This window comes from Kitasatospora sp. NPDC094028, assembly GCF_049543595.1.
Classification (GTDB): Bacteria; Actinomycetota; Actinomycetes; order Streptomycetales; family Streptomycetaceae; genus Kitasatospora.
This window is the reverse complement of record NZ_JBMVFA010000012.1, coordinates 16747-126160: the sequence shown is the minus strand read 5'-3', so window position 1 is coordinate 126160 and position 109414 is coordinate 16747. Positions and strand designations below refer to the sequence as shown.

At 75.3% G+C, this 109414-nt stretch carries 110 protein-coding genes and 1 pseudogene (1 of these 111 cut by a window edge); 50 read left to right on the top strand and 61 right to left on the bottom strand.

The annotated features are described in order from the left end of the window. Positions 1–43: the 3' portion of a hypothetical protein gene (locus tag ACPC54_RS20155; protein ID WP_498966435.1), read on the top strand. Its footprint begins 281 nt before the window's first position; 43 of the gene's 324 nt are visible here — the last part of the coding sequence; its start codon lies off the left edge, out of view; its stop codon occupies positions 41–43. A 6-nt stretch (positions 44–49) separates the two neighbouring features. Here the strand turns inward: ACPC54_RS20155 and ACPC54_RS20150 are convergent, their stop codons facing one another. Beyond that, complete coding sequence (locus tag ACPC54_RS20150; protein ID WP_498966433.1) at positions 50–1951, bottom strand: APC family permease; 1902 nt, start codon at positions 1949–1951, stop codon at positions 50–52. A gap of 429 nt (positions 1952–2380) precedes the next feature. On the opposite strand from ACPC54_RS20150, the gene ACPC54_RS20145 reads away from it, so the two are divergent. Further along, entirely contained in the window at positions 2381–3919 is a 1539-nt protein-coding gene (locus tag ACPC54_RS20145; protein ID WP_498966557.1) for a N,N-dimethylformamidase beta subunit family domain-containing protein, read from the top strand. Between the two features lie 39 nt (positions 3920–3958). On the opposite strand, the gene ACPC54_RS20140 is transcribed toward ACPC54_RS20145, so the two are convergent. Further along, positions 3959–4828, bottom strand: a complete 870-nt coding sequence (locus ACPC54_RS20140; protein ID WP_498966432.1) for a hypothetical protein — start codon at positions 4826–4828, stop codon at positions 3959–3961. A gap of 250 nt (positions 4829–5078) precedes the next feature. On the opposite strand from ACPC54_RS20140, the gene ACPC54_RS20135 reads away from it, so the two are divergent. Together ACPC54_RS20135 and ACPC54_RS20130 are read left to right on the top strand one after the other, a co-directional pair. Further along, positions 5079–5822: a polyprenol monophosphomannose synthase gene (locus ACPC54_RS20135; protein ID WP_498966431.1), complete on the top strand. Its 744-nt coding sequence runs from the start codon at positions 5079–5081 to the stop codon at positions 5820–5822. A 100-nt stretch (positions 5823–5922) separates the two neighbouring features. After that, positions 5923–7200 carry an FUSC family protein gene (locus ACPC54_RS20130; protein ID WP_498966430.1) on the top strand — a complete coding sequence of 426 codons (1278 nt, stop codon included), beginning with the start codon at positions 5923–5925 and terminating at the stop codon, positions 7198–7200. Positions 7201–7215: 15 nt separating this feature from the next. Here the strand turns inward: ACPC54_RS20130 and ACPC54_RS20125 are convergent, their stop codons facing one another. The 9 genes from ACPC54_RS20125 to ACPC54_RS20085 all read right to left on the bottom strand — a co-directional run bounded on the left by ACPC54_RS20125 (position 7216) and on the right by ACPC54_RS20085 (position 17078). Continuing rightward, entirely contained in the window at positions 7216–7665 is a 450-nt protein-coding gene (locus ACPC54_RS20125; protein ID WP_498966428.1) for an SRPBCC family protein, read from the bottom strand. Between the two features lie 6 nt (positions 7666–7671). Further along, the gene (locus tag ACPC54_RS20120) at positions 7672–8145 is read right to left on the bottom strand and encodes a VOC family protein (protein ID WP_498966427.1); all 474 of its coding nucleotides are present in this window, start codon (positions 8143–8145) and stop codon (positions 7672–7674) included. Positions 8146–8245: 100 nt separating this feature from the next. Next, complete coding sequence (locus ACPC54_RS20115) at positions 8246–10222, bottom strand: phosphocholine-specific phospholipase C (RefSeq protein ID WP_498966425.1); 1977 nt, start codon at positions 10220–10222, stop codon at positions 8246–8248. Between the two features lie 14 nt (positions 10223–10236). Next, positions 10237–11670 carry an endonuclease/exonuclease/phosphatase family protein gene (locus ACPC54_RS20110; RefSeq protein WP_498966424.1) on the bottom strand — a complete coding sequence of 478 codons (1434 nt, stop codon included), beginning with the start codon at positions 11668–11670 and terminating at the stop codon, positions 10237–10239. Between the two features lie 317 nt (positions 11671–11987). Next, positions 11988–12254, bottom strand: a complete 267-nt coding sequence (locus ACPC54_RS20105) for a metal-sensitive transcriptional regulator (RefSeq protein ID WP_498966423.1) — start codon at positions 12252–12254, stop codon at positions 11988–11990. 118 nt (positions 12255–12372) lie between these two features. After that, positions 12373–12720, bottom strand: a complete 348-nt coding sequence (locus ACPC54_RS20100; protein ID WP_498966556.1) for a PRC-barrel domain-containing protein — start codon at positions 12718–12720, stop codon at positions 12373–12375. Between the two features lie 121 nt (positions 12721–12841). Further along, complete coding sequence (locus ACPC54_RS20095; protein ID WP_498966422.1) at positions 12842–13516, bottom strand: response regulator transcription factor; 675 nt, start codon at positions 13514–13516, stop codon at positions 12842–12844. Continuing rightward, positions 13513–14748: a sensor histidine kinase gene (locus ACPC54_RS20090; RefSeq protein ID WP_498966420.1), complete on the bottom strand. Its 1236-nt coding sequence runs from the start codon at positions 14746–14748 to the stop codon at positions 13513–13515. The genes ACPC54_RS20095 and ACPC54_RS20090 overlap by 4 nt, the downstream gene beginning before the upstream one ends. Positions 14749–14879: 131 nt before the next feature. Next, positions 14880–17078 (bottom strand): MMPL family transporter, encoded by a 2199-nt coding sequence (locus tag ACPC54_RS20085; protein WP_498966418.1) that lies wholly within the window; start codon positions 17076–17078, stop codon positions 14880–14882. A gap of 355 nt (positions 17079–17433) precedes the next feature. On the opposite strand from ACPC54_RS20085, the gene ACPC54_RS20080 reads away from it, so the two are divergent. Genes ACPC54_RS20080 through ACPC54_RS20070 form a run of 3 tightly spaced genes read left to right on the top strand, consistent with a single transcriptional unit; the run spans position 17434 to position 20682 of the window. Further along, positions 17434–18558, top strand: coding sequence for a DegT/DnrJ/EryC1/StrS family aminotransferase (locus ACPC54_RS20080; RefSeq protein ID WP_498966416.1), 1125 nt, complete (start codon positions 17434–17436; stop codon positions 18556–18558). Between the two features lie 56 nt (positions 18559–18614). Then, positions 18615–19565: an NAD-dependent epimerase/dehydratase family protein gene (locus ACPC54_RS20075; protein ID WP_498966414.1), complete on the top strand. Its 951-nt coding sequence runs from the start codon at positions 18615–18617 to the stop codon at positions 19563–19565. 13 nt (positions 19566–19578) lie between these two features. After that, positions 19579–20682, top strand: a complete 1104-nt coding sequence (locus ACPC54_RS20070) for a glycosyltransferase family protein (RefSeq protein WP_498966412.1) — start codon at positions 19579–19581, stop codon at positions 20680–20682. Positions 20683–20690: 8 nt separating this feature from the next. On the opposite strand, the gene ACPC54_RS20065 is transcribed toward ACPC54_RS20070, so the two are convergent. The 7 genes from ACPC54_RS20065 to ACPC54_RS20035 form a co-directional block, all read right to left on the bottom strand. After that, positions 20691–21296, bottom strand: coding sequence for a hypothetical protein (locus ACPC54_RS20065; protein ID WP_498966411.1), 606 nt, complete (start codon positions 21294–21296; stop codon positions 20691–20693). 107 nt (positions 21297–21403) lie between these two features. Continuing rightward, positions 21404–21733 carry a deoxyxylulose-5-phosphate synthase gene (locus ACPC54_RS20060; protein ID WP_498966409.1) on the bottom strand — a complete coding sequence of 110 codons (330 nt, stop codon included), beginning with the start codon at positions 21731–21733 and terminating at the stop codon, positions 21404–21406. 49 nt (positions 21734–21782) lie between these two features. After that, positions 21783–22520 (bottom strand): polysaccharide deacetylase family protein, encoded by a 738-nt coding sequence (locus tag ACPC54_RS20055; RefSeq protein ID WP_498966408.1) that lies wholly within the window; start codon positions 22518–22520, stop codon positions 21783–21785. 19 nt (positions 22521–22539) lie between these two features. Continuing rightward, entirely contained in the window at positions 22540–23400 is an 861-nt protein-coding gene (locus tag ACPC54_RS20050; RefSeq protein WP_498966407.1) for an SDR family NAD(P)-dependent oxidoreductase, read from the bottom strand. Positions 23401–23504: 104 nt separating this feature from the next. Continuing rightward, complete coding sequence (locus ACPC54_RS20045; protein WP_498966406.1) at positions 23505–24395, bottom strand: DMT family protein; 891 nt, start codon at positions 24393–24395, stop codon at positions 23505–23507. Between the two features lie 165 nt (positions 24396–24560). Further along, complete coding sequence (gene bla, locus ACPC54_RS20040; RefSeq protein ID WP_498966404.1) at positions 24561–25475, bottom strand: class A beta-lactamase; 915 nt, start codon at positions 25473–25475, stop codon at positions 24561–24563. 35 nt (positions 25476–25510) lie between these two features. Continuing rightward, positions 25511–26338, bottom strand: coding sequence for an SAM-dependent methyltransferase (locus ACPC54_RS20035; RefSeq protein ID WP_498966403.1), 828 nt, complete (start codon positions 26336–26338; stop codon positions 25511–25513). Between the two features lie 234 nt (positions 26339–26572). Between ACPC54_RS20035 and ACPC54_RS20030 the strand changes: the two genes are divergently transcribed. The 3 genes from ACPC54_RS20030 (at position 26573) to ACPC54_RS20020 (ending at position 29099) form a co-directional block, all read left to right on the top strand. Next, positions 26573–27205 carry an RNA polymerase sigma factor gene (locus tag ACPC54_RS20030; protein ID WP_498966401.1) on the top strand — a complete coding sequence of 211 codons (633 nt, stop codon included), beginning with the start codon at positions 26573–26575 and terminating at the stop codon, positions 27203–27205. Continuing rightward, the gene (locus ACPC54_RS20025) at positions 27202–27897 is read left to right on the top strand and encodes a hypothetical protein (protein WP_498966399.1); all 696 of its coding nucleotides are present in this window, start codon (positions 27202–27204) and stop codon (positions 27895–27897) included. The genes ACPC54_RS20030 and ACPC54_RS20025 overlap by 4 nt, the downstream gene beginning before the upstream one ends. Before the next feature lie 731 nt (positions 27898–28628). Beyond that, on the top strand, positions 28629–29099 hold the full coding sequence (locus ACPC54_RS20020) for an ABC transporter permease (RefSeq protein WP_498966398.1): 471 nt from the start codon (positions 28629–28631) through the stop codon (positions 29097–29099). Between the two features lie 101 nt (positions 29100–29200). On the opposite strand, the gene ACPC54_RS20015 is transcribed toward ACPC54_RS20020, so the two are convergent. The 5 genes from ACPC54_RS20015 to ACPC54_RS19995 all read right to left on the bottom strand — a co-directional run bounded on the left by ACPC54_RS20015 (position 29201) and on the right by ACPC54_RS19995 (position 33902). Next, positions 29201–30490, bottom strand: coding sequence for an aminotransferase-like domain-containing protein (locus tag ACPC54_RS20015; RefSeq protein ID WP_498966396.1), 1290 nt, complete (start codon positions 30488–30490; stop codon positions 29201–29203). Next, positions 30487–31425, bottom strand: a complete 939-nt coding sequence (lipP1, locus tag ACPC54_RS20010; protein ID WP_498966395.1) for a LipP1 family hormone-sensitive lipase — start codon at positions 31423–31425, stop codon at positions 30487–30489. Before lipP1 ends, ACPC54_RS20015 begins: the two co-directional genes overlap by 4 nt. 154 nt (positions 31426–31579) lie before the next feature. Next, on the bottom strand, positions 31580–31951 hold the full coding sequence (locus tag ACPC54_RS20005; protein WP_498966393.1) for a hypothetical protein: 372 nt from the start codon (positions 31949–31951) through the stop codon (positions 31580–31582). A 144-nt stretch (positions 31952–32095) separates the two neighbouring features. Beyond that, positions 32096–33190, bottom strand: coding sequence for an alpha-hydroxy acid oxidase (locus ACPC54_RS20000; RefSeq protein ID WP_498966391.1), 1095 nt, complete (start codon positions 33188–33190; stop codon positions 32096–32098). Positions 33191–33416: 226 nt separating this feature from the next. Beyond that, positions 33417–33902 carry a hypothetical protein gene (locus ACPC54_RS19995; protein ID WP_498966390.1) on the bottom strand — a complete coding sequence of 162 codons (486 nt, stop codon included), beginning with the start codon at positions 33900–33902 and terminating at the stop codon, positions 33417–33419. Positions 33903–34276: 374 nt separating this feature from the next. On the opposite strand from ACPC54_RS19995, the gene ACPC54_RS19990 reads away from it, so the two are divergent. The 6 genes from ACPC54_RS19990 to ACPC54_RS19965 all read left to right on the top strand — a co-directional run bounded on the left by ACPC54_RS19990 (position 34277) and on the right by ACPC54_RS19965 (position 38999). Then, entirely contained in the window at positions 34277–34495 is a 219-nt protein-coding gene (locus ACPC54_RS19990; RefSeq protein WP_498966388.1) for a hypothetical protein, read from the top strand. A gap of 246 nt (positions 34496–34741) precedes the next feature. Then, positions 34742–35482, top strand: coding sequence for an AMP-binding protein (locus ACPC54_RS19985; RefSeq protein ID WP_498966387.1), 741 nt, complete (start codon positions 34742–34744; stop codon positions 35480–35482). Beyond that, entirely contained in the window at positions 35479–36840 is a 1362-nt protein-coding gene (locus ACPC54_RS19980) for a beta-ketoacyl-[acyl-carrier-protein] synthase family protein (RefSeq protein WP_498966385.1), read from the top strand. The genes ACPC54_RS19985 and ACPC54_RS19980 overlap by 4 nt, the downstream gene beginning before the upstream one ends. A 55-nt stretch (positions 36841–36895) precedes the next feature. Continuing rightward, positions 36896–37870, top strand: a complete 975-nt coding sequence (hppD, locus tag ACPC54_RS19975; RefSeq protein WP_498966383.1) for a 4-hydroxyphenylpyruvate dioxygenase — start codon at positions 36896–36898, stop codon at positions 37868–37870. A gap of 50 nt (positions 37871–37920) precedes the next feature. Beyond that, positions 37921–38406: a phytanoyl-CoA dioxygenase family protein gene (locus ACPC54_RS19970; protein WP_498966382.1), complete on the top strand. Its 486-nt coding sequence runs from the start codon at positions 37921–37923 to the stop codon at positions 38404–38406. Beyond that, entirely contained in the window at positions 38403–38999 is a 597-nt protein-coding gene (locus ACPC54_RS19965) for a thiamine pyrophosphate-dependent dehydrogenase E1 component subunit alpha (protein WP_498966381.1), read from the top strand. Before ACPC54_RS19970 ends, ACPC54_RS19965 begins: the two co-directional genes overlap by 4 nt. Before the next feature lie 148 nt (positions 39000–39147). Here the strand turns inward: ACPC54_RS19965 and ACPC54_RS19960 are convergent, their stop codons facing one another. Continuing rightward, positions 39148–40221, bottom strand: a complete 1074-nt coding sequence (locus tag ACPC54_RS19960) for an acyltransferase (protein WP_498966380.1) — start codon at positions 40219–40221, stop codon at positions 39148–39150. A 323-nt stretch (positions 40222–40544) separates the two neighbouring features. Here ACPC54_RS19960 and ACPC54_RS19955 point away from each other — a divergent pair, with 323 nt between their 5' ends. The 4 genes from ACPC54_RS19955 (at position 40545) to ACPC54_RS19940 (ending at position 44921) form a co-directional block, all read left to right on the top strand. Continuing rightward, complete coding sequence (locus ACPC54_RS19955) at positions 40545–42923, top strand: ABC transporter ATP-binding protein/permease (protein ID WP_498966379.1); 2379 nt, start codon at positions 40545–40547, stop codon at positions 42921–42923. Between the two features lie 82 nt (positions 42924–43005). Further along, positions 43006–43590, top strand: a complete 585-nt coding sequence (locus ACPC54_RS19950) for a hypothetical protein (protein WP_498966377.1) — start codon at positions 43006–43008, stop codon at positions 43588–43590. Beyond that, positions 43587–44609, top strand: a complete 1023-nt coding sequence (locus tag ACPC54_RS19945; RefSeq protein WP_498966375.1) for a serine/threonine-protein kinase — start codon at positions 43587–43589, stop codon at positions 44607–44609. Before ACPC54_RS19950 ends, ACPC54_RS19945 begins: the two co-directional genes overlap by 4 nt. A gap of 144 nt (positions 44610–44753) precedes the next feature. Further along, positions 44754–44921, top strand: a complete 168-nt coding sequence (locus tag ACPC54_RS19940; protein ID WP_498966374.1) for a hypothetical protein — start codon at positions 44754–44756, stop codon at positions 44919–44921. On the opposite strand, the gene ACPC54_RS19935 is transcribed toward ACPC54_RS19940, so the two are convergent. Further along, positions 44870–45340 (bottom strand): hypothetical protein, encoded by a 471-nt coding sequence (locus ACPC54_RS19935; protein WP_498966373.1) that lies wholly within the window; start codon positions 45338–45340, stop codon positions 44870–44872. The genes ACPC54_RS19940 and ACPC54_RS19935 overlap by 52 nt on opposite strands. A gap of 12 nt (positions 45341–45352) precedes the next feature. Beyond that, a complete protein-coding gene (locus ACPC54_RS19930) occupies positions 45353–46696 on the bottom strand; it encodes a streptophobe family protein (protein ID WP_498966372.1) in 1344 nt (447 codons plus the stop codon). 252 nt (positions 46697–46948) lie between these two features. Here ACPC54_RS19930 and ACPC54_RS19925 point away from each other — a divergent pair, with 252 nt between their 5' ends. From ACPC54_RS19925 to ACPC54_RS19915, 3 genes are all read left to right on the top strand, one after another. Continuing rightward, positions 46949–48421: a DUF6777 domain-containing protein gene (locus tag ACPC54_RS19925; protein WP_498966371.1), complete on the top strand. Its 1473-nt coding sequence runs from the start codon at positions 46949–46951 to the stop codon at positions 48419–48421. A gap of 215 nt (positions 48422–48636) precedes the next feature. After that, the gene (locus tag ACPC54_RS19920; protein WP_498966370.1) at positions 48637–49443 is read left to right on the top strand and encodes a nucleotidyltransferase; all 807 of its coding nucleotides are present in this window, start codon (positions 48637–48639) and stop codon (positions 49441–49443) included. Next, on the top strand, positions 49440–49781 hold the full coding sequence (locus ACPC54_RS19915; RefSeq protein WP_498966368.1) for a hypothetical protein: 342 nt from the start codon (positions 49440–49442) through the stop codon (positions 49779–49781). The genes ACPC54_RS19920 and ACPC54_RS19915 overlap by 4 nt, the downstream gene beginning before the upstream one ends. A 31-nt stretch (positions 49782–49812) precedes the next feature. On the opposite strand, the gene ACPC54_RS19910 is transcribed toward ACPC54_RS19915, so the two are convergent. Next, positions 49813–51411 carry an LCP family protein gene (locus ACPC54_RS19910; protein WP_498966366.1) on the bottom strand — a complete coding sequence of 533 codons (1599 nt, stop codon included), beginning with the start codon at positions 51409–51411 and terminating at the stop codon, positions 49813–49815. After that, complete coding sequence (locus ACPC54_RS19905; RefSeq protein ID WP_498966365.1) at positions 51404–51997, bottom strand: DUF6542 domain-containing protein; 594 nt, start codon at positions 51995–51997, stop codon at positions 51404–51406. The genes ACPC54_RS19910 and ACPC54_RS19905 overlap by 8 nt, the downstream gene beginning before the upstream one ends. 260 nt (positions 51998–52257) lie before the next feature. On the opposite strand from ACPC54_RS19905, the gene ACPC54_RS19900 reads away from it, so the two are divergent. Next, positions 52258–52476 (top strand): antitoxin, encoded by a 219-nt coding sequence (locus ACPC54_RS19900; RefSeq protein WP_498966364.1) that lies wholly within the window; start codon positions 52258–52260, stop codon positions 52474–52476. 70 nt (positions 52477–52546) lie between these two features. Continuing rightward, positions 52547–53242, top strand: a complete 696-nt coding sequence (locus tag ACPC54_RS19895) for a lytic transglycosylase domain-containing protein (RefSeq protein ID WP_498966363.1) — start codon at positions 52547–52549, stop codon at positions 53240–53242. Between the two features lie 83 nt (positions 53243–53325). On the opposite strand, the gene ACPC54_RS19890 is transcribed toward ACPC54_RS19895, so the two are convergent. The 3 genes from ACPC54_RS19890 to ACPC54_RS19880 all read right to left on the bottom strand — a co-directional run bounded on the left by ACPC54_RS19890 (position 53326) and on the right by ACPC54_RS19880 (position 55706). Next, positions 53326–53937, bottom strand: coding sequence for a hypothetical protein (locus tag ACPC54_RS19890; RefSeq protein WP_498966362.1), 612 nt, complete (start codon positions 53935–53937; stop codon positions 53326–53328). A gap of 448 nt (positions 53938–54385) precedes the next feature. Continuing rightward, complete coding sequence (locus ACPC54_RS19885; RefSeq protein WP_498966361.1) at positions 54386–54820, bottom strand: hypothetical protein; 435 nt, start codon at positions 54818–54820, stop codon at positions 54386–54388. A gap of 76 nt (positions 54821–54896) precedes the next feature. After that, a complete protein-coding gene (locus ACPC54_RS19880) occupies positions 54897–55706 on the bottom strand; it encodes a sigma 54 modulation/S30EA ribosomal C-terminal domain-containing protein (RefSeq protein ID WP_498966360.1) in 810 nt (269 codons plus the stop codon). A 341-nt stretch (positions 55707–56047) separates the two neighbouring features. Here ACPC54_RS19880 and ACPC54_RS19875 point away from each other — a divergent pair, with 341 nt between their 5' ends. Further along, a complete protein-coding gene (locus tag ACPC54_RS19875; protein WP_498966359.1) occupies positions 56048–58534 on the top strand; it encodes a cytochrome P450 in 2487 nt (828 codons plus the stop codon). A 13-nt stretch (positions 58535–58547) separates the two neighbouring features. On the opposite strand, the gene ACPC54_RS19870 is transcribed toward ACPC54_RS19875, so the two are convergent. From ACPC54_RS19870 to ACPC54_RS19855, 4 genes are all read right to left on the bottom strand, one after another. Continuing rightward, positions 58548–58733 carry a DUF6126 family protein gene (locus ACPC54_RS19870; RefSeq protein ID WP_498966357.1) on the bottom strand — a complete coding sequence of 62 codons (186 nt, stop codon included), beginning with the start codon at positions 58731–58733 and terminating at the stop codon, positions 58548–58550. A 55-nt stretch (positions 58734–58788) separates the two neighbouring features. Continuing rightward, positions 58789–59133 carry a metalloregulator ArsR/SmtB family transcription factor gene (locus ACPC54_RS19865; RefSeq protein ID WP_196949117.1) on the bottom strand — a complete coding sequence of 115 codons (345 nt, stop codon included), beginning with the start codon at positions 59131–59133 and terminating at the stop codon, positions 58789–58791. A 245-nt stretch (positions 59134–59378) separates the two neighbouring features. Beyond that, positions 59379–59846, bottom strand: coding sequence for a hypothetical protein (locus ACPC54_RS19860; protein ID WP_498966356.1), 468 nt, complete (start codon positions 59844–59846; stop codon positions 59379–59381). A 235-nt stretch (positions 59847–60081) separates the two neighbouring features. Beyond that, positions 60082–61107 (bottom strand): glycoside hydrolase family 3 N-terminal domain-containing protein, encoded by a 1026-nt coding sequence (locus tag ACPC54_RS19855; RefSeq protein ID WP_498966355.1) that lies wholly within the window; start codon positions 61105–61107, stop codon positions 60082–60084. A gap of 317 nt (positions 61108–61424) precedes the next feature. Here ACPC54_RS19855 and ACPC54_RS19850 point away from each other — a divergent pair, with 317 nt between their 5' ends. Beyond that, on the top strand, positions 61425–61844 hold the full coding sequence (locus ACPC54_RS19850) for a hypothetical protein (protein ID WP_498966354.1): 420 nt from the start codon (positions 61425–61427) through the stop codon (positions 61842–61844). Positions 61845–61847: 3 nt separating this feature from the next. On the opposite strand, the gene pdxR (ACPC54_RS19845) is transcribed toward ACPC54_RS19850, so the two are convergent. After that, a complete protein-coding gene (gene pdxR / locus ACPC54_RS19845; RefSeq protein WP_498966353.1) occupies positions 61848–63371 on the bottom strand; it encodes a MocR-like pyridoxine biosynthesis transcription factor PdxR in 1524 nt (507 codons plus the stop codon). A gap of 28 nt (positions 63372–63399) precedes the next feature. Between pdxR (ACPC54_RS19845) and ACPC54_RS19840 the strand changes: the two genes are divergently transcribed. Next, positions 63400–64245 carry a methyltransferase domain-containing protein gene (locus tag ACPC54_RS19840; protein ID WP_498966351.1) on the top strand — a complete coding sequence of 282 codons (846 nt, stop codon included), beginning with the start codon at positions 63400–63402 and terminating at the stop codon, positions 64243–64245. 23 nt (positions 64246–64268) lie between these two features. Here ACPC54_RS19840 and ACPC54_RS19835 read toward each other — a convergent pair whose 3' ends face one another. Both ACPC54_RS19835 and ACPC54_RS19830 read right to left on the bottom strand, forming a co-directional pair. Then, a complete protein-coding gene (locus tag ACPC54_RS19835; RefSeq protein ID WP_498966350.1) occupies positions 64269–64460 on the bottom strand; it encodes a hypothetical protein in 192 nt (63 codons plus the stop codon). A 63-nt stretch (positions 64461–64523) separates the two neighbouring features. Further along, the gene (locus ACPC54_RS19830) at positions 64524–65033 is read right to left on the bottom strand and encodes a MarR family winged helix-turn-helix transcriptional regulator (RefSeq protein WP_498966348.1); all 510 of its coding nucleotides are present in this window, start codon (positions 65031–65033) and stop codon (positions 64524–64526) included. A 110-nt stretch (positions 65034–65143) separates the two neighbouring features. Between ACPC54_RS19830 and ACPC54_RS19825 the strand changes: the two genes are divergently transcribed. The 3 genes from ACPC54_RS19825 (at position 65144) to ACPC54_RS19815 (ending at position 68477) form a co-directional block, all read left to right on the top strand. After that, a complete protein-coding gene (locus ACPC54_RS19825) occupies positions 65144–66097 on the top strand; it encodes an EamA family transporter (RefSeq protein ID WP_498966347.1) in 954 nt (317 codons plus the stop codon). Positions 66098–66144: 47 nt separating this feature from the next. Next, positions 66145–66783: an NAD(P)-dependent oxidoreductase gene (locus ACPC54_RS19820; RefSeq protein WP_498966346.1), complete on the top strand. Its 639-nt coding sequence runs from the start codon at positions 66145–66147 to the stop codon at positions 66781–66783. A 143-nt stretch (positions 66784–66926) separates the two neighbouring features. Beyond that, positions 66927–68477 carry an alpha/beta hydrolase gene (locus ACPC54_RS19815; protein ID WP_498966345.1) on the top strand — a complete coding sequence of 517 codons (1551 nt, stop codon included), beginning with the start codon at positions 66927–66929 and terminating at the stop codon, positions 68475–68477. A gap of 12 nt (positions 68478–68489) precedes the next feature. Here the strand turns inward: ACPC54_RS19815 and ACPC54_RS19810 are convergent, their stop codons facing one another. Together ACPC54_RS19810 and ACPC54_RS19805 are read right to left on the bottom strand one after the other, a co-directional pair. Next, a complete protein-coding gene (locus ACPC54_RS19810) occupies positions 68490–68795 on the bottom strand; it encodes a hypothetical protein (RefSeq protein WP_498966344.1) in 306 nt (101 codons plus the stop codon). 56 nt (positions 68796–68851) lie between these two features. Beyond that, positions 68852–69235, bottom strand: a complete 384-nt coding sequence (locus tag ACPC54_RS19805; protein ID WP_498966343.1) for a hypothetical protein — start codon at positions 69233–69235, stop codon at positions 68852–68854. 503 nt (positions 69236–69738) lie between these two features. Between ACPC54_RS19805 and ACPC54_RS19800 the strand changes: the two genes are divergently transcribed. After that, positions 69739–71220, top strand: a complete 1482-nt coding sequence (locus ACPC54_RS19800; RefSeq protein WP_498966341.1) for a lytic transglycosylase domain-containing protein — start codon at positions 69739–69741, stop codon at positions 71218–71220. Positions 71221–71300: 80 nt separating this feature from the next. On the opposite strand, the gene ACPC54_RS19795 is transcribed toward ACPC54_RS19800, so the two are convergent. The 3 genes from ACPC54_RS19795 to ACPC54_RS19785 form a co-directional block, all read right to left on the bottom strand. Then, positions 71301–71888 (bottom strand): TerD family protein, encoded by a 588-nt coding sequence (locus ACPC54_RS19795; RefSeq protein ID WP_498966339.1) that lies wholly within the window; start codon positions 71886–71888, stop codon positions 71301–71303. A gap of 156 nt (positions 71889–72044) precedes the next feature. Continuing rightward, positions 72045–72788 carry a hypothetical protein gene (locus ACPC54_RS19790; RefSeq protein WP_498966337.1) on the bottom strand — a complete coding sequence of 248 codons (744 nt, stop codon included), beginning with the start codon at positions 72786–72788 and terminating at the stop codon, positions 72045–72047. Further along, positions 72785–73426 carry a methyltransferase domain-containing protein gene (locus ACPC54_RS19785; protein WP_498966336.1) on the bottom strand — a complete coding sequence of 214 codons (642 nt, stop codon included), beginning with the start codon at positions 73424–73426 and terminating at the stop codon, positions 72785–72787. Before ACPC54_RS19785 ends, ACPC54_RS19790 begins: the two co-directional genes overlap by 4 nt. A gap of 330 nt (positions 73427–73756) precedes the next feature. Here ACPC54_RS19785 and ACPC54_RS19780 point away from each other — a divergent pair, with 330 nt between their 5' ends. Next, complete coding sequence (locus ACPC54_RS19780; protein ID WP_498966335.1) at positions 73757–76120, top strand: glycosyl hydrolase family 18 protein; 2364 nt, start codon at positions 73757–73759, stop codon at positions 76118–76120. Positions 76121–76181: 61 nt separating this feature from the next. Here the strand turns inward: ACPC54_RS19780 and yidD are convergent, their stop codons facing one another. The 6 genes from yidD to ACPC54_RS19750 form a co-directional block, all read right to left on the bottom strand. Next, a complete protein-coding gene (yidD, locus tag ACPC54_RS19775) occupies positions 76182–76739 on the bottom strand; it encodes a membrane protein insertion efficiency factor YidD (protein ID WP_498966333.1) in 558 nt (185 codons plus the stop codon). 143 nt (positions 76740–76882) lie between these two features. After that, a complete protein-coding gene (locus tag ACPC54_RS19770) occupies positions 76883–77653 on the bottom strand; it encodes a bestrophin-like domain (RefSeq protein ID WP_498966331.1) in 771 nt (256 codons plus the stop codon). A gap of 91 nt (positions 77654–77744) precedes the next feature. Continuing rightward, a complete protein-coding gene (locus ACPC54_RS19765; protein ID WP_498966330.1) occupies positions 77745–78953 on the bottom strand; it encodes a hypothetical protein in 1209 nt (402 codons plus the stop codon). A 282-nt stretch (positions 78954–79235) separates the two neighbouring features. Beyond that, positions 79236–80642, bottom strand: coding sequence for a family 2B encapsulin nanocompartment shell protein (locus ACPC54_RS19760; protein WP_498966328.1), 1407 nt, complete (start codon positions 80640–80642; stop codon positions 79236–79238). An 863-nt stretch (positions 80643–81505) separates the two neighbouring features. Further along, a complete protein-coding gene (gene pdxR, locus ACPC54_RS19755; protein ID WP_498966326.1) occupies positions 81506–82963 on the bottom strand; it encodes a MocR-like pyridoxine biosynthesis transcription factor PdxR in 1458 nt (485 codons plus the stop codon). Between the two features lie 143 nt (positions 82964–83106). Continuing rightward, on the bottom strand, positions 83107–83670 hold the full coding sequence (locus ACPC54_RS19750; protein WP_498966324.1) for a universal stress protein: 564 nt from the start codon (positions 83668–83670) through the stop codon (positions 83107–83109). A 475-nt stretch (positions 83671–84145) separates the two neighbouring features. On the opposite strand from ACPC54_RS19750, the gene ACPC54_RS19745 reads away from it, so the two are divergent. Next, positions 84146–84541 (top strand): transglycosylase family protein, encoded by a 396-nt coding sequence (locus tag ACPC54_RS19745; RefSeq protein ID WP_498966323.1) that lies wholly within the window; start codon positions 84146–84148, stop codon positions 84539–84541. A gap of 105 nt (positions 84542–84646) precedes the next feature. Here the strand turns inward: ACPC54_RS19745 and ACPC54_RS19740 are convergent, their stop codons facing one another. Together ACPC54_RS19740 and ACPC54_RS19735 are read right to left on the bottom strand one after the other, a co-directional pair. Beyond that, the gene (locus tag ACPC54_RS19740) at positions 84647–86050 is read right to left on the bottom strand and encodes an MFS transporter (protein ID WP_498966321.1); all 1404 of its coding nucleotides are present in this window, start codon (positions 86048–86050) and stop codon (positions 84647–84649) included. Positions 86051–86143: 93 nt separating this feature from the next. After that, positions 86144–86728 (bottom strand): pyridoxamine 5'-phosphate oxidase family protein, encoded by a 585-nt coding sequence (locus ACPC54_RS19735; protein ID WP_498966320.1) that lies wholly within the window; start codon positions 86726–86728, stop codon positions 86144–86146. 101 nt (positions 86729–86829) lie between these two features. Between ACPC54_RS19735 and ACPC54_RS19730 the strand changes: the two genes are divergently transcribed. The 5 genes and pseudogenes from ACPC54_RS19730 to ACPC54_RS19710 all read left to right on the top strand — a co-directional run bounded on the left by ACPC54_RS19730 (position 86830) and on the right by ACPC54_RS19710 (position 90492). Further along, positions 86830–87732 (top strand): AraC family transcriptional regulator, encoded by a 903-nt coding sequence (locus tag ACPC54_RS19730; RefSeq protein ID WP_498966319.1) that lies wholly within the window; start codon positions 86830–86832, stop codon positions 87730–87732. Positions 87733–87758: 26 nt separating this feature from the next. Further along, a complete protein-coding gene (locus ACPC54_RS19725; RefSeq protein ID WP_498966555.1) occupies positions 87759–88226 on the top strand; it encodes a VOC family protein in 468 nt (155 codons plus the stop codon). Beyond that, the gene (locus ACPC54_RS19720) at positions 88226–88567 is read left to right on the top strand and encodes an MmcQ/YjbR family DNA-binding protein (protein WP_498966317.1); all 342 of its coding nucleotides are present in this window, start codon (positions 88226–88228) and stop codon (positions 88565–88567) included. Before ACPC54_RS19725 ends, ACPC54_RS19720 begins: the two co-directional genes overlap by 1 nt. An 86-nt stretch (positions 88568–88653) precedes the next feature. Beyond that, positions 88654–89532, top strand: a pseudogene (gene ligD / locus ACPC54_RS19715) (non-homologous end-joining DNA ligase); the annotation flags it as partial. 105 nt (positions 89533–89637) lie between these two features. Then, positions 89638–90492, top strand: coding sequence for an ATP-dependent DNA ligase (locus tag ACPC54_RS19710; RefSeq protein ID WP_498966554.1), 855 nt, complete (start codon positions 89638–89640; stop codon positions 90490–90492). A gap of 100 nt (positions 90493–90592) precedes the next feature. Here ACPC54_RS19710 and ACPC54_RS19705 read toward each other — a convergent pair whose 3' ends face one another. The 4 genes from ACPC54_RS19705 to ACPC54_RS19690 form a co-directional block, all read right to left on the bottom strand. Continuing rightward, positions 90593–91180, bottom strand: coding sequence for a type 1 glutamine amidotransferase domain-containing protein (locus ACPC54_RS19705; RefSeq protein WP_498966315.1), 588 nt, complete (start codon positions 91178–91180; stop codon positions 90593–90595). A 24-nt stretch (positions 91181–91204) separates the two neighbouring features. After that, complete coding sequence (locus ACPC54_RS19700) at positions 91205–91504, bottom strand: PRC-barrel domain containing protein (protein WP_498966314.1); 300 nt, start codon at positions 91502–91504, stop codon at positions 91205–91207. A 1-nt stretch (position 91505) separates the two neighbouring features. Continuing rightward, on the bottom strand, positions 91506–91952 hold the full coding sequence (locus tag ACPC54_RS19695; RefSeq protein ID WP_498966313.1) for a hypothetical protein: 447 nt from the start codon (positions 91950–91952) through the stop codon (positions 91506–91508). 66 nt (positions 91953–92018) lie between these two features. Then, a complete protein-coding gene (locus tag ACPC54_RS19690; RefSeq protein WP_498966312.1) occupies positions 92019–92474 on the bottom strand; it encodes an HAD family hydrolase in 456 nt (151 codons plus the stop codon). 355 nt (positions 92475–92829) lie between these two features. On the opposite strand from ACPC54_RS19690, the gene ACPC54_RS19685 reads away from it, so the two are divergent. Then, the gene (locus ACPC54_RS19685; RefSeq protein WP_498966310.1) at positions 92830–93426 is read left to right on the top strand and encodes a hypothetical protein; all 597 of its coding nucleotides are present in this window, start codon (positions 92830–92832) and stop codon (positions 93424–93426) included. A gap of 42 nt (positions 93427–93468) precedes the next feature. Continuing rightward, positions 93469–94125, top strand: a complete 657-nt coding sequence (locus tag ACPC54_RS19680) for a TMEM175 family protein (RefSeq protein WP_498966309.1) — start codon at positions 93469–93471, stop codon at positions 94123–94125. On the opposite strand, the gene ACPC54_RS19675 is transcribed toward ACPC54_RS19680, so the two are convergent. Both ACPC54_RS19675 and ACPC54_RS19670 read right to left on the bottom strand, forming a co-directional pair. Then, complete coding sequence (locus ACPC54_RS19675; protein WP_498966308.1) at positions 94122–94679, bottom strand: histidine phosphatase family protein; 558 nt, start codon at positions 94677–94679, stop codon at positions 94122–94124. The genes ACPC54_RS19680 and ACPC54_RS19675 overlap by 4 nt on opposite strands. A gap of 106 nt (positions 94680–94785) precedes the next feature. Continuing rightward, complete coding sequence (locus ACPC54_RS19670) at positions 94786–96105, bottom strand: geranylgeranyl reductase family protein (protein WP_498966306.1); 1320 nt, start codon at positions 96103–96105, stop codon at positions 94786–94788. Positions 96106–96534: 429 nt separating this feature from the next. Between ACPC54_RS19670 and ACPC54_RS19665 the strand changes: the two genes are divergently transcribed. Continuing rightward, complete coding sequence (locus ACPC54_RS19665) at positions 96535–97599, top strand: LPXTG cell wall anchor domain-containing protein (protein ID WP_498966304.1); 1065 nt, start codon at positions 96535–96537, stop codon at positions 97597–97599. Between the two features lie 155 nt (positions 97600–97754). On the opposite strand, the gene ACPC54_RS19660 is transcribed toward ACPC54_RS19665, so the two are convergent. After that, complete coding sequence (locus tag ACPC54_RS19660) at positions 97755–98855, bottom strand: calcium:cation antiporter (RefSeq protein ID WP_498966303.1); 1101 nt, start codon at positions 98853–98855, stop codon at positions 97755–97757. A 368-nt stretch (positions 98856–99223) separates the two neighbouring features. On the opposite strand from ACPC54_RS19660, the gene ACPC54_RS19655 reads away from it, so the two are divergent. Continuing rightward, the gene (locus ACPC54_RS19655) at positions 99224–99631 is read left to right on the top strand and encodes a hypothetical protein (RefSeq protein ID WP_498966302.1); all 408 of its coding nucleotides are present in this window, start codon (positions 99224–99226) and stop codon (positions 99629–99631) included. A gap of 279 nt (positions 99632–99910) precedes the next feature. Beyond that, on the top strand, positions 99911–100693 hold the full coding sequence (locus tag ACPC54_RS19650) for a glucosamine-6-phosphate deaminase (protein ID WP_498966300.1): 783 nt from the start codon (positions 99911–99913) through the stop codon (positions 100691–100693). A 124-nt stretch (positions 100694–100817) separates the two neighbouring features. Here ACPC54_RS19650 and ACPC54_RS19645 read toward each other — a convergent pair whose 3' ends face one another. Together ACPC54_RS19645 and ACPC54_RS19640 are read right to left on the bottom strand one after the other, a co-directional pair. After that, entirely contained in the window at positions 100818–101948 is a 1131-nt protein-coding gene (locus ACPC54_RS19645) for an aminotransferase class I/II-fold pyridoxal phosphate-dependent enzyme (RefSeq protein WP_498966299.1), read from the bottom strand. After that, the gene (locus tag ACPC54_RS19640; RefSeq protein WP_498966298.1) at positions 101945–102592 is read right to left on the bottom strand and encodes a helix-turn-helix transcriptional regulator; all 648 of its coding nucleotides are present in this window, start codon (positions 102590–102592) and stop codon (positions 101945–101947) included. Before ACPC54_RS19640 ends, ACPC54_RS19645 begins: the two co-directional genes overlap by 4 nt. Positions 102593–102739: 147 nt before the next feature. Here ACPC54_RS19640 and ACPC54_RS19635 point away from each other — a divergent pair, with 147 nt between their 5' ends. From ACPC54_RS19635 to ACPC54_RS19615, 5 genes are all read left to right on the top strand, one after another. Continuing rightward, a complete protein-coding gene (locus tag ACPC54_RS19635; RefSeq protein WP_498966296.1) occupies positions 102740–103183 on the top strand; it encodes an RrF2 family transcriptional regulator in 444 nt (147 codons plus the stop codon). Positions 103184–103259: 76 nt separating this feature from the next. Beyond that, on the top strand, positions 103260–104438 hold the full coding sequence (locus ACPC54_RS19630) for a globin domain-containing protein (RefSeq protein ID WP_498966295.1): 1179 nt from the start codon (positions 103260–103262) through the stop codon (positions 104436–104438). A 92-nt stretch (positions 104439–104530) separates the two neighbouring features. Beyond that, positions 104531–105292 carry a (Fe-S)-binding protein gene (locus tag ACPC54_RS19625; RefSeq protein WP_498966294.1) on the top strand — a complete coding sequence of 254 codons (762 nt, stop codon included), beginning with the start codon at positions 104531–104533 and terminating at the stop codon, positions 105290–105292. After that, positions 105289–106740, top strand: coding sequence for a lactate utilization protein B (locus tag ACPC54_RS19620; protein ID WP_498966293.1), 1452 nt, complete (start codon positions 105289–105291; stop codon positions 106738–106740). Before ACPC54_RS19625 ends, ACPC54_RS19620 begins: the two co-directional genes overlap by 4 nt. Then, positions 106737–107381: a LutC/YkgG family protein gene (locus ACPC54_RS19615; protein WP_498966292.1), complete on the top strand. Its 645-nt coding sequence runs from the start codon at positions 106737–106739 to the stop codon at positions 107379–107381. Before ACPC54_RS19620 ends, ACPC54_RS19615 begins: the two co-directional genes overlap by 4 nt. On the opposite strand, the gene ddaH is transcribed toward ACPC54_RS19615, so the two are convergent. Beyond that, positions 107382–108218, bottom strand: a complete 837-nt coding sequence (ddaH, locus tag ACPC54_RS19610) for a dimethylargininase (protein ID WP_498966290.1) — start codon at positions 108216–108218, stop codon at positions 107382–107384. Between the two features lie 258 nt (positions 108219–108476). Between ddaH and ACPC54_RS19605 the strand changes: the two genes are divergently transcribed. Beyond that, positions 108477–109259, top strand: a complete 783-nt coding sequence (locus ACPC54_RS19605; RefSeq protein WP_498966289.1) for an SGNH/GDSL hydrolase family protein — start codon at positions 108477–108479, stop codon at positions 109257–109259. Positions 109260–109414 lie beyond the last annotated feature (155 nt).

Sequence of the window (109414 nt, the reverse complement as noted above, 5' to 3'; positions counted from 1 at the left end):
GTTCCGCTGGTCGGACGAGCCCTTCGACAACGACGAGGGCTGACCCGGCTCAGCCGACGTGGACGGCCGGGCGGCGGCTGCGGTCGGGTTCGGCCTCGCGCAGGACCTCGCGGGTGACGGGGGCGATCTCGCCCTGGCCGAACAGGAAGAACCGCAGGAACTGGGCGAAGGGGTTGCCCTCGGTCCACTCGAAGTAGATGTGCGGCTGCTGCCCGGTCAGGTCGCGCACCTGGAGCAGCAGGGCGGCCAGCGCGTTGGGCACGCTGGAGCTCTGCAGTGCCAGCACCCGGTAGCGGTCGTGCAGCACCTCGCCGTGCACGGTCAGTTCGGCCTCGAAGTCGGACGGGTCGAGCACGGTGACCTCGACGAAGACCAGGTCGTCCTCGGCCGGGATGTCGTTGTCCTGGCGGATCTGACGGAGCTTGTCGCGGTACTCGGCGAGGTCCCGGCTGTTCGGCTCGTTGGCGATCAGGCGCAGCGGGCGGTGCGTGTAGTCCCGGACGAACCGTTCCGCGACCTCGTCCAGCTCGACGCTGGTGACGCGCAGTTCGAAGGACCGCTTGAGCCGGGACAGGAGGGAGACCAGCACGATGCCCGCGATGAAGCAGGCGCCGATCTTGACACCGTCGCTCCGCTCCACGATGTTGACGACCGTGGTGTAGAGGAAGACGGCGGCGATCACGGCGAAGATGATGGTCCAGCGCCGCTCCCTGGCCTTGCGCGCGGCGATGGTGACGGCGACCGCGGCGGAGCTGATCAGCACCAGCACACCGGTGGCGTACGCGCCGCCCTGCGCATCGACGTTGGCGTCGAAGATCCAGGTGACCAGGAAGGAGATCAGCGTCAGCACGACGACCATCGGCCGCACGGCCCGCGCCCAGTGCGGCGCCATGCCGTAGCGCGGAAGGTAGCGCGGCATGAGGTTGAGCAGACCCGCCATGGCGGAGGCGCCGGCGAACCAGAGGATGGCGATGGTCGACAGGTCGTAGATGCTGCCGAAGGTGCTGCCGAGATTCTCGTGGGCGAGGTAGGCGAGGGCTCGCCCGTTGGCCTGGCCGCCGTTCTCGAAGGCGGCCTTCGGGATGAGCAGGGTCGTGATGAGGCTGGTGGTGATCAGGAAGACGCTCATGATCACGGCGGCGGTGGTGAGCAGGTGCCGGGCGCCGCGGATGCGGCCGGTGGGCTTCTCCTCGGTGTCGTCCGGGTCTCCCTCGATGTGCGGCATCACGGCGACGCCGGTCTCGAAGCCGGACAGGCCCAGTGCGAGCTTCGGGAAGACGATCAACGCCACACCGATCATCGCGAAGGCGTTGCCGTGCTCGGCGGTGAGCCCGTCGGTCCAGTCGCCGAACACGTGCGGCGCCTTGACGACGTGCCAGAGGCCGTTGACCACCACGACGACGTTGAGCGAGAGGTAGACCACGACGAGGAAGACGGCCAGGCCGATCGCCTCGCTGAAGCCCTTGAGGAACACCCCGCCGAGCAGGGCCACCAGGATGAGGGTGAGCAGCACCTGCTTGCCGGACAGGGCGCTGTGCAGGTGCGGGTTCTCGATCAGGTGCGCGGTCGCGTCGGCGGCCGACAGGGTGATGGTGATCACGAAGTCCGTGGCGGCGAAGCCGAGCAGGGCCAGCACGAAGAGCTTGCCCTGCCAGAACGACAGCAGCCGTTCCAGCATGGCGATCGAGCCCTCGCCGTGCGGGCTCTCGACGGCCACCCGCCGGTAGACCGGCAGCGCGCCGAAGAGGGTGACGAGCACCAGGACGATGGTGGCGATCGGGGACAGCAGGCCGGCGGCGAGGGCCGCGATGCCGGGTTGGTAGCCGAGGGTGGAGAAGTAGTCGAGGCCGGTCAGGCACATGACGCGCCACCAGTGCGCGCCCTTCTCGCTCGGGGCCTCCGCGTGCGGTCCGGGGTGCTGTTTGGCCATGTCCGCCAGGCCTTCGAGCATCCACTCCCGGAACCTCGCGCCCCGTGTCGGAGGAGCCACTCCCCGTTCGGCCGAACCCGACGACGCCACGTACACCCCTGTCCACGATCTCGGCCGGCCGCATCGCGGCGCCGGGCCCCCTGGCCGCCGGACGGCGGGCCTGGTCAGGCTAGGTGACCCCGGTGGCGGAGCCGGGGAGTCGGCGCGCGGACACGCCAGGGCGCGCCCGGACGCCGCCCGGACGGCCTCCTCCGGTGGCGCGATCCGTTCGGCCGTGCCGATCATCCGGCGCGGCGGTCGGAATGGACCGCCCGAAAGGGGTAAGGATGTGCCAGCACGTTGACGTGCGGCGTTGACGCGCAGGGACGGAGTTGACGCGCAGGAACGGACGGAACGAGGGAGGCCGCGGTGGCGGAGCCGAGCCGGCGGGGGATTCTGGGCCTGGGCCTGATGGCGGCCGCCGTCACGTCCTGCGGCGCCCACCCGGCGGACCCGGCGCCCGCCCCGCACCCCACACCCGACGCTGCCGGCGCCGGTACCCCGGCCCCCGCCCGGCACGCCGGGGACACCGGCGCCCCCGGGAAGCCGGCCGAACGCGACCTGCCCGGCACGCCCGGCTGGGAGATCACCGACCCGGGCCCGGCCGACGCGATCGAGGGCTTCGCCGACCGGGTCAGCGTGCTGCCCGGCGAGACCTTCGGCCTGCACGTGTCCACCGGCGCCGCCGCGTTCACCGTCTCCGCCTACCGGATGGGCTGGTACGGCGGGGCCCGCGCCCGCCTGGTCTGGCGCCGCGAGCACGTCCCCGGTGCCCGGCAGGCCGCCGCGCACGTGGACGAGGCCACCCGCACCGTACTCACCGGCTGGCAGCGGACCCTGGATGTGGACACCGCCGGCTGGCCCGAGGGCGCCTACCTGCTGCGCCTGGACGCCGAGGACGGCTCCGGCCGCCGCTACGTCCCGCTCACCGTCCGCTCCGCCGTCACGACCGGCCGGACGGTCGTGATGAGCGCCCCGGCCACCTGGCAGGCCTACAACGAGTGGGGCGGTCACAGCCTCTACAACGGGCCGACCGGCACCCTGGCGACCCGTTCGCTGACGGTGGTCTTCGACCGGCCGTACGACTACGACCACGGCGCCGGGCTGTTCCTGGTGTACGAGGCACCGCTGATCGCGCTCGCCGAGAAGCTCGGGCTGGAGCTCGCCTACACCACCGGGATCGACGTGGCCCGCGAGCCCGGCCTGCTGCACGGGGCGAGCGCCGTCCTGTCCCTGGGCCACGACGAGTACTGGTCGCCCGAGCAGCGCGCCCACGTGGCCGCGGCCCGCGACGCCGGGACGAACCTCGCGGTGCTGGGCGCCAACTGCTGCTTCCGCCGGGTGCGTTTCGAGCCGACCGGGCTGGGCCCGGACCGCACGGTGGTCTGCTACAAGGACGCCTGGGCGCAGGACCCGGGTCACCGGGCCGGCGCGCCGGCCACCACCGACTTCCGGGCCGGCCCGGGCGCGGACCCGGAGAGCGCCGTGCTGGGCGTGATCTACGACGGCTACCCGGTGGACGCCCCGTACGTGGTCACCTCGCCGGAGCACTGGCTGTTCGAGGGCACCGGCGTGACGGCCGGGGCCTCGTTCCCGCACCTGGTCGGCGTCGAGTACGACCGGGTCGACACCGCCTTCCCGACCCCGCGCCCGATCGAGGTCGTCGCGCACTCCCCCGTGGTCTGCGAGGGCCGCCGCTCGCACTCCGACACCGCCTACTACACGGTGCCGAGCGGCGCCGGGGTGTTCGCCAGCGGGACGATGCGCTGGGTGGAGGCCCTGGACGCGAACGGCCCCGGCGGCGGGAAGGCCGACCACGGGATCGACGTGCACGCCGGGGACCTGGTGCGCAGGGTCACCGAGAACGTGCTGCGCGCCTTCGCCGCCGGGCCGGCCGGGCGCACCCGCCCGGCCCGGGACAACCTCGCGGCGGTCTACGGCGCGTCCTGACCCGGGGTCAGCCGGTCACCGGGCGACTCACCGGGCGACTCACTGGGCGATCTCGGCCGGGAGCGGGGCGGCGAAGGTCTCCGCCGGGCCGAAGTCCGAGTAGTGGTCCGTGGTCACGACCGTCTTGCCGTTGACCACCATCGACTGCGCGCCGCGCACGCCCCGGCCGAGCCGGTCGATCCACAGCTCGCAGTCGACCCCGTCCACGCCCTGGGCCGCCATCCGCGCGGCGTTCGACGGGTCCGCGAGGCGCACCTGGTCCATCGTCAGCCGGCCGGCGAGGTGGTACACCGGCAGGCCCGACTCGGTCTCCATGCCCTTGCGGGCGGCGGGGCCGCCCGCCAGCAGGGCCTTGGCGTAGGCGGCGACCTGCTCGCCGCTCGCGTCGGCGCCCTCCCCGGCCTGCGGGTCCTTCGTCCACGTGGTCTCGCCCTTGGCCTTGTCCCGGTGGTAGCCGACGCCGTCCACGGTCAGCGTCTCCAGCCAGTTCACCACCACCGATCCGCCCATGACGGTCTTGCCCTCGGTGCGGGCGCCGCGGGCCGGCGTGTAGTAGTTCATCCGGCCAGTGACGGTGATCCGCACCTTCTGGTCGCCGTCCCCCGTCTCGCTGACCAGGACGACGTTCGCGGCGTACGGCGCGCGGGAGCGGTGGGCTATCGCGACCTCCGGGTCGAACGAGCCGTCGGCACCGGCGGGCGCGCCGGTCGCCTCGGCGGTCGCGGTCGCGGTCGCCGCGGCCGTCGCCGTCCCGCTCGCGGCCGCCGTGGCGGTGCCGCTCGCCGTGGCGGCGCCGGTGGCGGGCCCGGAGCCGTTCCCGCCGCAGCCGGTGAGGGCGGTCAGCGCGAGGGCCGTGGCGGCGAGGACCGGCACGGCGGCGGGCAGGGCGGTGGTGCGGCGGATGGTCAAGGAAGCTCCCGGGGCATTGATCCGAACCGGGGAAGGTTGTCACACGCACGCATCGCCGTCGAAACCGGTGCCCGCGCCGCGGGCCCGGCGGGGGGCCGGGTGACACCCGTGGCGGGAGGGAGTGAACCGCGCGGATAGACTCTCACGGTCCATTGGAGAGCAGGTCGTCGCGGACCAGGGATTGTCGGACAAGCCCTGGCGTCCGGCCGGGCCGGGCAGCCGGCCGGAGAGGGCACGAGGGAAACAGAACATGGTCGAGGCCTCCCCCAAGGTCGTTGTCGTCGTCCCCACGTACAACGAACGGGAGAACCTTCCGGTCCTGGCGGGGCTCCTCGCGGACCTCCCGGTGCCCAACCTGCACCTGCTGGTGGTGGACGACAGCTCCCCGGACGGCACCGGCGAGGTCGCCGAGAAGCTGGCCGCGGACGCCGGCGGCACGATCGGCGTGCTGCACCGCACCGAGAAGGACGGCCTCGGCCGCGCCTACCTGGCCGGCATGGCCCGCGCGCTGGACGAGGGCGCCGACGTCGTCGTCCAGATGGACGCCGACCTCTCGCACCCGGCCTCGGCGATACCGGCGATGGTGGACGCCCTGCTGACCGGCGACACCGCCGTGGTGCTCGGCTCCCGCTACGTGCCCGGCGGCTCGACGGCCGCCGAGTGGCCGTGGCACCGCAAGGCTCTCTCCGCCTGGGCCAACTTCTACGTCAACGCGATCCTCGGGCTGGGCGTGCGGGACGCGACCGCCGGGTTCAAGGCCTGGCGGGCGGACACGCTGCGGGCCATCGACCTGCCGAGCGTGCGCAGCAACGGCTACTCGTTCCAGGTCGAGATGAACTACCGCGCCGTCCGGCGCGGCATGACGATCCGCGAGGTGCCGATCCGCTTCGAGGAGCGGATCGAGGGCGCCTCGAAGATGAGCCTCGCGGTGCAGATCGAGTCGGCGCTCGCGCCGTGGAAGCTGCGCTTCGACCGCGACGGCGGGCGCGGCTGACGACCCGAACGGCACGGCCGATCGGCCGGATACCACTCGTCCGGGTACCCGGCGGGCCGATCGGCGGTGTGAACGGCCGCCGCGGGGAAAGAAGGGCCTCATGGCCCTCGTCCCGGAGTCGATCGTCCCGGAGTCCGTCACAGCCCTGGTCCGCCGGGGCGCCCGTGAGCCGTTCGTGGTCCAGACCGTGCGGGCGACGGTGGCCGCCACCCTCGCCTACGCCGTCGCGACCCGGCTCAGCAGCGAGCCCGCCCCGCTCACGGCGCCGCTGACGGCGCTGCTGGTGGTCCAGGTCACCGTCTACTCGACGCTCAAGACCAGCATCCGCCGGGTCAACTCGGTGGTGGTCGGGGTGCTGATCGCGATCGGCTTCAGCGCCGTCGTCGGGCTGTCCTGGTGGAGCCTCGGGCTGATCATCCTGGCCTCGCTGGTGATCGGCCGGTTCGTCCGGGTGGAGGAGTTCGTCCAGGAGGTCGCGATCAGCGCGATGCTGGTCCTGGGCGTCACCAAGCTCGCCTCGCAGGCCTGGGACCGGGTGCTGGAGACGCTGATCGGCGCCGCGGTCGGGCTGGCGTTCAACCTGGTGTTCGCACCGCCGGTGTGGGTGGACACCGCCGGGGAGGCCGTCGAGGGCCTGGCCCGGCGGGGCCGGCAGCTGCTGCTGGACCTCGCCGAGGAGCTGGGCCGGCCCACCCCGGTGGCCCGGGCCGCCGAGCGGCTGCACGAGGCGCGCCGGCTGGACCAGGCGATCGCGGAGGTGGACGCGGCACTGCGCCAGGCCGAGGACAGCCTGCGGTTCAATCCGCGGATCAGCGAGGGGCTGCTGTCCCGGCTGGTGCTGCGCACCGGGCTGGACACGCTGGAGATCTGCGTGGTGGTGATCCGGGTGCTGGCCCGGTCGCTGACCGACCTGGCGAAGCGGCGCGGGCCGGGCGAGCGGCTGTTCCCGCCGGACGTCGCGGTCGGCCTGGAGGAGCTGTTCGCGCACGTGGGCGGGGCGATGGTGAGCTTCGCGGTGCTGGTCACCACCCAGGTCAGCCGGGACGCGGAGGAGGCGGAGCAGCGGCTGGCCGCCGAGCTGGCGGCGGCCTGGGCGAGCCGGGAGAACGTCGCCCAGGTGCTGCTGCGGAAGGTGCAAGAGCATCCGGAGGCCTGGCAGCTGCACGGCGCGATACTGGCCGAGGTGGACCGGATCCTGGACGAGCTGGACCTCGACCACCGCGGCCGGCGGCTGATGGAGGAGCTGGACCGGGCGGCGGTGGCGAGCCGGGAGCGGTTCTCCCGCTTCGACCGGCTGCGCGGACGGCTCCGGGGCGAAGGCGGCCGAAACGGCGGCGGCGGGAGCGGGGAGCGCCCGGCGGCGGGCGCCGGGCGCTGAATCCGTGCGGGATCCTCAGGGCATCAGCCAGGGCTGCTGCGGGAGCGGGTGGCCGGTCTCCAGGTAGGTCTTCAGGTTGGAGAGCACCGCCGACCAGCCCTGTTCGGAGTCGGCCCGCGCAGTCTCGTCGGGCAGGTTCTCGTGGGTGACGGTGAGCCGGGTGAGGTCCTGCCAGCTCTCCAGGTCGAAGGTGACCCGGGAGGGCCCGCCGGCACGCTGCTCCTGCGGCCCGGCCCAGCTGGTGACCAGGCGGACCGGCCGGTCCGCGACCTCGACGATGCCGATCACGTCGGCGATGCCGGAGTCGTCGGTGCGCTGGTGCTCCCAGGGCGTGCCGGGCAGCCAGGTGGAGACGTTGCGGTGGCCCCAGTACAGCCCGGACTCGTCGGCGTTGGTGAGGGCGTGCCAGACCCGCTCGGGGGTGGCCCGCAGGTAGACGATGCCGCGGTGGGTGAGGGTGGCCACGGCGGCTCAGCCCTGGGCCGCGTCGAGCAGCGGCTGGATCTCGATCTTCCGCATCTTCATCATCGCGGCCATCACCCGGGCGGCCTTGTCCCGGTCCTCGTCGCCGACCAGGTCGAGCAGGATCCGCGGGGTGATCTGCCAGGAGAGGCCGAAGCGGTCCTTGAGCCAGCCGCACTGGCTCTCCTCGCCGCCGTCCGCGGTGAGCTTGGCCCAGAGCTCGTCGACCTCCTGCTGGTCGTCGCACTCGACCATGAGCGAGACGGCCTCGGTGAAGGAGAACGCGGGGCCGCCGTTGAGGGCGACGTACGGGCGGCCGGCGAGCTCGAAGTCGACCGTCATGACCGCGCCGGGCTCGCCCGCGCCGGCGTCGGGGTAGCGGGCGACGCGGGTGATCCGGGAGTCGGGGAACAGCGAGGTGTAGAAGGTGGCGGCCTCTTCGGCCCGACCGTCGTACCAGAGGAAGGTGGCGATCTTCTGCATGGGCCGACGGTAGCGCCGGGGTCGGACAGTGCGGCCCAGCCACGGCCGGGGGTCACCGGATCGGCGCCCCCGGCCGGTTGACGACCGGTCGGCCGGTCCCTCAGTGGACCCAGCCCGCGTAGCGCTGGGCGAAGCGCAGGCCGGTGTGCGCGGTGACGGTGACGTCGTAGCGGCCCTGCCCGTCCAGCGGCCAGGACAGCTCGGTCTGCTTGCCGGGCTTGACCCAGACCGTGCGCGCGGTGCCCGCGAAGTCGTTGGGCGCGGCGGTGAAGGCGACGTCGGTGAGGCCGTCGTTGGCGACCTGGAGGGTGAGCCGCAGGTCGCCGCGCAGGTCGGCGGTGACGATCGGCACGCCGACGTCGTTCTGGCCGTCCTGCCCGTCGCGCACGACGGTGCCAGCGAAGCGGCGGACGAAGCCGTCCGGGCCGTGGACGCTGAAGTCGTAGCGGCCGTTGGTGGCGGCCGCGTCCCAGACGTACCGCGCGGTGGCGCCGGGGGCGACGGTGTACGGGGTGCCGGCGAAGGGCAGCGCGATGTTCGGGTAGACGGCGTACGGGAAGGCGACCGAACCGTCGTTGCTCATCGTGCAGGTGACCTTGCCGGTCCTGCGGTCCACCTCGACGTCGGCCCACGGCTGGTACGGCAGCGGGCGGTGCGGGCGCTCGCCGCGCTCCTGGACGGGCATCGACTGGGCGCCGGCCGCCGGCAGGGCGACGCCGGGCAGCTTGGCGCCCGCGTCGGCCCTGGCCATCAGGGCGTTGGTGTCGGGCAGGGGCGGGATCGAGTGGTCCGGGGCGGCGAAGTCGAAGCAGCTGGTGAGGTCGCCGCAGACCGCGCGGCGCCAGGCGGAGATGTTCGGCTCGGCGACCCCGGTGACCAGCTCCATGAAGCGCAGCACCGAAGTGTGGTCGAAGACCTGGGAGTTGACCCAGCCGCCGCGCGACCAGGGCGAGGCCACCCAGAGCGGGACGCGGTTGCCGAGGCCGATGGCGCGGCCGTGGGTGAACTCCTCGGGGGTGCCGGGCTCGGGGGTGGGCGGGACCATGTGGTCGAAGTAGCCGTCGTTCTCGTCGTACATGACCAGGAAGACGGTGTGCTGCCAGACGTCCGGGTTGGACATCAGCGACTGCAGCGCCTGGTTGACCCAGTGCGCGCCGTAGGCCGGGCCGGCCGCCGGGTGTTCGGAGAACAGGTAGGGCGCGACCAGCCAGGAGATCGTCGGCAGGGTGCCGTCCTTGCAGTGGCGGTCGAAGTCGGCGGGGTCGAACTTCGTCATCGCGTTGACGTAGCGCGGGTCGTCGTGCGGGAAGGCGTGGAACTGCTTGAAGTAGGAGAGCGCGTTGTCGTCGTAGTCGCCGGTGCGGTCGTCCTTGCTGGGGTTGTGGTAGACGCGCCACGAGACGCCGGCGGCCTGCAGGCGCTCGGCGTAGGTGGTCCAGTCGGCGACCGGGTTGTCGGTGACCGGGGTGTTGTCGATCCACGGGCCGGTGGTGCCGTCGCGGCCGGGGCCGGCGGTGCCGGTCCACAGGTAGAGGCGGTTGGGGTCGGTGGGGCCGGCGAGCGAGGTGAAGTACGCGTCGCAGAGGGTGAAGGCGTCGGCGAGGGCGTACTGGTAGGGGATGTCCTCGCGGGTGAAGTAGCCCATGGTGCGCTCGCCCTTGGCGGCGATCCACTTGTTCATCGCGCCGTCGTTGATGGCCTGGTGGCCGGTCGCCCAGTCGTGGGCGAGGCCGCCGGCGTTCTGCGCGTTGTACTTCGAGGTGTCCATCCGGTAGGGCAGCATCACGCCGCCGTCGCTGCGCCGGCTGTCGGGCTGGCGGAACACGTCGGTGCCGTCCGGGAATTGGAGGGCCTGCTTGTCACCGAAGCCGCGCACGCCGTTCAGCGTGCCGAAGTAGTGGTCGAAGGAGCGGTTCTCCTGCATCAGGACGACGACGTGCCTGACGTCCTTGATGGTGCCGGTGGGCTCGGCCTCGGGGCGGGCGGCCGCGGCGGGGGTGGCGGCGAGGCCGGTCAGGGCGGTGGCGCCGGCGGCCGCGGTGGCGCCGACGAAGGTGCGGCGGGAGAGCTCGGGCATCTCGGACCGGCCTTTCAGAGCTGGAAGGTGGCGACGGCGGCGGCGGTGTCGGAGGGCCACTGGTCGGCGGCCGTGTTCGGCTCGGGCTGCGGCCAGTCGGCGACGAGCGTGTGCGCCTCGACGAGCTTCAGCGGTCCGGCGTACTGGACGGCGTCGATGCGGTCCTGCGGCTCCGGCCGGTCGCCGCGCCGCTTGCGGGTCGGCGACCAGGTGTTCCCCGGCACCTTGGCCGGGTCGGGGTGCTCCTCGCGGAAGGCGTCGGTCAGCCCGGCGTCCTGGAGCGCCTTGGTGACCGGCCAGTTCAGCGGGCCGACGCCGTGGTGCGCGGCGGCGGTGGCGGCCGTCCAGTCCAGGTGGGAGGGCGAGGAGAGCGCGCCGGCCAGCACCACCGGCAGGTGCCGGGCGAGGTCCGCGCGGACGGCGGCGGCCAGGGCGGTGGCCTGCCGGAAGCGGAGCGAGGCCCGCTCGGCGGCCTCCACCTGGGCGGCGCCCTGCCCGTCCTGGACGGCGTACGGGCCGTAGCCGGCCTCGTCGAGGTGCGCGGCCCAGAACCGGACGGTGCGGCCGCCGGGCAGCTGCAGGGTGGCCGCGGCGGCGGGCAGGTCGGCGGTGACCGGGGTGACGTCGGCGAGCGGGTGGCGGCTGAGGATGCCGACGCTGCCGGGGCTCTGGTAGGCGTACCAGCCGAGCGCGTCGGCCAGGGTCTTCGCCCGCTCGCCGGCGGTCTCCTGGAGGGCGAGCACGTCCAGGCCCTGGGCGAGGACGACGCGCAGCTGCTTCTCCAGCGCGTCGGTGTACCCGGCGCCGGCCTCGTGCAGGTTCCAGCTCGCGGCCTTGAGGCGCGGCGGGGCGGCCGGGTCGGCGACCGGGACGAGGACGGTGACGGTGTCGGTGGCGCCCGCGCCGTCCTTGACGCCGACGACGACGAGCTCCGGGTTCGGGCCGGCGGCGGGGGCGGTGCCGGTGAGGGTGCCGTCCGGGCTGACGGCGGCCCAGGCCGCGCCGCCGAGCTTGCGGTAGGTCGCGGAGCCGGGCGGGTTGCCGGCCGGGCGGGACCACAGGCCGCCGAGCTTGACGGTCACTCGCGCGCCGGGGGCGACGGGGGCGGTGGTGAGGGCGTCCACGGCCGCGTGCGGGCGGACCACGGCGGGCTTGGGCCGGAAGGCGAACGGCGCGGTCTGCGCGAGGACGCCGTAGCCGTCCTTGGCCAGCAGGTAGGCGGTGTACGGGCCGCCGGTCAGCGCGGAGGTGTCGAGCTGGACGTCGCCGGAGGTGCCGGGGGTGTACTTCCACAGCAGTGAGGAGCCGGTGCCGGGTTGGCGGCTGCCGTCGTAGACGCCCACCCAGTTCTTGGCGTCGGGGGCGTCGGTGGTCCAGTGGAAGGTGAGCCGGTCGCCTTCGGCGGGATCGGCGGAGGTGGTGAGGGTCAGGGCGCTGCCTGCGGCCACGGTTGTCCTGTCCGCCGCCCGGGGCCCGGTCCGCCGGGGGACGGCGCCGGGGCCGCGCGCGGCTGGTCACGGAGGCTGGGAGGAGGGAGCACCGCAGTTGGCTGTACAACTGCGGGCGGGCCTCATTCATCCGAAAGCCAGCGACCGGGGCGTGAACGGCGCGTGACGGAGCGTCGGGCGGTTCGCGAACTCCATGGCGAGTGCCCCCGGTCCGGCCGGGCCGGGCCCTCGAAGGCGGCGCGCGGGGCAGGAAACGGGGCGGCGCGCGGCGAAGGGCCGCGACGGGAATCCTCCGTCGCGGCCCTTCGGGGCGTTCGTCAGGCCAGGGCCAGGAACAGCTTCTCCAGCTCGGCCTCGCTCATCGGCGGGGCGTCCTCGTCGGCGGCGGCCATGCACTGGCGCATCCCGCTGGCGACGATCTTGAATCCGGCCCGGTCCAGGGCCCGCGACACGGCGGCGAGCTGGGTGACCACGTCCTTGCAGTCACGACCCGCCTCGATCATCGCGATCACGCCGGCCAGCTGGCCCTGCGCGCGCCGAAGCCGGTTCAGGACCGCGCCGACCGATTCCTCGTCCACCTGCATCCCGGGCCGCCTTTCACCTCGACTATCCGGTGACAAGTGTACCCGGTGGGGTATCCATTCCCGTGCGGTCCGGAGCTGGGCCGGGCCGGAACCAATCCGGAACCGGTCCGGAGCCGCCTCAGCGGCGGGCCAGGCGGCGCTCGCCGCCGGCGCCGGTCTCGTACGGCAGCTCGTAGTGCGCGAACACGGCCGGCTCGTCCCCGGCGGGCAGGATGTCGTCGGTGCCGATCGCCGGGGCCTGCCGGACCAGGGCGCGCGGGTACGCCACCCGCAGGTAGCCGGGGCCCGCCACCGCGTCGAGCAGCGGGACGAAGGCCAGGCGGCGCCGGGTGAGCATGCCGACCGTCACGGTGGCGAAGAACGGCTCGTCGCTCGCCGTCTCCACGTAGACGGACTCCAGCGTGCCGATCCGACGGTCCTTCTCGTCGACCACCGGCTGGCCGCGCCACTCCCGGATGTCTGCCATCGCGATCGCCACGGGCCGGACCTCCTGCCTGCCGCCGGTCCACCACCGACCCTCCCATCCTGCGCCGCTCCGGGCGGAGCCGCGCGGCGGGGGCCGGGCGGGGGCCCGGGCCGGGGCTCCGCTACGCCGGGCGGCCGGGCGGGACGAGGCCGGACTGGTAGGCGATGGCGACCAGTTGGGCCCGGTCGCGGGCGTCGAGCTTGGCCATCGCCCGGTGCACGTGGGTGCGCACGGTGAACGGGCTGACGAACATCCGCTCCGCGATCTCCTCGTTGGTGAGCCCGGTGGCGGCCATCGCCATGACCTCGCGCTCGCGGGCGGTGAGGACGGCGAGCCGTTCGGCGGGCGCGGCGACGGCCGGGTCGGGCTGGGCGAGCAGCTGGTCGATGACCGCGCGGGTGGCGGCGGGCGAGAGCAGCTTGTCGCCGGCCGCCACGGTGCGGACGGCGGCGAGCAGCTCCTTCGGGTCGGCGCCCTTGCCGAGGAAGCCGCCGGCCCCCGCGCGCAGCGCCTGGGCCACGTACTCGTCGATCTCGAAGGTGGTGAGGATGAGCACCCGGGTGCCGGACAGCTCCGCGTCGCCGCAGATCGCGGCGGTGGCGCCGAGGCCGTCCGCGCCGGGCATCCGGATGTCCATCAGGACGACGTCGGGCCGGGTGGCGCGGGCGAGCTCGACCGCCTCGCGGCCGTCCGCGGCCTCGCCGACGACCTCCATGTCGTCCTCGGCGTCGATCAGCACCCGGAAGGCGCCGCGCAGCAGGGCCTGGTCGTCGGCGAGCAGTACGCGGATGGTCATGCGGCGTGGTCCTTGTCGTGCGGGGCGGTGGGGGCGTCGCGGCTGCCGGTGCGCAGCGGCAGTTCGGCGGTGACCAGGAAGCCGCCGTCCGGCCGGTGGTCGGCGCTGAGCCGGCCGCCGACCGCGCCGGCCCGTTCGCGCATGCCGATCAGGCCGAAGCCGCTCTCGCCCGGGGCCGGCGGGGGCAGCGGGACGGGCCGGCGGGCCGGGCCCGGACGGCCGTTGGCGACGCTGAGGGCGACCCGGCTGCCGCGGTAGGCGAGGGTGACCTCGGCGTCGGCGCCGCGGGCGTGCTTGGCGACGTTGGTCAGCGACTCCTGGACGATCCGGAAGGCGGTCAGGTCGACGCCCGGGGACAGCGGCCGGGCCTCCCCCTCGACGGTCAGCCGCACGGGCAGGCCGGCCCGCTCGAAGCTGTTGATCAGCTCGGGCAGCCGGTCGAGGCCGGGGGCGGGTTCGAGCGGGGCGCGCTCCTCGGCGCGGCGCAGCAGGCCGACGGTGGCGCGCAGTTCCTGGAGGGCGGAGCCGGTGGCGTCGGTGATGTGGCTGAGCACCTCGCGGGCCTGGGCGGGGTGGCTGTCCATGAGGTGGACGGCGATGCCGGCCTGGGCGTTGGCGAGGGCGATGTGGTGGGCGACGACGTCGTGCAGGTCGCGGGCGATCCGGATGCGTTCGTCGGCGACGCGCCGACGGGCCTCCTCCTCGCGGGTGCGCTCGGCGCGTTCGGCGCGTTCCTCGATGGCGGCGAGGTGGGCGCGGCGGTTGCGGATGTTGTCGCCGAGGGCGCCGGGCAGCAGGGCCCAGGCGAGGACGCCGATCCGTTCGCCGATCGGGCCGCCAGGGCCGAAGACCAGGGTCATGCCGGTGAGCAGGGCGGCCGTGGCGACGGAGGCGCGCAGGGCGGTGACGCGGTCGGTGCGGACGGCGAGGAAGTAGAGCGCGAGCAGCAGCGGGGTGGCCAGCATGGGGGTGAGCCGGGGGCTGGTCACGCTGAGCACCATGGTGCTCACCAGGGTGACGGCGACCACGGCGTACGGGTGGCGGCGGTGTGCGAAGACGGCGGCGGCGGAGACCAGGGCGAGGACGGCGGTGACCGGGTCCGGGGTGACGAAGCGGCCGTTGTACTGGTCGGCGGTGGCACCGAGGGCGGTGATCGCGACCAGCGCCACGCCGCCCACGGTGTCGAGCAGCCGGGGGTGGCCGCGGCGCAGGCGCTGCCAGGTGTCGCTCATGGTCGGGGTCTCCGGGTCGGGATGCCGGTCGGGGGCCGTCCGGTGGGACGGCCCCCTTCAGCAACGGTAACGGTCCGCGCTCGAATGTCTCTCCGAGCCGGCCGTGGCCGCACGGGTCGGATGGTGCCGGGTCAGACCGAGACGGGCTCCCGGGCCGGGGCCGGTTCGGAGGCCGCCGTGTGCAGCTTGCTGCCCTCGACGTCGACGTCCGGGAGCAGCCGGTCGAGCCAGCGGGGCAGCCACCAGGCGCGGCGGCCGAGCAGGGCGAGCACGGCCGGGACGATCGTCATCCGGACCACGAAGGCGTCGAAGGCGACGGCCGCGGCGAGGCCCAGGCCCATCATCTTGATCATCGGCTCGCTCATGCCGATGAAGCCCGCGAAGACGGCGATCATGATGAAGGCGGCGGCGGTGACCACCCGGGCGTTGTGCCGGAAGCCGGTGACGATCGCCTCGCCCGGGCTCTCGCCGTGCACGAAGCCCTCGCGGATCCGGGTGACCAGGAACACCTCGTAGTCCATGGCCAGGCCGAAGACCACTCCGATCATGAAGATCGGCATCATGCTCATCACCGGGCCGGTCTGCTGCACGCCGATCAGGTCGGCCAGCCAGCCCCACTGGAACACCGCGACGACGGCGCCGAGCGCGGCGGCCACCGAGAGCAGGAAGCCGAGCGCCGCCTTCAGCGGGACGAGGACGGAGCGGAACACCACGAGCAGCAGCAGGACGGCCAGGCCGACGACCACGGCGAGGTAGGGCAGCAGCGCGTCGCTGAGCTTCTGCGAGACGTCGATGTTCATCGCCGTCGTGCCGCTGACCAGGACGGTCGCGCCGGTGGCGGTCTTCAGGCCGGCCGCGTGGCCGCGGATGGCGTGCACCAGGTCCTTGGTCGCGGCGTCGCTCGGGCCGGTCGCCGGGATCGCGTTGACCAGGGCGGTGTCCCCCGCCTTGTTGAACATCGGCGGCGTCACCGTGACCACCCCGGGCAGGCCGGAGACGGTCTTGGCGACCTCGTTCGCGGCGCCCTTCGGGTCGGCCGTGCCCTTGGCGTCGACCAGGACGGTCAGCGGGCCGTTGAAGCCGGGGCCGAAGCCGTCCGACAGCAGGTCGTAGGCGCGGCGCTGGGTGGTGGAGGTCGGCTTGGACTCGTCGCCGGGCAGGCCGAGGTTCAGGTCCAGGGCGGGGGCGGCGAGCACGCCGAGCGCGATCACGCCGCCGAGCAGCACCGCGAGCGGGCGGCGCAGCACGAACCGGGCCCAGCGGGCGCCGCCGTTGTCCCCGGTCGGGCGCGCGGCGCCCTCGGGGGCCTTGCGGACCTTGCGGGGCAGCACCCGGCGGCCGATGAAGCCGAGCAGCGCGGGCACCAGGGTGAGCGCGACCAGGACGGCGATCACAACGGTGCCGGCGGCGGCCATGCCCATCTTGGCGAGCATCGGGATGCCGACCACGGAGAGCCCGGCGAGGGCGATCACCACGGTGAGGCCGGCGAACACCACCGCCGAGCCCGCGGTGCCGACCGCCCGGCCGGCCGCCTCGCTCGGCTGGCGGCCCTCGGCCAGTTCGGCACGGTAACGGGACACGATGAACACCGCGTAGTCGATGCCGACCGCGAGGCCGAGCATCATCGCGAGCGTGCCGGTCGTGCTGGACAGACCGAGGGTGCTGCCGAGCGCGGTGATCAGCGACATGCCGAGGCCGACGCCGACCACGGCGGTGAGCAGCGGCAGGCCGGCGGCGACCAGCGAGCCGAAGGTGATCACCAGGACGACGGCGGACAGCGCCATGCCGATCGCCTCGCTGCTGCCGCCCGCCTCGGGCTTGGCCATCAGCGCGGTGCCACCGACCTCGACCTTCAGCCCGGCGTCCCGGCCGTGCTGGGCGGCCTGCTCCAGGGCGGCGGTGGCGCCGTCGGACAGCTTGCCGGCCTTCACGGAGTAGCTGACCGTCGCGTACGCGGTGGTGCCGTCCTTGGAGACGGCGTGCGCCTGGAACGGGTCGACCGCGCCGGTGACCTGCTCGGCGTGCGCGAGCTCGGCGACGGTGCGCTGCACGGCCTGCTGGTTGGGCGCGGCGGTGATCTTCTGGCCGTCCGGCGCGACGAACACCAGGCGGGCCGAGGCGCCGTCCGCGTGGCCGCCCGGGAAGCGCTCGTTCATGAGGTCGAAGGCCTGCTGCGCCTCCGTGCCGGGCATCGCGAACCCGTCGTCGGGCGCAGCGGGCGCCTTGGCCGCGAGCACTCCGCCGACGGCCAGCACGGCGACCCACAGCAGGGTCACCAGCTTGCGCCGGGCGAAGGCCCATCGGCCCAGGCGGTACAGGAACGTGGCCACGGGGTGCGGCCTCCTTCGGGTTCGGTGCACGGTCGCGAGAAAACACGCCGCGAGCGGCCCAGGCGCCGGTCCCGGCGCGGTCCGCCCGCAGCATGTCCCATCCTTCGCCGCCGACCCCTTCTCCGTCGTCGTCCCTGCGCAGGCCGTTTGCCCACCGCCGCCGTACTGCGGACGCAGTACGCGAGCGGTACTCACGGAGGAGGGGAGGCCCGCGTCACCCGTGCGGGGGCGACGACGGGCCGCACCCGGGCGGGCGAAGTAGCGTGATGTGACCGTGGCCCGACCGTCCGACGGACGGTTCGGTACGACCTGACCCCGATCGGTGCTGACCCCAGCCCGCCGCCGGAGGTGCCCCATGGGCGTTCCAGCCGCCCGCATCGTGTTCGACGAGAACGACCGCGCGGCCGTCGCCGAGGCGGTGACGGAGATGCTCAGCACCGGCGCCCTCACCCTCGGCCCGTGGACCGAGCGGTTCGAGCAGGCCTTCGCCGCCGAGCACGGCGCCTCGCACGCCGTCGCGGTCAGCAGCGGTACGGCCGCGCTGGAGGTGATCCTGCGCACCGTCGACGTCCGCGGCCGCGACGTCGTCCTGCCCGCCGTCACCTTCTACGCGACCGCCGGCGCCGTCCTGCACGCCGGCGGGCGGCCGGTGTTCGCCGACGTCGACCCGGACACCCTGGCGCTCTCCCCCGGGACTCTGGAGGCGGCGCTCACCCCGGACACCGCCGCCGTCGTCCTCGTCCACATCGGCGGGCTGATCACCCCGCGGGTCGCGGAGCTGCGCGCGCTGTGCGACGGGCGCGGCATCCCGCTGGTCGAGGACGCCGCGCACGCCCACGGCAGCAGCCTCGGCGGGCGCTGCGCCGGGACCTTCGGCCTCGCCGGGGCGTTCTCGTTCTACCCGACCAAGGTCACCACCAGCGGCGAGGGCGGCATGATCCTCACCGAGTCGCCGGAGCTGCGCGACGAGGCCCGGATCTACCGCGACCAGGGCAAGGGCTCGTTCACCACCAACCACCACGTGCTGCTCGGCCACGCCTGGCGGATGAGCGAACTGCACGCGGCCACCGGCGCCGTGCACCTGCGCCGGCTCAAGGAGTTCATCGAGACCCGCCGGGCCGTCGCCCGCCGCTACGACACGGCGCTGGCCGGCCTCGACGGCCTGGAGCCGGTCCGCGAGCCGGCCGGCAGCCGCAGCAACTACTACAAGTACGTGGTGCTGCTGCCGCCCGGCACCGACCGGGCCGCGTTCAAGCGGGCCGTCGCCGAGGAGCACGGCGTACGGCTGTCCGGCGAGGTGTACGACCTGCCGCTGCACCTGCAGCCCGTCCTCGCGCCCTACCGGCGCGGGCCGCTGCCGGTGGCCGAGGACGTCTGCGCCCGGCAGGTCTGCCTGCCGGTGCACTCCGACATGACGGAGGACGAGACCGAGCAGGTGATCGAGGCCGTCTCGGCGGTGCACCGGCGGATGGCCGGCTAGCCGGCGCCCGGAGCAGTGCGGGAATCGAACCGGCGGGGAACGAAGGGAGCAGGACCGTGCGGATAGCCGTCACCGGGGGGTGCGGGTTCATCGGTTCACACGTCGTGGACCATCTGATCGCGGCCGGGCACGAGGTGCTGGCCGTGGACACCACCGACAAGTACCTCAACCCCGACGCCGAGCACGCGCGGATCGACGTGCTCGACCTGCCGGCGCTCACCGCCGCGCTGGCCGGCAGCGAGGTGGTCTACCACCTCGCCGCGATGGCCGACGTCGAACAGGTCACCGCCGACCCGGTGGGCGCCGTGCGCGCCAACATCGACGGCACCGAGGCCGTCCTGGAGGCCGCCCGGCGCAGCGGCCTCAGCCGGACCGTCCTCGCCAGCACCGTCTGGGTCTACGGCGCCGCCGTCACCGACACCCAACTCGACGGCGAAGAGCAGGAGTTGGACGAGCACGTGCCGATCGCGCTGGAGCACAGCGGCCACCTGTACGTGGCCACCAAGCTCGCCGCCGAGCTGCTCGTGCACAGCTACCGCGAGCTGTACGGCCAGCACTTCACCATCCTGCGCTTCGGCATCCCGTACGGGCCGCGGATGCGCGACGAGCTGGTCGTCGCCCGGTTCGTCCAGGCCGCGCTGGCCGGGCGGCCGATCACCATCGCCGGGGACGGCAGGCAGAGCCGCAACTTCGTCTACGTCGAGGACCTCGCCGACGCGCACGTGCGGGCCCTCTCCCCCGCCGCCGAGGACCAGACCTTCGCCCTGGAGGGCTCCACCGCCGTCTCGGTGCGCGGCATCGCCGACACCGTCGACGACCTGCTCGGGCCCGTCACCATCGAGCACATCCCCGGCCGCAAGGCCGACTACGCGAGCCGGCGGATCTCCTCCGCCCAGGCGAAGCGGCTGCTGGGCTGGTCGCCGCGGACCAACTTCGCTGAGGGCGTGCGGCGTTACGCCGACTGGTACCGGGCCGACCAGGCCGCCCGGGCCCTCGACGCCGACTGACCCGGGGGCCGCGGTGCCGCACGCCCTGCTGGTCTCCGGCTCGCTCGGCCAGGGCCACGACGTGATGGCACAGGGCTGCGCGGACACCCTGCGCGCACGCGGCTGGACCACCGACACCGTCGACGCCATGGCCCTGCTCGGGCAGCGCTCCGGCGCCGCCGGGGAGGCCGTCTTCCGGCGGCTGCTCGGCCTGCCCGGCGTGTACGACGCGTTCCACTTCTCGGCGCTGCGCCCCGGCGCCCGGATCGCGCTGCTCGCCGACGCCGCCGCCCGGGCCCGACTCGTGCCGGCGCTGCGGGAGTTGGTGGCGGCGCAGCGGCCGCGGCTGGTCGTGTCGGTGTTCGCCACCGCGACCTCGGCGGTCAACGCGCTGGCGGGGCGCGGTCCCGGACGCGGGCAGGGCCACGGCTTTCGGCACGTGGTGTTCTGCACGGACGTGACGCCGCACCGGCTGTGGGTGCAGGAGGGCACCGACCTGTTCCTGGTCACCTCCGAGGTCGCCGCCTGCGCCGTGCGCCGCTACCGGCCGGAGGCCGCCGTCGCCGTCCTGCCCGCGCCGCTGCGCGCGCCGTTCTACCACCCGCCCGAACGGGCTGCGGCCCGGGCCGAGTTCGGGGTGCCGGCAAACGCCCGGTGCGTGCTGCTGATGTCCGGCGCGTGGGGGCTCGGGCCGGTCGCCCGCACCGCCGCCGCGCTCGCGGCCGCCGGGCCGCACGTGCTGGCCGTCGCCGGGCGCAACCGGGAGCTCGAACGACGGCTGCGGGCCGCCGCCCGGCGCGAGCCACGGCTGCTGCCGTTCGGCTACACCGACCGGGTGCCCGCGCTGATGGCCGCCGCCGACCTGGTGGTCACCAGCTCCGGCGACACCTGCAGCGAGGCCCGCGCGCTCGGGCGGCGCCTGCTGCTCCTCGACATCGTCCAGGGGCACGGGCGGGACAACCTGCAGCACGAGCTGGAGCTCGGCCACGCGGACGTGGCCTCCGCCCGCCCGGCCGAGGTGGTCCGCAACGCGCTCGCCGCCCTCGACCGGCCCGGGCCCGCCCCCTCCCCCGGCGCCACCCCGGACGCCTGGCGGGCGGGATTCGGGGCGGCGCTGGGGCGGTTGGGGCTGGGGTAGCGGCCGGGTCAGTGCAGGCCGACGGTGTTGGAGCAGGTCAGGGTGCCGCTGACGGTGCCCGTCGCGCCCTTGTCGTCCGTGACCGGCAGGCCGGTGAGCTTGGCGCTGTCGCCGGTGCGGCTCGCGTGCTCGCCGACCGGCGCCTTGCCCTTCCAGGTGGAGATGCGGTTACCGTCCTTGGTGGTCAGCAGCAGCTGGGCCTCGCCGTCCTTGAACATCAGCGTGGTGACCACGACGTTGTCGCCCCTGGGGAACGGGCTGATCGTCAGCCAGCCGGTCGGCTTGGCCTCGCCGACACAGCTGACCATGCTGTACTCGTAGCTGCCACCGCCACCGGACGCGGTCAGGGTCAGCGAGCGGGTGTCGGCGGCCACCCCGGGGGTGTGCGCGGCACTGGGGGCGGCGGACGGCGTCGCCGGGGCCGTGGTCGCGTCGGTGCCGGTGGGCGCGGCGGCGGGCGAACCGGCGGCGGCCGAGGTCGGGGCAGCGGCGGAAGTCGGTTCGGCGGCCTTGGACTTGGAGTCCGAGCTGCCGCAGCCGGCCACGGCGAGGGCGGCGAGCCCGGCGGCCGCGACGGCCAGGAGTCGACGGCTGCTGCCGGCGGTGTGGTTCACGTAGGTTTCCCCCGATTCGTCCCCGGGCCCGGCCGGGCCCTCCGCGCGCACTGTACGCCCTGACGACGCGTCCGTTGCCCGCGGTGGTTCCCGAACGGCTCGACGGGTCAGGGAAGTTCGGGCCGGGTCAGCGCCCGGTGGGCGGGCTCGCCGGTGGCGCGGGCGTACGCCAGCCGCTCGCGGACCTCGCGCACCGTCCGGGGGCGCCAACCCGGGCCGCCGCAGCAGGTCTTGTGGAAGGCGATGCCCGCGTTCAGCAGGACGGACAGGGTCCGCCAGCCGGCGGTGTCGCGGCGCTTGGGCGCGGCGAAGGCCGAGCCCGCGTGGATCATCGGCCGCGCGCAGCGCGGGCAGAGCCGTTCGCGCCACGAGTCGTAGGGCTTCTTGTAGGAGGCCCGGCAGGGCAGGCAGACGTAGGAGGTCTTCGCGTGGGCCATGGCGGGGATCCTAGCCGGAGGCGGGGCCGGCTGTGCGGCCCTGGCTCGGTCAGCGCACGGTCGGCGGCGGGACGGCGTGGTCGCGCAGCGGGCCCAGGGTGAGACCGTGGGCGCGGCAGTGGGCGGCGATCGCCGGGAGGGCGGCCAGAGTGGCGCGCCAGGAGCCGGGGGCGGAGGTGCAGTCGGAGTCGTGCAGGAGCAGGGTGGCGCCGCCGGTGAGGCCGGGGCGGGCGGTCGCGTAGACGGTGGCGCCGGTGGCCTCGGCCGTCCAGTCGCGGCCCCAGGCCGTCCACAGCACGCTGCGCAGGCCGAGGCGCCGGGCGGCGAGCGCCGGGCCGGCCGTCAGCACGCCGTACGGCGGGCGGTACCAGAGCGGCCGGGCGCCGCAGAGCTCGGTGACGGCGTCCCGGGTGCGGCGCAGTTCGCGCAGGTCGCGGGTCGGCGCCGGGTACCACTGCTGCCGGTGGTGCCAGCCGTGGACGGCGACCTCGTGGCCGCGCCGGACGAGTTCGCGACCGAGCCCGGGGGCGCGTTCGAGCATCGCGCCGAGCAGGAAGAAGGTGGCACGGGCGTCGAGTTCGTCGAGCGCGTCGAGGATGTACGGGGTGCTGCGCGGGTCGGGGCCGTCGTCGAAGGTGAGCGCGAGGTGGCGCGGGTCGGTGCCGCAGCCGGCGGTGCGGCGGGCCAGCGTGCGGCGCAGCGGCGGCAGGCGGACGGCGGCCGGGGCGAGGTGCAGGAACTCGACGGCGGCCGCGCCGAGGGCGAGGGCCTTGACGGGTGCGTCCATGCGCGGGGCTCGGGGCGGCTCAGCCGAAGCGGGAGGCCATCCGGCGGAACACGCCGGGGGCGGCGCCGTGGATGCGGGCCGGGAAGCCGAGCCAGTGCGGCACGTAGAGGCGGTCGCGTTCGGTGGTGATGCCGGCGACGACGGCCTCCGCGACCCGGTCGGCGGGCACCGGGCGCGGGCGCTCGCGCTGGTAGGGGGTGCCGCGCCGGTCGAAGAAGGGGGTGTCGACGGCGCCGGGCAGCACGAGCCGCACGCCGACGCCGGTGCCGCGCAGCTCGTACCAGAGGCTCTCGGCGAACATCGCGAGGCCGCCCTTGGTCGCCGCGTAGCCGGACTCGTCGCGCACGCCGACCTGGCCGGCGATCGAACCGAGCAGCACGATCCGGCCGTGGCGGCGCTCCAGCATGCCGGGCAGCAGGAGGCGGACCAGACGCAGCGGGGCGCCGAAGTTGACCTCGATCAGCCGGTCCAGGGTGTCGGAGGGGGTCTGCGCGTAGGGGCCGCGCCAGCCGAGGCCGGCGCTGGCGACGAGGGCGTCGACCCGGCCGGCCTCGGCCAGGGCCGCTTCGGCCAGGCGGCGCGGGCCGTCCGGTTTGCCGAGGTCCTCCGGGAGGGCGCGGCCGCCGGTCTGGTCGGCGAGCTCGTCCAGGCGGGTGCGGTCGGTGCCGGAGAGGAGGGTGAGCCAGCCGGCGTCGGCCAGCCGGGTGGCCGTGGCGCGGCCGATGCCGGAGGAGGCGCCGGTGATCAGCGCGACGGGGCGGGCGGCCGGCGGGGTGGCCGGATCGGCGGCCGGCGGGGTGGCCGGGCCGGTGGTCGGTCGCGTGGGCGGGCGGTCGGCGCGGGCCGACCGGGGGGATCCGGGCTGGGCTTCCTCCGCCATCGCGCACCTGCCGCTCCGTGGACGTCCTCGCGTGGACGTCCTGCCGTCCGCTGCGCCGTCCGATTTGTCCGGCACGTCACCTTCGCACGGCGCGGCCGTCCGGGCTACCGGGGCGGGGCGGCCGGCTCGGCCGCCCCGGCACCCGGCCGGACGGCGGCGGGTTCGGCCGATTCGCCCTCCAGCTCGCCGAAGCGGGACAGCAGGAAGGTGCCGCCCACCGCCACCGCGAAGCCCAGCAGGGCGCACCAGGCGTAGCCGGGGCGCGCGGCGTCGCCGAGCGCCGTCACCCCGACCAGCGCCGGGCCGAAGGTCTCGGCGACCGTCCCGGCGGCGGTCGCCGCCGTCACCGTGCCGCGCTGCAGGGCCAGGGCGTAGGCGAGGTAGCCGCCGAGACCCCCGGCCACCAGGGCGTACGCGGCCGGGTCGGTCAGCACGGCGGCGAGGCTCGACGCGTCCAGCACCCGTACGGCCAGGCTGGTGACCCCGAAGCCCACACCCGCCATCAGGCCCAGCCCGGCCGCCGCCACCGTGCCCTCCCGGCGCACCAGCACCAGGGTGGCGAGCAGCATCACGGCGGTCGTGCCCAGCAGCGCCCAGTGGAACGCGGGCGGGGCGTACTCCCGGCCCTCCCGGCCGGAGCCGAGCGCGAGCAGGGTCAGGCCCAGCACGACCGCGAGGATGCCGGCCAGGTCACCGCGCCGCAGCCGGGCGCCGAGCATCCAGACGGCGGCGAGCGCGGTGACCGCCAGGCTGGCGTTGGTGACGGCCTGCACGAGGAACAGCGGCAGGGAACGCAGCGCGACGATGCTCAGCGCGAATCCGAGGATGTCGAGCAGGGTGCCGAGCACGAACTGCCAGGAGCGGACCAACGCGGCGAGCAGCCCCGCTCGCACCCGGTCCGCCCGGGGCGCGGAGCGGGCCCCGCGCGCCTGGAAGACCGCCCCGAAGCCGAAGCAGACGGTCGCGACCAGCGCGGTGGTGAGTCCCAGCAGCATGCCTCTCCCAGCCTCGCGGGGCAGCATCGGTCCACCACCAGTCTGGGCCCGGTGCGGCGGGGGCGCACGGGTGGGGCGGAAGGGGGTGGTCCGGGATGCCTGGCCGGGGCCGCCGCCGGGGGTCGAGCGGGTGCTCGGCCTCGGCGACGGCGGGGCCGGCCGGGGTCAGCCGAGGGCGGTGGCGAGCAGGGTGGCGGTGCGGGACAGGAGGGGCTCGTCCTTGGGGGCTGCCGGGTCGGGCTTGGTGGCGAGGACGGCGAGGACGATCGGGGTGCCGTCGGTGGTCCAGGTGATGCCGGCGTCGTTGGTGGTGCCGTGGCGGCCGGTGCCGGTCTTGTCGGCGAGGCGCCAGTCCGCGGGCAGGCCCTCGCGGAAGCGGTGGGTGCTGGTGGTGTTGGCGAGCAGCCAGGTGGTGAGGCGGCGGCGCTGGGCGGGCGGCAGGGCGTGGCCGAGGACGAGCCGGCGGTAGCCGCGGGCGATGGCGTGCGGGGTGGTGGTGTCGGTGACGCGGTCGGGCTCGGCGGAGTTGAGGTCGGGTTCCCAGCGGTCGAGCCGGGTGACGCGGTCGCCGATCGAGCGGCAGAACCGGGTGACGGCGGTGGGGCCGCCGAGCTGTCGCAGCAGCAGGTTGGCCGCGGCGTTGTCGCTCTGGTCGATGGCGGCCGCGCACAGCTCGCCGACGGTCATGCCGTTGGCGAGGTTCTGCGGGAGGCCGGTGACGGGGGCGCCGCCGGAGGCCGTCACGTCCTCCTGGGTGTAGCGGATGCGGCGGGCGAGGAAGTCGCCGTCGTGGTCGAGGTCGCGCAGGACGGCGGCGACGGCGAAGGTCTTGAACAGCGAGCACATCGGGAAGAGCTCGTCGGCGCGGTGGCGGACGGTGCGGCCGGTGCGCAGGTTGCGGGCGTAGACGCCGAGGCGGGCGCCGTGCTGCTGTTCGAGCTCGGCCAGGCCGCGGGCGACGTCGCCGGTGGCCGCCTGGGCCGGGGCTCCGCTGCCGAGGGCGAGGGCCGCGGCCGCCGTGGCGCCGATGGTCAGGGCGGCGCGGCGGGTGTGCGCGGTGCCGGAGGGGTTCTGATGCATGAACCAGGAGACGCCGGACGGGGCCGGACGGTTCGTCAGCGGAGCGGCTCGGCGGCGTTTCGGGCCGCGATCGCCACCCCCGCGTACTGGGCGGCGTCGGCGGCCGCGACCGGGGGGTCGGCCGGGGTGGGCCGCCACTCGGGGGTGGGGACGACGCCGGGGTCGAGCAGGGTCCAGCCGTCGAAGAAGCGGGTGACCTCGGCGCGGGTGCGCGCCTGGACGGCGGTGCCGGCGGCGGCGTAGACCCGGACCACCCGGTCGATGTCCTCGGGCGTGAACTCGGGGGTGACGTGGCTGATCACGAGCGCGCTGCCGGGGGCGAGGGCGGACTTGAAGTGCTCGACGATCCCATACGCGCCGCGGGCGTCGGGCACGAAGTGCAGCAGGGCGATCAGGGAGAGCGCGACGGGGCGGTCGAGGTCGATGGTCGCGCGCAGGCCGGGCGCGTCGAGCAGCCGCCCGGGGTCGGTGACGTCCGCTTCCACGTAGGCGGTGCGGCCCTCGCGGGTGCCGGTGAGCAGGGCCTGGGCGTGCGCGAGGACGATCGGGTCGTTGTCGGCGTAGACGACGCGGGCGCGCGGGTCGACGCCCTGGGCGATCTCGTGCAGGTTGGGCGGGGTCGGGATGCCGGTGCCGATGTCGAGGAACTGGTCGATCCCGGCCCGGGCGAGGGCGCGGGTGGCGCGGTGCATGAAGGAGCGGTTGGCGCGGGCGGCGGAGCGCGCCCAGGGGGCGACGGCGAGGGCGTGGCCGGCGGCTTCGCGGTCGGCCGCGAAGTTGGTGCAGCCGCCGAGGTAGTAGTCGTACATCCGGGCCGAGTGCGGCACGTTCAGCCGCAGGTCGACTCCGTCGTAGCGGTTCATTCCGGCCCCCTCGGCCTTCGGGCCGCACGGTTCGCGGGCCCGGACGCTCCCATGGCTGCCCACGGTACCGGTCCGGCACTCGGCCCGGAGGCGGAGGCAGATGAGTACGACGAGATGACAATCCGTCTTCCGTTCGCGGCCTGGAGTGACGGAGCCGCTGCCGTGAGGATGGGCCTCGACAGCCCGACCCCGGGCGGCCAGGCGTGCGGCCGACTGCCGCGGAAAGCAGGCGCGATGACGATCGACAGGGGTGCCGCCGAGCGCGGCCGCCACGGCGGGACGGCCCTGGACGGACCCGTCCGGGCGTGGCCGGAACGGACGGCCGGGCCGGACACCGTACTGCGGCCGGACCTCACCTACGCCGCGTTCTGCGAGACGCACGAACCGGCTTGGCACGCCCTGGCGTTGACCAGGACAGGAAATCGGACGGACGCGGCCCTGGTGGTCGGGGCGGTCAAGGGCGACCTGTCCCGGTGCTGGCCACAGGTGCTGCGCTTCGAGGAACCGGCCGCGTACGCCTGGCGGTTGGCGAACCGGCACATCGCCGACTGGGTGGCCGGCGAGGAACCGGTCGCGGTCGAGGCGGTCACCTTCGCAGCGGTGATCGGCGCGTTCAAGCAGGTGGCGAACGGGCTGCTGCACAGCGAGGCCGACGAGGTGCGACTGTACGCGGCGATCCTCGAACTGCCCGACCGGCAACGGGACGTGGTGATCCTGCGCTACCTGCTGGGGCTGCATGTCAAGGTCATCGGCGCCTACCTCGGCCGGCCGGTGGCCACCGTGCACTCCAACCTGCGGCACGCCAGGGAGCGGCTGGCCCGCCGCCTCGGCGTGCGGGAACTACCGGACCGGGAGGGTGAGTTGTGAACCGCGACGCGACGGATGCCGGGCCCGCGGAGGTCCGGGTGCCCCGGCCGGAGCGGCCGCACGCCGAGCGGATCGCCGCCCTGCGCCAGGCGCGGATCACCGCCGCCCCCGCGCACCTGCCGTCCGAGCACGAGCAGGCGGCGTTCGAACTCGGCCTGGTCGTCGCCCTGGTGCTCGGCGCGCCGGAGGCCTCGCACGGCCTCGACCTGCTGGTCAACGCCCGCCGGATCCAGCCGGAGGGGGCGGAGGTGTTCGGCGCGCTGCTCTACGCCACCGGACGGGCCGAGGGCGCCGAGTTCTGGTGGCGCTTCGCGGCCGGCTCCGGCAGCGGGACGGCCGCGTACTGCCTGCACCTGCACCACCTGACGCTGGGCGAGACGGACGACGCCGACTACTGGCGGGCCTGGTCGGACCAGCTTGCGGCCACCGAACGCCCGCCGGGGCCGGGGCCGTTGCGGATGAACCGACCGCTGCTGCCGGACCGTTCGCGGCGCGACATCCTCTCCCGGGTGCACCACTGGCTGGCGCCGCAGCTGCCGGCCGCCCTGGTCGCGGTGATCGACCGGCTGCCGGTGCAGGGCGGGGACGAGCAGGAGGTGCCGAGCCCGTGGGGGCTCACCTCCGGGGCGGCCTCGGCGGGTGCGGAGGGTCCGGCGCGGGGGCTCGCGGACGCCGAGGACTCGTCGGGGTGAGTGGCCCGCCGCCGCCCGCGGCCATCCGTTCAGGTGAGCGCGGCCACGCGGGCGACGATCCCCTCGTCCCGTCCGCTGCCGGCCCGGACCTGCTCGCCGTCCGCGGTCGCGCACCGGACGACATGGCGGTGCGGGACCATCGCGGTGTCGCTCGGCCAGGGCCAGCACCGCGAGCGGGCCGGACGCCGACCAGCTGACCCGCAGCCCGCCGCCCCCGGCCGGCTCCGGCTTGCCCTGCGGCCCGAGCCGCCAGACCACCTCGGCCGGGCGCACACCGAGCCGGGCGGCCACCAACTGCCGCACGGCGCCGCGCACCACGGTGAAGCGGGAGCTCAGCACGCCGTCCGCCCGGCCCGCCCGGGCCCGCTCCCCGGCGTCCAGCAGCTGCCACAACGCGCCCACGACGGGCGCGGGTTGGTCGGTGTCGATGAAGCAGATCGCGATGTCGGTCATGGCAACACCAGGGTACTGAGCACCCCGAGGCGGCGGTCGTACCCGGCCGCCAGGACGGGCCGCTGCCGCGGCAGCTGCTCGGCGAGGCGCGCCCACAGGCCGGTGAAGGGCTGGGCCGGCGGCCGCGCGCCGACCAGCCCGGCGTCGAGCCGACGCCTACCAGGTCTACGTGCCGGGCCTGTTGGCGGTGCTGTGCGTCTTCGGCGGGCTGTTCACCGGCTTCAGCCTGCTCGGCGAGCTGAAGGCCGGGATCATCGAGCGCTCCCGGGTCACCCCCGGTGAGCCGGCTGGCGCTGCTGCTCGGGCGGGCACTGCGGGAGACGGTGGCGCTGCTGGTGCAGGCCGTCCTGATCGCCCTGATCGCGCTGCCGTTCGGGCTGCGGGTCAGCCCGCTGAACCTGCTGCTCGCCTACCTGCTGCTGGGGCTGCTGGCGCTGATGACCTCGGCGATCTCGTTCGGCATCGCGCTGATGGTGCCGACCGACGCCGCGATGGCGCCGGTGGTGAACACCCTCGCGCAGCCGATCGCGCTGCTCTCCGGGGTGCTGCTGCCGCTCACCCTGGCGCCGGACTGGCTGCAGCGGGCCGCCCGGTGGAACCCCTTCTACTGGGCGGTGGAGGGCATGCGCGCGCTGTTCTCCGGGCACGCCGGGGACCCGGCGGTGTGGCAGGGGCTGCTGGTGGTCGTGCTGATGACCGTCCTGGCGGTGTACTGGTCGGCCCGGCTGTTCTCCATCCGGGTGCGCTGAGGCTCCCGGTCGGGACCTGCGCTCGTCACCCCGAGGGGCCCGGCCGCTGTGCGGCGGCCGGGCCCCCCGAACGCGTCCCCGCCCTGCGCGGCGCGCCCGCCTCAGGAGTTGATGAAAGCCGCCAACTTGGCGACACCGTCGACGATCTGAGTCTGCGTCAGCGCGCTGATCGAGAGCCGCAGCCGGCGCTCCCCGCCGCCGGTCGGGTAGAACGGCGCCATCGGCGTCCACAGCACCCCGTACTCGCGGGCGCAGCGCTCCATGGCGGCGTCGTCGGCGACGAAGGGGACGGTCATCACGGCGAAGAAGCCGCCCTCCGGCCGGTTCCAGGAGACGCCGAGGTTGCGCCGGGCGGAGGCGGGGAAGTGCCGTTCCAGCTCCCGCAGCAGGGTGTCCATGCCGGCCGCGTAGTGCGCGATGGCAGCGGCGTTGGCGTCCCGCAGCCGGCAGTCGTACGCCAGCAGCATGCCGCCGATCACCGCCTGGCTGAGCGCGGGCGTGTTGACCGTCGTCATGCTCTTCAGCTTGGCCAGTTCGTCGGCGAGCAGGCTGCCGCGCCCGCAGGGCGCCGTCACCTCCTGGTCGGCGACGACGTAGCCGAGGCGGGCGCCGGGGAAGCAGGTCTTGGCGAAGGAGCCGAGGTAGACCACCCGCCGGTCGCGGTCCAGCGCCTTGAGGGTGGGCCGCTCGCCCGGGGTGCGGGCGAAGAAGCCGTACGGGTTGTCCTCGATGATCAGCAGGCCCTCCTCGGCGGCGACCTCCAGCAGCCGAGTGCGGGCTTCGAGCGGCATGCTGGCGCCGGAGGGGTTCGCGAAGTCCGGGACGACGTAGAGGGCGCGCGGGCGGCGGCCCTCGGCGCGCACGGCCCGGGCGGCGGCGCGGACGGCCTCCGGGTCGGGGCCGCTGTCCGGGCTCTCGGGGACGGGCCGGGTGGTGAGATCCAGCAGCCGGGCGGCGCCGGTGATGCCGACGTAGCAGGGCGAGCTGACCAGCAGCACGTCGTCCGGCCCGGCGCAGAGCGCGCGCAGGACGAGCAGCATGCCCTCCTGGGCGCCGACGGTGATCACCAGGGACTCGGGGGCGACGTCCAGGCCCTCGTCGTTGGCCAGGGTGCGGGCGACCAGGTCGGCGACGATGCCCTTGGTGGGGCCGTACTGGAACAGCGCGGTGCGCACGGCGTCGCGGCTCAGGCCGCGCTCGGCCAGGTGGGCCAGGTAGGTGTCCAGGTGGCGGCCGACGTCCTCGGGTTCGAAGAATCCCTCGTAGGGGCGGCCCGGGGCGAAGGAGACGGCGTCGGGGTAGCGCGTGGTGACCTCGTTGAGGAAGGTCATCGCGTCCAGCAGCGGCTCGCTGAGCGAGGCGTGCAGGTCGTTCAGGTCGAGGTGGGTCATCTCAGTGCCTCCCGCAGGCGTCCGGCGGCGTAGGCCTGGGCGTCGGCGGCGGCGTCCAGGGTGTCGGTCATGGCGAAGAATCCGTGCGGCACGCCGTCGTAGCGGCGCAGGTCCACCGGGACCCCGGCGGCGCGCAGCGCCCGGGCGTACTGCTCGCCCTCGTCGCGCAGCGGGTCGTACTCGGCGGTGAGGACGGTGGCGGGCGGCAGGCCGGCCAGGGTGGCGGCGCGCAGCGGGGAGGCGTTCGGGCTGGCGCCGTCCGCCGGGTCGGCCAGGTAGTGGCCCCAGTACCAGGCGACCGAGCGGCGGTTGAACAGCACCGGGTCGTCGTGGTCGCGCAGCGAGGGGGTGTCGGCGGCGTGGTCGGTGTTGGGGTAGACCAGCAGCTGGTGGCGCAGCGCGGGGCCGCCCTCGGCGCGCAGCAGCAGGGTGAGGGCGGCGGTGAGGTTGCCGCCGGCGCTGTCGCCGCCGACCGCGAGGCGGTCCGGGTCGATGCCGAACTCCTCGGCGTGCTCGACGAGTCGGAGCAGGGCCGCGCGGCAGTCGTGCAGCGCGGCGGGGAACGGGTGCTCGGGAGCGAGGCGGTAACCGACCGAGGCGGTGACGCAGCCGGCGGCGTTGGCCAGGCTGCGGCAGATCGCGTCGCTGGTGTCGGGCGAGCCGAGCGTCCAGCCGCCGCCGAACAGGTAGAGCAGGGCGGGAAGTCGGCGGCCGGGCGGCTCGGGGCGGTAGAGCCGCAGGGCGAGTTCGCCGCCGCCGGGCCCGCGGAAGCGGTGCTCCTCCACCGCGGCGACCGGCTCGGGCGTGCCGGCGGCGGCACGGATCTCCGCGAGGTCGGCGGCGCGCGCCTCGGCCAGGGTGAGGGCGTAGAGCGGTGGTGCGCCGCTTCTCGCGCGCCGGGCGCGGAAGGCCTCGGCCTGGGGGTGCAGGGGCATGGGCAATCCCGTTCGGTGGGACGGTCTGGTCCGCGTTCGGCGGTTCGCGTTCGGCAGTGCGTGTGCGGCGGTGCATTTCCGGTGGTCCGCGTGGTCCGCGCGGACCACGTGGTCGGCGAGGCGGGCTCGATGGTCCTCGTTCAGCGGTTCGAGGTCAGCGGTCGGCCTCGACGTAGATCGTCTCATCCGTTCGGAACGCCGTGTCGAGATCTGCAACTTCCGGACACGCGCCCTGCCGGTCGCCGTCGACCCGGTAGAGGGTGCCGGGTTCGGTGGCGGCGTCGGGGCCGCGCAGGGTGGCGAGGTCGGTGCCGAGGCCGGCCGGGTGGGCGGTCCGGAATGCGGCGAACTCTATTCCGGTCACGCCGATTTCGGTGAATTCGGCGTGGGTGCGCGGAAGCGGCCCGGGATGTGCCGTCAGTTCCTTGCAGGTGGCCACGTCCGCGCTGAATTCGTCCAGCCGAACGGCCAGGTCGTCGGGGTGGTCCCAATCCCAGCCGGGGAAGCGGGCGTTCGGTTCGGACATCCGGGCCTCTTTTCAGGAGTGCGTGGCCGGACCGCGCTCCGGTTCGGCGGTTCGGAGGCGAATCGGTTTCGCGGGCGGTGCCGGTCGAAAGCCGTTCGCGGATCCGGAGCGCGGTCGGGCGGCCGCGGGTCGGGCGGCCGCGGGTCAGTCGGTCGGGCAGGGCCAGTCGGTGACGGCGGTGCGGTCCAGATCGGCGAGCCGGGGGCGGCCCAACAGGGCCATGGTGTGGTCCAGTTCGTCGCGCAGCAGGTCGAGGACCTGGTGCACGCCGTCCGCTCCCCCGGCGGCGAGGCCCCAGAACACCGGGCGGCCGACCAGGACGGCGCGGGCGCCGAGGGCGAGGGCGATGGCGGCCTCGGTGCCGGTGCGCACACCGCCGTCGAACAGCACCGGGAGTTCGGCCGGGACGGCCTCGGCCACCTCCGGGAGCGCGGCCAGCGCGGGTATGGCGCCGTCGAGTTGGCGGCCGCCGTGGTTGGAGACCACGACGGCGTCGACGCCGTGCTCGACGGCGAGCCGGGCGTCCTCGGCGGTGAGGATGCCCTTGAGGACGATCGGCAGCCGGGTGCGGGCCCGCAGCCAGCCGAGGTCCGCCCAGGTCAGGGTGGGGTCGAACTGTTGCCGGGCGTGCTCGGCGATGCTCGAACTGCCGCCCTCGGAACGGTGACTGGCGGCCATCAGGCCGGCGTCCAGGTTGACGGCGCGGACGTGCGGGGGGACGGCGAACCCGTTGCGCTGGTCGCGCAGCCGGCGGCCGATCCTGGGCGCGTCCACGGTCAGGACCAGCGCGCCGAAGCCGGCCGCCTCGGCGCGTTCGACCAGGGCGGCGAGGGCGGCGCGGTCGCGCAGCCAGTACAGGTGCAGCCAGAGCGGGCCGGTGGCGGCCTTGGCGATCTCCTCCAGGGTCCGGCTGGCGAACATTCCGGCGACGAAGAGGGCGCCGGCCCGTCCGGCGCCCTGGGCGGTGGCGGTCTCGCCCTCCTCGTCGACCAGCCGGTGGTAGGCCATCGGGGCGATCCCGATCGGCGTTTCGAGCCGGCTGCCGAGCAGTGTCAGCCCGAGTTCGCAGGTCGAGACGTCGACCATGGTGCGCGGCCGCAGGGCGTAGCGGTCGAAGATCTTCCGGTTGGCCGCGAGGGTGCGTTCCGCACCACTGCCGCCTTCGACGAAGTCCCAGATGTCCTGTGCGACGCGGGCGCGCGCCGCGCTCTCGATCCCGGCCAGGTCAAGTGTTCCCACGTGGATCCTCATTCTCCGGACGGCCGCATCCGGGCCGGTCCTGGTTCGGCAGCGTATGAGCAACGGTCACATTGGTATAGACCTTGATTTGACCAAACGTCTGTACCAATGTCTGGCAACGGAATTGACCGTTGTGATTCTGAGCGACGCTCATGTCAAATCCTCTCACTTGCGTGGAGCGGTGTTGACCCCCTTTTCCTCCCCCTCCCCTCCAGCATCTCCTTCCTCACCGCCGCACGCCGACGCCCCGGACGACTGGGTCGACGCCCTGCTGCTGGCGGGCCCCGGGGACGAGGAGTGCCTGAACCTCGGCGCGTCGCTCGACCGGGCGGCCCTGCGCGCGCTCGTCGACGAGCAGTGCGACCGCCTGACCGCCGCCGGCCTGCGCCCCGGCGGGACGGCCGCACTGCGCCTGCCGCCCTCGGTCGCGTTCGTCGCGGTCCTGCTGGCCTGCTGGCCCGCTGGCCTGCTGGCGACTGCGCGCCCAAGTCGCCCTGCTCGACCACCGGTTGACCGACCACGAGATCGACGCGGCGGTGACGCGGCTGGCCCCGCAGCTGCTGGTGGGCTCCGCCCACCGGCCGACCGCGGCGCTGCGCGGCTTCGCCGAGGCCGAACCGCGGGCCGTCGCACTGCCGGGCGGGCGGCCGGCCGCCACCGGGCACGCCCTGGTCCAGCTCAGCTCCGGCTCCACCGGGCCGGCCAAGGTCATCGCCCGCACCGCCGCCGACCTGGTCCGCGAACTCGACTGCTACCGCAGGCTGGTGGACTTCCCGGGCGGGGGCGCCCGTTCAGCGCCGGCCGCACCGGCACGCTGCTCGCCGACGCGGCCGGCCCGCACCGGGCCTGCCCGAGCAGCCGCCACCGCTGCCCGGGTTCGCCGCCTCCGGCTTCAACCCGGCCGTCGCCGACACCCCCGACCGCTGCCTGCGCGCCCACCACGGCGAGCCGCCCGCGCCGGGACGCACCGCCCTGCTGCTCGCCAGTGCGAGCGGCGACCGCGCCACCGCGCGGGCCATCGACCAGGCCGCCGGACCCGGGCGGCGCACCGCACCCCTGCTGTTCTTCCAGTCCAGCCCGAACGCCGTGCTCGGGCACCTCGCCGCCCGCTGGAGCCTCACCGGCCCCGTCGTGGCGATCCGCCCGGCCGAGGCCGTCCCCGGAGAGGTCCCGGCGGACGCGCTCGACGCCGCCGCGCTGCTCCTCGCGGACGGCGACGCCGACCACGTCCTGCTCATCGCCGCCGAGGCCACGGCGGACGGCCACCGGGCCGTCGCCGTCCTACTGGCGGAGCACCCGGGCTGACCCGCCGCAGGCCGGCGCACCGGCCGCTCCACCGCTCCCGCGCCTCCTCTCCCGCGCCTCCTCCGCCGAGCACGAAGCCCCACCCCGCCCCGCCCCGCCCCTGAGAGGGAACCGCCCCGTGACCATCCGCAGTCTCCGCACCCAGCTCGCGGACGACCCCGACGTCGGCGCCGGCAACGTCCTGGCCGCCCGGGACCTGAGAGCTCCGTCGCGCTCTGGTGGAACACCGGCGACTGCGCGCACGAGGTGCACATCCGCCGGCTGATCGCCACGGGCAGCCGGGAGACCGTCACCCGCGCCGGCCGCACCCGGGAGCCCGGTTCGCTGTTCGTCGACGGACTCGGCTCCACCGAGATGGGCCACTCGCACTTCTTCATCACCCACGGCCCGGGCACCGAGCGTTACGGGCGCTGCGTCGGCCGCCCGCACGCGTTCGTCGACTGCGCGGTGGTCGGCCCGGACGGCGAGCCGCTCGGCCCCGGCGAGGTCGGCGAGCTCGCCACCTCCTCCCCGACCCTGGCGCTCGGCTACTGGAACGACTCCGCCGCCACCTTCCGCACCCGCCTCCGTGGCAGCTTCCTGACCGGCGACTTGATGTTCCGGGACGAGGACGGCTACTACTACCACGTCGACCGGGCCGCCGACGCGGTGGACCTCGGCGGCGGCCGCAGGCTGTTCACCGCCATGTCGGAGGAGCGGGTGCTGGCCGCCTGCCCCGACGTGCTGGACTGCACGGTGGTCACGGTCCGCGACGGCGACCGGGTGGTCACCGACGTCCTGCTGATCCCCGCCGAGGGCGCCGACTCGGCCGCCGACCGGACGGCGGCGGTGCTCGCCGCCCTGGACGCGGCCGCCGCCGCGACCGTCCGGCGGGTGCTGGTGGTCTCGGGCGACGAGATCCCGCTCGGCCCGACCGGCAAGGTCCGCAAGGTCCTGCTCCGGCAGCGGCACCTGGAGTCCCTGCGCCGCGCGGCGGTGGGCGCGTGAGCATTTGGGAGAGGGCCGTCGTCACCGGCCTCGGCGTGCTCTCGCCGCTCGGCCGGGGAGCCGCCGAGGTGTTCGAGGCGCTGGTCGCGGGCCGCTCCGGCATCGGCGCCGTGCCCGCGGGCCACCCCGCGCACGGCTGGCTGCCCGCCGCCGGGATCGCGCCCGCCGTGGACGGTCGGGAGGTGCTGCCGCCCACCGAGACCCGCTGCGTGGACCGCTTCGTGCTGCTCGCCCTGGCCGCCGCCGACGACGCGCTCGCCGACGCCGGGCTGGTGGTGGGCCGGGACGCGGACCCGCACCGCACCGCCGTGGTGCTGGCCACCGGGGGCGGCGGGCTGGAGACCTTCGAGCAGCAGTCGCACCGCCGTCTGGAGCGCGGCCGCCCGGGCGTCAGCGCGTACCTGCTGCCGGGCATGCTCTCGAACATGGCCACCGCCCGGATCGCCATCAAGCACGGTATCCGGGGCTACAGTTCGGCCGTGGTGACGGCCTGCGCGGCCGGCGCCCAGGCGGTCGCCGAGGGACTGCGGCTGATCCGCGCAGGGGACGCCGACGTGGTGGTCTGCGGCGGGAGCGAGTCCTCGCTGCGCCCGACGATCGCCGCCGCCTTCACCAACGCCCGGGCCCTCGCCCAGGGCTGGGACGACCCCCGGCAGGCGAGCCGGCCGTTCGACGCGCGGCGCAACGGCTTCGTCCTGGGCGAGGGCAGCGCCGTCCTCGTCCTGGAGCGCGCCGGGCACGCCGACGCGCGCGGCGCCGCCGGCTACGCGAACGTGATCGGCTGGGGCGCCTCCACCGACGCCCACCACCCGACCATGCCCCGCCCGGACGGGACGGGCGCGGCCGACGCGATGCGCGCCGCGGTCGCCGACGCCGGCCTGCTGCCAGGCGACATCGGCTACCTGAACGCCCACGGCACCGGCACCCGGCTCGGTGACGCGGCCGAGGCCGCGGCGGTGAAGTCCGTGTTCGGCACGAACGGACCGGCCGTCAGCTCCACCAAGTCAGCAACCGGTCATCTGCTCGGCGCGGCGGGCTCTTTGGAGGCCGTCGTGACTACATTGGCCTTGTCGCGGGGGGCCCTCCCCCCGACGCTCAACCTCACCGACCCCGACCTGGCCTGCGACCTCGACCACGTCCGCGGCACCGCCCGGATCACCACGCCGCGTGCGGCCCTGACCAACGCGTTCGCCTTCGGCGGCCACAACCTGAGCCTGGTCCTCGGCCCGCCGTCCACCCGCACGACCCGCACCGCTCACCGACGGGACCGCCCGCCGGCGATGCCGCACGACCGCGGCGCGACCACCGCGCCTCCCGATCCACCGCACCACCCGGCAGCCCGGCCGGCCGACGACTGAGCGGCCCCCGGACCGCCGGTCATCCGACCTGTCGTTCTTCCGGGGGGAGATCCCGATGTCCATCCAGACCATCGCCCACGTCGAGTTCCACTGCGACGACGCCGACAAGACCGCGGCGAGCCTGACCGCGGACTACGGCTTCACCGCCGACGCACCGGTGAACACGCCGGACGGCGCCCGCACGATCGCGCTGCACCAGGGGTCGATCCGCCTGCACCTGAGCTCGGCGGTCTCCCCCGACCACCCGGTGGCCGCCTACGTCGCCCGGCACGGGGACGGCGTCGCCGCGCTCGCCCTCGGCTGCAGCGACCCGGAGGCCGCCCTGGCGCGCGCCGAGCGGCACGGCGCCCGCGTCCTGGACCGCGAGGGCGGGCTGATCGCCGGCTTCGGCGACACCGCCCTGCGCCTCGTCCCGCTGCGCGAGGACGCGCCCTCCGACCGGCCCCGGCTGCTGGACGAGCTCGACCACGTGGCGATCTGCGTCCCGGCGGGCCGGCTCGCCGACTCGGTGAAGTTCTGCGAGGCCGCGCTCGGCTTCGACATGATCTTCGGCGAGTACATCGAGGTCGGCTCGCAGGCCATGGACTCCATGGTCGTGCAGAGCCCGTCCGGCGGGGTCACCTTCACCATCATCGAGCCCGACGCCTCCCGCCGGCTCGGCCAGATCGACGAGTTCCTCGCCTCCCACGGCGGCGCGGGCGTGCAGCACCTGGCCTTCAGCACCTCCGACATCGACACCGCCGTGCGCACCGTCCGCTCCCGGGGCGTGGAGTTCCTGACCACCCCGGGCGCCTACTACGACCTGCTGACCGAGCGCCTCGGCGACACGGCCATCCCGGTGGAGACCCTGCGCGACCTGCACGTGCTCGTCGACCAGGACCACGGCGGCCAGCTGTTCCAGATCTTCGCCCGCTCCACCCACCCCCGGCGTACCTACTTCATGGAGCTGATCGAGCGCCAGGGCGCCACCACCTTCGGCAGCTCCAACATCAAGGCCCTGTACGAGGCCGTCGAGCGGACGACCTCGTGACCGGGTGGGTCACCCCGTGACCCGCACCTGAACGAGAAGGAAACCCCAGCGTGACCACCGTCGCCGAGTTCCGGCTCTCCGCGGCCGACCTCGCCCTGCTGCCCACCCCCGACGAGGTGGCGCACTACCGCGAGCACGGCTGGTACCTGTCCCGCAAGCTCTTCACCGACGAGGAGCTGGACGGTCTGCAGGCCGCGGCCGACCGGTACTACGAGGGCCGACGCGATCGCGAACTCCCGCTCCGGCCGCCCCGGTTGGCCTCCTGGGAGCCCGCGCACGGCCCCGTCCAGCGGCACAACGACTACGTCCACTACGAGAGTGACGCGATCGGCGCGATCCTGCGCAAGCCGCTGGTCGGCGCGGTGGCCGCGCTCCTGGCCGGCGCCGGGGAGATCAGGGTCGTCCAGTCCACCCTGATCCACAAGCCCCCGGCGCCGGAGGAGCCCACCAACCGGGTGCCCTGGCACTTCGACAAGCACTACTGGCAGACCTCCAGCTCGGAGGACTGCCCGACCCTCTGGCGAGGGGCGCTGTGACCGCGCCCGCCTCCCCCGTCGTGCCGCTGCCGCTGGGCGGGCCCGCCGAGCGCTACCGGGCACTGCGGCTGATCCGCGGCTTCGAGGAACTGGCCCTCGCCCTGGTGAAGTCCGGCGCCATCCCCGGCGGCATCCACCCGTACATCGGGCAGGAGGCCGTCGCGGTCGGCGTCTGCTCGGCGCTCGGCCCGGCCGACCGGCTGACCAGCACCCACCGCGGCCACGGCCACGTCCTCGCCCGGGGCGTCGACCCGGGCCGGCTGCTCGCCGAACTCGCGGGCCGCGTCGACGGGTTGAACCGGGGCCGGGGCGGCTCGATGCACGCCGCCGACCTCGCGCTCGGCATCCTCGGCGCCAACGGCATGGTCGGCGCCGGCGCCCCGATCGCGGTCGGCGCCGCCTGGGCGGCCAAGCAGGCCCGCAGCGCCTCGGTGGCCGTCGCCTTCTTCGGCGACGGCGCGCTCAACCAGGGCGTGCTGCTGGAATCGCTCAACCTCGCCGCGATGTGGCGCCTGCCGGTGGTGTTCGTCTGCGAGAACAACGGCTACGCCACCACCCTGCCCGCCGCCACCGGGCCGAGGAGCTGCGGCTGATCGCCCCGCCCCGGCGGATCACCCGCCCGGACGGCGCCGTCCTGCCCTTCGCCCCGGCCCTCGACCGCGCCCTGCAGCCCTCCCGGGAGCAGCTGCGCCACGCGCTGCGGGCGGTGGCCAGGGAGTCCTGAAGGCCCGTCCGGTCGCGTCAGATCACCCTGGGCACGGCGGCGGCCAGGGCGGGCAGTTCGTCGTCCGCCGCCCGGAAGCGGTGCAGTGCCGCCCGGCCGTCCGCCCCGCGCACCCGGGCGGCGAGCCGGGCGGGCAGCACCACGGTGCTCAGGAAGCCGTTGCCGCCGAACCCCTCGACCGCCCAACTCACCCAGGGCAGCGGATAGTTCGCCGCCGGACTGAAGAACACCGGCCGCTGGCCCTGGAAGCTCAGCCGGTAGACACCGAAGCGGTTCCAGTTGGAGAAGGTGAACCGGCGGGCCGCCGGGTCGAAGCCGAGCGGCACGCACGCGCCCAGCCGGGACCGGCCGAGCGCGGCCAGGAAGTCCAGGTTGGCACGCAGGTTGAGGTGGGCGGCCGGGAAGTCCTCGACCGCCGCCCGCAGCGCCCCGGCCAGCGCGGCCGGCCCGTCCTCGGGCTGGTGCGGCAGGTGCACCTCGCTCAGCAGGTTGCCCACCAGCGCGGGCGGCAGGCCCAGCCAGCGGCGGGCGTTGACCGGGACGGTGAGCATCCGCTCGGCCCGGTCGCCGTCCAACTCCCGCAGGGTGCTCAGCAGATGGGCGCAGAGCACGTCCCCGGCGGACAGCCGGCGCCCGGCCGCCGCGCTGAGCTCCTCGCGCATCCGGCGCACTTCGTCCTCGCCGAAGTGGACCTGCACCACCCGGTTGGCGCGCGGGGCGGCCGCCACCTCGCGGGCCAGCAGCTCCGCCTCCGCCGCAGTGGGGATCCGGAAGCCGGGCCGCCCGCAGTCCCGCTCCGGCACCACGCGGTCCAGCAACGCGTCCTGGTCGTCGACGAGTTCGCCCTCCTCCAGGGGCTCGCCCTCGACCGCCGCGGACCAGATCCGCAGCAGCAGGACGAAGCTGTGCAGGTCGCCGACCGCGTGGTGCCAGGAGCAGCCGAGCACCGTCCCGCCGTCCGCGGTGCGGGTGACCCGTACGGTGAGCAGCGGGGCGCCGCCGAGCCGGGCGGCCCGGGCGTCCACCGGGTCGACCAGTTCGGCGCCGGTCGCGGTCGCCCGGCCCATCGCCTCGGCGAGCGTGCCGTCCACGGTGCAGACGCCAGCGGTACGCCGGTGTCGTCACAGACCGCGCTCAGCACGTCCCCCTCGGTGCGCAGCCGGCCGGCGAAGACCGGCACCCGCTCCAGGGCGCGGGCCAGTCCGGCGGCGAGCCGGTCGTCGTCCAGCGGCCGCTCGAAGTAGAGGCCGACGGAGACGGCGAGGTCGGCGAGCATGGTGTCCATCAGCCCGCAGCGCAGCGGGCGGGCACGCCGAACGATAGTGCCGCGCCTCACCAGTGGTCCAGTCCAATCCCCGTCCGGCGCCGGGCGGCGGACGGGCCGGGAGCACGGAGCGCCGCTAGAATTCCGACCATGGGAGCGCGCCCCGGCGCACCCAGCGCGCCGCCCCTCGTCCTGCTCACCGACTCCGGGTCCCAGCTGATCGACCCCGGCCGGGCGTACCACGTCGGCCGCGACCCGACCAGCGAGATCGTGCTGGACGACCCCCGGGTCTCCTGGCACCACGCGGTGCTGCGCGCCGTCGACGACCACTGGCTGCTGGAGGACGTCGGCAGCACCAACGGCACCTTCGACGACGGCCACCGGGTGCGCAGCGAGGACGTCGGCCCGGGCACCCACCTGCGCTTCGGGGATCCGTCCAGCGGCCCCGCCGCCACGCTGGCCGCCCCGGCCCGGCCCGCCCCCGGCCCCGCCCTCGTCCCGGGGCTCGCCCCCGGCGACCGCACCGCCGTGCTCGCCCCGCAGGCCTCCGGCACCTTCCGCAGCCCCAGCGCCGTCCTCCCGCTGCCCGAGCGCAACCTGCGGATCGGCCGCTCGCACGACAACGACCTCGTCCTGGACGACCTGGTGGTCTCCCGCCACCACGCCGAACTGCGCGAACTGCCCGGCGGCGGCCACGAGATCGTCGACCTCGCCAGCCACAACGGCACCTACCTCAACGGCCGCCCGGTGCAGCGCGCCCCGGTCGGCCCGGCCGACCTGATCGGCATCGGCCACTCCGCGCTCTGCCTCGTCGACGGCCGGCTGGTCGAGTACACCGACACCGGCGAGATCTCCCTGGACGTGCAGCACCTGGTCGTCCGGGTCGGCCCCGACCACCGGGTGCTGCTGGACGACGTCGGCTTCCCGCTCGCCGAACGCTCCCTGCTGGCCGTCGCCGGCCCGAGCGGCGCGGGAAAGTCCACCCTGCTCAACGCGCTCACCGGCCTGCGCCCGGCCGACGAGGGCACCGTGCTGTACGACGGGCGCGACCTCTACCGCGACTACGCCGAACTGCGCCGCCGGATCGGCCTGGTGCCGCAGGACGACATCCTGCACACCCAGCTGACCGTGCGCCGCGCCCTCGCCTACGCCGCCGAACTGCGCTTCCCCGGCGACACCGCCCACCACGAACGGGAGGCCCGGGTCGCCGAGGTGATCCACGAACTCGGCCTCGACGGCCGGGCCGACCAGGTGATCGCCAGCCTCTCCGGCGGCCAGCGCAAGCGGGTCAGCGTCGCCCTGGAACTGCTCACCAAACCCTCGCTGCTCTTCCTGGACGAGCCGACCTCCGGCCTGGACCCGGGCATGGAGCGCTCGGTGATGCACATGCTGCGCGGCCTGGCCGACGACGGCCGCACGGTGGTCGTGGTCACCCACAGCGTGCTGAGCCTGGGCGTCTGCGACCGGCTGCTGGTGCTGGCCCCCGGCGGCCGCACCGCCTACTACGGCCCGCCCGGCGAGGCGCTGGCCTTCTTCGGCTTCGAGGAGTGGCCGGAGGCCTTCGAGGCCTTCGAGAGCGAGGACCACGCCGGCTGGCAGCAGCGCTTCCGCGCCTCCCCTCAGTACCGCCGGTACGTCACGGCCGAGGCGGTGCCCGCGCTGCCGGGCCGCCCGCCGGCCGAGCGGTCCGCCCCGGCGATCGGGCGGGAGAAGCCCCAGGGCTGGTTCGCCCAACTCGGCACCCTGGTGCGCCGGTACACCTCGGTGCTGGCCGCCGACCGGCTCTTCCTCACCATCATGGTGGTGCTGCCCTTCGTGATCGGCCTGATGTGCCGGGCGATGGCCGGCTCCCGGCTCTCCCCCGACAACGCCGTCAACTGCCTGCTCACGCTGTGCATCGGCGGCCTGCTCACGGGCTCCGCCAATTCGGTGCGCGAGCTGGTCAAGGAGCGGGCGATCTACCGCCGGGAGCGGGTGGTCGGCCTGTCCAGATCGGCCTACCTGGTGTCCAAGGTGGTGGTGCTGGGCACGGTCACGGTGCTGCAGGCCGCGGTGCTGACCGTGGTCGGGCTGGCCGGCGTCGACCTGTCCTTCGCGGTGCCGACCGGTGTGGTGATGCCACAGCTGCCCGAGCTGATCATCGCGGTCGCGCTGCTCGCCTTCTCCGCGATGATGCTCGGCTTGGTGGTCTCGGCACTGGTGGACAAGGAGGAGGCCACCATGCCGCTGCTGGTGCTGCTCTCCGTGGTGCAGATCGTGTTCAGCGGGCTGATGCTCAAACTGCACGGTGTGCCCGGCCTGGAGCAGCTGGCCTGGCTGATCCCGTCCCGCTGGGGCCTGTCGGCGATGGCCCGCACGGTGGAGCTGCACGCCATCTTCCCGACCGCGATCACCGCCGACCCGATGTTCCGGCACGAGCGGCCCGGCTGGCTGCTGAGCATGGCGGTGCTGCCGGGGCTGTCGGCGGCGTACGGGCTGGTGGTGCTGGGCCTGCTGCGGCGGCACGAGCCGGCGATCATGCGCCGGTAGCGGCCGGTGGCGGCCGGTAGGGGCTCGTGCGCGGCCGGGTGCGACCGTGGACCCGCCGGTAGAGTGAAGGAGCAGCGAGGAAGTGCAGCCAGCGATGGACCAGTTCGCGTTCCGCCCCAGCCATGTCGCCCCGCCGGGCGGGATGGCCAGCTGGGCGGCCCCCGACCCGGCCCGGCCGACCGCCCGGCTCGACCCGCTGCTGCCGGTGCGGCTGCTGGCCCGCCAGGGCGACTGGGCGCAGGTGCTCTGCTCCAACGGCTGGACGGCCTGGGTCGACGGCCGCCTGCTCCTCACCCTCCCGCAACCGCCGCCCGCCGCCGGCGCCCCGCCCGTCCGGACCCTCGACCCGCGCCCGGCGCTGGCCGAGGCGGAGACCGCGCTGGCCCGCTACCGGGCGCTGCTGGAGGACCTGGCGGCGGGCACCCTGGACCTGGCGACCTTCCGGGATCGGGCCCGCGGGCTGCGGCTCGGGCTGGTGCTGGACGGCGGCGAGCTGTGGGTGTACGACGCGACGCAGGACCGCTGGTGCTACGCGGACGGCCTGCGGCTCCAGCCGTACGCGGCCGCCGACCGGCCGGCACCCGCCCACGCGCCCGCCGCGGCGCCCACGCCGGCGCCCGCGCCCTCCGGCACCACGTACGCCCCCACCCGGGCCAGCGAGCCGTGACGGCCGCCGGGCTCCCCGAACCGCCCGAGCCGCCCGCGGGCGGCGGGGTGCTGCCGTCCGGCCTGGTCGGGCGGCGGGTGGCGGGCTACCGGCTGGAGGCGGAGATCGGGCGCGGCGGGATGGCCGTGGTCTACCGCGCCAAGGACCTGCGGCTCGGCCGGACGGTCGCGGTCAAGCTGCTGGCGCCCGAGCTGGCCCGCAACGAGGTGTTCCGGCAGCGGTTCACCCACGAGTCGGAGGCCGCCGCGGCGATCGACCACCCGCACATCATCCCGGTCTTCGAGGCCGGCGAGCAGGACGGCCTGCTGTACATCGCGATGCGCTACGTCGCGGGCGGCGACCTGCGCGCGCTGATCACCCGCAGCGGCCCGCTGCCGGTCGACCGGGCGGCCGGGCTCGCCCTGCAGATCGCCTCCGCGCTGGACGCGGCGCACGAGCACGGCCTGGTGCACCGGGACGTCAAGCCGGGCAACGTGCTGGTCGCCGCCGGGACGGACAGCGAGCACCCCGAGCACCTGTACCTGGCGGACTTCGGGCTCACCAAGAAGTCCCTCTCGCTCAGCGGGCTGACCAGCGTCGGCCAGATCGTCGGCACCCTCGACTACGCGGCGCCCGAGCAGATCTCCGGCCGGCCGCTGGACGGGCGCTGCGACCAGTACGGGCTCGGCTGCGTGGTCTTCGAACTGCTCGCCGGCGCCCCGCCGTTCCGCCGCGAGAGCGACGTCGCGCTGCTCTGGGCGCACCTCAACGACCCGCCGCCCGGGCTGCGCGAGCTGCGGCCCGACCTGCCGGCGGGCGTCGCGGACGCCGTCGCCCGGGCCCTGGCCAAGGCGCCCGAGCAGCGCCATCCGAGCTGCCTGCGATTCGTCGCGGAGCTGCGCGCGGCGGCCGCGCCGGTCCCCTGGCAGGCGGCCGGCCCGGCCACCCAGGTGGTGCCGGCGATCGCCGCGTCCGGCGCCGCCGTGCCCGACGTCCCCGCCTGGGCGGCCCCGGTCGTCCACCCGCCGCCCCGGCGCTGACCGGCGCGCGCCCCGGCCCGTGCCCTGCGGACCACGCCGGCGGAGTCGCTGGCGCTGAGCCACCATGCGGCGTTCTGGGCCCAGCAGGTCACCAAGGTCACCGGCGCGGACGTCGACGGCATCGACCTGGACGGCTTCGAGCCGGTGCGGGAGGCGCGGGGCCTGGCCGACACCTGGTGGCGCGGCACCGACTCCCTGGTGGCGGTCCACACCGGCGAGGCCGAGGCCTGCTCCTGGCCCGCCGGGCGCACCGCGTGGATCTACTCCGGCCTGGACGCGTGGGGCCTGCGGGGCGGGGTCGAGGACGACTGAGGAAGCCGGGCCGGTGCCCGTCCGGCGTCCCGGAGCCGTCCGGTCAGCCAGGGCGCGGTGAGCGCCACGAAGGCCGTGAAGGCGGCGATCCGCTGCAGGCCGGCCTGCTCGGCGAGCCCGAGGCCCTTGAGGCCGAAGCCCGCGTAGGCGTTGGCCGCCAGGTCGGTGGCCATGATCACGCCGGTCAGGACGGCGCCGGACGGGCGGGCGGCGAGCAGCAGCAGCGCCGCGAGCGCGTCCAGCACGGCGAGCGAGGACCAGTACAGGTTGAGCCAGGCGGGCGCCCACGGATAGGGGTGCAGCCCGGCCCGCAGCAGGTCGCCGACGTGCACCGTCACCCCCACCCCGGCCAGCACCAGGACGTACACCGCCGTCACCGCCACCACCGCGCGCGGTGCCCCGCGCCATCGTCCGATCACCCGGTGATGATCTCAGCCGCCCGAGCCGTCCTTCACCTCGCCCCGGTGACGGGTGCGGGTGGCGAGCAGGGCGCCGAGGGCTCCGCAGACCAGGCCCCATCCGGCGGCGAGCGGGACGCCCGGCCACAGGGCCGGGCGCAGGGTGAGGCTGCCGCCGCCGAAGGACGCCAGCGGGCTGCCGCCGCCGAGGACGGTGCCGAGCAGGTCGCCCAGGCCGCCCGGGCCGAGGCCGACACCGAGCACGGAGAGCCCGTAGTCCGCGTCGGCCCGGGTCCACAGACCCACCAGCAGCACGGCGACGGCGGTGGCGAGCCCGAACCGGACGGCGTGCTGCCAGAGGCGGACGGTGCGCGGCGAGCGGTGGGCGGCGAGGAACGCGGCGGCGAGCAGCAGGACGGCGGCCAGCGGCAGCAGCCACCAGGCCCGGGCGTCCTGGTCGGTGAGGGTGCCGAGTCCGACCGTGGCCTCCTGGCCGTCCGGGGCGCGCAGCGCGTCGGACAGCGGCTTCGGAACGGGCAGGCCGAGCCCGCCGACCAGCCGTCCGTGCCACTCGGCGCCGAGGCCGACGCCGAAGGCCAGCCAGACCAGGTCGGGCAGGGCGAGCAGCACCACCGCCAGGGTCTCCCGGGCGTTGCCGTGCACGATCGCGGTCACCACCCCGGCCACCGCGCCGATCACCAGATAGCCGAGCAGCACCAGCCAGAGCGCGAACGCGGGCGGGCGGACGGCCAGTTGGAAGCGGACCAGGGCGGGCGGCAGCGGGGCACGCCGGGAGACGGCGAAGGTGGCCGCGAGCACCAGCAGCAGCCAGGCCGTCCCGATGCCGACCGTGCTGGACGACTCGGCGTGGAAGCCGACCTCCGGGGTCAGGCCGAGCGCGCCGCCGATGGACTGCACCAGGTCGCCGCCGAGCGGGACGGTGAAGCGGTGCTCGGCGCCGAGGGCGAGCAGCACCAGGGCGAGCGCCCACAGCAGGGCCGTCCGGGCGATCCGGGCCAGCAGTTCGCCGCTGCCGGCCACGGCCCGGAAGCGCAGCTGGCGCAGGAACACCTCGGCGATCACCACCGCGCCGACCACCGAGACGGACAGCGGCATGGCGGTGATCCCGGCGTCCACGGCGGCGAAGTCGCCCGCACCGCCGTCGAGTTGGACGGAGCCGCCGACCGCCAGGGCGACCACGGCGGCCAGCACGGCGGGGAAGCCGCCGTCCGGGAGGTCGTCGGCTCCGGCCAGCCACAGGCCGAGGGCGGCCACGGCCGCCATCGCGGCGAGGCCGGCCAGCACGACGGCGAGCGCGTCGAGCCAGCCGCGCACCGCGCCGGGCGGGCCGACCGGCCTGGTCGTGGGCCGACTCATTCCGCCTCCTGGTGCCCTGGTCGCCGCGCGGGCCGTCCGCGTACGTCGCCGCCACGGCTGTGGCGGGCGCCGCCGGGCCGTGCGCGGCCCGGTCGGGTTCCAGCGTGACCGAGGTCCGGCGGGCACGCTCGGCGACGGCGGCCCCACCTGCTGTTGCGGGGCGCGGAGGGCCGGGGGGAAATGGGAGGCAGTGGCAGGAGCCTCCCGTGCCGCCCGGCCGTGGCGGCCGGCGGCCTGCGAAACGGAGCCTCGATGAGTTCCCAACCGCCTCCGGCCGGCCCGCCGAGCGAGCCGCCCTACGGCCCTCCGTCCGGTCCCCCCTCCGGCCCGCTGGCCGGGCCGCCCTCGGGTGGCGGCACGGCGGGCGGACCGCCGTCCGTCCCCCCGCCGCCCACGGGCCCGCCGGGAGCGGGCGGCGGCCGTCCGCGCAAGCCGTGGTGGCGTTCCGGGCGGGGGCTGGCGGTCGCGGCGGGCACCGTGGCGGCGGCCGTGGTGGCGACGGTGCTGATCGTCAACAACCAGGGCGGCAAGCACGAGGCCGTCCCGACCGCCAACGAGATCGCCCTGCAGGCGCCGGCCGACCCGGGCCCGGACCCGTTCACCCCTTCGGTGGATACCCAGCAGGTGACCGCGCCCACCCCGACGCAGCAGCCGACCCGGACCGGGCCTGCCGCGTCCGGCACCGCCACCGCCGTGCTGCACAGCGTGCAGGGCGGCTCGGCCGGGCTGTACGGCGGGTCGATGACCAAGCCCAGTTGCGACACCGAGCGGCTGATCGCGACGGTCTCCACCGGGGACACCGGCCGCGCCTGGGCCTCGGCCGCCGGGATCTCCCAGTCCGACATCCCGGCGTACCTGCGCTCGCTGACCTCCGCCTACGTGCGGGCGGACACCCGGGTGACGAACCACAGCTACCGCAGCGGCGCCGTCGTCGAGTTCCAGTCGGTGCTGCAGGCCGGCACGGCCGTCCTGGTGGACGCCCAGGGCGTGCCCCGGGTGCGCTGCGCGTGCGGCAACCCGCTGAAACCGCCGGTTCTGGTGAGCGACGCCAAGTACACCGGGAAGGCGTGGGCGGGCTTCCAGCCGACCGCGCTGATCGTGGTGGTGCCGGCGCCGCAGCCGGTGACCGAGATCATCCTGGTCAACATCGAGACCGGCGGCTGGTTCGCCCGGCGGACCGGGCGGATCGAGGTGATCGACCGGCCGGTCGAACCGCCGAAGGGCCCGATGCCACCGGGCATCCCGCCCGCCGAGCCGTGGAAGCCGGCCACCCCGATCACTCCGGCGCCGTCCACGTCCTCGGGCGGCACGTCCTCCGGGTCGACTTCCTCGGGTGCGACCACGTCCGGGGCCACCTCCTCGGGCGCGACCACGTCCGGCTCGACGACCTCCGGGTCGACGACGTCCGGGTCGACCACCTCCGGGTCGACCAGTTCCGGCGCCACCACGTCCGGGTCCACCACCTCGGGCGCGACCACGTCGTCCGGCGGCCCGTCGACCTCCGGGACCACCAGCTCCGGCACGACGACCACCGCCGGCACGCCGGCCGAGAAGTCCGCCTCGTCCGCGTCGGGCACCACCTCCGGCGCCTCGGCGAGCACGGCCAAGGGCACGACGACCGCCGGCAGCCCGGCCCGCACGCCGACCGCGACCTGCGCGACCACCCCGAGCACCACGTCGCCCTCGCTGCCGCCCTGCCCCACCACCCCGGGCGCTACGCCCTGACGCACCGAAACCCGTCACCCCGGCCGCCACCGGCCGTCAAGACCGGTGGCGGCCGCGCGAGTTCGCACCCGACCCCCGACCCCGGCGCTCCGGCAGCGGCTGCCCGGCGACCGGCGGCGCCGGTACGAGCACCTCGCGCAGGGTGCGGATCCCCTGCCGCCAGGCGTCGCGGAAATCCGCTGGCCGTCCGCCGCGCGGCGCGGCATCATGCCCTCATGATCGACAAGGGGCTCGACCAGGACGGATACATCGCGCGCGAAGGCTCGCTCGACCGGGTGGCGGCGGAGTTCGCGCCAGTGGTCGAGGCCGCCCGCGCGCGGATCGCCGCCGCGTTCGGCCCCGACCGGCTGCACAGCGCCTACCTCTACGGCAGCATCCCGCGCGGCACCGCGATCCCCGGCGTCTCCGACCTCGACGTGCTGCTCGCCCTGCACCACGAGCCCACGGCGGCCGACCGGGCGGACGCCGGGGCCGTCGAGGCCGCGCTGGACGCCGGGTTCGACCGGATCGACGGGGTGGGTGTGCTGCTGGCGAGCACCGGCACGCTGCTCAGCGAGCTGGAGCGGCACGACCTGGGCTGGTTCGTGGCCTGCCTGTGCACCCCGCTGCTCGGCCCGGACCTCGCCGCCGGACTGCCCCGCTACCGCCCGTCCGCACTGCTCGCCCGGGAGACCAACGGCGACCTCGGGCTCGCCCTCCCCGGCTGGCGCGAGCGGCTGGCCGCCGCCGGCTCGGACGGCGAGCTGCGAACGCTCGGCCGCGGGGTCTCCCGCCGGGTCGTGCGCACCGGCTTCACCCTGGTCATGCCCCGCTGGGGCGGCTGGACCAGTGACCTCGCCGCCTCCGCCGAGGCCTTCGCCGGGTACTACCCGGAGCGCGCGGACCAGATGCGCCTGGCCGCCGTCGTCGCCCGCACCCCCACCACCGACCGCGCCGTCCTGGCCGCCCTCGTCGAGGACCTGGCCCCCTGGCTCGCCGCCGAGTACACCGCCGTCCACGGCGAGAAGGCCCCGCGCCCGTGAGCCCGGCACCGGAGCACCCGCTCGTCCGCGAGGTCTTCCCCGACCTCGTCCGCGAGCTGATCGCCCTCCTCGAAGCGGAGGGCGAGCGAGAACTCGCCGTCTGCGCCCGGGACCTACGTCTGGTCGCCGAGTGCGGCTGCGGCGACGACTTCTGCCAGAGCTTCCGGACCGCGCCGCACGAGGGCGGCACGCCGTACGGCCCGGGGCACCGGTGCCTGCCGCTGCTGCCCGCGACGGGCGATCTCCTCCTGGACGTGGTGGACGGCCGGATCGTGTACGTCGAGGTGCTCTTCCGCGAGCCGCTGCGGGACGTCCGCGTCCACCGGCCGGCCGGCTGACCGACCCGGCCGGTGGACGCCCGCCCCCGGCTCAGTCGACGCAGGGGATGCCGCCCGCCTTGACGGCCGGCCCCTGCATCGGCAGGCCCGCCGCCGGGTCGGTGGACGGGTCGGCCGGCGCCGCGCCGCCCGCGGGGGCGGAGGGCGTGGCGGACGGGGTGCGGGTGGCGGCGAGGGTGACCACGATCCGGCCGGCGGGGACGCCGGAGGCCGGGGTGGCGGTCACGCCGTACCGGGCGGCGAGCTGCTGGGCGTCGGCCCTGGCGCCGCTGCCGTAGCTGACCGTGGTGGCCCTGGTCCTGGCCGGGGCGTCACCGATCCGGCCCGCCTGGTAGCCGAGTTCGGCCAGGGCCTTGGACTCGGTGACCGCCGCGCCCGCGCCCGCCGCCGCGTTGACGTCGACGACGGCCTTCGGTGCGGCGCTCGGGGTCGGGGACGCCGTGGGTGTCGGCGAGGGGGTCTCGGTGCCGGGGTCGGCCGGGCCGGCCGGCGCGGCGGGCGCCGGTTCGTGGTTGAAGATCTGCCGGACGATCTTCTTGATCAGGTCCGGGTTGACGGTGTTGACCTCCTGCCCGCCGACCGTCTTGAAGCCGGTGATCGGCAGGGTGTTGAACTCGACGTTCCCGCCGGTGAGATTGGGCGCCTGCTGGGCGAAGTCGAGGATGTTCCACTCGTTGTCGATGACGACGTCCTTCTTCACCACGTCGAACAGCTTCTGCATCTGCCCGAAGTCGTTCAGGATGCCCTGCTGCTTGAGCTTGTACTCGACGGAGGAGATGAAGGCCTGCTGCCGGTGGGTGCGGTCGAGGTCGCCGTTGGTGAGGTGGTGGCGCTGGCGGACGAAGGAGAGCGCCTGCGCGGCGTCGAGGGAGCTGATCCCGGCGGGGAGCTTGAGGCCGGTGCCGCCGCCCTCGTGGGTGGCGGTGCGGGAGACGATCGGATCGTCGACCGGGTGGTTGAGGCAGACCTGGATCGGCTCGACGGCCTTCGCGATGTCGTAGAACCCCATCAGGTTGACCTCGGCGAAGTGGTCGATCGGGACGTCCAGGAAGCTCTGCACGGTCTGGATGGTCGCCGAGCGCCCGGCCTCCCGGCTCTGCCGCTCCAGCGCCGCCTTGGAGAGCCCCTTGCCGGAGAGCTTCGCCTCGGCGGCCTCCTTGGCGATGCCGTACGCCTCCTTGATCTTGTGCATCTTCCCGTCCGCGCCGACGGTCTGCACGTAGTCGTCGCGCGGGATGGACAGCGCGCTGACCTTGCCGCCGTTGGCCGGGATGTGCAGCACGATCATGGCGTTGGTGTTGTAGCCGCCGATCTCGCTGGAGCCGGCGTGCAGCTCGTCCTCGACGAACTGCTTGGGCAGGTCGTTGCCGTCCATGTCCTTGCGGCTGTCGAGGCCGATCAGCAGCAGGTTGACCGACTTGTCCAGGTGCGGCGGCGCGTGGCGCTTCGCCTCGTCCAGCGCCCCCGACTTGACCATCCCGTCGTCGAGGCTGCGGTACTCGTACCAGGTGAAGCCGCTGGCGCCGAGCACCGCGATCGAGACGGTGCAGGCCAGGGTGCGCCCGGCGAGGGTCAGCGGGGTGCTGCCGCGGCGCGGGGCGCGGCCGCGGGGGCCGCTGCGCTCAGCCACGGCCGCTCCTTCCGGTCGGGGCGCCCGCCGCGGGGCGCCGGCGCTCCAGCCCCGCCCGGACCGCGATCACCAGCAGGGCGGCGGCCGTCGCCGCCGCCATCACCGGGAACGCGCCGACCACCCAGCGCAGCGCGCCGGTGCCCAGGCCCGGGCCGCGGTACTTGTCGGCGTGCGCGAGGTACTCGACGCCGGAGGCGGTGAGCAGCACCACGATCGGCGCGGCGGTCACCACCCACCAGCGGCCGGCCCGGCTGCACAGCGCGGCCGCCGCGGCCGTCCCGGCCACCGCGCCGACCGCGAACAGCAGGCCGACGCCGGGCCCGCCCAGCTCGTCGGCGATCCCGCCCAGGACGGGCAGGCCGACCGCGGCCAGCGGCACCGCCGGCGCCCGGCCCCGGCGGGTCGGTTGCGGGCGGCGGCGGGACGCCCCGGCCCGGCCGCCGCGCGCCGGCCGCCCGGCGGCCGCGCCACCGCCGTCCGCGGACCCCGTCGCCCCGGCCGCCCGGGAGCGCTGCGCGGGGACGGCGGCGTCCTCCGTGCGCGGTCCCGCGTCCTGGTACGGCGTTCTCGCCCGCTGACCGGCCATGCGCACTTCCCTCGATCGTTTTCGGCCACAGTGGCCCGTTTCCCGCCACCGCGAATGCCGGGACTCGGCCCGTTCTGGTGGCGGTTCCCCGTGTCCACAGACCGGGAGATATCGGGCTGGAGCATACAAACCCGTCCCGGCAAAGTCACCCGTGGTCTCCAGGCGGCTGCGGACCGTCCGGAAGGCCGTCGTTAGGATGACCATGATCCCCGCCACGTCGGCACACCATCAGGAACGCGTCAGAGGAGCAGAGCGTCACCATGTTTGAGAGTCTGAAGAACCTCGCGGACAAGGCCACCGACCTCGCCCGGGAGCACAGCGACGTGCTCGGGCAGGGCCTGGAGAAGGTCGGGGACGTGATCGACGACCGGACGGACGGCAAGTACAGCGGGCACATCGACACCGGCGTCGAGAAGGCGAAGGACTTCCTGCGCAACCTCGACGGCGCCGAGGAGCCCGCCGGGAAGCCGGCCGAATAGGCACCGCGGGGCACGGTCGGCCGTACGACGGTCGAACGGGAGAACGGCGAACTGGGGAGGGGGCGGCACGGTGAGCGAGGAGCAGCGGGGACCGCGCTGGGGCCGCTGGGTGGCGATCGGGCTGCTGGCCGCGGCCGGCTGGGGCATCGTCCGCAGCGGCGGCCACCTCCCCGACCCGCCCGCGGCGGGCCCCTCCCCGACGCCGTCCGCCGCCCCGGCCGCGGCGGGGGCGGGGGCGGGGGCCACGCCGACTCCCTCGGCCGGCAAGCCGGGCACGGGCGGGCGCTACGACCCCGCCGACTACGCCGGGCCGGTCCGCCGGTACGCCGCCGAGGCCGGGGTCGACCCGCAGCTGGTGATGGCGATCCTCTACAACGAGTCGTACAAGCCGCACGACCCGGACCTCGAACGGGCCTGGCAGCGCAGCAAGCCGGACGCCTCCTTCGGCATCGCCAACATGCACCGGGCCGCCTTCGACGACACCAGACCCGGCCGACCGTTCGCCGACCGCCGGTGGGAGGAGCTGCCGGACGACCGCGACCTCGCCGTCCAGGCCGCCTGCTGGCACCTGCACGACCTCGCCGCGCAGCTCCCGGCCCACCCCTCCGCGCCGCTCACCCGGAACGAGCTGCTCGCCCTCGGCTACAACGCGGGCGCGGGGAACATGCTGGCCTTCGCCCGGGGCGTCAAGATCGGCCCGCAGGCGCAGTCCTACCTGGACCGGCTGCGCGACAACTGGGAGAAGTCCGGCACGGCGGTGAAGTAGCCCGCCCGCCGGCACCCGCACCCGCCGGGGCGGGCCGTCAGGGTCGGGACCGCCCCGGGCCAGGACTGTCGGGGCCGAGACCGTCAGGGCCGGGCCTGGCGGCGCAGCCAGAGGCCGGTGGCGACGAGCAGCACAGCCGCGGCGGCGGTGCCGATGGCGGCCCAGGTGGTGGCGCCGTCGGTGGTCTCGTGGACGGGCCTGCCGCCGGGGGCGGCCAGCGCGCTCACCGCGGGCGGCGCGGTCTCCGCCGGGTCGTCGCCGCCCACGGCCGGGGAGCCGTCCGAACCCCCGCCCGAGGCGCCGCTCGCCGCCAGGGCGCCGTCGGTGGCCGGGTCGACGTCGAAGTCGCGCTCGTCGTGCCCGGGGGCCGGGGAGGTACAGGCGACGCTCACCCGCCAGTGCCCGGCGGGCAGGCTCTCGCGGGTGGTGTACGCGCCCGGCTGGTCCGGCACGGAGACCAGGCGCCAGGGGCCGGCGGTGCGGCCGTCCGAGGCGGTCGCGGCGACCGTGCCGGTGAAGCCCTCGGTGACCGGGTCGTGGTCGTCGGCCCAGGTGGCGAGCGTGCGGACGTGGCCGCCGGGCGTGCCGGAGAGTTCGAGTCGGACGGTTCCGCCGTGGGCGGCGGCGGGGGCGGCGCTGGGCAGGGCGGCCGCCGTGGCGAGGGCGAGGGCGGCGGACAGCTGGCGGGTTCGCATGGCGGGCAATCCTCGTCGGGTGGGGGACGGTGCGCGGGAGCGGCGGTGCGGCGGGGGCGGGGTCGGCCGGTGCTTGCCCGGGAGAGCGACGGGGGCGCCCGAGGATAACGGAAACGGTCCACGGAGTTACCCGGAGGCGTCCGGAAGATGTCACGGAGGCGGCGCGGGGGTTTGCGGCGGAGTTCGCCGCGCGGCCGCCGGGGGCGTCGTGACCGGAAACCGGCCCGGAACACGAAGGTGCCGGGGAGCGCATTCGGGGGGTGTGCGCTCCCCGGCAAGGGGTGGTGATGACCACCCGGCCGGAGCCCCGGGCCGGCGACTCCGGCTGTCGTGTCCGGAATGCTAGACCTCCCGGCGGGCCCTGACCAGAGCCACGACGAGGAGGGCGGCGATCCGCAACACACCGGCCCCACAGGGTTGCTGACTAATCGTCAGCAACGCCTCCCGATCAGGCCGCGACCCCGATGCCCGCGTGCGTCGGCACCGGCCGGGCCGCGGCCACGCTCCCGCCGTGCATTCTGCCGAGCCCCGCGGCCAGCACGGCCGGGTCCCCGGCGAGCCAGAGCCGCAGCGCGGCGGAGAGCGCGCCGCTGGGCGCGGCCGCGGCGGGCCCGGCCGTGCGGGCGAGCCGCTCGGCGAGCAGCGGCAGCAGGTCGGCGACGGCGGCGGGCAGCCACAGGGTGAGGGCGCAGGGCGCGGGCCGGGCCAGGACGCGCTGCAGCGGCAGCAGCGAGCCGTCGTCGTGCAGCGCGGGGACGACCTCCAGCAGGCCGTCCACCGCCACCTCGGAGACGTCGCCGCCGTGGGCGCGGGCGAGGTCCCGCAGCAGCGCCCGCTCGGCGGCGGCGATCCGGACGGTCAGCATGACGTCGTCGCAGTCCATGGTCCCGTTCCTCTGTCTCGGCGTGGGGCCCGGCGTGGGCGTTCGGTGCCTTGGTCGTACCTTCGGTGCGGGTGGGTCAGTGGGGTGCCGAGGTGATCCCTGCCCCGCGAGCGCCGTCCGCTACCGGCGTTATCAGGCCGTAATGCCCGTCGTAGCGCCGGTAGAGCACCCGGGCACGGCCGTCGTCGGGGTCGGTGTGGCAGACGAACGGGCGGCTGCCGAACCAGAGCCGGCGCGCGGCCTCGGCCGGGTCGAGCGGCCCGGCGAGGTGGGGCGGGCCGGCCGGGTCGGCGCCGTCCGGGGTCCACAGCCGGACCTCGCCGTTCGGCGGGCAGCGGTGGACGACGGCGGGCCGCCCGGTCGCCGCGTCCTGGAAGAGGTGGAAGTCCCGGTCGAGCGCGAGGAGTTCGCGGGCCGCCTGGTCGGGGGTGCGGCGGGCGGGCCGGACGGTCTTGTGCCGGGCGATCCGGCGCTCGGGCAGCGGGCGCTCGGCGTACTGCGGCCGGTAGGCGCTCTCGTGGCGGGCGGCGAAGCCGATGTCGCCCTGCTCGCGCAGCCGCACGGCCCGGCCGGCGAGGGTGCCGAGCACGAGGTCGACGGACTCCCGGACGGTGCGGGTGGCGAGTTGGACCCGGACGGGGCCGGTGCCGGCCAGGTCGACGTCGGCCTGCGCCAGGGCGGGCCTGGTGACGGAACCGGCGACCGGGCCCGGGCCGGCGTGCGCGCGCAGCCAGGTGACCCGCAGCCGCAGCCCGCGGGTGTCCGCACCGAGGACGGCGGCCGTGTCCAGCGCCGCGGCCCGGGCGTACTCGGCGTCCTCGCGCGGCAGTTCGCCGCGGATCTCCACCCGGACGTCGGGAGCGGGCCGGTGGCGCAGACGGGTCATCAGAGGTTCCTCCTTCTCCGGAACACCATGCTGACCCCCGCACGGCCGGGCGGCGAGGGCCGAAGGACCCTGCCCCGGGCCCCGGGTGCGGCGCTCGGGCGCGGGTTCCGGCGCAGGTCGGCACGACGGCCCGGGCGGGCCGGACCGGCCGCCGACGATCGACCGTTGGAGTGATCCGCAGGGGTACCGCGCAACGACCTCGGGACCGGCGCGTTTGCCATGGCGTGCGCCCTCCAGGCAGGACGCACGCGGGGTCCGAGGCGGTCGACCCCGCCCTCCGACCGGCGCCGGCGCCGCCCCCAGCTCCGCCCGCACCGATCCATCTCCCGAGAGGTAGTGTCATGTCCCTGCAGACCGAGACCCCACGCCGCTGTCCACGGCCGGGAATCGTCCCTCCGAGAACCGCCCCGCCCGCCACCACCGGCAGGCCCGCCCTCCCCGCGCTCGCCCCCGGCGCACTGCCCGGCCTCGGCCACGCCGCCGCGCTGCTGCGCGATCCGCTCGGCTTCCTCGGCTCACTCGCCCCGCACGGCGGCGTGGTCCGCATCCGGCTCGGCCCGCGCAGCGTGTGCGTGGTCACCGACGCCCGGCTCGTCCACACCCTGCTGGTCGCGCTGGCCCACGACTGCCCGCGCGGCGCCGTCCAGGACACCCTCAAGACCGCCTTCGGCGACGGCCTGCTGATGTCCGAGGGCCGGGCCCACCGCGACCGCCGCCGGATCGTCCAGCCCGCCTTCGGGCCGGACCGGATGGCCGACTACCTGGCCGTGATGCACCAGGTCACCGAGGAACGGGCCGGACGCTGGCACCCCGGCCAAGTGCTCGACGTCGCCCAGGAGATGAACCACCTGGCGCTGGAGATCGTCACCCGCTCGCTGTTCGACGCCCGGCTCAGCGAGGACGCCGCCCTCGCCTTCCACCGCGCGCTGCCGGACCTGGTGAAGGGCCAGATCGTCCAGTCCCTCTACCCCCACCCGGCGCTCGGCCGACTGCCGCTGCCCGTCAACCGGCGCTTCGACGCCGCCGTGCGGGCCCTCAACCAGGTCGTCGACCAGGCCGTCAACGGGCGCGGCCCGGACGGCGGAGACACCGCGCGCGGCACCCTGCCCGCCCTGCTGCGCGCCGCCACCGACCCGGCCACCGGACGCCCGCTCACCGAGGCCGACGTCCGCTCCGAGGCGATCACCATGTTCGGCGCCGGGACCGAGACCGTCTCCACCACCCTGACCTGGCTGCTCGACGAACTCCTGCGCCACCCCGAGGTCGAGGCCCGGATCCTCGCCGAACTCGACCGGCACCTGCCGGCGGGCACCGCGCCCACCCCCGAGGCGCTGGCCCGGCTGACGTACACCCGCGCCGTCGCCCAGGAGGTGCTGCGGCTGCACGCGCCGAACGCCTTCCTGATGCGCACCGCCGAGGCGCCCGTCGACCTCGGCCCGTACCACATCCCGGCCGGCACCGAGCTGCTGTACAGCCTCACCGCCCTGCACCGCGACCCCGAGCGCTACCCCGACCCGCTGGCCTTCCGCCCCGAACGCTGGCAGGACGCCGCCGGCGGCGTGGGGCGGCCGTCCTTCCTGCCGTTCGGCGCGGGCAAGCACAAGTGCATCGGGGAGGCGTTCGCCTGGGCCGAGCTGACCGTCGCGGCGGCCGCCATCCTGCGCCGCTGGCGCCCGGTCGCGGTGCCCGGGGTCCGGGCCCGGGAGGTGGTCTGGACCACCGTCCAGGCGCAGGGGCTGCGGGTGCGGCTGGCGCCGCGCGCGGCCCGGCCGGGCGAGGGCGACCCGGCGGCGCCGGGCGGGTGCCCGGTCGACGCCGGTGCGATCGACGTCGGTCCGGTCCTCGCGGGCCCGCCCGGCTCCGCCGTCCCGGCCGCCCGGGCCACGCTCGACCCGGTCGCCCCGCCGGCCCCCGCCGCACCCCGACCCCCGGCGGAGCTGGCGGCCGCCGCCGACCGGCACACCGCCTGGGCCCTCCGGCACGGCCTGCTCACCCCGGCCGAGCTGCCCGGCTACCGGGCGAACGCGCTGCACGAGCTGATCGGCCACGCCTACCCGCGCGCCCGGGGAGCCGACCTCGACCTGCTGGTCGACGTGCTCGGCTGGTTCACCATCCTCGACGACCGCTTCGACGGCCCGCCCGGTCGCCGACCCGCCGAGGCCCACGCCCTCGTCGACCCGCTGCTCGCCGTCCTGCGGGGCGACACCGAACCGAGCGACACAGCCCCGAGCGGCACCGGCCACGCCCCGCTGCTCACCGCCTGGCGCGAGCTGTGGCACCGACAGACCGCCGCCGCGACCCCCGCCTGGCGGGCGCGCGCCGCCCGCGAGTGGCAGGCCTGCCTGGCCACCTTCCCCGCCGAGGCCGGGCACCGGGCCGGTGGCACCGTGCCGGCCCTCGGACTCGCCGAGACCATGCGGCTGCGCCGACACGGCAGCTGCCTCTACCCGTTCATGAACATACTGGAACGACTCCGCGGCACCGACGCCCCCGCCGCCCTCCACGCGGACCCGGCCCTGCACCGGCTGCGCGCCGCCACCGCCGACGCCGCCACGCTGATCAACGACCTGCACTCGCTGGAGCGCGAGGAGCGGCAGAGCGCGCCCGCCTTCAACACCGTCCACACCGTGCAGCGGGCCCTCGACTGCACCCGGCGGCGGGCCGTGCGGGCCGTCCGTGACCGGGTCGCCCGGCTGCGCGAGGAGTGCGAGACGCTGCGCGCCGAGCTCGTGCGGCGGCACCCGGACGGGCGCTGGTACCTCGACGGCACCCGGGAGCTGGTCGACGGCGTCCGGATCTGGTCCCGCACCACCCGCCGGTACCGGTAGGGCCGGCGGCGGGCTACTTGCGGTCGCCGAGCGCGAACAGCAGCAGCACGAACCCGGCGAACAGGTGCGTGGCGAAGATGTAGATGCCCGCGCGGATGAGCATCTGCTTGCGGCGCGCCTTCTCCTCGCTCGTGCTGTCGCCGGCGCCGTGGCTCGCGCCGCCGCTCTCGCTCGCGGTGCCGGTCTCGCTGTCGCTCATGGCGGGGGGTTCTCCTCGGGTGGGTCGGTCGGCCGGTTCGGGCTCGGGCGCGGGCTCAGCGGGGCGACCGGCCACCGGAGGCGCGCAGCTCGGAGAGCAGCGCGCCCTGGTCGGTGATCAGCTCGGTCAGGATGCGGCGGGCGGCGCGCAACAGCTCGGCGACGTCCGGGGTGCTGAGCGCGTACACCACGGTGTTGCCCTCGCGGGTGGCGGTGACCAGCTGGGTGCGGCGCAGCACGGCGAGCTGCTGGGAGAGGTTGGACGGTTCGACCTCGATCTCCGCCAGCAGCTCGCGCACCGGCCGGGGCCCGTCCTGGAGCAGCTCCAGGACCCGGATGCGGACGGGGTGGCCGAGGGTGCGGAAGAAATCCGCCTTCGCCTGGTACAGCGGGACCGGCATCGTCCGCTTCTCTCCCTCTGCTCCGGATTCGATGGTCGTCCGGGCGGGGTGCCCACCCCGGACGGTAGGCATCATCGCGACAGATGAAGATTTCTTCAAGTCGTCACAGCACTCCGGAGCGATTCCGTCCGCGGAGGGTGACGGGCGGGCGGCGGACGCCACCCGCCCTCCGGAGCGCGCGGCTCCGGAGGGCCGGGCCCGGGAGGCTGCCAACTCCCGGGCCCGGCAGTCATAGTGACGTATCGTCAGCAGGCTACAGGCACATCCAGGGTGACCGGGGGCATAACCGGCCAGATCGCGTCCAGCGCGAAGGTGGCGTGCACGACCGAGCCGCACGGGGCGGTGGCACTGATCCCGTCGACCCGCACGGTGCTGACCGTGAACACCGTCCGCCCGGACACCGAGCCGAGCGACGGCCCGCCGACGACCTCCGCCGAGAGCTTGGTGATCAGCTCGCGCGGCGCCGGGGGCCACGGGGTGCCCGGGGAGGGCGGGCCGGCCAGGCCGATCTGGCCGTAGATCACGACACTGTCGCCGGTGACGTCGGCGCAGACCTTGGTGTTCAGGCCGGCCTGGAGGCCGGAGTACCCGCAGGTGGTGACCGTGGCGGCGGCCGCCCCCGCCGGCTGGGCGGCGGCGAGCGCGGGTGCGGGCACGGCGAGCAGGGCGGCGGCACCGGCGGTGCCCACCGCGAGTCGGGCGATGCGGTTCATGGCGTCTCCTTCGAATCCTTCAGGGGTTTCATGAGTCGATTCAAGATCGCTCCCCATATTCGAGAACGATCGACGTACCACATGTGACATTTCACAGGCGGCATGACCAAGACTTTGCCATGCGATTCACCTGCCTCGAACCGGATTTGCCCTTCGAATCATCGACCCGGCCAAAATCTTGCCTTCGATGACGCAAACCCGCCCCGGGCGGTCGGGCCGTGCCGACCGGGCCGGCTCACTCCTCCAGCTCGGCCCGCAGCCGGTCGATCCGGTCGACGGCGGCGGCGAAGGCCCCGGGGTCGAGCCGGCCGGAGTCCAGGGCCGCCGCCAGGGCCTCGGTGGCCTCCGCGCCCTGCCGGGGATCGCGGGCCGAGCAGAGCAGCAGGTCCATCCCGGCCGCGGCGGCCGCCACCGCGCGGTCCCCGGTGCCGCCGTACGGGGCGAGGGCTCCGGCCTCCAGCGCGTCGGTGACGGTCACGCCGTCGAAGCCGAGGCGCTCGCGCAGCTCGCCCTGGACGACGGCGGGCGAGAGCCCGGCCGGGCGGTCCGGGTCGAGCGCCGGGTAGACCGCCCAGGAGGTCATCACCAGCCGCACCCCCGCCGCGATGGCGGCCCGGTACGGCGCCTCGTGGCGTTCGCGCAGCCGCTCCAGCGGGACGGGCAGGGTGACCGGGCGGACGTCGGTGTTCTCGTCGCGGGCGGCGGCGCCGAGCCCCGGGAAGTGCTTGGCGGTCGCGGCGATCCCGAGGCCCTGCTGGGCGGCGAGGAAGGCGGCGGCCAACTCGCCGACCCGGGCCGGGTCCTGGCCGTAGGAGCGCTCGTGGTGGTCGATGAAGTCGTCCGGGGTGTCGTAGACGTCGAGCACCGGCGCGAGGTTGACGTCGAGCCCGGCGTCGGCGAGCGTCCCGGCGGCGCCCGTACCGGAGGCGACGGCCGCGGCGACCGGGTCCGCCGCCTGGCCCGTCCGGCGGGCGGAGAGCTCGGGCGCACCGGGCAGCCGCCGGACCTTGCCGCCCTCCTGGTCGGTCATCAGCAGCAGCCGCCGGGGCTCCGGCGCCTCGGCCGCCGCGCGGTTCAGGTCCGCGACGGCCCGCGCGAGCTGTTCCGGGCTCCCGACGTTCTCGCCGAACAGGATCACCCCGGCCGCCCGGCCCGCCCGGATCGCGCCCAGCACCTCGGGCGGCGGGGTCGGCCCCGGGTAGGAGAGCACGATCCGCCGCCCGGCGAGCGTGCGGGAGTCCGGGTGGTGGTGGCCGGTCATCGCCGTGCTCCTCTCACCGGGCGCGCTGCGCGCCACCGCCGCCGAACCGGCCGGCGCCGGGCCGAGTGCGGCCCCCAACACCAGGACCGCCACCCCGAGTTGAACGGCACGCCGGAACGGGACCATCACGTCTCCAGGGGTCGGCAGCGGTCGGCACCGGTGGTCGGCGGTCGTCGGCGCCTTCGGGCGCGGCCAGCGTAGCCGGGCCGCGCCGCCGCCCGGCAGTGCGCCGCGCGGTGGGCGGCATGCGGCGGCCCGCGGGCCGGCCCCCGGAAACCCGCCTGCGGCACGGCGCGCCCCCGGCATAGGCTGACCCGGTGTTCGATCATCTGGAAATTCGGGTCACGGACCGGCGCCGGCCCCAGGTGCGCTTCCTCGCGGCCGGCGAGGACCTCATCGAGGAGTCGATCGGCCCCGGCGCGGACGGCCGCGGCCTCTCCCCCGTGCGGCAGTTCCCCCTCGACGAGCCCAGCCCCCTGCGGGCCGCCGAGGAGCCCCGCCGGGTGGTCCTGGCCGAGCCGGAGTGCACCGGAGGCTGCTGCGGCTACCTGACCGCCGTGATCCGGCGGATCGGCGACGTCGTGCTCTGGACGGACTGGGAGATTCCCGCGGACTCGACCCGGCCGCTGGAGTACACCTTCGACGCCGCCCAGTACGAGGCGGAGCTGGCCCGCGCCGCCGCCGACCCGTGGTGGCGCTCCCCGCGTGACGAGCCGGACCCCGGAGCCGCCGGGTAGCACTCAGGCGGCCCCCGGCGACGGTGGCCGCCGGCCGGCCGACCGCACCAACTCCCCCAGGACCGCGACGCCTTCGCTGATCTCGCCCGGTGAGCTCGCCGCGTAGCCGAGGACCAGGCCCGGCGGGGAGGGCAGCCGGGCGTGCCAGGTCAGGGGCTGGACCTTGACGCCGTGCGCCAGCGCCGCTTCGGCCAGCGCCACGTCGGTGCGGGCGGGGCCCGGTGGGAGGGTGAGCATCAGGTGCAGGCCGGCGGCGGCGCCGTGGACGGTGGCCTGCGGCAGGTGGGTGCGGATCGCGGCGATCATGGTGTCCCGGCGGCGGCGGTGGCGCCGGCGCACCAGCCGCAGGTGGCGCTCCAGGTCGCCGGACTCCATCAGCCGGGCCAGCACCAGCTGGGGCAGCGCCGGGTTGCCGAGGTCGGCGAAGCGCTTGGCCTCCAGCACGGCCCCGCGCAGCCGGGCGGGCACCAGCAGCCAGCCGGTGCGCAGCGCCGGGGCGAGCAGTTTCGAGACGCTGCCGAGATGGCAGACCTGCTCGGACAGGGCGGCGCGCAGGGCGGGCACCGGCGGGCGGTCGTAGCGGTGCTCGGCGTCGTAGTCGTCCTCCAGGACGAGGCCGCCGTCGGCCGCCCAGCCGAGCAGGTCGCGCCGCCGTTCGCCGCCGAGGACGACGCCGGTCGGGTACTGGTGGGCGGGCGTGAGCAGGACGGCCGGGGCGCCGGTGGCGCGCAGCGCGTCGACCCGGATGCCCTCGGCGTCGACGGGGACGGGCGGGGTCGCGGCGAGCCAGTGGGCGAGGTGCTGCCGGGTGCCGAGCGAGCCCGGGTCCTCGACGGCGACCTCGGTGACGCCCGTCCGGGAGAGGGTGCGGCCGAGCAGGGCGAGGGCCTGGGCGGCGCCGGCGACGATCAGCACCTCGTCGGGGTCGGCGCGGATGCCCCGGTTGCGGGCCAGCCAGTGGGCGACGGCCCGGCGCAGCGCGGGGGTGCCGCGCGGGTCGCCGTAGCCGAGGTCGGCGGCGGCGAGGCCGTCGAGGACGGCGCGTTCGGCGCGCAGCCAGGCGGTGCGGGGGAAGGCGGCGAGGTCGGGCAGGCCGGGGGTGAGGTCGATCCGGGCGGGGGCGGCGCGCAGGCGGTCGAAGAGCTCGGGGCCGGGGTCGGGGCCGGCGCGGAAGATCCCGGGTGCGGGGCGGGCGGGCGGCGGCGCGGTGGCGACGGCGGGCGCGGGCGGGCCGACGACGACGGTGCCGCCCCGCCCCCGGCCGTCGAGCTGCCCCTCCTCGGCGAGGCGCCGGTAGGCGTCGGTCACCACCCCGCGGGAGACGCCGAGTTCGGCGGCGAGCACCCGGCTGGCGGGCAACCGGCTGCCGGCCGGGAGGCGGCCGTCCGCGACGGCCTCGCGCAGTCGGCGGGCGAGCCAGTCGGTGAGGCCGCCGGGCGGGGCCTCGGCGGGGTCGAGCTGGAGGAAGTCGGCGCCGGTCTCGGCGGTTTTGGACCGGGCGAATGCCGCGCCTTTGGACCTGTTCACCGGTCCATAGTGGCGCGAGGGTTGAGCCATGACCACGGAAACGGCAGTAGAGAAGACCCACGGGAACGACCACGCCTACGTCCACGGCTATTCGGAGCGCGAGGCGCTGCGCCTCGGCGACCAGGCCGACACCCTCGCCCGGCTGCTGCACTCGGACACGGCGTTCCCGGCGGGCAGCCGGGTGCTGGAGGCGGGCTGCGGGGTGGGGGCGCAGACGGTGCACCTGCTGGCGGGCAGCCCGGGGGCGCTGCTCACGGCGGCGGACCTGTCGGCGGAGTCGCTGGCGCTGGCCCGCGCCCGGGTGGCGGCCGCGGCACCCGGCGCGCAGGTGTCCTGGCACCACGGGGACCTGCACGAACTGCCCTTCCCGGACGGCTCGTTCGACCACGTCTTCGTGTGCTTCGTGCTGGAGCACCTGGCCGACCCGGTGGCCGCCCTGGCGGCGCTGCGCCGGGTGCTGCGGCCGGGCGGGACGATCACGGTGATCGAGGGCGACCACGGCTCCGCGCTGTTCCACCCGGAGAGTCCGGCCGCCCGGCGCGCGATCGGCCACCTGGTCCGGCTGCAGGCCGACGCGGGCGGGGACGCCCTGATCGGGCGACGGCTGCACCCGCTGCTGACGGCGGCCGGTTTCGCCGAACCGGTGGTCCGTCCGCGCACCGTCTACGCGGACGCCAGCCGCCCGGGGCTGGTGGAGCATTTCACCCGGCGGACCTTCGTGGCGATGGTGGAGGCGGTGCGGGCGGACGCGCTGGACGGCGGGCTGACCACGGCGGAGGAGTTCGACCGGGGTCTGGCGGACCTGCGGCGGACGGCCGAGCCGGGCGGGACGTTCCACTACACCTTCTTCAAGGCGGTCGCGGTGAACGCGTGACCCGGGCCGGCGGCTCGACGCCGTCAGGGCCGGCCGAGGCCGAGCTCCTCGTACCGCGCGGCGACCAGGTCCGTACAGGCGGGCAGGCCGGGCGCCGGCGCGGGCGAGGCGTCGCGGATCACCTTCATCGCCATGACGAAGCGGCGGATGCGCAGGTTCGCGTCCACCTCGTCCCGGGCCTCGGCGGGCAGGGCGGTCCAGATCGGGTCTTCCATGGCGCCCATCCAAGGGGAGGCCCGCCCGGCCGGGCAATTGGTTTACCGCCACCCGGCACCGCGTCACCGCTCGGGCGGGCCGTTCACGTCGCCGAGGGCGGTGAGCATGGCGCGCATGCTCTCGACCAGGGCGGCGGTGCCGGCCTCGTCGAGGCCGGCGAGGAGGCGCCGCTCGGTGGCGAGGTGGTCGGGCAGGGCCCGCTCGATCAGCGCATGGCCCTCGGGGGTGAGGGCGACCTCGCGGCTGCGGCCGTCCTGGTCGCTGCGGGTCCTGGTGACCAGTCCGCGGGCCTCCAGGCGGTCGAGGCGCTGGGTGATGGCGCCGGAGGTCACCATGGCGGACTGCATCAGTCCGGTGGGGGTCAGGCGGTAGGGCGGGCCGCTGCGCTTCAGCGTGGCGAGGACGTCGAAGGAGGGGGCGTCGAGGCCGTGCGCGGCGAAGGTCCGGTCGAGTTCGCCGCTCACCAGCCGGTGCAGGCGCTTGAGCCGGCCGAACACCTCCATCGGGGAGACGTCCAGGTCGGGGCGCTCGGCACCCCACTGCGCGACGACGCGGTCCACATGATCTGTCACCGCTCCAGGGTAGGCGACACCCGAAGTTTCCTTAGTGCTCAGGTAACTGTGGGCCACCACACAGGTCCAGTCCTGTGGAAAATACCTTAGCGCTGAGATACATTGGCTTAGTGCTAAGACAACGCCTCGGAATCGTGCTGCTGACCGCCGTCGCCCCCGCGGTCTGGGGATCGACGTACCTCGTCACCACCGAATACCTGCCACCGAACCGCCCGCTCCTCGCGGCCACCCTGCGCGCCCTGCCCGCCGGCCTGCTGCTGATCGCCCTCACCCGCCGCCTGCCCAAGGGCAGTTGGTGGTGGCGCTCGCTCGTGCTCGGCGCGCTCAACATCGGGATATTCCTCGCCCTGCTGTTCATCGCCGCCTACCGCCTGCCCGGCGGGGTCGCGGCCACCGTGGGCGCCGTCCAACCGCTGGTCACCGCCGGGCTCTCGGCCGCCCTGCTCGGCGACCGGCTCACCCTGCGCACCGTGCTCTCCGGCATCGCCGGCGTCGTGGGCGTCAGCCTGCTCGTCCTGCGCGCCAACGCGCACCTCGACATGATCGGGGTGGTCGCCGCGCTCGGCGGCGCCCTGGTGATGGCCACCGGCGTCGTGCTCTCCAAGCGCTGGACCTCCCCCGCACCGGTGCTCGCCACCACCGGCTGGCAGCTCACCGCCGGCGGACTGATGCTCGCACCCGTCACCCTGTTCGTCGAGGGCCCGCCACCCGCCCACCTCACCGGCCAGAACCTGCTCGGCTACGCCTACCTCAGCCTGATCGGCGCCGCGATCGCCTACGCCCTCTGGTTCCGCGGCCTGCGCGCCCTCCCGCCGACCTCGGTCTCCTTCCTCTCGCTGCTCAGCCCGGTGGTCGCCACCACGCTCGGCTGGCTGGCGCTCGGGCAGGACCTCTCACCGCTGCAGGCGCTCGGCGCGCTGATCGTGCTCGGCTCGCTGATCGCGGCCCAGATCCAACGGCCCCGCGCGGCCGCCGCTCCCCCGCCCGGGCCCGAACCGGAACCCGCAGCCGCACCCGCACTCGGCACCGAGGACGCGCCCCCGCCCGTCCGCGAACGCGCCTGAGCCCCGCCCGCACCGCCACCACCCCTTCCGAGCACGAGGAGTCACCCATGCGCATCACCGTCTTCGGCGCCACCGGCAGCGTCGGCAGCCGGGTCGTCACCGAGGCCCTGGCCCGCGGCCACGAGGTCACCGCCGTCGTCCGGGACCGCGCCAAGCCGCACGACCTGCCACCGGCCGTCGCGGTCGCCGTGGCCGACGCCCGCGACGCGGAGGCCGTCACCCGGGCCGCCGCCGGGCAGGACCTGATCATCACCGCGACCCGGCCCGCGCCCGGCAGCGAGCACGAACTGCCCGCCGCCACCCGCGGCCTGCTGGCCGGCCTCGCCGGGACGGGCGTGCGGCTGCTCGCCGTGGGCGGCGCGGGCAGCCTGACCGTCCCCGGCACAGGCGGCACGACCGTCGTCGAGGACCCCGGCTTCCCGGCCGACATCCGGCCGATCGCGCTGGCCTGCGGCGAGCAGCTCGACCTCTACCGCGCCGAGTCCGAGGTCGACTGGACGTACCTGAGCCCCGCCGCGCTGCTGGAGCCCGGCGAGCGCACCGGCCGGTTCCGGATCGGCCGGGACGAACTGCTCGTCGACGCGGACGGGAACTCGGCGATCTCCATGGAGGACCTGGCCGTCGCCCTGCTCGACGAGGCCGAGCGGCCCGCGCACCGCCGCGCCCGCTTCACCGCCGCCTACTGAACCGGCACCCGCCGCACCCGGCACCCGGCGTTCGCCCCCGCACCCGCCCCGCGCCCGCCCCGAACGGGGTGTACCCAGCACCACCCCGGACAGGGGCGCGTGCTTGATCGACCGTCAGGACCACGGCGGGAAGGATCATTCCCATGAACACCACCGCATCCCGCAGCCGGCGCGCCGCCCTGACCGTCGCCGCCGCCGTCCTCGCCGGCCTGGCCGTGCCCACCGCCGCCCACGCCGACAGCCGTGACGCGGGCCGCGACCCCGGCGACGCCCGTCCGGTCCCGGCCCGCTACACCGCGCAGACGCTGAACTGGCAGCCCTGCGCCGGGCAACCGGCCCTCGACTGCGCCGCCATGACCGTCCCGCGCGACTGGCACCACCCCGACGCCGGGGCCGACCTGAGCATCGCCGTCTCCCGGCACCGCGCCACCGAACCGGCCAAGCGCAAGGGCGCGCTGATGATCGCCGCCGGCGGCCCCGGCGCCCAGAACGGCCGGCTGCGCCCGGCCGGCCTGGCCACCTCGGCACCGGCCGTCGCCGCCGCGTACGACATCGTCGGCTTCGACCAGCGCGGCACCGGCGACGGCACCCGGGCGGTGTGCCAGACCCCGGCGGAGTTCCAGGAGTTCCTGGCCGGCGACTACCGCGACCGGTCCCCCGCGGCGACCGACCGGGTCGTCGCCAACGCGCGCAAGTTCGCCGAGAGCTGCCAGAAGAACAGCGGCGACCTGCTGCCCTTCCTGAACACCGAGCAGAGCGCGCACGACATCGACCTGTTCCGCACCCTGCTCGGCGAGCGCAAGCTCAGCTACTACGGACCGTCCTACGCCTCGATGCTCGGCGCCTACTACGGCGCGCTCTTCCCGCACCGGGTCGAGCGGATGGTGCTGGACAGCAACATCGGCTTCGAGAGCACCTGGGAGCGGTTCGAACTCGGCCAGCCGATGAGCTTCCAGCGCCGCTTCGACGAGGACTTCGTGCCCTGGCTGGCCGCCCGCGACGCCACCTACCACTGGGGCTCGACGGCCGAGGAGGTCCGGGCGCACTGGGAGCGGGTCCGGGCCGGCCTGCACGACCGGCCGATCGTGGACGGCTCGTTGACGATCGCCCCGAACCAGCTGGACAACGGCGCGATCGGCGCGATCTACGAGGCCGCGAACTTCCACTACCTGGCGGAGGCGCTGACCGCCGTCGACGACTGGCAGGCCGCCACCCCGGCGGCCAAGGCGCTGGCCGGGAAGGTCTTCGGCCAGTACCTCAGCCCCGAGTTCCTGGCCCAGTACTTCTCGGTGACCTGCTCCGACACCCCGTGGGACCGGAGCCTGGACACCTGGATCGAGCGCGGCGCCGAACTGACCGCCCGCTACCCGCTGGCCGGGGCGCGCACCCTCGCGTTCAGCGCGGTCTGCGCCGCCTGGCCGACCGGCCCGGCGCCCAAGGTGAAGATCACCGGCGCCCACCTGCCGACCACCCTGATGCTCAACTCGGTGCACGACCCGGCCACCTACTACGAGGCCGCCCTCGGGGCGCACCGCGCGCTGCGCGGCTCCCGGCTGGTCACCGTCACCGGGAACGGCGACCACGGCCAGTACCCCACGGCCAACACCTGCGTCACCGATGTGGTCGAGCAGTACCTGCTGGCCGACCGCGCCCCCGAGCACGACCTCACCTGCCCCTCCCCGCAGGCGGGTTGACGCCCCGGCGGGTCAGCGCTCCGGCGGCGGCCCCGGCTTTCCCGCGCGGAGCCGGGTGCGCAGCCAGGCGAACGCGGCGGCCAGCCCGGCGAAGCCGCCGACCGCCAGCTTGATCCCGCCCTTGGCGACCAGCACGCCGACCAGCGGGACCCTCCACCCCAGCCAGCTGAGGAACGCCAGCATCACCGCGGCCCCGCACACGGCGGCCAGGACGGTGACCACGACGGCGGCGGGCCGCGACAACTCGCCTTCCCCGCCGCCGCCTTCCGCCGCTTCGTGGGCGTTCCCGTTCATGTGGTTCGTATCCCCGTCGACCATGGGTGCGATGGTACGGCCTCCGCGGCCGGGGGCGGTGTCGCGCGGACCCGACCGCGCTACCGGCAGGAGTGGTGGGTGTCCCCCGTGTGCTCGCCGGTCTCCTCGTCGGGGAAGCTGACGGCCAGCGTGACGCGGTACTCGTGCACGTCCTCCCGGTGGCCGGGGACGCGGGCCCAGGCCAGCGAGTGCACCTCGGCCTCGGGGGCCTGGCGGCACCAGGCGGCCGCCTCCTCCAGGGCGCGGGCGGCCGAACGCCCGGTGCAGACCACGGCGGTGTACGCGGCGACGGAGACGTCCCCGCCGCCCCGGCAGATCCGCGAGACCGCCCGGACGGCCGCGGCGGCCTGGGTCAGGTCCCGGGCCAGATCGTCCACGACCCGGGGAGGCGCCGGCAGGACGACCGACCCCTCGGCCACGGTCTCCGGCAGGTTCGCACTCACGGTCCGGCCCTCCATCCGCATCGCCATCGGGGCACAGCTTGCCGGGCACCCCGCGCTGGCATGCCCACTTTCACCGGAACGTCACCCGTCCAGGGCCGAGTTGGGGCCGTCCCCTGGCGCCGGGGTCACCGTCCTGCTAGGGACGGCCGGCGGGGCGGCGGACATCCCGGCTGGTCACACGGCCGGCGGCGGGCGCCGCCGGGGGGCACGGAACGACGCGCACGCACCACCTCCGTGCCCCGGGCCGCCCTCCCGCCCGCCGGAGCGCCCGGCCCGCCTCCGTTGTGCCCCCGGCCAACTCCTGTTCCCCCGAGGGGTCCTGGGGACGGCAGGGGCGACCACCCCGGCGTCTCCGCCGGAAGTTCACCGCAGGCACTCCGCCACTGTCAGATGGTCGTGATACTAATCATCCGGCGGAGCGTGCCGGCCGCCCACGGCGCGGCACGATGACGACGGCTCAACCGTTCCGGAGAGGACCGGGCGGCAACGGGGAGGGGCACCACATGGCGGCGAAGTTCGGCAGTCTCGGCAGCGCCGGAGGCGGGCGCAAAGTCAGGCTCGGCAAGCGGGTCACCGGTACGGCCGCGGCCTTCACCGCGCTGGCCGCGCTGGCCGGGTCGCAGGTGACGGGCCTGGGGCTGGCCCCGGTCGCGGCGGCGGACTCCGCCACGGCCGCCTCCGCCCAGGGCGATGTCACGGGCTCCGCGACGCCCGGCACCGGCACCCGCGTCCCCGCGGACGGCGGCGGCACCGTCCAGCTGCCGCAGCCGCCCGGCACCCTGCCCGCGCTGCCCGGCCTGCCCGGGGCGCCGGTGGCCGGGCCGTTCAGCGCCACCGGCGCGTCGCTGCCCGCCACGGTGTTCGCCGCCTACCGCCAGGCCGAGGCCTCGCTGGCGCAGCGCTCGCCGGGCTGCCACCTGCCGTGGCAGCTGCTGGCCGCGATCGGCCAGGTCGAGTCCGGGCAGGCGAACGGCGGCCGGGTGGACGCCGCGGGCACCACCCTGACCCCGATCCTCGGCCCCGTGCTGGACGGCAACGGCTTCGCCGCGATACCCGACACCGACGGCGGCCGCTACGACGGCGATCCCCGCTGGGACCGCGCGGTCGGGCCGATGCAGTTCATCCCGTCCACCTGGGAGACCTGGGGCGTGGACACCACCGGCAAGGGCAAGGCCGACCCGAACAACATCTTCGACGCCGCCGAGGCGGCCGGCCGCTACCTGTGCGCGGGCGGGCGCGACCTCTCCGACCCGGCGCAGCTCGACCGGGCGATCCTCAGCTACAACAACTCGACCGAGTACCTGCGCACCGTCAAGAACTGGATGGCCCACTTCGGCAGCGGCACGATCAGCACCGTCCCGGACGGCACGGGCTCCGCCCCGATCCCGCTGCCCTCGCCGTTCACCCGGCCCTCCGGCGCCGGCACCGGCTCGGGCGACGGCGGCACGGGCACGGCGCCGGCGCCGCAGCCCACCACCCCGGACACCCCGAGCCCGACGCCGAGCACGGCGCCCTCGCCCTCGGCGCAGCCGACCACCACACCCACGCCCAGCACCACGCCCACGCCCAGCACCACGCCCACGCCGTCCGGTTCGCCCTCGCCGTCCGCCAGCCCCTCGGCCACCCCGAGCGGCAGCCCGTCGCCGAGCGCCACGCCGACCACGACGCCCTCGGGCACCCCGTCCGGCACGCCCACCGGCTGCCCGAGCCCGACCGCCACGACCACGGCCACGCCGAGCGGCACCGCGACGCCGACCGGCTCGCCGTCCCCGACCGCGACGTCGAGCACCACGCCGTCCGCCGGCCCGTCCGCCACGCCCAGCGGCACCCCGACCGGCACGCCCACCGGCTGCCCGAGCCCCACCGCCACGACCACGGCCACGCCCGGCGCCACCGCCACGCCCACCACCACGGCCGGCCCGAGCGCGGCGGCGAGCGGCACCCCCAGTGCCTCGCTCTCGCCCTCGGCCACGCCGACGAAGTGAGCGACCAGGTGGGCTGAGCACCGCCGCAGCCACGCGAAAGGGCCCGGACCGCGCCACGCGGCCGGGCCCTTCGTCGTGCGTCAGAGGTGCTTGACCAGCTCCGGCATCAGGTCCTGGAAGGTGCGCCCGCTGGCCGGCTGCCCGATCGCGGCCATCTGCCAACCGTCCGGCGTGCGCTGCACCTTGGCCATGATCTGGGCGGTGTACGGGCCGCCGCCGGTCAGCGTGTAGCGGGCGAGCTCGGCGCCGGTGGTCTCGTCGACCAGGCGGCAGAAGGCCGCCTCGACCTCCTGGAAGGTCTGCCCGGTGAAGGAGTTGACGGTGAAGACGATCTGGTCGACCTCGGCGGCGATCCTGGTCAGGTCGACGGTGATCGACTCGTCGTCGGTCTGGTCGCCGGCGCCGCCGACCAGGTTGTCGCCGCTGTGCCGGACGGAGCCGTCGTCGCTGGTGAGGTGCTGGAAGAACACCACGTCCACCGGGCGCCCCTGGGCGAACAGCACGGCCGAGGCGTCCAGGTCGATCTGCTGGCCGGCGGAGAGCAGCTTGGCGAAGAACCCCTTGGGCTGCGCGGCCCGCCAGCCGAGGCCCATCCGGACCACGCTCAGCCGCCCACCGCCCGCCTTCTCCAGGCTGATCTTCTGCCCCTTGGCGAGCGAAACGCTCATTCCGCGCCCTCCTCGTTCCTGCCGCCGACTGCCGCGCATCCACGGCACCGCTGTGACGATTCGATCATCGGACGGCCCTTCCCGGACCCTACCCTCCGACCACTCCCGTCTCACCCCCGGCCGCGGCCCGCCCGGCCCCGACCGGCCCGGGGCCGATCAGGCGTCGCCTTCCAGCAGGTGCTGGCGCACCTCCTGGAAGGTCCAGGCCCCGCCGGCCGGCCGGGAGAACACCCACACCAGGTCGAACCGGTCCGGCCAGGCTGCGGGTGCGCCACTGCCGGCGGCGCCGAGCGCCTCGACGATCCGGGAGATCCGCGAGTGCTCCCAGCAGATCAGCACCGGCTGCGCCCCGGCCAGGGCGGCGGTGGCCAGTTCGCTCTCCTGGGACTCGGCGTAGCCGAGGTCGAGGGTGAGCCCGAGCTTGGCGGCGAGCGGGGTGACGGTCTGCCGCATCCGGTGGCCGCCGGCCAGCGGGCCCTGGTCGGTGGCCGCGAGGATCCGGGCCGGGGTGCGCAGCCCGGCGGCGGGCGGGACGAACAGGCCGGGCAGCGCCTTGGCGCGGTCCCAGCCGCGCTGGGTGAGGGACTTGCCGTCGTGCTTGCCGTTCTCGTCCAGGCCTGGCGTGTCGCCGGAGGGCTTCTCGCCGTGCCGGATGATCATCACGAAGGCCTCGTGGCCGGCGTCGCTCGCCTTGGCCACCGGGGTGTCCTTGCCCTTCTTGTCGCCCTTGTCCTTCTTGTCGGAGGAGGAGCAGCCGGCGAGCGCCAGCGGGGCGGCGACGGCCAGGCCGGCGAGCAGGGTGCGCCGGGACAGCGCGGTCCGGGGCAGCGCGGTCCGGGGCAGTGAGGTCCGGGGCAGTGCGGTCCGGGGCAGTGAGGTCCGGTCCTGGGCGCCGGTCATACGGCACCCCGCTCCAGCCGGACCAGCGCGTCGATCGCGTCGCGGCCGCTCCCGCCGCCTTCGCGGTGCCCGGGGTCGGCGCCGACCGGCCGGTGGACGCGCTCGGCGCGGACGGTGCGCAGGCCGTGGCCGGCGAGGTCGGCGAGGACGTCGTCGGGGGTGAACAGCACCGCCGGGTCCTGCGGGCCGCCGACACCCTCGGCCAGGTTGGTCAGGTCGTGGCCGACGACCAGCAGGGTGCCGCCGGGGGCGAGCGCGTCGGCGGCGCGGCGCAGCGCGGTGCGGCGGTCCCCGGCGGGCAGCTGCAGGTAGGCGACCAGGACGAGGTCGTAGCCGTCTGCCGGGGCCTCCAGGGTGCGGGCGTCACCGTGGCGCCAGGTGAGCCGGTCGGCGACCTCGTCGGGCAGGTCGGCGGTGAGCCGTTCGGCGCGTTCCAGGGCGACGGCGGAGAAGTCCAGACCGGTGACGTCCCAGCCCCGGGCGGCGAGCCAGATGGCGTTGCGGCCTTCGCCGGCGGCCAGGTCGAGGGCGTGGCCGGGGGTGAGTCCGGCCAGTTCGCGGACCACCCACCGGTTGGGCTCGGCGCCCCACACCAGTTCGCTCGCGGCGTAGCGGTCGTCCCAGTCCTGACTGTCCATGGCGCCTCCTCCGTTCGGCGGGCCTGCTCGGTACGGGTCAACCTACCGGGCCACCGGTTCCCCGGTCCGCCCCGGTCCGGCGGGTGGACACCTGGTCAGGCGTGGACGGCCGGTACGGCAGGCACTCTTGACGCCGAATATTGGTCCAGTCCAATCTGTTCTGTCGTGGCACGAACGGGCCGGCCGGCCCGCCGCGTCCGCGCACCGTTCGTCGACCCGCGACACCCGCCCCACCCCGCCCGCGCGCCCCCCACCGCGCCCGGGCCGGCTCCCTCGGCCCGCCCGGGCCACGCACCGCCGGAACCCCCACACATCCGGAGGACACCCCGCATGCACGACCGCGTCCTGCCCCCGCGGCCCGACCGGCCCGCCCGCGCGCACGCCGGGCACCGGGCCGACCGGCGCCGCCGCGCCACCGCCCTCGCCCTGGCCGCCACGCTCACCACCAGCGGCGCCGCGCTCGCCCTCTCGCTCGGCCCGGCCTCGGCCGCGCCGGTCGACCTGCTGGTCAACGGCGATTTCGAGACCGGCACCCTGGCCGGCTGGACCTGCGCCAACGGCTCCGTCGTCACCACCCCGGTGCACGGCGGGAGCCACGCGCTCAGCGGCGCCGCGTCCGGCTCCGACACCGCGCAGTGCCGGCAGACCGTCGCCGTCCAGCCCAACACCACGTACACGCTGTCCGGCTGGGTGCAGGGCAGCTACGTCTACCTGGGCGCCACCGGCACCGGGGTCGACTCCTCGTCCTGGACGCCCGGCGGCACCGGCTGGAGCCGGCTGAGCAGCACCTTCACCACCGGCGCGGGCACCACCTCGGTCACCGTCTACACCCACGGCTGGTACGGCACCGGCAGCTACTACGCCGACGACCTCACCCTGACCGGCCCGGCCGGGCCGACCTCCTCCGCCAGCCCCACGGCGAGCGGCAGCCCCACCGCCTCGGCCAGCCCGACCGCGTCCACCAGCCCGACCGCCTCGACCAGCCCCACGGCCTCCACGAGCCCCACCGCCTCCGGCAGCCCGACCGCTACCGGGAGCCCGACCGCCTCGCCGACCGCGACGGCCACCGCCAGCGGCCCGGCCGGGGACGGCAAGGTCACCACCCCGACCGGCCTGACGGTCAGCAAGGTCACCGCCGGCGCCGTGGTGCTGAACTGGCAACCGTCCACTCTCTCCACCGGGGACGGCCCGGTGGCCTACAAGGTGTGGTCCAACGGGCAGCCGGTCGCCACCTCGATGGGCACCTCGGTCGCGGTCAGCTCGCTGCTGCCCGGCCGCGCCTACACCTTTAGCGTCCAGGGCTACTCCGGCGGCCACGCCTCCGCCCAGTCCGCGCCGGTCGGCACCACGACCGCCGCCGCGCCCGCCCAGCAGCCCGTCCGCTCGGCCTACTTCGACCAGTGGGGCGTCTACGAGAACGCCTACTACCCGAAGAACGTCGACACCAGCGGCGCCGCGAACAAGCTGGACGTCGTCCACTACGCCTTCGCCAACATCGACCCGACGAAGTTCACCTGCTTCCAGGCGGTGAAGGCCTCCGACTCCGCCAACGAGTCGAACCCCAACGCCGGCGACGGCGCGGGCGACGCCTACGCCGACTACCAGAGCGGCTTCGGCGCCGGGAACAGCGTGGACGGCAGCACCGACGGCTGGGACCAGCCGCTCAAGGGCAACTTCAACCAGCTGCGCCAGCTCAAGGCCAAGTACCCGAACCTGCGCTTCACCATCTCGATCGGCGGCTGGACGTACTCCAAGTACTTCTCCGACGCGGCCGCCACCGACGCCTCCCGGAAGACCTTCGTCTCCTCCTGCCTCGACATGTTCCTCAAGGGCAACCTGCCGACCGGCGTCGCCGGGGACGCCTCCGGCGGCCCGGCCTCGGCGGCCGGCATCTTCGACGGCGTCGACCTGGACTGGGAGTACCCGGGCTCGGCCGGCGGCCACACCGGCAACCACTACTCCCCCGCCGACAAGCAGAACTTCACCCTGCTGCTGAAGGAGTTCCGCACCCAGCTGGACGCCCTCGGCTCCGCCCAGGGCAAGCGCTACCTGCTGAGCGCGGCGCTGCCCAGCGGCCAGGACAAGATCGCCCAGCTGGAGACCGACAAGATCGGCGCCTACCTGGACTACGCGGACGTCATGTCCTACGACATGCACGGCGCCTGGGACGCCAAGGGCCCGACCAACCACCAGGACCCGCTGCACGACAGCCCCGCCGACCCGACCACGCCGATCAAGCCCGGCACCCTCAAGTACAACGTCGACACCATGCTCGCCGCGTACACCACCGGCCTGTCCGAGTACGGCATCCCCGGCGGCTTCCCGGCGAACAGGATCGTGCTCGGCATCCCGTTCTACTGGCGCGGCTGGACGGGCGTCCCGGCCGGCTCGAACTACGGCCTGTACCAGAGCGCGACCGGCCCGACCGCGGCCAAGCAGCTGAGCCAGGAGGCCGGGCTGGCCGCCTGGAAGGAGCTCAACCCGAGCGCCGCGCAGACCCACTGGGACCCGGTCACCGAGAGCAGCTGGGTCTACGACGGCACCGACTTCTGGACCGGCGACACCCCGCAGGCCGTCCAGGCCCGTGGGGCCTACGCCAGGAACAAGGGGCTGGGCGGCCTGTTCGCGTTCTCCCTGGAGAACGACGACGCCTCCGGCACCATGCTCAACTCGATGGACGCCAGCCTGCACTGACGGTCCATCAGTGAACGTCGACGGCCCGCGCGGAGGCGTCCGCGCGGGCCGTCGCCCGTCCTCAGCGCTGCGGCACCGGGTCCGAGCCGCCCCGGCCGGGACGGCAGCGCAGCAGCCGGCCGGCCGTCAACCGGGCCCCGCGCAGGGCGCCGTGCCGGTGCAGCGCCCGCACCGCGTACGTCGAGCAGGACGGCGTGTACGGGCAGCAGGCCGGCCGCCGGGGGCTGACCTCGGTGCGGTAGTAGCGCACCGCGCCGTACAACACGCGGGCCGCGAACCCGCCCGGCGCGGGGGCGGCCGGGTCGGCGGCGCGTCGCCCGCGCGCGCCGGTGAGGGCGAAGCGGACGCCGGACGCCAGCATCACCGGGATGATCGCGATCATGCACGGGCTGGCGATGTCGCAGAAGGCGTCGCCGCAGCAGTCCAGGCAGCCGTCGTCCCTGCGGTCGCCCTTCCGGGCCGGCTCGGCCTTGCGGGCGGCGCGCCGGTACAGCTCCCACTGGTGGCGTTGCTTGCGCCGCCGGTCACGTTCCGCCGCGGGAAGCCACCACCAGGCCCGCTTCGGGCGCTCGGGCGGGTACTGGACGTGGGCGCCGAACTCCGGCGTCGGGCTGGACACTGCTGACGATCCCCTCGATGGCCTCGCCCGGGGACCGACCGCCGACCCCCGGAAATCCGGGCAAGATTATCCGAGGACGATCCGCCCGGATCCCAGTGGGTCCAGGTCTCCGCGGGTGAGGTCCCCGCAGGTCAGGGGCCCGCTCAGTCCTTCAGGTTGAGCGAGGGAAAGAGGTCCACGAACGGCTGGGTGGTCACCGAGACGCTGCGCGAGAAGGGATCGTCGAAGTCCCAGATCATGAACAGCAGGAAGGCGATCAGCGCGCTGAAGCAGCCCGCCAGGATCAACTCCCGCGGCGTGCGCCGGATCTGCAGCGCGAACAGCATGCCGACGGTCACCACCGCGCCGGTGATCAGACCGAACCAGACCACCCCGGGCATCGTCGGCCCGGCGTTCTGGCCGCGCTGGTCGCGGGCGTCGGAGGCCTGGCCGATCCGGTCCATGATCGGCTGGTAGGCCTGCGACTCCAGGTCCGAGGCCGGCGCCCGGGTGGCCACGTCGTTCTGGAGCTTGTCCAGCAGCTGGCCGCCCTTGTCGGTGAGGTCGCCGTGCTCGGCCATGTAGTCCCACTCGACGTTCACCACGTACGTGACGTAGCCGTCCACGTCGGCGCGGACCTGGTCGCGGAACTCCGCCGGGTAGACCACCGCCCGGTCGCTCACCTCGCGCAGCGACTGCGCCTCGCGGAACAGGTCGTCCTGGGCGGCGCCGCGCGCCTCCCAGACCCCGGCGATGGCGAGGCCGAGGACGATCGCGTAGACCACCCCGATCATCATCGTGATGTACTCGATGACGTCCGGGGTCTCGTGGTTGTTCTTCCCGGCACCCACCCTGCGGTGCCTCAGCAGCACCACCGCCACCACGACGGCACAGGCCGCCGCCATGGCGATGGCCAAGGCCACCCACTCGGACATGGGAACTCCTTTCTCTGGCTTGGCTCATGACGTGACGCGGAACTCGGGGGCGGCCGGGGACGGCGGTGCCGCCCCCGGGCCCCGGGGGGAATCAGGACTGCGCGGGGCCACCGTCACCGGCGCCGCCTCCGCGGCCGCCGACGCTGCCGCCTCGGCCACGGCCCGGCCGCAGGGCGGCCGCCGCCAGCACGGCGGGCACGGTGACCAGCAGCATCGTGGTGGTCGCCGGGGCGGCGTGGTGGTGCTTCGCGACCGGCAGCGGCTTGGCCGCCGGGGCGCGGTGCACGGGCCGCACGGACGGCGTCGGCCACAGCGGGCTCGGGCGCTCCGGGCTCGGCGGGGCCGGGCTGGGGGCCGCGGTGACCGCCTGGGCGGCGGGCGGTGCCGGGGCGGCGGGCACCGGCGGCGGGGCTGCCGGGGCGGGCGCCGCGGGGTCCGGGGCCGCCGGGGCGGGTGCGGGCGGCGCGGCGGGGGCTGCGGGCGCGGGCGGCACGGGCACCGGCACAGGCGGTGGCGGCGCCGGGGACGCGGGCGGCGGCGGGCTGGGTGGCGGCGGAGTCGGCGAGGGCGGCGGCGGCGTGGGGGTGGGCCGCGGGCTCGGCGAGTGCGTGGGCGTGGGCGTGGGGGTCGGCGTCCGGGTGGGCGTCGGAGTGGGAGTGGGGCTGGGCGTGTGGGTGGGGCTCGGTGACGGCGAGTGGGTCGACGGCGGGGTCGCGCTCGGCGTCGGGGTCGGCGTCGGGCTGGGGCAGGGGTGCGGGTGGTGATGGTGGTGATGGTGGTGGTGCCCGCCGTGGTCACCGTGCCCGTTGTGGTCACCGTGCCCGTCGTGGTCACCGCGCTCCCCCTCGTCGCCGCCCTCGTCGTCCGAGCGCCCCGGCTGGTGCCGGAGGCCGGCCGAGGCCGAGGGGGACGGCGCGGACGGCGCGGTCGGCTCGTCGTCGCCGACGCTTGGGCGGGGGTGGCAGTGGTGGTGGCCGTGCGGGGGCCGGGGCCCGTGGTGGCGCTCTCCCGTGTTCGGGTCGACGGTGACCTCGACCTGGACGTCCACGTCGACGCCGACGTCCACGCCACCGCCCGGGCCGACCTCCGTCGACACGTCGGTCTCGCTGCACACGCAGGTGTCGACGGCCGGGCCGTGGTGCCCGCCGTGCCGCTCGGCGCCGTTCGCGGTCGCTCCGCCGACCAGCGCGAACATCGCGATCACGCCGACCGTGGCGCCGGCCAGCCGCACCCGACGCCCGGGGGCCGCGGTCCCGCCGCCGTGCAGCGGTATCCGTCGGAACTGCCGACGCTGCGGCATGGGCTCCACACACCTCTCGGGTCTCGGGTCACGCGGCGGGGGTCTCCGGGCGCTCGCTTCGCCGGCTCACGCAGATCTCCGCTCGCGCGAGGAGGGCGAAAGCGGTCAAATCCCGATCAAAATCGGTCGCATACGACCATGGGTGATGCGCCCCCTCGCAAGCGACCAGGGGACGCCACAGGAATCAGCCGGACGGCCCGCCGCCGGGGGCGGGCCGTCCGTCATCAAGAAAAACGATCTTCACGCCGACCGGTTACGGCCCGCACGCACCGACCGGCCCGCTCAGTGGCGGCGGTGGGCGATCTCGACGTTCTCCAGCACACCGACCGCGTCCGGCACCAGGATCGCGGCCGAGTAGTAGGCGCTGACCAGGTACGAGATGATCGCCTTCTCGTCGATCCCCATGAAGCGGACCGAGAGCGAGGGCTGGTACTCGTCCGGGATGCCGGTCTGGTGCAGGCCGATGACGCCCTGGTTGTCCTCGCCGACCCGGATCACCATGATGGAGCTGGTGTTCTCCTTGGTGATCGGGATCTTGCTGCAGGGCAGGATCGGCACCCCGCGCCACGCCGGCACCTGCTGCCCGCCGAGGTCGACGTGGTGCGGGTAGAGGCCGCGCGCGTTCAGCTCCCGGCCGATCGCGGCGATCGCCTTGGGGTGGGCGAGCAGGTAGTCGGGGTCGCGGCGGCGGTTGAGCAGCTCGTCCAGGTCGTCCGGGGTGGGCGGGCCGGAGTGGGTCTGGATCCGCTGGTCGAAGTCGGCGTTGTTCAGCAGGCCGAACTCCGGGTTGTTGACGATCTCGTGCTCCTGGCGCTCGCGCAGGGCCTCGATGGTCAGCCGGAGCTGGTGCTCGATCTGGTTCATCGGCTGGTTGTACAGGTCCGCGACACGGGTGTGGACCTTGAGGATGGTCTGGGCGACGCTCAGCTCGTACTCGCGCGGCTTGAGCTCGTAGTCCACGAAGGCGCCGGGCAGCTCGTACTCGCCGTGGTGGCCGGCCGACAAGGCGATCTCGGCCTCGCCGCGCTCGTTCTGCGCCTGGAGCGGCAGCGAGAGGAAGTTCTGCAGGTGCTCCTGCAGGCTCGGCGCGTTGTCCCGGATCTGGGCGAAGTCGGCCCGGCTCAGGGTCAGGGCGACACCGGAGGTGGCGGTCTTCGCGGTGAACTCCCAGGTGGCGTCCGGGTTCAGCAGCGCGTCGTCACCGAAGCGGTCGCCGTCGCCGGCCACGCCGACCACGGTCTCGTCACCGTACTTGCCGGTGCCGATCTTGTTGATCTTGCCGTGCGCGATCAGGAAGATCTGGTCGGCCGCCTCGCCCTGGGTGGTGAGCACCTCGCCGGGGCCGAAGTCGCGCTGCCGGCAGCGGTCGGCGAGGGCGGTGAGCACCTCGTCGTCCTCGTAGCCGCGCAGCAGGGCGAGTTCGCCGAGCTCCTGCGGGATCACGCGGACCTGGGAGCCGGTCTTGATGAACTCCACCACGCCGTTGCCCACGGTGTAGGTGAGCCGCCGGTTGACGCGGTAGGCACCACCGTTGGCCTGCACCCAGGGGAGCACCTTGAGCAGCCAGCGGGAGGTGATCTCCTGCATCTGCGGCGCGGACTTGGTGGTGGTGGCGAGGTTGCGGGCGGCGGCCGTCGCAAGGCTCTGCTGCCGGTCCTGCTGTGTCTCCGGGCTCGTGTCCACGGACATCGGCAGGGGTCTCCATTCGTGAGGTCGGGACACGCGGCCAGGGCCGTACGGTGCCCTGGGCAGGTGCCATCACGGATCATCAGATCCGCTGGACAGTGGGGGTGTTGGCGCATTTCGCGAGTACGGCCGCCGTCTCGCGGCGGCCCATCCGGAACCCTAGATCACCAGAACCCGACTGGACCCGCACGGCGGCCCAGTACCCCCCGATAGGGTGAATCTCGCACGGTCCGGCCCGAGTTGGCGGGGCGGGCACAACATCATCCGGGCACCGCCGCGGCCCGGCGCCACCAACGGCCGCCCGGCCGGAACGGCCCGGCCGCGCGCGGCGGCGGCCACCGTCAACCCGGCACGCCGACGAGCCGGTTGCCGCCCACCCTCCGGGCACGGAGCACCGGGTGGCGCCAACGGGAAGGCGGGGCGGGCGAGGGCCCGGACGGCGGGCCGGAGAGCGGCCCGGCGGCCGGATCGGCGGGCGGATCGGCGGGCGGATCGGGCGGTGGCTCGGCCCGGCGGCGCAAACGCCGGAAGCCCGCCGGGTGCCGGTACGGGGGTGGCCGGCACCCGACGGGCGGTCGGGGCGTGCGGACCGGACGGCCGGAGCCGACCTGTCCTGCACATGCCCATGCAGCATAGAGGGTCGACGCCGCCCGTGTGGCCCCCTTCGGCCAGGATCGGTACCGACGCATGAGCGGCGGGCGGACGGACCGGACCCACAGCACGGGTTCCGGCCCCGGCACCCCGCCCGGAGGCCTATGCTCCTCCGCCCCCTCGGGCACCGGCCCGGCGGGCACGGCCGGGGCGCCCGGGCCGGCGACGCGGCGCCCGCCCGTCCGCCCGTCCGGCCGCGATGCGCCGGACCCCTCCTACCGGACCGGTGGCGGCAGCACCGCGCAGAGCGCGGCGAGCGCGGCCGGGTAGGCGTGGTCCGGCGGGGTGGCGTAGCCGACCACCAGGCCGTCGACGACCGGCATCGCCTCCGGTCCGGCCGCCGGGTGCCGGTAGTCGGCGAGCCCTTCGACGGCGAGGCCCCGGTAGGCGGCGGCCTTGAGCACCGAGCGCTCGGTGCCGGGCTCCAGCCGCAGCACGGCGTGCAGCCCGGCCGCGATGCCGGTCGCCTCGACGTGCGGGGCGTGCGCGGCGAGGGCGGCGACCAGGCGGTCGCGGCGCTCCCGGTAGTGGCGGCGCATCCGGCGCACGTGCCGGTCGTAGCCGCCGGAGGCGAGGAACTCGGCGAGGGTCAGCTGGTCCAGGGCGCTGGCCCAGCCCTCCCGTTCGCCCTTCGCGGCGAGCACCCGGTCGACCAGGTGGTCCGGCAGCACCATCCAGCCGAGCCGCAGCGCGGGGCTGAGGCTCTTGCTGGCGCTGCCCAGGTAGACGACCCGCTCGGGGTCGAGGCCCTGGAGGGCGCCGACCGGCTGCCGGTCGTAGCGGAACTCGCCGTCGTAGTCGTCCTCCAGTACCAGCCCGCCGCGGCCGCGCGCCCAGTCGATCGCGGCGGCGCGGCGGGCGGCGTGCAGCGGGCCGCCGGTCGGGAACTGGTGGGCGGGGGTGAGCAGCACCGTCCGGACGTCCGGGTGGCACGCCAACTCGTCGACCCGCGCGCCCTGTTCGTCGATCGCCAGCGGACGGGCGGCGACCCCGGCGGCGGCCAGCAGCGCGCGGTGGTAGCCCAGCCCGTACGCCTCGACGGCCAGCGGGCCCTGCTCGGCGGGCGGCAGGACGGGCGCCGAGCCGTCGAAGAGCAGCCGCAGGGCGTGGGCGAAGCCGGAGCAGACCACGATCCGGTCCGGGTCGGTGCGCACGCCGCGGACGCGGGCCAGGTAGTCGGCGAGGGCGGTGCGCAGTTCGCGCCTGCCGCGCGGATCGCCCGGGCCGAAGGCCTCGTTGGGCGCGGCGGTGAGGGCGCGGCGGGCGGCGGCGAGCCAGGCGGTGCGGGGGAAGGCGGCGGCGTCGGGCTGGCCCTGGCGCAGGTCGTGCACCGGCCCGGGGCGGGTCGAGGGCCGGCGGGCCCGGGCGGGCGGAACGGGCGCGGCACGCTCGGCGACGGTGGTGCCGGAGCCCTGGCGGGCGGTGAGCCAGCCCTCGGCGACGAGTTCGGTGTACGCCTCGGCGGCGGTGTTGCGGGCCAGTCCGAGGTCGGCGGCGAGCGCGCGGTAGGGGGGCAGCCGGGTGCCGGGCGCCAGCCGTCCGCTGCGGATCGCCTCGCGCAGGGCGGTCATCAGGGCGGCGCGGCGGCCGCCGGTGGCGGGGAGGTCGAGGTGCAGGTCGCTGCCGGTGGGGCGGGCCGGCCCGGGGGGATGCGCGCCCGGCGTGTCCGTCATGGTCACGCACCCTACCCGCCGGCCGACCCCCGCCCGGCGGGCGGGCTCGCACCCCGCGCGGCCTGCGGGATCCCCGGGGCGCCCGGGGCCCGGGCGTCCCCTGGGACCCCTGGGACCGGAGGGGCCCCAGGGACTGGAGGGGTCTAGGGGACGACGGTGACCGGCCAGCGGCCGGCCTTCACCAGGCGGACGGCCACCGAGCCGATCACCTTGTGTCCGGCCTGTTCGGAGACGCCGACCACGACGGCGTCCGCGCGCAGCTCGTCGGCGAGCTTGGCGAGGCCGGTATAGGGGTCGCCGCGCATGGTCAGGAACTGCCAGTCCACCCGCCACACCTCGCGCACCCGGTGCTCGGCCTCGCGCAGCGCGGCCAGCAGCTCCTCGGCGATCTCCTGGGTGGTCTCCTCCACCACGGCCCCGGCCAGTGCCGTGGCGGCGGCGAGGACGGGCTGGACGTAGACGACGGCGAGGAGGGCGCCCTGCCGGCGGGCGAGTCCGGCGGCGTAGGCGGTGGCCCGCCAGGAGGAGTCGGAGCCGTCCAGGCCCGCCAGGATCACCCGGGGGCCGTCCGTGCCCAGTTCGAAGCCGGTGGGCGCGACCACCGCCTCCGGGTCGTGGGCGGCCGCGCCGCCGGTGCCCGCCCCGCGGGCCCCGCCGACCGCACCGCCGACCGCCTCCGCGTCCGCCGCATCGCTCTCGTTGCTCATGGCGTCGAGGCTATGCCCGCCACGGTGGGTGGCCACGGCGGGCACTCCGGGTGAGGGCTGTGGCGCGGGCCACCCCGGGCGGCGGCCGGGCGGGCGGATTCGGCACCGGGGGCGGGCGAGCCGTCACGCGCTGTCGACGATGTGCGCGGCCTCACACCGCCGTCCGCGTGACCCGGGCCACTTCCGGGAGTGGTTTGATCTTGGAAATAGGTGCAAAACGGGCCAAATCGCCACATTTCCTTGATCCTTACCCCCGGTAACACCCCGCTGACGTGCGTAAACCTCCGAATCCTTGAAACCGCCACAACCACCCCCGTACCTTCGAACCCGTTGCACCGAGCGATCCGCTCCCGCAGGGCCTCACCGCCCCGGAGCCGGACGAGGTGCCGGACCGAGCGAGTCACGTGTCCCCGAAACCGCGGCCTTCCGAGGGCCTGGTTCCGCGTGCTCGCAGACGCCCTCCGAAAGGAACTTCATGACTTTCCGTAACGAGACCGCCGCTGCCACCACCACTGCCACCCCGAAGCGCCGCAACCGCGTCCGGATGGCTCTGATGGCAGGGGCGCTCACCGCCCTGCCGGTGGCCGGCCTCGTCACGGCCACCAGCGCCTCCGCCGCGCCCGCCACCGTCTGGGACAAGGTCGCGGACTGCGAGGCCACCGGCAACTGGGCCATCAACTCGGGCAACGGCTTCTACGGCGGCCTGCAGTTCACCTCCAGCACCTGGGCCGCCTTCGGTGGCACCGCCTACGCCGCGCAGGCGAACCAGGCCACCAAGGACCAGCAGATCTCCATCGGCGAGAAGGTCCTCGCCGCCCAGGGCCCGACCGCCTGGCCCATCTGCTCCGTCAAGGCCGGCCTGACCAAGTAAGGCCGCGCGCGAGCAGCGCCGTACGACGAAGCCGCCGCATCCCGTCCGGGGTGCGGCGGCTTCGTCGTGCCCGCACCCTCCGGCCGCAGCCGCGCGGGCCCGGCCTCAGCCGCCCTGCCGGGCCCGCCCCGCGAGCGCCACGGCGACGGCGGCGGGAACGGCGAGCAGCACGAACACCCCCGTGTACGCGCCGTCGCTCCCCGCCCCGAGGCCGAACAGCACGGACGCGAGACCCATCACCCCGACCTGCCCGAGGTTCTGCGCGGTCAGCATCTCCCCGCCGGTACGGCCCTGCCGTTCGGGCGGGCTGTGCGCGATCGACAGCAGGGTCACGCTCGGCGCCGCCACCCCCATACCGACCGCCGCGACCACCATCGAGGAGCCGGCGACCACGGGAGGCACCCCGGGCAGGCTGCCGACCGCGGCCAGGACGGCCGCCGCCACGCAGACCGCCATCCCGGCCGCGAGCACCCGGTGCCGGGGGCGGCTCTCCAGCAGATGCCCCTGGACCCAGCCGGCACCCGCCCAGGCCACGGCCGCCCCGCTGAACGCCAGGCCGGTCACGGCCGCGGGCACCCCGCGCTCGGTGTCCAGCATCAGCGGGACGAAGACCTCCAGGGTGAAGTACGTCCCCGAGCCGAGCGCCCGCAGCAGCGCGGTCGCGGGCAGTCCGCGCGCCGCCCGCCAGGTGCCGCCCGGCAGCAGCCGGGGCGCGAAGGCCAGCAGCAGGCCGAATCCGGCGGCCGCGGCGGCCAGACGGACCGCGCCGAACCCCGAGCCGGAGACCGAGACGGCGTACTGGGCGAGCGCCGCGCCGCCGCTCACGGCCGCCGCCACGGCGAGGGACGGACGGACCGCGCCCTCGTCCGGAGCCCCGCCGGGCTCGCCGACCCCGCCGGCCCCGCCCACCCCGCGGACCAGCGGCAGCACGGCCGGCACCGCCACGGCGGTGAGCACGGCCAGGCCGAGGAACACCGCCCGCCACGACCACCAGGACGTCACCAGCCCGGCGAGCGGCGGCCCGGCCAGTGACGGGACGATCCAACAGGCGCTCATCAGCGACAGCGCGTGCGCCTTCAGCCTCCCCGGATAGGTGTGCGCGATCGCGGTGTTGACCGCCACCGCCGCCATCCCGGCGGCCACGCCGTCCAGGAACCGCCCGGCGGCGATTTGCCAGACCGTGGCGCTCGTCCCGGAGACGACCAGCGTCACCACCCCGAGCAGCACGCCCGCCAGCAGCGGGCGCCGGGGCCCGGCGCGGTCCGCCCAACTGCCGCCCAGCACGCCGCCGAAGAGGCTCGCGGCGACGAAGCTCCCCGCCACCAGTGGATACAGCGGTACCGCGTCCAGGTCACCCGCCGCCACCGGCAGCGTCGGGACGACCGCGAAGGCGGCGAACCCGGTGAGGACCATCACCGCGGCGAACCCCGCGGTCGCCGCCCGGTGCGGACGCGACCACAGCCCGGCCCCGGCGACCGGCTCGGCCCGGTCCAGCAGTCGATCAGTCATCGGCGGTCACGGGAGTCGAAACTCATCACACCGACCCGTTCGCACCAGCGGTTTTCCGTGAGAGGTCCAGACCGGTCAGAGCCTGACGGCCGGTCAACTGGGCCGGGGCGGGAGCGGCAGCGGGAGGGCCGGCAGGCCGTCGATGCTGGTGCCGACGTACTCCTTGCGCTCGCAGTAGGCGTTGAACTCCGCCTCGTCCTTGCGCTCGAAGTACCGCGCGTGCAGGTCGCGGTCCTCGCGGTAGTCCATCAGCGGCACCGCGTACCCGCAGGAGTCGCTGACCCGCTCGGCCGCGACCAGGACGATCGCCCGCAGGCCCGCGCCGTCCACCGCCGGGTCGAAGCGGCCGAGCAGGTCGGCGAAGCGCGGGTCGTCGCGGAAGACCGGCTCACCGCGGCCGTGCACCCGCACCACGGTCGGCGGGCCCTCGAAGGCGGTCCACATCAGGGTGATCCGCCCGTTCTCCCGCAGGTGGGCCAGGGTCTCGGCGGTGGACCCGCCGAAGTCCAGGTAGGCGAGGGTGAGTTCGTCGAGCACGACGAGCGTGCCGGAGCGCCCCTTGGGCGAGATGTTGACGTGGCCGTCCGCGGCGAGCGGCGCGGTGGCGACGAAGTAGACGGGCTGCCGTTCTATGAACTCCCGCAGCCTGCCGTCGATGCGTTCGTATTGCTTTCCCATGAGGCGATGGTGTCCTTGTCTCGCTAGGTAAGAAAGAATGTTCCGACAACTGAGACGGTCCGTCAGGTGCCCGCCGCTCCGGCGCCGCCGATACTGGAAGGGTGAGCACCGAAGCCACCCGAGCCCCCGGAGCCGACGGAACGGTCGACGAGGCCGTGCGTGCCCGGCCCGCCACCGCGCTGCGCCCCTACCTGGCCTGGTACTCCGGCTACCGGCAACGCGGCCTCGCCCCCGCCGTGCACCGCGGCCTGCCCTCCCCGTACCTGACCTTCATCCTGACCCTCGACGAACCACTGGTGATCACCGGCCACCCCGATCCCGCCCAGCCGGGCGGAATCTACCGGACGCTCCTCGGCGGGCTGCACACCAGCCCCGCGCTGATCAGGCACGACGGCGCGCAGTCGGGCGTGCAGGTCGCCGTGCACCCGCTCGCCGCGCGGGCCCTGTTCGGGCTGCCCGCCGGGGAGTTGGCCGGGATCGACGTCCCGGCCGAGCAGGTGCTCGGGCGGCTCGCCCCGCAGGTGCGGGAACGGCTGCGCGCGGCCCGCGACTGGCCGGAGCGGTTCGCCGTGCTGGACGGGGCACTGCTGCGGGCCGCCCGGCCGTCCGGGCGGGTGCCGCCCGAAGTGGCCTGGGCCTGGCGGGCGCTGCGGCGCAGCGGCGGCGCGCTGCCGGTGGCGGAACTGGCCCGGGAGACCGGTTGGAGCGCCCGGCACCTGCAGGACCGGTTCCGCCGGGAGACCGGGCTGACGCCGAAGGCCGCCGCCCGGGTGATCCGCTTCGACCGGGCCCGGCGGCTGCTGGCGGCCGTCTCCCCGCCGCCCCGACTGGCCGAACTGGCCGTCCGCTGCGGGTACTTCGACCAGGCGCACCTGGCCCGCGAGTTCCGCGCCCTGGCCGGGCTGCCGCCGAGCGCGTGGCTGGCGGCGGAGGGCCCGGAAGAGGGCAGGTTCCGAAACGTCCAAGGCGGCGCGGGCGGGCCGGGCGCACAGTGGCAGGAGTGACCGCCCCACCCGAGGAGTCGAGCGCCATGGACGCCACCACCCCCGCCGCCGCCCCTGCCCCTGCCCCTGCCCCTGCCCCTGCCCCTGCCCCGCAGGTCTGGCCCGCCCTGCGTGCCACCGACGCCCGGGCCCTGATCCGCTTCCTGGTCGACGCCTTCGGCTTCCAGGAGGTGGTCAGCTACGGCGAGGGCGACTTCGTCGCGCACGCCGAGCTGGCCTGGCCGGAGGGCGGCGGCGTGATGCTCGGCTCGGACCGCCCGACGCCCGAGGGCGCCGAGCCGTGGCCGGGCCGCCCCGGCGGCTTCACCGCGTACGTGGTCACCGCCGACCCGGACGCCGTGCACGCGCGGGCCGTCGCCGCCGGCGCCCGGATCACCATGGGCCTCACCGAGACGGACTACGGCTCGCGGGACTTCGCCGCCGCCGACCCGGAGGGCAACCGCTGGTCCTTCGGCACCTACCCGGGCGCGCCCCGGCCGGCCCCGTCCTCGTGATGTCCGCCCCGGTGGAACGGCTGCGGGCGCTGTGCCTGGCGCTGCCGGAGGTCGAGGAGCGGACCAGCCACGGCGAGCCGACCTGGTTCGCGGGCACCGGCCGCCGCGCCCGGGTGTTCGTGACCCTCTCCGACCACCACCACGACGACCGGCTGGCGTTCTGGTGCGCGGCCCCCGGCGGGGCGCAGGAACGGTTCGTCGCCAAGGATCCGGCGCGGTACTTCCGCCCGCCGTACGTCGGCCACCGGGGCTGGCTCGGCGTGTACCTGGACGGCCCGGCGCCGGACTGGCGGCGGATCGAGGGCCTGGTCGCGCAGGCACACGCCCTGGTCGGGGCCTAGCTTCCCGGCGCGGTGGCCGCCGCCGCGCGGCAGACTGGCTGCGGGGGCCACCCGGCCACCCCGCAGGACGCCCACGGAGGCGGCCCATGCCACAGCTCACGGTGGACGGGCGCACCCTCGCCCTCTCCCACCTCGACAAGGTGTACTACCCGCGCACCGGCACCCTCAAGGGCGAGGTGCTGCGCTACTACGCCGCCGTCCACCACGCCCTGCTCCCCCACCTCCGGGACCGCCCGGTCTCATTCCTGCGCTGCCCGGACGGCGTCGAGGCGGAGGTGTTCATCGCCAAGAACCCGCCCGCCGGCACCCCGCGCTGGGTCCGCACGGTGGACGTGCCGAGCAGCGGCGGCGAGCTGCGCCAGGTGGTGCTGGACGACGGCGCCGCGCTGCTGTGGGCGGCGAACCTCGGGTGCCTGGAGCTGCACGTCCCGCAGTGGCACGCGGCCGCGCCCGGCCTCGCCGACCGGCTCGTCCTCGACCTCGACCCGGGCGAGGGCGCCGACGTGCTCACCTGCCGGGCGGTCGCCCTGCTGCTGCGCGAGCGGCTGGCGGCGGACGGTCTGGCGGCCTGGGTGAAGACCTCCGGCTCCAAGGGCCTGCACCTGCTGGTCCCGATCGAGCCCACGCCCAGCACCCGGGTCTCCGGGTACGCCAAGGCGCTCGCCGCCGCCCTGGAGGCCGAGCACCCGGAGCTGGCCGTGCACACCATGGCGAAGGCCCGCCGCCGGGGGCGGGTGCTGGTCGACTGGTCGCAGAACAACGCCAAGAAGACCACCGCCGCGCCGTACACGCTGCGCGCCCGGCCGCAGCCGACGGTGTCCACGCCGCTCTCCTGGGAGGAACTGGAGCGGGCCGGCCGGGAGCCGGACCTGGCCTTCACCCTCGCCGACGTGCCGGGGCGGCTCACCGCGCACGGCGACCTGTTCGCGCCCCTGCTGGACCCGGAGCGGGCCCGGCCGCTGCCGGGCGGACCGTCGCCCCGACCGGCCGCGGCACCGCGCCCCGCGCCACCGGCCCGCCCCGAACGGCCGGCCCGCCCCGCCCAGGTGCTCCGCCCGCCCGTCGAGGTGATGCGGCCCGCCGCCGTCCCCGCCGTCCCGCCCGCGGACGGCCTGGGCGGCGCCGGCGTGCAGTACGAGCTGAAGCTGGACGGCTTCCGCTGCGTCGCCTTCGCCCGGGGCGGGCAGCCCGCGTTCCTGCAGTCCCGCAGCGGGCGCGACCTCGCCGCCGAGTTCCCGCCGATCGCCGCCGCCGTGGCCAGGCTGCCCGAGGGGCTGGTGCTGGACGCCGAGCTGGTCGCCTGGCGCGGCGGCCGCTTCGCCTTCGGGGAGCTGCTGCGCACCCGTCAGGCCCGCGCCGCCGCCCCGGACACGGCGCTCGGCCTGATCGCCTTCGACCTGCTCGCCCTGCCCGGCCGGGACGTCCGCCGACTGCCGCTCGCCGACCGCCGCCGGCTGCTGCTCGCCGCCCTCGCCGACGTCCCGCCGCCGATCCAGCCCGTCATGGCGACCACCGACCGGGCGGAGGCATTGGAGTGGATGGAGCGGCTCGCCGCGACCGGCGTGGAGGGCCTGGTCTGCAAGGCCGCCGGCTCCCCCTACCGCCCGCGCGGCGCCGGCCACCTGTGGGTCAAGTACCGCCGCAGCGACACCGTGGACGCCACCGTCCACGCGCTCACCGGCCCGGCCGACCGGCCGCACGCCCTGATCGTCCGGCTCGACGACGGGCGCGTCCTGGCGACCGCCCCCCGGCTCACCCCGCCCCAGGCCCGCGAGGTCGCAGAAGCCGCGCGCCACCACCTCGGCCCGGCCACCACCGACCCCGACCACGGCCCCGTCCACCCCCTCACCACCCCCCTGCACGCCGAACTCACCCTCACCGGGCGGCCGCCCACCGCCGGCTTCGTCCGGCTCCGCGGCGACTGACCCGGACGGACCGCGCCGGACCTCTCCGGGCCATCCCCGCAAGGGAGTTGACGGACCACCACCGGACCGGACGCCGGACCGCCGCCGGACCGTCGCCGGTTCAGCGCCGGCGCCGCTTCGCCGCCGCGTGCGCGAACTCGGCGACCAGGGCGTCCTCGAACAGCGGCAGGTCGGCGGGGCGGCGGCTGGTGACCAGCGGGCCGGGGCCGTCGTGGCAGACGTGCACCGCCTCGTCGACCCAGTGCGCGCCGGCGTTGACCAGGTCGGTGCGCAGGCTGGGCCAGGAGGTCAGGGTGCGGCCGCGGACGGCGTCGGCCTCGATCAGCGTCCAGGCGGCGTGGCAGATCGCGGCGACCGGGCGGCCGGCGCCGCAGTGGGCGTGGACGTAGGCGACGGCGGCCCGGTCCAGCCGGAGGTAATCGGGATTGGCGACGCCGCCGGGCAGGACCAGGCCGTCGAAGTCGGCCGGGTCCGCCTCGCCGACGAGGGCGTCCACGGCGAAGGTGTCACCCGGGGCGCGGTGGTGGACGGTCCGGACCCGCCCGGGGGCGGTGGACAGCAGGCGCGGCGTGCCGCCGGACTCGGCGACCGCCTGCCAGGGCGAGGTCAGCTCGACCTGCTCGGCGCCGTCCGGCGCGACCAGGAAGGCGACGGTGCGGCCGGTGAGGGTGGTGGACGGCCAACGCACGGCAAACTCCGGCGGCTCGACCGCTCAGCGCGGATGCGGGGTGGTCAGGTCGACGGCGGCCGGCGGGGTGGCGCTGAGCCGGGCCCGCGGGCAGTCCAGGTGGACGATCCGCTCCAGGTGGTCGATCCGGGCGACCAGGCCGACCGCCACCGGCACCCGGGCGCCCGGCACCCAGGGCTCCGCGTCGACCAGCAGATGGTCGCCGGTGTCCTGCTCGACCCGCCCGAGCGGGCCGTCGACGGCCCGCACCTCGTACCCGACCAGGCTGAGTTCGGCGGCGGGATGGGCGCCCGGACGGTACTCCCACAGCTCGGTGCCGGTCATGTCACGCCTCCGGCCGGTCCCAGGGCCGGCGCTCCCGGCCCTCCTTGCGTTCCCCCTGTTCCCCGCGTTCCCGCTGCTCGCGCCCCTCCTCCGACTCCGGGGCCGCCGGACGCCGCCCGGCCCGCCGGCGCAGCAGCGCCGAGGCGGCCACCGCGGCCGCCACCGACGCCGCCCAGACCACACCGAGGGCGGCCAGGACCGCGGTGGTCGGAGTCCGCACGCCGATGCTCAGGCAGATCGCGGTCATCACCAGGGCGGTCAGCACCACCCCGGCCGTCAGCCGACGCCCCACGCTGCGCCCGACGCCGCACAGCGCGCCGACGATCCGGCTCGGCCGCTTGGCGCCCATGGTGCTCAACTTGCGGTCCAGGCGGGTGTCCTGGCGCAGATCGGACTCGATCTCGGCCAGCAGCCGCCGTTCCCATCCGCTCAACGCGGGTCCGTCCATCTCGGTCACCTCCGACACTTCCGGTGACGTGCTCGCACCCGGGCGGTTGCCCGGTACGGGCCGGGGCTAACCGCTCCGGGCGGCGCCTGTTCCGGCTCCTGTTCCGGCGCCCGCCCGGCCGAAGGCCCGTGGGCGGGCGAGCAGGCTGTCGTCCAGGACGCGCAGCAGGGCGGCGGCATCGCGGTGGACCTCGGCCGCTCCCGCCGCCCTCAGCTCCGGACCGGCGTCACCACCGGCCTCCAGGGCGACGCAGGGCACCCCGACCCGCCGCGCCGCCAGCACCTCGCGCACGCTCCCGGCGACGGCCACGGCGTGCGACGGCGCGCCGTCCACCAGGGCCAGCGCGGCGCGCAGCGGCTCGGCCCCCGGATCGGTGACGGTCAGCACGGGTGCCCCGGCCGGCCCCGGCCCGGTCAGCACCACCGTCCAACCCCGGGCGGCGCACTCGCGCAGCAGCGCGGCCCCGCCGGGCAGCCCGGGCCGCCAGTCGGTACCGAACAGAGCCGCCGAGATCACCGTCATGGCCACCGCTCCCGTCGACGGCCCACGGGCACACCGGCCCGCAGGCCACGCACCGTACGCGCCCTTCCAGGTTAGGCCGCTCCCCGCCCCACCGCGCAGCCTGCCGCCCCACCTCCCGCACCGAATCCGCAGCCGCCCCCGGCCCACCCGCCGCCGGTGCCGCACGGCGGCCACGGTCGCCCCGCCACCCGGCCCCGGAGGCCACCCGGACGCCCGGCCCGGGACGCGGCGGAGCCTCACCCGTGGCCGGCTTCCCGGCAGGCGCACGCCGGGCGCACGGCCGCCCCCACCGGCACACGCACGCCCGGGCGGCGGCCGGGCCCCGGCCTTGATCGGTTCGGGCTAACCTCGCCGCATGGGAGTGGACATCACCGTCCTGGCCGTCGACTGGGCGCACCTGCGGGGCATCGCGCCGGGCGCGCGGCTTGCGGCGCTGGAGGAGGCGGCGTACGACGACGTGTCCGTCGACGCCGGGTGGGTGTGGCCGGTCGAACCGGAGCGCGCGTGGCTGGGGCGGTACGAGTTCGCCCGCAGCTGCGGGTCGTACCAGCCGCACGTCCGGGCCGGGGAGGCGTGGGGGACGGTCCGGGGCAGCGCCGGGCCGGGGCTGCGGGCGGCCCTGGACGGCTTCCTGCTGCCGCTGGTCTGGTACGGCCCCGGCCTGGAGGCCGCCGAGCACGTGGAGCCCGGGGTGTTCCCCGCCGACGACCGCACCGAGCGGTACGGGCCGCTGGTCGCCGCCGGGCCCGGGGCGGTGGCCCGGCTGGAGCGGTGCTGGCGGGCGGCCTCGGCCACCCTGCCGGAGCTGCGCGAGCCGTTCCGGCGCCTGGCCGCGGATCCGGGCGGCTGGATCGAGGGCTACGAGGACTTCGCCCGGCTGCTGTCCGGCTGGGGCGAGGTGGTCGGCGAGGCCGGGCGGCGCGGCCGGGGTGTCATCGGGCTGCGGATCTAGCCGGTAGGATCCGCAGCTGCCCGCAACCGACCGGGAGACGAGATGACCACCGAGCAAGCGGTGCCGGACTTCAGCACGGCCCGTCTGGAGGCGTTCAGCGACGGGGTGTTCGCGATCGCGATCACCCTGCTGGTGCTGGACCTGAAGGTCCCCGAGGCGGACGCGCTCGGCGGGCAGAGCCTCGCCGACGCCCTCGGGCACCAGTGGCCGGCCTACTTCGCGTACTTGGTGAGTTTCCTGGTGATCGGCATCATCTGGATCAACCACCACGCGATGTGCGCGCTGGCCCGCCGGGTCGACCGGCTGACGCTCTTCACGAACCTGCTGCTGCTCCTGACGGTGTCGGTGATCCCGTACCCGACCCGGATGCTGGCGGCCTACCTGACGGCGCGCTCCGACGACGCCCACACCGCCGCCGCCCTGTACTCGCTGACGATGGTCGCCATGGGCGCCGCGTTCTCGCTGCTCTTCCTCACCTTCACCCGCGACGCCCGGGCGCTCCACACCCCCATCCCGGCGCCGGCCCGGCGCGCCGCGATGCGCCGCTTCGGCGTCGGCGGCGTCGGCTACGTCCTCACCGTGGCGCTGGCCTACACCAGCCCGGTGGCGATGCTCTCCACCCACGCCCTGCTGGCCCTGTACTACTGCTTCGACCAGCTCGCCCCGGCCACCCGCCGGGCCCGGCCGACCGACGACTAGGACCCGTCCGGGAGCGTGGTGTCGAGCGTGTAGTACCAGCCCGGGCGCCAGGGCGGTGGCGCGGCGAGCAGGTCCGCCAGGGACGCGCCGGTCAGCAGGCAGTCCAGCGCCCAGCGGTTGGCCGAGTGGGCGATCACCAGGATCCGCCGGCCGTCCCAGTGGGTGGCCAGGTCGCGCAGGAACGCTTCGGTGGCCGTGAGGACCTGGCGGTAGCTCTGGCCGCCGGGGAAGGGGTCGTCGATCCGTCCGGTCCGCTGGGCGGCGATGAGGGCGGCCGGCGCGCCGTTGAGCCGGCCGTAGTCGCACTCGCGCAGCCGGACGTCCTGGTGGATCGCGGGGCGGCCGTCCGGGAAGGCGATCCCGGCCGTCTCCACGGCGCGGTGGAGGTCGGAGGTGAACACGGCGGCCAGCCCGTCGCCGCGTCGCCGCTCGCCCAGTTCCCCGGCCTGGCGCCGGCCCAGTTCCGAGAGCCGGCCGGGGAGCCACCCGGTGGCGATGCCCGCCTCGTTGTCGACGGTGGTCGCGTGCGTCTCGTAGACGATCTCCACTGCCATCGGGACTCCTCCCGGTCGGTCGGGCGGTTGTGCCCCGATCCCGGCAAGCCGCGGCGGGCGGGCGCCGACACCGTTCGGCGCCGTCCGGCGTCGGTCGCCCCCGTGGTCAGCGGCCGGGGGCGATCCGCCCGATGAGGTGGAGCAGCCGGTCGAGGGCGTCCTTGGAGTTGGGCTCGGTGAGGTTGACCATGAGCCGGAAGGCGACCTTGAGCAGCGCCGGGTTGCCGAGCCCGGCGGCGCCGGCCGCGCCGAGCAGCCGGGGGCGGCCGAGCAGGTCGGCGGCGAGCCGGCCGAGCGCGAAGTAGCCGGCGTAGGCGGAGCGCAGGGCCTGCGGGTAGGCCCGCAGGGCGAGTTCGCGGCCGCGGTCGGTGCGTCGGGCGAGCGCCTGGACGGCGGTCTCGGCGGCGAAGCGGCCGGATTCCATGGCGTAGGCGATGCCCTCGCCGGTGGCGGGGCTGACCGTGCCGCCGGCGTCGCCGATCAGCAACAGGCCGTCCGCGTAGTGGGGTTCACGGTTGAGGCCCATGGGCAGGGCGGAGCCGCGGATGGGTTCGGTGACGGCCTCGGGGGTGTAGCCGTACTCGGGCGGGAGCCGGTCGCACCAGCGGCGCAGCAGGTCGCGCCAGTCGAGGTCGACGCCGGCGGTGTCGAGGACGCCGAGGCCGACGTTGGCGGTGCCGTCGCCCATGCCGAACACCCAGGCGTAGCCGGGCAGGAGGCGTCGGCGGGAGTGCGCGGTGGGGTCGTACAGGTCGAGCCAGGCTTCGAGGTAGCGGTCGTCGTGGCGCGGGGTCTTGATGTAGGTGCGGTAGGCGACGCCCATGGCGCGGTCGGTGCGCCGGTGGCGGTTCATCGCGACGGAGAGGCGGGTGGAGTTGCCGTCGGCGGCGAGGACGAGCGGGGCGCGGTACTCGGCGGGCTCGCGGTCCTCGCCGAGCCGGGCGGTGACGCCGGTGATGCGGCCGGTCCGCTCGTCGGTCAACGGGCCCGCCACGTTGGCGCGTTCGATCAGCCGGGCGCCGGCCGAGGCGGCCCGGCGGGCGAGCAGTTCGTCGAAGTCGGCGCGGCGGCGGACGAGTCCGTACGGGGGGTAGGCGGACAGGTCGGGCCAGTCGAACTCCAGCCGGCGGTGGCCGGCGACGAGGCGCAGCCCCTTGTTGTGGAGCCAGCCGGCGGATTCGGAGACGTCGATGCCCATGTCGGTCAGCTGCTTGACGGCGCGCGGGGTGAGGCCGTCGCCGCAGACCTTCTCGCGGGGGAAGGCGGACTTCTCCAGCAGCAGGACGTCCAGGCCGGCGCGGGCGAGGTGGTAGGCGGCGGTGGAGCCGGACGGGCCGGCGCCGACCACGATGACGTCGGCCTCCTCCGCCGTCCGGGCGGCCGGGGCGGGCGCCTGCTCAGGACCGGGCTGCTCTGGACCGGGCAATGCGCACTCCCGCGGGTCGGCTGGGCTGGGTGGGCGAGGACGGGCCGGCCGCGCCACAGCGGCACCAGGGGGCTCGGCGGTCCCAGACGGACGATAGAGAACGGCGACGCCGGACCGCTCCCCCGACACGCGGACCGGCGGCGCGGACCGGCCAATACCGGCCACCCGGGCCGGATGCGCTTGAAGTGCCCACGACGGGCACGTTTCGCACACAACCGGGTGATCGGATCGTTGTGGCGGACTGTTCGCAACAAATCGGCCATAACGAAACAATCCGGCCAAACGCCACTTGCGCCACATTGTTCGACTGCGGGAACTTGTGTGCCCTTCCCGTCGTTCGGCGCCGGCCTCCCGGCAGGACCGCACGCCCGGGGCTCCCCCTCCTTCCGCCCAGGCTCGTCCCGGCCTGCCGTACCCGATGGAAGACCCATGCACCTCCGCTCCACCGCCGCACGCTCCCTGGTGGCCGCCCCGACCGCCGCCGCGCTGCTGCTGCTCGCCCCCGCCGCCCACGCCGTCGCGGGCGGCAACGGCAAGGGCGCCCCCGGCAACAACGGCACCGTGAAGATCCACGACTCCGGCACCGGCCAGGAGGACACTCGCAACGAGCCCAAGGTCTGCTCGTTCTACCTGGACTCCTTCGGCTTCGACCCGAACCAGGACGTGCTCTGGGTCATCACGAAGAAGGACCACGGCAAGGAGTACGCCGTCGCGTACGGCCAGCTGCCGGTCCTGGCGGACGGGCACGTCCGCACCGAGGACATCCACCTGCCGGACGGTCAGTACAAGCTGTACTGGCAGTCCGTCGAGCTGGTCGACGGCGAGCTGCCGGCGACCCCGGAGCTCAACAACCCCAAGCACAAGGTCTTCAAGGTCGACTGCGGCGCCGAGACCCCGAAGCCGACCGGGACGCCGACCGGCACCCCCTCGGCCACGGTGACGCCGTCCGCGACCCCGACCGTCGCCCCGACGCCGACCGGCGCGCCGACCCCGTCCGCCACCGTGACGCCGTCCGGCACGCCGACCGTCGCCCCCACGCCGACCAAGACCCCCACGGCGGCTCCGACCCCCACCACCACGCCGTCGCAGACCCCGGCGCCGACCGCCACGCCGACCGGCACCCCGGAGCCGACCACCCCGGCGCCGACCGGCGAGCCGACCACGGAGCCGACCACCCCCGCGACGTCGACCCCGGCGCCGACCACGCCCGCCACCGGCGCGCCCACCGGCGCCCCGACGCCCGGCCCGTCCACCAAGCCGACCGGCACCGTCCCGGTGACCACCCCGCCGGCGGGCACCGAGATCAACCCGAACCAGCCGCTGGCCAAGGCCGCCGAGCTGCCCGTGCCGACCGTGACCCCGATCTCGGACGGCAAGAAGCTGGCCTCCACCGGCAGCGACGGCACCCTGCTGTACGCGGGCGCCGGCACCGTGCTGCTGGCCGCCGGCGCGGGCACGGTGGTCTACACCCGCCGTCGCCGCACCGCCTCCTGACGCGTCACCTCCCTGACGCGCCGGGCTCCCGGGTCCGAACGGCGCCGCGTCTGAGCCGTGGCGCCACCGGAGAACCGGGACACCACTGAGCCCCTGGCCCCGCACACGTGCGGCCGGCCAGGGGCTCTCCGTTCTCCTCTACGGGCGCGGCGCCATCAGGGGTTCAAGGCCAGCACCACATAGCCCGCCAGCACCGCCAGGTGCACGGCGCCCTGCAGCGGGGTGGCCCGGCGCGGGATGACGGTGAGGGTGCCGAGCACCACGGTCAGGGTGAGCAGCACCATGTGCGCCGGGTCGAGGCCGAGGACGAGCGGGCCGGGGAGCCAGGCGGAGGCGACGGCCACGGCCGGGATGGTGAGGCCGATGCTGGCCAGGGCCGAGCCGAGGGCCAGGTTGAGGCTGGTCTGCACCCGGTTGCGGACGGCCGCGCGCAGCGCCGCGATGGTCTCCGGGAGCAGCACCATCATGGCGATCACCACGCCGACGACGGCCTGCGGCAGCCCGGCGTCGGCGACGGCGGACTCGATGGTCGGCGAGACGGCCTTGGCCAGGCCGACCACCGCGACCAGGGCGATGCCGAGCAGCAGCAGGCTGACGCCGGCGGCCCGCAGGGTGGGCGGGCTGACGTGGTCCTCCTCGTCGAGCACCCTGCCCTCGGGGGTGACGGACAGGAAGTAGTCCCGGTGCCGGACGGTCTGGGTGGCGACGAACAGCCCGTACACCACGAGCGAGGCGGTGGCGGCGTAGGCGAGCTGGGTGGTCGAGAACTGCGGGCCGGGCGAGCTGGTGGTGAAGGTGGGCAGCACCAGGCTGAGCGTGGCGAGGGCGGCGATGCAGGCGAGGGCGGCGCCGGTGCCCTCGGCGTTGAACACCGCCGTGCGGTACTTGATCGCCGAGACCAGGATGGACAGGCCGAGGATCCCGTTGCAGGTGATCATGAGGGCGGCGAAGACGGTGTCGCGGGCGAGGGTGGAGGACTTTCCGCCACCGTCCGCCATCAGCGTCACGATCAGCGCGACTTCGATCACGGTGACCGCGACCGCGAGCACCAGTGATCCGTACGGCTCCCCCGACCAGTGCGCGATGATCTCGGCGTGGTGCACGGCGGACAGCACGGCCGCGATCAGGAAGCAGGCGACCACGCCCACCACCCAGCCGGGCAGGTCTTCGTGCCAGGTCAGGACGAGGACGACGAACGACACCACCGGAACGACGACGGTCCATTGCGCGGCGGCCGCGCGGAGCTTCGTGATCATGCGCCCGAGGATCCCAGACCGGGGGGCCGTCATCCGGGTGCCCGCGCCGTGATTCGTGGGGATGTGGGACAACTCATCCTGTTTCGTCCGTCCGCTCCGGAGGGTGCGGCAGGTTGGCCGGTTTCGGGCCCCGCGCTCGCACGGTCGTCCGATGAACGGCAACCGCCGGAGGGCGACCGCACGCAGACGAACCGATCACCGGCCGGGCGTCGAGTTGTCCGCATGCCGAACATCCGGAGAACGGTTGCAGGATGTAGTTGAACCGTCACCATGGGTGTGACGCAACACACAGTGGGCATTCGCGCACTCCCCGTGTAAGACTCATCCCAAGGAGTGAGATTCCCTTCGTTTCCAAGGAGGTTCATAACATGCGCGCTCGGATCGCAGCCGTGATGCTGACGGTGGCAGGGATAGCCGGACTGGCCGCCACCCCGGCCACGGCCGCCACCGCCACCGCCCTGCCCGGCACCACGGCCTGCACCGCGATGGTCAACCACCCGTGCCTCTCGCACGAGGCGGACGGCGAGGGCATCGTCGGCGTCGCCCGGGTGAGCGCCGATCCGAACCAGTTGACCGTCGTCCGGGTCGAGATCCGCACCCAGGCCGCCTGGGGCAGCCCGTGGGAGGCCGTCGCCTCCGCGACCACCGTCCGGTACGGCTCGGCCGAGGCCGTGACCCCGCGCGTCACCGCCACCGGCCCGCGGATCGTCTGCGCGACCGCCGGCCCGGCCTTCGAGGCCGAGCGGCAGGTCACCACCTGTACCAACCCGTTCTGACCGCAAGCCGGTTGAGAACACCCGCGGACCGGGGGCGGCTGTGCCCCCTCCCCCAGGGCCGGCCGCCGGAGCCCGCAACCCGGCGGCCGGCCCACCCACCCGGGCCGGCCGGCCGCCGCGACCGGTTCGCCGCACACCGCGCCACCAGGGAGAACGCCGGGAGCGCCGCGAACGTCCGACCACCGGACCCGGGTGGACCTGGGGCCCCCGTTCACGGCAAACTGGTCTAGACCTCGGAGGTCTAGACCTTCAGCCACGCCCCAGAACGGTGGAGCCAGTATGGAAATCGTGATCGTCCCTGACCCCGCAGCGGCCGGCGAACTCATCGCCGCGGCGATCACCGATCTGCTGACCGACAAGCCCGACGCGCTGCTCGGCGTGGCCACCGGCTCCACGCCGCTGCCGATCTACCAGTCCCTGGCCGCACGGGTCGGCGACGGCCGGCTGGACGCCTCCCGGGCCCGGATCTGCCAGCTGGACGAGTACGTCGGCCTGCCCGCCGGCCACCCCGAGTCGTACCGCTCGGTCGTGCTGCGCGAGGTCGTCGAGCCGCTCGGCCTGACCGAGGCCTCCTTCCTCGGCCCGGACGGCAACGCCGCCGACATCGCGGCCGCCGCCACCGCCTACGACCGCGCGCTGGCCGAGGCCGGCGGCGTCGACCTCCAGCTGCTCGGCATCGGCACCGACGGGCACATCGGCTTCAACGAGCCCTGCTCCTCGCTCTCCTCCCGCACCCGGATCAAGACCCTGACCCGGCAGACCCGCGAGGACAACGCGCGCTTCTTCGACAGCCTCGACGAGGTGCCGCACCACGTCATCACCCAGGGCATCGGCACCATCCTGGAGGCCCGCCACCTGGTGCTGCTCGCCACCGGCGCGGCCAAGGCCGACGCCGTCGCCCTCGCCGTGGAGGGCCCGCTCGCCGCCGCCGTCCCCGCCTCCGCGCTGCAGCTGCACCAGCACGCCACCGTGGTGGTCGACGAGGCCGCCGCCTCGAAGCTCAAGCTCGCCGACTACTTCCGCGACACCTACGCCGCCAAGCCGGCCTGGCAGAGGCTCTGAGCCTCCCCGGCCCCCTCACGACAGCCGCAGGTCACCCGACCTGCGGCTGTCGCGGTCCCCGGCACGCTCGGACGGAACGCGGCTGCCGCGCACCGGAGTTCACCGGGTCGTGGTTCCGGCCCGGTCAGCGCTTGCGGAGCCAGGCGGCGAAGGCCTCCAGTGCCGGGGCCGGGTCGCGGCGGCCGATGCCGATGCGGAAGCGGTCGGCGGGCGAGGGCGTCAGCTCGGAGCGGTACATGCTCGCGGGCAGCAGGAGGACGCCGGCCTGCTGGACCAGGTCGGTGCAGAAGGTCTCGACGCCGTCCGGGCCGAGGTAGCGGGGGTAGGCGACGCAGCCGGCGTCGGGGGCGCGCCAGTCGAACAGGTCGGCGAACTCCGCGAAGAACGCGTCGAACTGCGGCAGGTTCTCGGTGATGACGGCGCGGTTGCGCGCCCAGATCCGCTCCCGGGCGGTGATCGCGATCCGGGCCAGCACCTCGCTCGGCGCCGAGTTGCAGATCGTGGTGTAGTGCTTGGCCCGCTCCAACCGGGAGCGCAACTCCCCGTCCCGGCAGGCGATCCAGCCGATCCGCAGGCCGGGCAGGCCGAGCGACTTGGAGGTGACGTTGAGCGAGAGGGCGCGCGCGGAGAGGTCGGCGGCCTGCGGCAGGGCGCGGGCCGGGTCGCGCTCCAGGCCGCGGTAGACCTCGTCCGAGAACAGCCGGATGCCGCGTTCCTCGCACAGCTCGACGAGGCGGGTGAAGTCGGCGGCGTCGATCAGCTTGCCGGTGGGGTTGTTCGGGAAGTTGACGGACAGCACCCTGGTGTTCGGGCGCAGCGCCGCCTCGACGGCGTCGAGGTCGAGCGCCCAGTCGTCGTCCTCGTCCAGCGCGACGCCGGTGACCTCGCAGAGGGAGAGCGGGATGGTCTCGGCGGACTGGTAGTTGGGGGTGAGCACCACGGCGTGGTCGCCGGGTTCGAGCAGCACCTGCATGGCGAGGTTGAGGCCCTCCTGCGCCCCGCCGAAGCAGACCACGTCGTCGGCGTCGACCTGCTCGTACATGCCGGCGATCGCCCGGCGCAGGACCGGGTCGCCGAAGGTCTCGGTGTAGCCGAGGCTGAGGGTGTCCCAGGCCTCGCGGTCCTCGGGGCCGGCCAGCGCGAGGAGGTCGGCCATGGTCATGGTCTGCGCGTCGGAGGCGGTGAGGTGGTGCCGGGCGGTGAACTCCCAGCGGGAGAAGTAGGTTTCGAGCCGGAAGTCGGGCAGGCGGGTCATGGCGTGTGGTCCTTCGTGCCGGGAGTGCGGAGTTCGGCCAGCAGGCCGTAGAGGGTGGAGCGGGAGACCCGCAGGGCGGCGGCGACGACGGGGGTGGCGCGGCGTACGGCGAAGACCCCGGCCTCCTCCAGCCGGGCCAGGACGGCCAGCCGGTCGGCGCGGGTCAGCCGCTCGACGGGGCGGCCGGACTCGCGCACGTACCCGCCGACGACGTGCTGGACGCGCTCGTTCCAGTCCTGCTCGAACAGCGGCTCCGGCCGGGGCGTCGTCGGGGCGCCGAACGCGGACAGCACGGCGGCCGCCTGCTCCAGCGGTGTGCGGTCGAGGTTGACGCACAGCACCGCGACGGCCTTCCCGTCCGGCTCGCGCAGCACGGCGCTGACCGAGGACAGCCGCCGCCCGTCCGCGAGCACCTTCTCGTACGGACCGAACACGTCCCGCGCGGACGGGTCCAGCCCGTCCAGCTCGCCCAGCAGCGAGGGGTCGCCCGGCGCGCGCGAGCCCATCGGGTTCCAGATCGCCAGGACCCGGTCGGTGTCCGGGTCGTGCAGGACGACCTCGGCGTACGGGCCGAGCAGCAGCGCGACCGCGCGGCAGACCGGGGCCCAGGTGCGCACGCGGGGGTCGGCGGATTCCTCACTCATGCTTCGGACTGTACGTCCGGCTCGGACGTTTCGTCCAGTCCGGACGTTTCATCCGGGCGGGCCGCCGTTCGACCGGATCCGATCAGCTTCGGAACCAGGCGTGCAGGAAATTGGAGTCGTGGAGTCGCATTCGATAGCGTTCCGAACGTGAGGCTGACCAAGAGCACCGACATCGCCCTCCGGATCGCCATGCGACTGGCCGTCCTGAAGGAGGGCGACCACCCGACCACCCGCGAGGTGGCCGAGTCGGTCGGCGTGCCGTACACCCACGCGGCGAAGGTGGTCAGCCGGCTGCAGCACCTCGGGGTGGTGGAGGCCCGGCGCGGTCGCGGCGGCGGGCTGACGCTCACCTTCGCCGGCCGGACCGGCTCACTGGGGCTGCTGCTCCGCGAGCTGGAGGGGGTCGGCGACGTGGTCGGCTGCGAGGACGACCCGCCCTGCCCGCTGCGGGCCGCGTGCCGGCTGCGCGGGGCCCTGCGGGGCGCCCAGGAGGCGTTCTTCGCCTCGCTCGACCCGCTCTGCATCGACGACCTGGTGGCCCCGCCCACCGGGCCGGTGCTGCTCGGCCTCACCGCCCGACCCGCCGACTGATCCCGCACCCCCGGGGCGACCGGTCATCCACCGCGCCCTTTAATGCGAATCTGAAATACCGATGAGGAGTCGTCTGATGCTGTCCGCGAAGTCCGCCGAGGTCATCGAGGCCACCCTGCCCGTCGTGGGCGCCGCGATCGGTGACATCACCCCGCGCTTCTACGACCGGCTGTTCGCCGCGCACCCGGAGCTGCTGCGCGACCTGTTCAACCGGGGCAACCAGGCCAACGGCACCCAGCGCGAGGCGCTGGCCGGCTCGATAGCCGCCTTCGCGAGCGCGCTGATCGCCCACCCCGACCAGCGGCCGGACGCGATGCTGGCGCGCATCGCCCACAAGCACGTCTCGGTCGGCATCGCCGACGACCAGTACAAGATCGTCCACGAGCACCTGTTCGCCGCCATCGTCGAGGTGCTCGGCGCGGCCGTCACCCCCGAGGTCGCGGCCGCCTGGGACGAGGTCTACTGGCTGATGGCCAACGGGCTGATCGCCGTCGAGGGCCGGCTGCGCACCGAGGCGGCCGCCGGCGGCGACCCGGCCGACCTGTGGCGCCCCTACACCGTCGTCACCCGCCACCAGGAGACCGAGGCCGTCACCAGCTACGTCGTCCGCCCCGCCGACGGCGGCCCCGTCCCGGCCGCCCGCCCCGGCCAGTACGTGTCGGTGCGCACCGAACTCGCGGACGGCGCCCACCAGATCCGCCAGTACAGCCTGTCCGGCACGGCCGACGGCGCGCTGCGCTTCAGCGTCAAGCGCGAGGCCGGCGGCGAGGTCTCCACCCACCTGTACGAGCACCTGCACACCGGCGACACCGTCGAACTGGCCCCGCCGCTGGGCGACATCTCGCTCGCCGAGGGCGACGGCCCGGTCCTGCTCGCCTCCGCCGGCATCGGCAACAGCCCGATGACCGCGATGCTCGCCCACCTCGCCGCCACCGGCTCCACCCGCCGGGTGATCTCCGTGCACGGCGACCGCGACCAGCTCGGCCACGCCTTCCGCGCCGACCTGGCGCAGCTGACCGCCCAGCTGCCCGACGCCGTCGCGCACGTCTTCTACGAGCAGCCGCTCGGCTCCTGGCCGGCCGAGCGCACCGGCCTGGTCGACCTGTCGACCGTCGAGGTCCCGGCCGGCACCACCGCCTACCTGTGCGGGCCGCTGCCCTTCCTCAAGAACGTCCGCGAGCAGCTGCTGACGGCGGGCGTCCCCGCCGCCGCCATCCACTACGAGGTGTTCGGGCCGGACCTCTGGCTGGTCTGAGACCCGTTTTCCCCCGCAGGCACCGGTCCGCTCGCTACGATCGCGGGCGAACCGGTGCCTCAGTGGCACGAGTCGACCGGAGGGAGCCCCGATTGCGGGTCGCGCTGTTCGCCACCTGCGTCAACGACGCGCTGTTCCCGGGGACGGCCGTGGCCACCGTCCGGCTGCTCGAACGCCTCGGCGTGGACGTCGACTTCCCCGCCGGGCAGACCTGCTGCGGGCAGCCGCAGTACAACACCGGCTACCGGCGGGCCTGCGAACCGCTGGTCCGCCGCACCGCCGAGGCCTTCGCCGGGTACGACCACGTGGTGACGCCCTCGGGCTCCTGCGTGGCGATGGTCCGCGACAACTACCCGCGGATCGGGGCCCTGGCCGCCGCCGAGCGGCGCGGGAACGCCCTCGCCGAAGCGGCCGCCGACCTGGCGCCCCGGACGTACGAACTCACCGAGTTCCTCACCGAAGTGCTCGGCGTCGAGGACGTCGGCGCGTACTTCCCGCACACCGTCACCTACCACCCGTCCTGCCACGGCCTGCGACTGCTCGGCCTCGGCGAACGGCCGCTGCGCCTGCTGCGGGCCGTCCGGGGCCTGGAACTGCGGGAACTGCCCGGCGCCGACGAGTGCTGCGGCTTCGGCGGCACCTTCGCCGTCAAGAACGCGGCCGTCTCCGCCGCGATGGGCGAGGACAAGATCGCGAACGCGCTCGGCACCGGCGCCCGGGTGCTGTGCGGCGCCGACAACTCCTGCCTGCTCCACCTCGGCGGGATGATCACCCGGCAGGGCGCACCGCTGCGGCCCGTCCACCTCGCCGAGATCCTGGCCAGCACCGAGGAACACCCCTGGAGGCCCGCATGAGCGCCACGTTCCTCGGCCTGCCCGCCTTCCCGCAGGCCGCCGCCGGCGCCGTCCGGGACGAGCGGCTGCGCGCCAACCTGCGGCACGCCACCCACACCATCCGGGACAAGCGGGCCGCCGCCGTCGCCGAACTCGACGACTGGGCCGAGCTGCGCGCCGCCGGCAAGGCGATCAAGGACCACACGCTGCGCCATCTCGACCGCTACCTGGTGCAGTTGGAGGAGGCCGTCACGGCGGCCGGGGGCACCGTGCACTGGGCGGGCGACGCCGAGGAGGCCAACCGGATCGTCGCCGGGCTGGTGCACGCCACCGGCGAGACGGAGGTCGTCAAGGTCAAGTCGATGGCCACCCAGGAGATCGGGCTGAACGAGGCCCTCGCCGCCGAGGGCATCACCGCCTACGAGACCGATCTCGCCGAACTGATCGTCCAGTTGGGCGAGGACCGGCCCTCGCACATCCTGGTGCCGGCCATCCACCGCAACCGGGCCGAGATCCGGGAGATCTTCGCCGAACGGATGGCCGCCTGGGGCCGCCCCGCGCCCGAGGGCCTGACCGACTCCCCCGCCGAACTCGCCGAGGCCGCCCGGCTGCACCTGCGGGAGAAGTTCCTGCGGGCCCGGGTCGCCGTCTCCGGCGCCAACTTCATGGTCGCCGAGACCGGCACCCTGGTCGTCGTCGAGTCCGAGGGCAACGGCCGGATGTGCCTCACCCTGCCGCGCACGCTGATCTCCGTGGTCGGCATCGAGAAGGTGGTGCCGAGCTGGCGGGACCTGGAGGTCTTCCTCCAACTGCTCCCCCGTTCCTCCACCGCCGAGCGGATGAACCCGTACACCTCGCTCTGGACGGGGACGGGGGCGGGGGCGGGGACCGGGGCGGGAGCTTCCGACGGCGACGGCCCGACCGAGTTCCACCTGGTGCTGCTCGACAACGGCCGCACCGCCGCGCTCGCCGACCGGGTCGGCCGCCAGGCGCTGCGCTGCATCCGCTGCTCCGCCTGCCTCAACGTCTGCCCGGTGTACGAGCGGGCCGGCGGGCACGCCTACGGCTCCGTCTACCCGGGCCCGATCGGCGCCATCCTGACGCCCCAACTCCACGGCACCGCGAGCGCGGTGGACGCCTCGCTGCCGTACGCCTCCTCGCTGTGCGGGGCCTGCTACGAGGTGTGCCCGGTCGCCATCGACATCCCCGAGGTGCTGGTGCACCTGCGCGAGCGGGTCGCCGAGCAGGGCGGCGCCGGGCACCGGCTGGAACGGGCGGCGATCGCCGCCGCCGGGTACGTGCTGGACCACCCGGCGGCGCTCGCCGCCGCCGAACGGCTGGCCGGGCGCACCCGCGCCCTGCACCCGCGCCGGCTGCCCGGGCCCGGCCGGGCCTGGACCGACAGCCGGGACCTGCCGGAGGTCCCGGCCGAACCGTTCCGCGACTGGTGGCGGAGGAACCGGACATGAACGCACGGGAGTCGATCCTCGGCCGGATCCGGGCCGCGCTCGCGGACGTCCGCGACACGGCCGAACCGCCCCTGGAACGCCGGTACTCGACCGCGCACGGCCCGGCGGACGACCCGGCCGCGCTGCTCGACCTGCTGCACCACAACCTGGCCGACTACCGGGCCCTGGTGCACCGCTGCACGGAGGCCGAACTGCCCACCCTGATCGCCGGGTTGCTGGCGAAGCGCGGCAGCCGCACGGTCGCCGTGCCGGCCGACCTGCCGGCCGGGTGGCTCGCGGACGCCCCCGGCGTCGAGCGGGTGCCGGACGACGGCACGCTCACCGCCGCCCGGCTCGACGCCGTGGACAGCGTGCTCACCGGCTGCGCCCTCGCGATCGCCGAGACCGGCACGATCGTGCTCGACGCGGGCCCCGGGCAGGGCCGCCGGCTGCTCACCCTCGTCCCCGACCACCACCTGTGCGTGGTCCGGTCGCCCGGGCAGGTCGTCGCCTCGGTGCCGCTCGCGCTGCCGCGCCTGGACCCGGGGCGGCCGCAGACCTGGATCTCGGGGCCGTCCGCGACCAGCGACATCGAACTCGACCGGGTCGAGGGGGTGCACGGGCCGCGCACCCTGGAGGTGCTGCTGGTCACCCCCTCGTGATCACGGCCCGAGCTCCGGCCTGAGCTCCAGGGTGCAGCACTTCGCGCCGCCGCCGCCCTTCAGCAGCTCGGAGACGTCCACCGGGACGGGCTGGTAGCCGTGCTCGGCGAGGCGGCCCGCGAGGTTCTTCGCCGCCTCGGGCAGCAGCACCCGGCGGCCGTCCGAGACCGCGTTCAGCCCGAACGCCTCGGCGTCCTCCCGGTCGGCGAGGATCGCGTCCGGGAACAGGGTGCGCAGCGCCGCCCGGCCGTCCGCGTCGAAGGCCTCCGGGTAGTACATGACGTGGTCGTCGGAGAGCACCGCGAGCGCGGTGTCCAGGTGGTAGAAGCGCGGGTCGACCAGGGTCAGGCTGATCACCGGGACACCGAACATCCGGGCGGCCTCCGCGTGCGCGGCCCGCGAGGTGCGAAAGCCCGTCCCCGCGAGCACCCGGCCGCCCGCCACCAGGTGGTCGCCCTCGCCCTCGTTGACGTGCCCGGCCCGGCGCACCTCGCGGTAGCCGCGCGCGCGGAACCAGGCCTGGTAGGCCTCGGACTCGGCGGCGCGCTCCGGGTGGCGGAAGCTCGCCACCAGCGCGCGGCCGTCCAGCACCGTCGCGCCGTTGGCGGCGTACACCATGTCGGGCAGGCCGGGCACCGGCTCGATCAGCTCGACGGTGTGGCCGAAGCGGCGGTACGTCCGGTACAGCTCCTCCCACTGGCGGACGGCGAGCGCGGTGTCGGTGGGCTGCGCCGGGTCCATCCAGGGGTTGATGGCGTAGTTCACGGTGAAGTGGGTCGGCCGGCACATCAGGTAGCGCCGCGGCCGGGCGGTGCGCTCCGGGGTCTGGCTGGGCATGTCCTCAACCGTCCTTGGGAGTGGAGAGTTCGGGTTTCGATCCGTTCCAGGGGCGGCTGCCCCGGCGCCGGCGTTCGCACACCCGCGCGAGCGCCCCCGCCGGGCGCAACCCCCCGCGCACCCGGCGCGGGCCCCGGCGCACGGCCGGGCCGGCCGCACCACCGGGCAGGGGCCGCAGAGGGTACGTGGTCCATCTCACGTTCCGCCAGGGTCACCTACGGTGGCGTAGGTCACTTGATTGGGTGAACCATCTCTTTCATGCCGCACCTCCAGGAGACCCTTGACCTCAGTTCCTACGCCGCGCTCGGCGACAGCTTCACCGAGGGCCTGAACGACCCCGGTGTCGGCGGCGCCTTCGCCGGCTGGGCCGACCGGCTCGCCGGGCTGCTCGCCGCCGGACGGCCGCAGGACCAGTTCCGCTACGCCAACCTGGCCGTGCGCGGCCGGCTGCTGGACCAGATCGTCGCCGAGCAGGTGCCGCAGGTCGAGCGCCTCCGGCCCGACCTGGTCACCTTCTGCGCCGGCGGCAACGACATCCTGCGCCCCGGCAGCGACCCCGACGAGGTGGCCGAGCGCTTCGAGTCCGCCGTCGCCCGACTCGCCGCCAGCGCCGGGACGGTGCTGATCTGCACCGGCTTCGACACCCGCGAGATGACGCTGCTCAAGCACCTGCGCGGGAAGATCGCCACCTACAACGGGCACATGCGGGCCGTCGCCGACCGCTACGACTGCAAGGTCGCCGACCTGTGGTCGCTGCGCTCGGTGCAGGACCGCCAGGCCTGGAGCGAGGACCGGCTCCACCTGTCCCCGGAGGGCCACCAGCGGGTCGCCCTGCTGGCCGCCCGCTCGCTCGGCCTGTACACCGAGCAGGACCCGGAGGCCCCGTGGCCCGCGGTGCCCGTGCTGTCCCCCGCCGACCAGCGGCGGGAGAACATCCAGTGGGCCCGCGAGCACCTCATCCCCTGGGTCGGCCGGCGCCTGCGCGGCGAGTCCTCCGGGGACCACGTCGAGGCCAAGCGGCCCGAGCTGCTGCCACTCTGACGATCCGTCAGCCTGATCGGGGTGGGGCGGGCCCGCCCCGGGCCGCCCCCCCCCGCCCCCCCCCCCGGCCCCCCCCGGGCCCGGGCCCCCCCCCCCCCGGGGCGCGGAAAAAAAACGACAAGTGACCGGGCGGCGGCGCCACCAACAGGGTGGGG

What these genes read in the sequence shown, in the direction of transcription:
- ACPC54_RS19870 (WP_498966357.1), bottom strand. Translation starts at nt 58,733, where the DNA reads ATGAGCGACAGCGAGACCGGCACCGCGAGCGAGAGCGGCGGCGCGAGC.
- ACPC54_RS20045 (WP_498966406.1), bottom strand. Translation starts at nt 24,395, where the DNA reads ATGCTGCTGGGACTCACCACCGCGCTGGTCGCGACCGTCTGCTTCGGC.
- ddaH (WP_498966290.1), bottom strand. Translation starts at nt 108,218, where the DNA reads ATGCCCAGCCAGACCCCGGAGCGCACCGCCCGGCCGCGGCGCTACCTG.
- ACPC54_RS19900 (WP_498966364.1), top strand. Translation starts at nt 52,258, where the DNA reads ATGTTTGAGAGTCTGAAGAACCTCGCGGACAAGGCCACCGACCTCGCC.
- ACPC54_RS19725 (WP_498966555.1), top strand. Translation starts at nt 87,759, where the DNA reads ATGGACGCCACCACCCCCGCCGCCGCCCCTGCCCCTGCCCCTGCCCCT.
- ACPC54_RS19930 (WP_498966372.1), bottom strand. Translation starts at nt 46,696, where the DNA reads ATGAGTCGGCCCACGACCAGGCCGGTCGGCCCGCCCGGCGCGGTGCGC.
- ACPC54_RS20060 (WP_498966409.1), bottom strand. Translation starts at nt 21,733, where the DNA reads ATGGCCCACGCGAAGACCTCCTACGTCTGCCTGCCCTGCCGGGCCTCC.
- ACPC54_RS20090 (WP_498966420.1), bottom strand. Translation starts at nt 14,748, where the DNA reads ATGAGCGACACCTGGCAGCGCCTGCGCCGCGGCCACCCCCGGCTGCTC.
- ACPC54_RS20115 (WP_498966425.1), bottom strand. Translation starts at nt 10,222, where the DNA reads ATGCCCGAGCTCTCCCGCCGCACCTTCGTCGGCGCCACCGCGGCCGCC.
- ACPC54_RS19885 (WP_498966361.1), bottom strand. Translation starts at nt 54,820, where the DNA reads ATGGACTGCGACGACGTCATGCTGACCGTCCGGATCGCCGCCGCCGAG.
- ACPC54_RS19745 (WP_498966323.1), top strand. Translation starts at nt 84,146, where the DNA reads ATGACTTTCCGTAACGAGACCGCCGCTGCCACCACCACTGCCACCCCG.
- ACPC54_RS19695 (WP_498966313.1), bottom strand. Translation starts at nt 91,952, where the DNA reads ATGGACGGACCCGCGTTGAGCGGATGGGAACGGCGGCTGCTGGCCGAG.
- ACPC54_RS19665 (WP_498966304.1), top strand. Translation starts at nt 96,535, where the DNA reads ATGCACCTCCGCTCCACCGCCGCACGCTCCCTGGTGGCCGCCCCGACC.
- ACPC54_RS20030 (WP_498966401.1), top strand. Translation starts at nt 26,573, where the DNA reads ATGACGATCGACAGGGGTGCCGCCGAGCGCGGCCGCCACGGCGGGACG.
- ACPC54_RS19680 (WP_498966309.1), top strand. Translation starts at nt 93,469, where the DNA reads ATGACCACCGAGCAAGCGGTGCCGGACTTCAGCACGGCCCGTCTGGAG.
- ACPC54_RS19815 (WP_498966345.1), top strand. Translation starts at nt 66,927, where the DNA reads ATGAACACCACCGCATCCCGCAGCCGGCGCGCCGCCCTGACCGTCGCC.
- ACPC54_RS20055 (WP_498966408.1), bottom strand. Translation starts at nt 22,520, where the DNA reads ATGGACGCACCCGTCAAGGCCCTCGCCCTCGGCGCGGCCGCCGTCGAG.
- ACPC54_RS19840 (WP_498966351.1), top strand. Translation starts at nt 63,400, where the DNA reads ATGACCACGGAAACGGCAGTAGAGAAGACCCACGGGAACGACCACGCC.
- ACPC54_RS19770 (WP_498966331.1), bottom strand. Translation starts at nt 77,653, where the DNA reads ATGTCCGAGTGGGTGGCCTTGGCCATCGCCATGGCGGCGGCCTGTGCC.
- ACPC54_RS19790 (WP_498966337.1), bottom strand. Translation starts at nt 72,788, where the DNA reads ATGACCGGCGCCCAGGACCGGACCTCACTGCCCCGGACCGCACTGCCC.
- ACPC54_RS19645 (WP_498966299.1), bottom strand. Translation starts at nt 101,948, where the DNA reads ATGACCCGCCTGCCCGACTTCCGGCTCGAAACCTACTTCTCCCGCTGG.
- ACPC54_RS19640 (WP_498966298.1), bottom strand. Translation starts at nt 102,592, where the DNA reads ATGAGTGAGGAATCCGCCGACCCCCGCGTGCGCACCTGGGCCCCGGTC.
- ACPC54_RS19800 (WP_498966341.1), top strand. Translation starts at nt 69,739, where the DNA reads ATGGCGGCGAAGTTCGGCAGTCTCGGCAGCGCCGGAGGCGGGCGCAAA.
- ACPC54_RS19690 (WP_498966312.1), bottom strand. Translation starts at nt 92,474, where the DNA reads ATGACGGTGATCTCGGCGGCTCTGTTCGGTACCGACTGGCGGCCCGGG.
- ACPC54_RS19905 (WP_498966365.1), bottom strand. Translation starts at nt 51,997, where the DNA reads ATGGCCGGTCAGCGGGCGAGAACGCCGTACCAGGACGCGGGACCGCGC.
- ACPC54_RS19860 (WP_498966356.1), bottom strand. Translation starts at nt 59,846, where the DNA reads ATGAACCGCATCGCCCGACTCGCGGTGGGCACCGCCGGTGCCGCCGCC.
- ACPC54_RS20135 (WP_498966431.1), top strand. Translation starts at nt 5,079, where the DNA reads ATGGTCGAGGCCTCCCCCAAGGTCGTTGTCGTCGTCCCCACGTACAAC.
- ACPC54_RS19660 (WP_498966303.1), bottom strand. Translation starts at nt 98,855, where the DNA reads ATGATCACGAAGCTCCGCGCGGCCGCCGCGCAATGGACCGTCGTCGTT.
- ACPC54_RS19855 (WP_498966355.1), bottom strand. Translation starts at nt 61,107, where the DNA reads ATGACCGGCCACCACCACCCGGACTCCCGCACGCTCGCCGGGCGGCGG.
- ACPC54_RS20050 (WP_498966407.1), bottom strand. Translation starts at nt 23,400, where the DNA reads ATGGCGGAGGAAGCCCAGCCCGGATCCCCCCGGTCGGCCCGCGCCGAC.
- hppD (WP_498966383.1), top strand. Translation starts at nt 36,896, where the DNA reads ATGTCCATCCAGACCATCGCCCACGTCGAGTTCCACTGCGACGACGCC.
- ACPC54_RS20005 (WP_498966393.1), bottom strand. Translation starts at nt 31,951, where the DNA reads ATGTCCGAACCGAACGCCCGCTTCCCCGGCTGGGATTGGGACCACCCC.
- ACPC54_RS20100 (WP_498966556.1), bottom strand. Translation starts at nt 12,720, where the DNA reads ATGGCAGACATCCGGGAGTGGCGCGGCCAGCCGGTGGTCGACGAGAAG.
- ACPC54_RS19685 (WP_498966310.1), top strand. Translation starts at nt 92,830, where the DNA reads ATGGGAGTGGACATCACCGTCCTGGCCGTCGACTGGGCGCACCTGCGG.
- ACPC54_RS19700 (WP_498966314.1), bottom strand. Translation starts at nt 91,504, where the DNA reads ATGACCGGCACCGAGCTGTGGGAGTACCGTCCGGGCGCCCATCCCGCC.
- ACPC54_RS19920 (WP_498966370.1), top strand. Translation starts at nt 48,637, where the DNA reads ATGATCGACAAGGGGCTCGACCAGGACGGATACATCGCGCGCGAAGGC.
- ACPC54_RS20035 (WP_498966403.1), bottom strand. Translation starts at nt 26,338, where the DNA reads ATGAACCGCTACGACGGAGTCGACCTGCGGCTGAACGTGCCGCACTCG.
- ACPC54_RS19995 (WP_498966390.1), bottom strand. Translation starts at nt 33,902, where the DNA reads ATGACCTTGGCCGGCCCGGTGGAGCCGGAGCTGAGCTGGACCAGGGCG.
- ACPC54_RS19710 (WP_498966554.1), top strand. Translation starts at nt 89,638, where the DNA reads ATGCGGCCCGCCGCCGTCCCCGCCGTCCCGCCCGCGGACGGCCTGGGC.
- ACPC54_RS19795 (WP_498966339.1), bottom strand. Translation starts at nt 71,888, where the DNA reads ATGAGCGTTTCGCTCGCCAAGGGGCAGAAGATCAGCCTGGAGAAGGCG.
- ACPC54_RS20080 (WP_498966416.1), top strand. Translation starts at nt 17,434, where the DNA reads ATGGGCGTTCCAGCCGCCCGCATCGTGTTCGACGAGAACGACCGCGCG.
- ACPC54_RS19765 (WP_498966330.1), bottom strand. Translation starts at nt 78,953, where the DNA reads ATGCCGCAGCGTCGGCAGTTCCGACGGATACCGCTGCACGGCGGCGGG.
- ACPC54_RS19605 (WP_498966289.1), top strand. Translation starts at nt 108,477, where the DNA reads ATGCCGCACCTCCAGGAGACCCTTGACCTCAGTTCCTACGCCGCGCTC.
- ACPC54_RS19740 (WP_498966321.1), bottom strand. Translation starts at nt 86,050, where the DNA reads ATGACTGATCGACTGCTGGACCGGGCCGAGCCGGTCGCCGGGGCCGGG.
- ACPC54_RS19890 (WP_498966362.1), bottom strand. Translation starts at nt 53,937, where the DNA reads ATGCGAACCCGCCAGCTGTCCGCCGCCCTCGCCCTCGCCACGGCGGCC.
- ACPC54_RS19615 (WP_498966292.1), top strand. Translation starts at nt 106,737, where the DNA reads ATGAACGCACGGGAGTCGATCCTCGGCCGGATCCGGGCCGCGCTCGCG.
- ACPC54_RS19780 (WP_498966335.1), top strand. Translation starts at nt 73,757, where the DNA reads ATGCACGACCGCGTCCTGCCCCCGCGGCCCGACCGGCCCGCCCGCGCG.
- ACPC54_RS19865 (WP_196949117.1), bottom strand. Translation starts at nt 59,133, where the DNA reads ATGCCGGTCCCGCTGTACCAGGCGAAGGCGGATTTCTTCCGCACCCTC.
- ACPC54_RS19785 (WP_498966336.1), bottom strand. Translation starts at nt 73,426, where the DNA reads ATGGACAGTCAGGACTGGGACGACCGCTACGCCGCGAGCGAACTGGTG.
- ACPC54_RS19620 (WP_498966293.1), top strand. Translation starts at nt 105,289, where the DNA reads ATGAGCGCCACGTTCCTCGGCCTGCCCGCCTTCCCGCAGGCCGCCGCC.
- ACPC54_RS20130 (WP_498966430.1), top strand. Translation starts at nt 5,923, where the DNA reads ATGGCCCTCGTCCCGGAGTCGATCGTCCCGGAGTCCGTCACAGCCCTG.
- ACPC54_RS19880 (WP_498966360.1), bottom strand. Translation starts at nt 55,706, where the DNA reads ATGACCCGTCTGCGCCACCGGCCCGCTCCCGACGTCCGGGTGGAGATC.
- ACPC54_RS19835 (WP_498966350.1), bottom strand. Translation starts at nt 64,460, where the DNA reads ATGGAAGACCCGATCTGGACCGCCCTGCCCGCCGAGGCCCGGGACGAG.
- ACPC54_RS19820 (WP_498966346.1), top strand. Translation starts at nt 66,145, where the DNA reads ATGCGCATCACCGTCTTCGGCGCCACCGGCAGCGTCGGCAGCCGGGTC.
- ACPC54_RS20150 (WP_498966433.1), bottom strand. Translation starts at nt 1,951, where the DNA reads ATGCTCGAAGGCCTGGCGGACATGGCCAAACAGCACCCCGGACCGCAC.
- ACPC54_RS19750 (WP_498966324.1), bottom strand. Translation starts at nt 83,670, where the DNA reads ATGAGCAACGAGAGCGATGCGGCGGACGCGGAGGCGGTCGGCGGTGCG.
- ACPC54_RS20120 (WP_498966427.1), bottom strand. Translation starts at nt 8,145, where the DNA reads ATGCAGAAGATCGCCACCTTCCTCTGGTACGACGGTCGGGCCGAAGAG.
- ACPC54_RS19810 (WP_498966344.1), bottom strand. Translation starts at nt 68,795, where the DNA reads ATGGTCGACGGGGATACGAACCACATGAACGGGAACGCCCACGAAGCG.
- ACPC54_RS19630 (WP_498966295.1), top strand. Translation starts at nt 103,260, where the DNA reads ATGCTGTCCGCGAAGTCCGCCGAGGTCATCGAGGCCACCCTGCCCGTC.
- lipP1 (WP_498966395.1), bottom strand. Translation starts at nt 31,425, where the DNA reads ATGCCCCTGCACCCCCAGGCCGAGGCCTTCCGCGCCCGGCGCGCGAGA.
- ACPC54_RS19925 (WP_498966371.1), top strand. Translation starts at nt 46,949, where the DNA reads ATGAGTTCCCAACCGCCTCCGGCCGGCCCGCCGAGCGAGCCGCCCTAC.
- ACPC54_RS20015 (WP_498966396.1), bottom strand. Translation starts at nt 30,490, where the DNA reads ATGACCCACCTCGACCTGAACGACCTGCACGCCTCGCTCAGCGAGCCG.
- ACPC54_RS19735 (WP_498966320.1), bottom strand. Translation starts at nt 86,728, where the DNA reads ATGGGAAAGCAATACGAACGCATCGACGGCAGGCTGCGGGAGTTCATA.
- bla (WP_498966404.1), bottom strand. Translation starts at nt 25,475, where the DNA reads ATGCATCAGAACCCCTCCGGCACCGCGCACACCCGCCGCGCCGCCCTG.
- ACPC54_RS19675 (WP_498966308.1), bottom strand. Translation starts at nt 94,679, where the DNA reads ATGGCAGTGGAGATCGTCTACGAGACGCACGCGACCACCGTCGACAAC.
- ACPC54_RS19720 (WP_498966317.1), top strand. Translation starts at nt 88,226, where the DNA reads ATGTCCGCCCCGGTGGAACGGCTGCGGGCGCTGTGCCTGGCGCTGCCG.
- ACPC54_RS20095 (WP_498966422.1), bottom strand. Translation starts at nt 13,516, where the DNA reads ATGACCATCCGCGTACTGCTCGCCGACGACCAGGCCCTGCTGCGCGGC.
- ACPC54_RS20145 (WP_498966557.1), top strand. Translation starts at nt 2,381, where the DNA reads ATGGCGGCCGCCGTCACGTCCTGCGGCGCCCACCCGGCGGACCCGGCG.
- ACPC54_RS20105 (WP_498966423.1), bottom strand. Translation starts at nt 12,254, where the DNA reads ATGCAGGTGGACGAGGAATCGGTCGGCGCGGTCCTGAACCGGCTTCGG.
- ACPC54_RS19650 (WP_498966300.1), top strand. Translation starts at nt 99,911, where the DNA reads ATGGAAATCGTGATCGTCCCTGACCCCGCAGCGGCCGGCGAACTCATC.
- ACPC54_RS19655 (WP_498966302.1), top strand. Translation starts at nt 99,224, where the DNA reads ATGCGCGCTCGGATCGCAGCCGTGATGCTGACGGTGGCAGGGATAGCC.
- pdxR (WP_498966326.1), bottom strand. Translation starts at nt 82,963, where the DNA reads ATGACGGACACGCCGGGCGCGCATCCCCCCGGGCCGGCCCGCCCCACC.
- ACPC54_RS19875 (WP_498966359.1), top strand. Translation starts at nt 56,048, where the DNA reads ATGTCCCTGCAGACCGAGACCCCACGCCGCTGTCCACGGCCGGGAATC.
- ACPC54_RS19760 (WP_498966328.1), bottom strand. Translation starts at nt 80,642, where the DNA reads ATGTCCGTGGACACGAGCCCGGAGACACAGCAGGACCGGCAGCAGAGC.
- ACPC54_RS19955 (WP_498966379.1), top strand. Translation starts at nt 40,545, where the DNA reads ATGGGAGCGCGCCCCGGCGCACCCAGCGCGCCGCCCCTCGTCCTGCTC.